The organism is Flavobacterium reichenbachii (genome assembly GCF_002217435.1).
Classification (GTDB): Bacteria; Bacteroidota; Bacteroidia; order Flavobacteriales; family Flavobacteriaceae; genus Flavobacterium; species Flavobacterium reichenbachii.
Genome location: NZ_MUHF01000007.1, coordinates 57,088 through 172,430, shown reverse-complemented (window position 1 = coordinate 172,430; position 115,343 = coordinate 57,088). Strand labels below are relative to the sequence as shown.

The window sequence follows — 115,343 nt, the reverse complement described above, 5'->3', positions numbered from 1 at the left end:
ATAATAATAATTTCCCATCCTGCTTTGACTACTGATAAATTAAACTCCCAATCTTCATATCCTTTTCGCATTTTTTCGTCGTAGCCGCCTGCATCCTGCCAGCATTTTTTTCTAAACAAAGTATTTCCAGATGCATTATTATGCAATAAAAAATTCTCAATAGATCCACCTTCCGGTTTAAACATTTCTACAATTCTTTCTTCAGTAAAAACTTTAATCCAACAGCTGACCAATCCTGCTTTTGGATTTTGAATAAGAGAATTTAAAGCTTTCGAAATAAAAACAGTTTCAAAATAATCATCAGCATCCAAAGTCAAGATAAAATCTCCTTTTGCCTGTTTAATACCATTATTTCTTGCGGCACTTGGCCCCGCATTTTCCTGGTAAATTATAGTTAGATTTTCCTGATTTAAATTTTTAAGAACTTCTTTTGTCTGAACATCAGAGCCGTCGTCTACAATAATAATTTCAACATTTTTATGCGTTTGATTATTAATAGATTGTATTGCTTCCTGTATATATTTGTAATCATTATAGCAAGGAATAATTACAGAAACCAGCAAATTACTATTTGATTCCATAGTATTAAACTAAATATTTTTTACCCACTTCCCTGTTTTTAAAAACACTCGCCATAATACTTTTTTTATCGATAAGATTATATTTCGTTTTATTTATCTGGTAATTCTTAAAATTAAGCTTGAATAGACTTACAACTGCTTTTTTCAAAAAATGCATTCTCATCTTATCAATCTTCTTATAATCATCTGAGTTTACATCTCCGTATTTTACTTTTATTCTATTTAGAAATTTCTTGTAATATTTTTCAGAACCAGCAGGAAAAGTAAAGGAATAATTATTATCACTGTCATGGTTTATTACTGTTCTGGGTGTAATTCCAATTTTCAAATTATGATAGAGCACACGCTGGCAGAAATTATCATCTTCGCCATATAAGAAAAAGATTGGATCAAATCCTCCAACAATTTCGAATGTTTTTTTTGGCAGAAACCAAGCGGCAGCATTGATCATTTCGACTGGATAAATTTCTTTAAGCTTGTTGTTTAAAATAGAATCTGAAATTAAATCTGAAGAATGACGATTTATATAATACAAAAAACTAATATCCAGCTGAGATCCTTTTCCGTCTGAATGTATCGGACTAATAATTCCAAAATCCGGATTATTAATTGACACTTCTAAAAGTTTTTCCAGAGTATCTTTTTCTATAATAGTATCTTGGTTGAGTAAAAAAACAAAATCGCTGTTTTGTTGTAGTGCTAATGAAATGCCTATATTATTTGCGCCACCAAAGCCCAAATTTTCTTCAGACTCTATTAATCTTATTTTTTGAGAATAATTATTTTTTAAAAATGCAAGTGTATTATCTGTACTGCAGTTGTCTACAATAATAATTTCTGGCATCAATGTACTTTTTAAGATTGATTCTACACAATCCTCTATCCATTTCATACCGTTGAAAGTAACTATAACTACACTTATTTTCATTTTTTAATCTGGGAACATTTTTAAGTAAATTATTATCAAAAAATTTTTTTACACTTTCTTACTAAATCACCTACGAAACTATAACTTTTAAAAAATTTCCATCTTCTTTTCGGATGAAAACACCAAAAAATAGATTTATATAACTTTCTATTTAGTAAGTCTGTCTCATTAATTTGATTAATCTGGTTAATATATGTAGCTTGATTATCATGCAGTCTAAAGGAAACCAATTCTTCATCAATAAATCCGATTTTATAATATTTCATTAGGCGATACCAATAATCAATATCTAAAGCCTGTTTTAAGTTTTCATCAAAAAAACCAACTTTTCGGAAGCATTCTTTTTTAAGTAAAACTGCTGTAGGTTCACCGATTTTGTTTAAAGGCTCTTGCATTAAATATAAATCAGACAAATATTTTTTACCATTTATAACACCTTGTTGAACTTGTATCGCAGACCATTTTTTATGTAATGTTCCTCCATAATCAACCCATGCAATATGTGCTGCATTTTTTGGATTATGTAAAATAGTTCTTTTACAATAAACCAAACCTATATTTTTTTCTGATATTACTAAATCAATCATTTTTTCAATACAATCCGACCGCAGTAAGTCGTCTTGAAAAAGAAACTTTATATAGTCTCCATTTGAATATTTTATGCAATTGTTCCAATTGCTACCTATTCCATTGGGTTCATGATCGTATATATAGAAAGGTATTTCGGTTTTACTGTTAAAACGTTCTATTATCTCTAAACTTTTATCTATTGATTTATCGTCTGAAATGATAATCTCTAAATTAGAATATGTCTGATTAATAGCTGATTCTAAAGCTTCCTCTAAGAATAAATCTCCATTATATATTGGGATGCAAATGGATACTAGTGGCATTTTCATATATTTTCTAGAATAATTTCATTACTAAACAATTTGACAGCATATAATGTTTCAATCAACACACCTTAATTAATGCATTTATTATACAGATGGATTTATTTTTTTATTTTCTTTCTTATTCTACGAAAAAGGACATATATCAATTTTCTTATTGAGTAGCCTGCTAATGTATATTTTTCCTTGCAAAGAGTTGGCGCATATCTATTCATTATATCATGTAATGCCTGATAGATTTCTTCTTCATATTTGAAATTATAATATTCATTTATTTTATAATATAAATTGGTCCTATAATGTATCATTCTTAAACTTTTATGGCTTACAGAAACACCTAAACCGAAAACCCTATAAACACACATAATTTCTTTAAATAGATAGAATTTACCAAATTGAAATAGGTATGATGCTAATGCAATATCTCCGCTATGAACTTTTAAAAATTCCTTTGGAAATGTATTGTTCTTATTCAAAAAAACATTCTTAAAAACAATTGATGCTGTCGGTATGTTCCATTTATACAATAAACCGTACAAGCTATATTCATAATCAATCTCTTCTAGAGGCTGATCAATAAACTTCTTTTCTTCATCTTCGAAAAGAAGAACTTGACAGCGATGAAAACACATTACGTAATCAGGATTTTTTTCTAAAAAACCAACTTGTTTTTTGAGTTTAAGAGAATCCGTCCAATAATCATCACCTTCACAAATGGCAATAAATTCTCCTTTACCAGCCTCTAGTACAAATTGAGAATTTAACATCATTCCAATATTTTCTTCATGCTTCACATACCTTATCCAGTTCCCTCTTGGATGATTTTGTATAATCGATTTTACAATTTCATCAGTCCCATCCGGAGATGCATCATTAGAAATAATCAATTCAACATCAAAATCAACATCCTGCATAAGCACGCCATTTATTGCTTCTTCAATAAATTTTTCGTGGCCATACGTTATCATGCATACGCTGACTTTTAGATTTTTTGACATTTTTGGTTTATTAAATTAAATCAATTATTATTCTAATTTCCATTCAAACTGTGGTCTTATAAAACCTGGTTCTCTTCCCATATAAGTTCCTAGTTCACGACCAGAATCAACAACGGTAAAAGAAATAATATCTTTTTCAACAAAAATTGGCTGTTTTGAATCTTCTACTATAAAAAGTGACAGAAAATATTGCCCTGATTGGAAAAAAGATTTTGGAAAATGGCATTTAATATTATTGACACCTTTTTTTAGTGTAAATGATCCAGCATTAGAAAATGAAAACATTGCTTCTCCCATTTCATTATACAAATGATATGTTATATGATATCTTTCGGCTTCTGGGGCTTTTATTTCTATCTTTGTATTAAGAACAATTAACTCATTTTCCTGCAGTACATCATCTGAAGTTTGTCCCAAATTATACAATGAAATTTCATTCAATTTAAATACAGGAAGATCATGCTCTTTTCCAAATGTTTTTAAATTCATTGCTTCTGCTTCTCCGCCAAGATAGTAGCTTACAGCATTTTCTATATCACCTTCAAAAGCTACTTTTCCGTGTTCTAAAATGATTCCTCTTGTACACAAACTTTTTACTGCAGCCATATTATGACTCACAAATAAAACAGTCCGGCCTTCTCCTTTTGAGATATCCTGCATTTTTCCGATTGCCTTTTTCTGAAATTCGGCATCTCCTACTGCTAAAACCTCATCAATAACTAAAATTTCAGGTTCCAAAAAAGCTGCCACTGCAAAAGCTAAACGAACTGTCATTCCAGAACTATATCTTTTTACAGGGGTATCAATATATCTTTCGCAGCCAGAGAACTCAATAATTTCGTCTAACTTAGATGTAATCTCTTTTTTGGTCATCCCTAGGATTGCTCCATTCAGAAAAATATTCTCGCGTCCTGTCATTTCACCATTAAAACCAGTACCAACTTCTAGTAAAGAAGCAATTCTTCCTCGAGATTTTATGCTTCCTGTAGTTGGGGCAGTAACTTTTGATAGTATTTTTAAAAGTGTAGATTTTCCGGCTCCATTTTTACCAATGATACCTAAAACCTGTCCGCGCTCAACTTCAAAATTAATATTCTGTAAAGCCCAAACATAATCAGAAGATCCTTTGGTAGAACGATCATTTGTATCGCCGATTTTTAGATACGGATTTTCTTTACCTCTTATCTGGTGCCACCATCTATTTAAGTCATGGCTCAAAGTACCAGTACCAACTTGTCCTAAACGGTACTGTTTGGATATATTTTCGGCTTTTAATATTATATCTTTTTCCAATTGAAATTCTATTGATTATGAGTGTCTATATTTAATCTGAACAAATATTTCTAAAATAAATTAGACCGTATCTATAAAACTTTTTTCAGTTTTATTAAAAACTAAAAGTCCAATAATAAAGGCGGCGATTGTAAAAATTAAAGTATATGTTAATCCCGAAAACGAAATTTCACCTATATTTAATAACATGTATCGAGACGTTTCTATAATATATGCTAATGGATTGTAAGCAACGATCCAGGCGTATTCAGGCATTTTTTGTTTGATCAATTCCATCGGATACATTACTGCAGACAGATACATTAGTAATTGGATTCCGAAAGTAATAAGATAACTAAAATCACGGTATTTGGTCACCATTGAAGAAATGAGCATTCCTAAACCCAATCCTAAAATACCCATAACGGCTATCAGAATCGGAAAGAATAGTAACGAAATATTTAAAGTTAGATCTGAACCTTTAAAATAATAAAAAATATAAAAGGCAATAAAAATCAAAAACTGGATTCCGAATTTTATTAAATTAGAAATCACAACTGAAAGAGGAGTTATAATTCTTGGAAAATATACTTTGCCAAATATGGAAGCATTTGCTTTAAACGTATCAGAAGTACCATTGAGACAAGCTGTAAAATAATTCCAAACCGTAATTCCTGCCAAATTAAATAAGAATGGAGGAACATTTCCTGTATTTATACCTGCAACATTATTAAATATTATGGTAAAGGTTACGGATGTAAATAAAGGCTGAATTAAATACCACAGCGGCCCTAAAACGGTTTGCTTGTAGACTGTAATAACATCTCTTTTTACAAAAAGGAATAATAAATCTCTATACTGCCAAACTTCTTTAAGATTAAGCGAGAAAAATTTATTTTTTGGTGTTATTTCAAACAGCCAATTATTAGATTTGTTTGTATTGTTCATTTTAGTTTTATTACAATTTAATTGTAATAATGGTATTTAATTTAGAAACAATTATACGTTCTCTTAAAACATTTTAAACAATGATGCATCTGAAAAATTAGGCAACAAATTAACAAGATTTTTATTCTCTTATAAATTGTATTAAAATGCAAAAAGGTGTTTTTAAAAAAAACACCTTTTATATCTTCGCCAAAAGTAACATTTAATTTCAAAAAAAAAATTATTTATCCAAAACTTCAAAAGTTGAATTCATACTTTTAAATTCTGGGACAATTTTTTTCATTTTTGCAACAATGTCATCATTATCATAAAAATCAGCTATTCCGATTAATTCATCAATATCAATATGTAGATTTTGATACTCATCCTGTATTTCCTGGGCAATCATAATTTTGTTATGATATGTAGGTAATGTCTTAGAAGTATCATTTAACAATTCTTCGTATAATTTTTCGCCCGGTCTTAATCCAACAATTTTTATTTTTATTTCTTTGTCTGGAATGAAACCAGCCAGCTTAATCATTTTCTTAGCCAGATCTATAATTCTCACGGGCTTACCCATATCGAAGATGTAAATTTCTCCACCATTTCCCATTGCACCAGCTTCCAGCACCAGCTGACACGCTTCTGGGATAGTCATAAAATAACGAATAATGTCCTGATGTGTAATTGTAACTGGTCCTCCTTCTGCAATTTGTTTGGTAAACAACGGCACTACAGATCCGTTTGAGCCTAAGACATTTCCGAAACGAGTAGTAATAAATTTTGTCTCAATTTCACTATTCTCTCTTTGATTTTTCAGAGATAAAGATTGAACATATTTTTCTGCTATTCGCTTACTAGCTCCCATTACGTTGCTAGGATTAACCGCTTTATCTGTTGAAACCATTACAAATTTTTTCACATGATATTTACATGATAAATCTGCTAAATTCTTTGTTCCTTTTATATTTGTGAGTATTGCCTGAGCAGGATTTTCTTCCATTAATGGAACATGCTTGTAGGCTGCAGCATGAAAAACAACATGCGGATTATAATTATTGAATGTTTTCTCTAAAGCTTTTTTACTTCTAACATCTGTAATTACAGCTACTATTTTAGTAGAAGAATTCATGGCCTGCGTTTCTAAGCATAAATTATGCAGAGGTGTTTCTGCATGATCCAGCATAATTACTTTTTTAGGATTAAACCCTAATACCTGCCTAACAATCTCGCTTCCTATGGAACCCGCCGCTCCTGTAATAAGAATCGTTTTATCTTTTAATTGTTTAGAAATAGATTTGCTGTCTAAGACAATTGGTTTACGTTCTAATAAATCTTCAATCTGTATATTTTTTACCTTTTGAGAAATTTCCTTTTGGTTCTCCCAATCCGAAATCAAAGGCACTGTATATACTCTATAATTGAATTCTAAACATTGATCAACAATTACTAACTGCTCTTCTTTTGATAAGCTTTTATCTGCAATAATAACACCTTCTGCAGCGACAGAACGCATTAAAGCCGGCAGTTTCTTTCTAAGGATTAAAATTGGAAGATCCAGCATTCGCTTAGAAGCATTTTGATTGTTTTTATCTACAAAACCTACAATTTTAAAACGAGATGGAGTTTCAAATTTCAAAGCATTTGCAACAGAAATTGCATTTGCATCTGTTCCATAAATAACTGTTCTTATTAGCTTAGAATTAGATTTTTCAGAAAAATACATTTCAAAAGTCTGCTTCACTACTACACGATATAAAAATAAACCGCAAAACGAAAGAACCAGATTAATAAATAATGCAGTATTTAAAAAAGCCTTATGCCCTGTGTAAAGCTCGAAAATTAAGTTAAAGAATAAAAAGAAAACTAAAACTGACATTTGAGAAAACAACAGTTTTATAGCATCAATGTAAGAAGAGTGTCGTATAATTCCAGAATAGGTTCTAAACAGCCAAAAGAAAAAGACATTTACCACTATTAAACCTGAAACAATATAAAATTGATGAGGCGTAATAATATACCCTATTGCTGTGCCTTCAAACAACATATAAGTAAAAGTAAACGAGAAAATCAGAACCATTACATCTATAGCAACAATAATCCACCTCGGAAGGTAACTAAGGTTATTGATGTTAGCCCTCAAATTTCTGGGAGAAAGAGTATTGTACAACACTGAGGATACTTTGGTTTGTTTATCTGTATTCAATTGGATTTGGTTTAGAACTTTATAGTATAGGTATTACAAAAATACAAATTAAAATTTGCAATAAATTATTTAAAATGCAAATTAAACTTTAACACCTTTTCTCTTTTGTTTTAAAAATTCTAAAAGATAAGATCCATAACCAGACTTTACTAAAGGCAATGCTAATTCTTCAAGCTGATTATCATTTATAAATCCTTGTCTCCAGGCAATTTCTTCTATACAGCCTACTTTTAACCCTTGTCTTTCTTCTAAAACCTGAACAAACTGGCCAGCTTGCATTAAACTATTAAAAGTCCCAGTATCAAGCCAAGCTGTTCCTCTACTTAGAATACCTACTTTTAAAGTTCCTTTTTCCAGATACATTTTGTTTACATCTGTAATCTCATATTCTCCCCGAGCACTTGCTTTAATGTTTTTGGCAATTTCAACAACAGAATTATCATAAAAGTACAGTCCTGGAACAGCAAAATTTGATTTTGGATCTGCAGGTTTTTCTTCAATAGAAATGGCTTTTAGATTCTCATCAAACTCAACTACACCATACCTTTCTGGATCCGAAACATGATAAGCAAAAACTACACCTCCATCAGGTTTTGTATTCGACTTTAAAAGCTCTTGCATATTAGATCCAAAGAAAATATTATCTCCTAAAATCAATGCAACATCGTCATTACCAATAAATTTTTCTCCAATAACAAAAGCTTGTGCTAAACCATTTGGAATTGCCTGCTCTTCGTAACTAAATTTACACCCCAAAGAACTACCGTCTCCTAATAATTTTTTAAAATTTGGTAAATCATGTGGTGTAGAGATTATTAATATTTCATTTATTCCTGCCATCATTAAGGTTGATAATGGATAATAAATCATCGGCTTATCATAAACGGGCATCATTTGTTTACTCATTGCAAGTGTCAATGGATGTAAACGAGTACCAGAACCTCCGGCTAAAATAATTCCTTTCATATATTTTTAATTTATATTTTGGATTCTAGACTTTAGATTCTTTTTGACTATTTAGAATTATAAAATCAGATCTCAAAATTATTTAAATAAACATTTTTTTTAAACTTTCTTTATAATCCGGAACCTCTAAATTATAAGTTTCCTTAATTTTTTTCTTATCTAACAGCGAAAATTCCGGACGCTTAGCTGGTGTAGGATATGACGATGATGGAATCCCGCCAACTTTACAATCATAGTTTCCAAAATCTTTTATTGTCAACGCAAACTCATACCAACTTATTTCACCTTCATTAGAATAATTATAAATTCCTGGGATCCAGTTAGACGATTCAACTATATAAACAATCGCCTGTGCTAAATCAGCTGCATAAGTTGGAGAACCAATTTGATCGTTTACAACATTAATGGAGTCTCTTTCCTGCATCAAGCGCTGCATCGTTTTGACAAAATTATTTCCAAATTTGCTATACACCCAAGAGGTTCTTATAATAATTGCATCTGGATTTTCTTTTAAACAAGCAATTTCGCCTGCTCTTTTACTTTCTCCATAAACATTTATTGGATTGGTTTCTGCTCCTTCATTTAAAGCTACAGAAGAAGAACCGTCAAAAACATAATCCGTTGAAACATGGATTAATTTCACATTATTTTCTGATGCGTATTTTGCAATTACTTCTACTGACAAATGATTTATAGTAAAAGCTAAATCTTTTTCCGTTTCGGCTTTATCAACCGCAGTATAAGCACCACCATTTAAAATAATATCAGGTTTAATTTCGTTTAATTGAAGCTTAAGGAGTTCTAAATTATCTAAAGTAATTTTAGTTCTGTCAGCAAAAACCCATTCGTATTGCGGATATTTAATAGATATAACATTTAATTCAGAACCCAGCTGTCCATTTGCACCAGTTACAAGTATTTTTTTCATTAAAACAAACTATTACATTCTTCAATATATGGAAGTATCTGATCTTTATCAGAAACAATCGCATCGTCTAGGTTCATTCCCCAGTCAATATTTAAAGATGGATCATCAAATTTAATTCCGCCCTCTGAAGCCTTGTTATAAAACTGATCACATTTGTACATCACAGACGCTGTTTCACTAATAACCGAAAAACCATGAGCAAATCCTTGTGGCACCAATAATTGTTTTTTATTTTCTGCTGACAGTAAAATACTAAATGATTTTCCGTAAGTTGGAGAATCTTTTCTTAAATCTACTGCAACATCAATAATTTCTCCTTCTAAAACACGTACTAATTTAGTTTGTGCAAATGGAGAGTTTTGATAATGTAATCCTCTTAATGTCCCTTTTTTTGAAAAGGATTGATTATCTTGGACAAAATCAATGTTAATTCCTAAATCTTCAAATTTTATTTTGCTATATGATTCAAAAAAGTACCCTCTTTCATCACCAAAAACTGTTGGTTCTACAACAACTAAATCTTGTATAAATGTTTTTTCAATTCTCATATTATAATTTTAATCGTATTTTATTATTTAAAAAAGGTGGTAATCACTTCTTTTATTCTATCCTTATTGTCCGTTGTTAAATTTGAGCCAGATGGCAAACATAGTCCTTTTTGGAATAAAATCTCAGCTGTATTTTTCCCATAATAAGGGTATTTTTTAAAAATAGGCTGTAAGTGCATAGGCTTCCAAAGCGGGCGACTTTCAATGTTTTTTGCTTCCAGAGCCAACCTCAAACCTTCTCTACTTTTATTTGGATTCTCACTATTTATCAAAATAGTGCTCAGCCAATAACTTGAAAAATAATCTTCATTCAAAACTTCAAAAAGTTCTACAGCTTTTATGTTTTTAAAGATCTCTTTATAAAAACTATGATTTTCTCTTCTTTTTATAACGTTTTGATTTAGAATTTTCATTTGTCCAAGACCAATTCCTGCACAAATATTACTCATTCTATAATTATATCCTATTTCACTATGTTGATAATGTACTTCGTTATCTTTTGCCTGAGTAGCATAAAAAATTGCTTTTTCTTTGACCTTTTTAGAATTAGAAATCAATGCTCCACCACTCGAGGTTGTAATAATTTTATTACCGTTAAATGATAAAACTCCTAAACTGCCAAAAGTTCCACATTTTTTTTGTTTATAAGTACTGCCCAAAGCTTCAGCACTATCTTCTATAATTGGAATTTGATATCGATCTGCTATAGCATGAATTTCATCAACTTTATAAGGATTCCCATATAAATGAACTGCTATAATCGCTTTTGGCTTTTTGCCTTTTTTTATTCTGTCTTTTATTGCAATTTCCAAATTTTCAGGGCAAATGTTCCAAGTTTCTATTTCACTATCTACAAAAATAGGAATTGCTCGTTGATACAAAATCGGATTGGCAGATGCAGAAAATGTCATTGTCTGACAAATAACCTCATCATCTTTTTCTACACCCAATAAAATGAGTGCTAAATGAATTGCTGATGTTCCAGAATTTAACGCAGTTACAAATGAGTTTTCGCCTAAATAGTTTTTAAGTTCTATTTCAAAATTATCTACATTTGGCCCGCCAGAAGTTATCCAATTATCTTCAAAGGATTTTGAAATATATTCTTTTTCAAAACCACTTTGTAATCCTAAAGACAAATAAATTCTAGAATTATTCATTTATTAGCCAATAATCAGCAGGATAACGAACATCGTCATCCTTAACATTTTTCAAGGGTAAAGTTGAAAAAGATATCAATTTTGAATTATTCTCTAAAGATTCAATAGCATTCGCATAACCAGCGGGAATATGAATTATTTTACTATCAGATTCTGAAGCAATTATAGTTTCAATTTTTAAGTTTCTGGAAGGATTTTCCCAATCATCAACTTTTACAAAATGTATTTTAAAAGTCCCGCTTAAGCAATAAAAGTTTTTTGCATCTAATTTATGTCCTTGCCAGGCACGAATTGGATTTTCGTCAGAATTGCTAATGATGTAAAACCGTTCAATATCCTGAAAACTAAAATCATTTACATATGAAATTGTACCACGATGATCTGAAAAATTCCCTCCTTGAATAACTTTAGGCATCATGTATTTAGGCTTAAATTACTTTTGTTGAATAGATAAAATTTTGTTGAATAAATAAGTAATAATGGTAAAACTATTATCAAAAACAAAACTGAATCCTGTACTTTTTGATATTGATATACAACAATAATTGACACTAAAGCCTGAACAACTGCATAAAGCAATGATACCACTCTATGTTGAATTTTATATTCGTTGCTTAGAATTTGATACAAATGCAATCGATGAGCTTCAAAAATATTCTGTTTCAGGTAAAGTCTATGTAAGATTGTACAAACTGCATCAACTCCATATACAGCTAAAAACAATAACCATATTACTGATTCTGTTACAAGAATTAATTTTAAAACTAAATAGATTATCCAAAATGCAATTGCAATACTCCCTACATCACCCGCAAAACATTTTGCCTTTTTTCTATAATTAAAAAATAAAAAGACTAAGCTTGCAAGCATTGCATATTTTATAAAAGTTCCATCAGTAAAAAGCTGGATTTTTGTATTTACATATAACAGCGACCCCATTACGACCAACGTATAAAGTCCTGTAATACCATTAATTCCATCCATAAAATTATAGGCATTTATTAATCCTATGGCAATAATATAAACAATAACAATACCCCAAATCGGAATTGCATTAAATAAGTTCATATCATAAAAAATTAAAGTAATCGAAAGAAAATGAATTGAAATTCGGATTTTATTTGACAGGCTCTGAATATCATCCCAAAAACTAACTAAGCTTACTAAAGTTATTCCTATAAAGAAGAAATAATTATTTTGAATATGTTGTACAAAATAAAGCAAAGCTGAAAACCAGAAAATTATTCCGCCACCACGTAATGTTACCTCTGTATGGGAGCTTCTTTGATTAGGTTTGTCTATTATATTAAAATGATCTGCTACTTTAAAATAAATTAATTCAACAACAATAAATATAAAAAATAGGGCAATGTTTATCATATATAAAATATTAATGGCTAAGAATTATATTCGCAACCATTAAGTCCAAGATTATAAATTACTCCGATATTCTTTTGTATTAATGCTGAGAAAATCTGGAAGATGGACATATTATATCCACCAGCAAACAATTTTTTACCAATAATTAAAGATTATCGGAGTACTTATAAATATTAGATCTTTAATGAATTAATTTTAGCTTCTTAGCAAATTTTCAAAAACAATTAAATCCTCTTCTAATAATTCAGGATAATTACCACAATAAAAACCATTAGAATGCATCATATCTGCACCTGGCATCTCATATAAATCGCTTACATATTTTTTATAAAATGGTTGCTCTTGCATGTTACCTGCTATCATTGGTCTAATTTCTACACCTGCTTCAATAAATTTTTTAAGATATTTAGCTCTTAATTCTGGGGTTTTGCAAACTAAAGGAAATGCGAACGTTGATAACGTTGAAATATGGTCATGCTTCAAATAGATAAAATCATCATTTTCTTTAATAACTTTTTCAATTCTCAAATAATTTTGTTCTCTTTTTTTTATATTTTCATCTAAAAACTGCATTTGATATTGCCCTAGAAATCCTGTAATTTCTGTAGGTCTAAAGTTATATCCTAAATCATAAAAGGTGTATTTCGCTTGAAATTCTGATTCAATACCAAATTTGCCTCTCCATTTCTTTTGTTGCTCTTCGGTTAGATTTCTATCCCATCCATTTGCTCTAACAATTGTTAACATTTCTGCAAAATCATCATCATCCGTGCATACCATACCACCTTCGATCGTAGACATATGATGTGCTACAAAAAAAGAAAAACTTGCTCCTATTCCAAAGTTACCCGCTCTACCTTCTGGCAACTCTGTACCTAAAGATTCACAATTATCTTCAATCAAAATAATATTTTTCTCATTACAAATTTCTCTAATTATAGCTATGTCACCGGTAAATCCTAATATATTAGTAATAAAAAGAGCTTGTAAATCTGTATTTTTTAATCTTTCTAATAAATGAGATGACATTGTATTCAGAGTATCTGGCTGACAATCCAAAGCAACAGGAATCATATTTAATTGAATTATGGGCATAGTATTTGTCGACCATGTCAATGCAGAAAAACCAACTTTATCTCCATCTTTTAGTTTGCCTAAATTTTTCAATGCTTGAAGCATCGCTAAATTTGCACTTCCCCCACTATTAAACAAAATAGCATGTTTACATTTTTGATATAATGCAAATTTCTTTTCAAACTTTTTGCATTCTATGTCCATGCTTAATCTGTCTGCATTCAATATAAAATCCGACAGAGCTCTTTTAGTTTCCTCCTCTTTAAGAAATGCTTTTCGCATCAATGGTATCTTCATTTTTTTTCTTTTTATAACTTATTATTACTTGATCAATTCCTTCTTCTAAACTTATTTTGGGTACAAAATTTTCACTTAGCATATTTGAAACATCCATACACTTTCTAAGCATCCCATTAGGTTTTGTTTCATCCCATAAAATTTCACCTTCAAAACCAACTTTTTTAGCAATTAGTTGTGCCAATTCAAATATACTTATATCATCTCCTGGACCTACATTAATAAAATTTGGAGAATTATAGTTTTCAAAAAAATGTATTACAGCTTTTGAAAAATCTTCAACATGCAAAAACTCTCTTCTTGCAATTCCTGTACCCCATAAAGTTATTGATGGATTTAAATTTTCTTTTGCATCTACAAACTTTTTAACCAGAGATGACAATACATGGGCATGACTTAGATCAAACGTATCATTCGGTCCATATAAATTACTGGGGATTAAACTTATTCCATTGAAGCCATATTGTTTATTGTATGTTTCTAACAATTTGATTCCTGCTATTTTTCCAATAGCATATCCTTCATTTGTTGGTTCTAATTTACCATCCAATAAATATTCTTCTTTCATAGGCTGAGGACTATCTTTAGGATAGATACAAGAACTTGCAATGAAAACAAATTTCTCAACCCCATTATTATAAGAAGAATTAACAACATTGGCTTGCATAATTAAATTATCATACAAGAAGATGGCTGGGTTATCAATATTTGCTTTTATACCACCAACTTTTGCTGCTATATGTAAGACATATTTTGGCTTCTCAGATTTAAAAAATTCTTCGACCGCTTGTTGATTAGTTAAATCTAATTCTTTATGTGTCTTAGTAATAATGTTGGTATATCCTTTTTCAATTAACAACTTTAAGGTAGTACTCCCTAACATTCCTCTATGCCCAGTTAGGTATATTTTATCTGCTTTATTCATTTTTCCAACATATTTATTTAATAAAAACTATCGAAAATAAATTTTAAATCAGTTTAAAATTTATTCAAATTTATTCAAATTTATTTTTAACACGATATCCCGCAGCTTTCAACATTTGTTCTTTTTGAAAATATTCTACGTCAGAAGCCATCATTTCTCTTACTAATCCAGCCAAATCATATTTTGGAACCCAACCTAACTTTGTCTTCGATTTGGTAGGATCGCCTATTAACAAATCTACTTCAGTAGGACGGAAATATTGTGGGTCAATAGCAATGACCTGTTTACCTAACTCAATCTGATAAGCAGGATTACTACACGAGAGAACATACCCTTTTTCATTTACTCCCTCTCCTCTAAATTCAATTTCGATACCAACCTCAGCAAATGCCATTCTTACAAAATCACGAACATAGGTCGTTTCTCCCATAGCAATGACATAATCCTCGGGAACATCTTGTTGTAAAATACGCCACATTGCTTCCACATAATCTTTAGCATGTCCCCAATCCCGTTGCGCATCCAAATTCCCTAAGTATAGACAATCTTGTTGCCCTAAAGAAATTGCAGCGGTAGCCATAGTAATTTTACGGGTTACAAAAGTTTCTCCTCTACGTGGTGATTCGTGATTAAACAGAATTCCATTACAGGCAAACATACCATAGGCCTCTCGATAATTTTTGGTGATCCAAAAACCATAAATTTTAGCAGCTCCGTAAGGAGAACGCGGATAAAAAGGAGAGTTCTCATCATAAAACCCTCTTTCATTTTTATTTTCAGCCAAACCTCCATACAATTCAGAAGTAGATGCCTGATAAATTCTAGTTTTCTTTTCTAAACCTAAAATACGAACAGCTTCCAAAATTCGTAAGGTACCAATCCCATCCACATTTGCCACATATTCTGGAGAATCAAATGATACTTTAACATGACTCATCGCTCCCAAATTATAAATTTCATCTGGCTGTACATCCTGAATAATTCGAATGATATTTGTAGAATCAGTCAAATCCCCATAATGCAGTTTGAAATTCACATGCGTTTCATGCGGATCCTGATAGATGTGGTCAATCCGTTGTGTATTGAATGAAGAAGCTCTTCTTTTAACTCCATGAACCACATATCCTTTTTCTAATAATAATTCAGCCAAATATGACCCATCCTGACCAGTAATTCCTGTTATAAGTGCTACTTTCATTTTTATAATATTATATTTCATTATTATTTACATAATCAACCACTGATTGTGGATTCCAATCTAATATAACTCTTGCTTTTGTATCATCAAAAGTTAGATTGGAAGTGATTTTTTTTACTTTTGCTGAATTAATTGGTGACTTCTCGCCAAAAAAATCACCTATTTTTCCAATAATAACACCTAAACTCATGGGTAAATTTAGCGGTTTTCTTTTCTTTTTATTTAAAGAAACAGCACCACTTAACTCATCAAAATTTGGATGATATCCATCTGTAACATTATAAATACCTCCAATTGGAGCTACTCTCATAATTAATGAAGCGACGTCTTTTCCTAAAACCATACTTTTTTTAGCTTTTCCTCCTCCTACATTAAAGTAATATCCTTTAGTTATAGCTTTTACCATTGCACCTAAATTTCCTGGTGCATCTTTACCTACTAATAAAGGAAGTCTTAATATTGTGCAAACAACATTATTTTCCTTACACCAGTTTAAAACAATTTTTTCCGCTTCAATTTTACTAAGTCCGTAAGCGTCAATAGCAAGTAACGGATGATCTTCGTCAATATTATTGCCAACATCTAGTCCATATACGGATACTGAACTTATAAAAACAAACTCTTTAGGAATATGAAAACTTTCTAATCCTTTTAATAGATTTCGAGTTCCTACAACATTCACATCATAAAACTGCTTTTTTTCTATCTCATTTTTTGGGATACTGTGTGCTTTTCCAGCCACATGAATGACCAAATCAAATTTTTGATAGAAATCTGGAATCTCTTTATCTAAAAAAAAATTAAAATCTCCACTAGTTCTAGATAAACTTTTCAAATTATTAGACTCCTGTAATTCGTTTACAATAAGTTTCCCTAAGAAACCATTTGCTCCAGTAATCAAAATATCATTAAACATCTATCAGCTTATTTAATTTACTAAAACACCTTTATATTTTATTACAAGATCCTCTATCATATTTTTTTTTGTAAAAAAACTGGTATACCTACTTTTGGCACCTTCAGAAATTTTTACCTGAAAATCTGGATTCAAAAATACTTTATCTATAGCCTGGGCAAGCTCCAAACTATTTTCTGGAAGAACAGTTATGCCTGATTCACCATCTTTATTAACCCAATCTACACCAGAGCCTGCTATTTTTGTTGATAAAACTGGTACACCCATAGCCATAGCCTCAATTTGCACTATTCCATAGGCCTCCGTTTTATAAATAGATGGCAAAACTAGCAAATTAGATGATTTAATATAAGTAAATTTATCTTTCTCATTTACTTCACCCAAAAAAACAATTTTAGAATCAAGCCCCAATTCAGTCACTAAACTTTTCATTCTAATTTCTAATTCTCCTGACCCGATTAAATATAAAACACAGTCAGATTTAACTAAAGTAAAGGATCTGATCAAATACTCTATACCTTTATAATAAACAAACCTGCCAACGTAAACAACCTTTTTTTTGTCTTTATAGTCACTATTTATCTTTAATTCTAATTCTGGATTAAAATTAGAATTATCTACATCTAAACCAATAATTACATAAGAAATTTTGGCATTAAAAGGCTTTAAAACATCATTATTGATAGCATATTTCGGTGTTGTGCATAATATTAAATCACTTCTTTTTAATAGCCAACTTTCAAAAAACTTCACGAGTATATATAGATATTTTTGTTTTAAAATATTACTGTGCCAATGAATTATTACTTTTGATTTTGGTCTAGTAATAAATAAAGCTATCAAAGCCATAGGGTCTGGTAAGTGGACATGAATAATATCATATTTATTTTGAATTTTCCAAAGTCGAAAAATTAGTGAAATAGAAAAAAAAGTTGATTTTGCTTTAAATAATAAAGACTCTCTAAATATTAGACCTTCATTACAATAATTATCAATTTCATTTTTACTCCTATCATTTACACCTAAAACATCACAATGAATTCCAAATTCATTAAGTCCATAATAAAAATATTCCATAACTTTTTCAACTCCACCTAATTTTTTAATTGGAGGAAAAGCTTTCCCCAACTGTAATACTTTCATATACTTATTTTTTTTTAATCAATTTTAACAGAATAGCAAACAAAAGTATAATTCTATATTCCATCTTATACCAAAAACTGAAATTACTAGCACCAGAGGAATAAGACAAATTATTACCGTGCCTCCTATATAACACCAATTTTTCATCTAAAAAATGCACTCTGCCATAGATTTCATTCATAAGACCAATCCATATGTCGTGGGGTATTGGAACTTTAGGAAAAGGGTAAAAAAAATCCATAGATTCTTTGGTAAAAGCCATACAGCATCCCAAATATGAGTTTTTAATTAAATTCTTAAAAAAACCCTTATTAGATTTATTAATCTGAAAATAAGACTCGTGGATAGATTTTTTATCTTCATCAACAACTTTACAGTCGTTAAGCACTAAGGAATAATCGTTTAAATAAGGCAATATTTTTTCAATTCTATTTTTTTCCCAAACATCATCCTGATCCGCCATAAAAATAATATCCCCATTTGCATTTTTTAGTGCATTTTCGATATTTCTAGTCGTAAGATTAAACCTGAACTTTGACTTTGGTTTTTTATGTTTTACGTGATGAAAAATTTTTATCCGTTTATCATTATAACTATTAAGTATTTCAACTGTTAAATCACTAGACCCATCATCAGAAATAATAATCTCATCTTTTTCCCCAATTTGACAAAGTATAGAATTTAATTGTTCTCTAATATATTTTTCTCCATTATATGTTGGAACGCAAACTGATATCATATAATATTTTAATTTTTATCGAATAAAATTTTTATATATTGAAAATTTTTAAACTGAAAAGACAACTTTACTGCTCTTAACGCCGTCCAAAAAAACAATAATCCTTTACCACCCTCAATTGATGAAAATGCCCTAACTCCCTTACAATACTGTATAAATCTTCTAAGAATAATTGTTTGATCGGACGATTTACTTGACAATTCATGCTCTATTACTATTGGAATAACTACTATGTTAGAAAACCATTTTTTATATCTAAAAATAAATGAGTGATCAGAAAAATCTAAAGGTACATTTTCATCATAACCACCAACTTTTCTAAAAGCATTTAGATCAATAAAAATACCACTATTAAAAACAGAGACATTCTCTAAAGATAATATGCCTGGTAAAACAGACGAAAACGAACTGCCTTTCATAAATTTAAATTTGCATGGAGATAATATTATATTATTTTGCTTCAAAACTGGCACAAAAAGTTTTTCATTCGAAAATTTATCCTTAAATTCATTAAAAACAGAAAAAAGATTTTTTGGAATATTAGAATCTTGATCTAAAAATAAAAGCCAATCTTTTTGGCATTCACTTGCATAATCAGCAGCCTTATTATAAGCCTTACTTATTCCCGAATTAGTAGTATCACTTTTATAAATTATATTAAATTTATTATTTTGAACATTAATTTTATTACATGTAGCACTATTATCGTAAACAAAAAGGTCTACAATTGAATCACTCTCCGTAACCGATAAATTGAGCGTTTGATAAGTCAATGAATCTTCTAGATTAATTCCATATAAAACAATAACTACCAATATTTTATTTGTCATTATAAATCACTTATTTAATATAAAATTATATGAATTTATTTTCACTTTTAAGACCTCCTATTAGCATCTTATTAAAGATGAACCCCAGCCATATTAGCATTGAATTATAATAGTTAATAAACATCCCCATAAAAACACAAAAAATTATAATAGAAAATTTAATTATAGCTTCAGGACGATTTTCCTTAAATTGATTGTAATATCTTGCTGAGAGATATCCATAAAAGGAATTTATAATAAAGACTCCTATTATACCAAAATCTAAATATGGATCAATTAAAAAAGTTCCAACTCTAACTTCACTATTCAATTCTGGAATTCTTTGAACTACCCCTATTTTTTCAAATAAAAAGAAAGAAAGAAAAGGTCTAAAAGTATAAATCCCATAGCCGAGATAATTAATTTTATCACTTAAATTTACCATAGCATCTAAAACAGAAAATCTTTTCGAACTATATTCAACAAAAACTGCTTCAAAAAGTGATACCTGATCATTACTTACACCAGCCAAAATCCTGAAATATTCTGATGCAGAAATAGTCATTTCTGAATCGGTCTTTAAATAACCAACGCCAAAAAAAACTAATATCACAACAACAACAATCCTAAATAAAGACTTCATATTCAATTTATTATAATACAAATAAGAAATAAAAAATGAAAGAATAAATAATAAATGAACTTGCCTACTCAAATAATTTAATAATATAAAAATTGAGCCCAAAAGCAAAATTCTAAATACCTTTTTAGAAATAATTTTTTCTTTATAATATATATATAACCATGCTGGTATAAAAGAATTCAAAACTATAAAATAATGGAGAAAAGGTATAAGTTTATCATTTGTTTCAAGATAAAGACTAGAGTTTAAAATATTAAATATAGGAACAAAACCAAATAAATAACATTCTAACACAAATGTTAAATATGTCATTATACATATAAAAAAAATAAACTTTCTTCTCAAACTATTATTAAATTTGAAAATTTTTATTGGTTTATAATCATAATGTAGCGAAGCAAAAAATAAATAAGAAAAAATTGAAATATTAATAATAGAAAAAGTCTTCCAAGAATAAGGGACTTGCTGATCAGATAATCGAATGAAACTATAAGATAGTAAAAATAGGAAAGGGACAAAAATTGAAATTGGATTAATCGCGTTAGTAAATCTAATTTTCGAAAACAAATAAGCGCCAATAGCTATTGAATAATAAAAAACAAACAATTTAATTTGCTCATTTTCTACATCAATATTTACAAATCTAACGACCAATAATACACCTATCAGAACGATAAAAAATATTTCTCTAAATAATTTAAAATTGGCAGTCATAATTTTTTTACTCAAAAATTTTCCAAACTTGAAAACGTTTTTTTTCTTTATTATCCTTTATATTAGTTTACAAACAACAATCAATAATAGTTATACTTTTATTCTATAAAGCAAACCTATTTTTATAAGCAAAAAACTTTTTAATTTTCGTAAAGGGCTTAATATCATGCTGCCAATCTTATATTCTGGAGAATTTGCATAACGTATATACTCATTATATTTTGTAGGATCCACAAAATATAATGAAAAAAGTTCCTTATGATTTTCCCATAATTGGTATCTCAATTTCCTTTCCTTTTCCAAAGATATTTGATTGTTTCTTGATGACATTTGCAATCGATAATAAAAAAATGCTTTTGAAGAACGCTCAACTATACCTCCATTTTTAAGAATAGAAATCCAAAAGTCCCAATCCTCAAAACCATCTTTCATATTAACATTAAAACCTCCCACCCTGTCAAAATCAGTTCGACGAAACAAAGACGTAACAACAAGTTGATTTGAAGCCAGAAGAACTGATATATCGTACGAAATAACGTTTAATATCCCTTTACTTCTTCCAAAAAATTTAACTATTGAGGTGGCAACTTTAATATTCGGGTTTGAGTCTAAAATCTTTATAGTTTCTTGAAGAAAATTGTCGGAAATTAAATCATCAGCGTCTAAACATAAAATATAATTTCCAGTTGCTACTTTTATTGCATTATTTCTTGCAATACAAACACCAGTATTTTTCTGATAAATATATTTAAATCGGTTATCAGTGCCGAGCACTTTTAGTATTATACTCTCAGTGTTATCCACCGATTCATCATTTATTAATATACATTCCCAATCTATAAACGTTTGAGAAATAACACAATTGATTGTTTCTAATAAATATTTTTCAGAATTAAAGCAAGGGATTACAATTGAAACTTTAATTTTATTATCCATTCATGAATTTATTAAAAATAATTAAGATTTAGACATTTTTTGTTTTAAAAATATCAAATAATAAAAAATTTTCCAGTAACGATATTTAAAGTTACTAATAACTCCAAAACGCTTCTTGATTAATAACTCCTCTAAAGACCCAATATAAGAACCAGAAATACCACCTCTTCTAAAATTTGTTAATAATTCAGGTATGAATAAAAATTTAGCTTCTAATTTCTTCGCCCGTAACATCCATTCATAATCACCAGCTGATTTATAAAGTACATTATAAAAACCTACTTTATCATAAATCTTTTTTGTTATGAAACATGTTGGATGCTCAATCATTCCTTTAGTCAAAAAAGAATTATAATGACCTGTTACTAAATCAGGCATATCATTCGCTCCTATAAATCTAAGTAAACCATGAATGATATCAATTTCAGGATTTAATTCATAATAATTAACCGCTTTTTCAACTGAAGTGCTTTCATACCAATCATCACTACTCAAAACACTAACTAAGTTTCCTGTCGCGACACTTAATCCTTTATTCATTGCATAATAAATCCCCTTATCTGGTTCGCTAACCCAATAACTTATTTGTGATTCATATTTTTTGATTAAATCTACTGAACCATCAGTAGATCCTCCGTCAATAATAATATATTCAATATTTTTATATGACTGATTTATAACAGAATTAATTGTTTGCTCTAATGTACGTACATTATTAAAAACTACAGTTATTATAGAAACCAAAGGTTTTTCAACGTTCTTCATTTTTTATATTTAATAATATTTCTTCCAACCTAATGTCCCATGTATGAAACTTTTGAATTTCAGTATAATTTCTTTCTATCAGAGAAAAATAAGATTCATAATTTGCCAGAATATCTAAAATTTGTGATGACGTATTTTCAAAATCAATCTCAATTATTGGCTGATAATCGAATAAACATTTCATTTCATCAGGCAGAATTCCAACAATAAGGCATTTTGATGCCATCGATTGAAGATACCTTAAAGTCATGCATGAAATTCCTTCTGCTCTTTCAGGATGAGTAATATTAGAAGGAATGCAAATTGATATTTTACTTTTTGCTAATCCATTAAGAAAGTCCAATCTAGATTTAAATACTACGTCACCTCTCTGTTTTTCAAATAAATGAAAATAATTATTAGCTTTTAAAACAGGAGCAATTTCATCATGATATACATCATATTTTCTTCCAAATTCTAGGACATCGATCTCTTTTAAATTAAATGGCACAAAACTATAATCTTCAACTTTAATTCCTTCAGGTATCCATACCCCTTTTATCCCAGAATTTAATTTATTAAAAAGCTTTGTCACTTGATGTGAAGAAAAAAAGATCATTTTAATATTCATTTTCTTTGCTTTCTTCACAATATCGTCATGAAATCTAGGCCATGCATCATACATATATGTATAATTTGAATTTGAAAAAAAAACATGTGGAATTAAACTTCCGAAAGAAGCTCCCATAAGTAATGAAAAATTAATAGTCTGTTTTTTGTTATTAAAAAATTTTATAAATTTCAAAAAAAACATTAATCTTATTAAAACCTTTTTTAAGGCATTATCATTTGATTCAATAACTTTTATATTATAATCTTTTTTTCTTACGATAGATGATTCGATTTCATCAAAACAATCCAAATAAGTACCGTTACTTTTTTGTCTGATTAAGTTAATTTGAAAACTCATTTTTATTTTTAATAGTTACTAAATACAAAGAAATATTAGAATTAGTCATATACCAAACCCAAAATATACTTAGAAAAAAACCAGTAAATCCATCTTTATAGCCTCTTGTAATAAAAAAGCATCTTATAAACTGATAAAAAATATGACCAACTATCCCAAAAATTGAAATCCGATCTCCCTTTTCATATCTGTCCCTACCCTCGTCTTTTAAGTATTTCCGATGCTTTTCGATAAAACTTTTCATATCGTCCATCCAATAATGATTTAACAAATTAAATCCTGTGTTCTTTAAATGATAACTTTTATATCCTTCTTTTACCTTTCTTCCATAATGGGTAATAGGAAGAATTTCATATTTATTCTTATTAATTAATATCCCTTTTTCTTTTTTATAACCCCAAACAGTCCCTCTTAATTTTTTCTTGCCAAAATAATATTGCCAAGGAACGTATATATCCCCAACTTTATCATCTTGAGAAATTACAGGCAGTTTATTAATAATCTCATCTCTCAAGTTTTCCGTAATAACCTCATCTGGATCTAACATTATGACCCAGTCATTATTAACAACCTTTATAAGATCTACTTGTGTATATTCACAAGATGGTCCAAATTTTTTATAATTAAAAATTCTACAATTGAAATCTGAAGCTATTTCAACTGAGTTATCACTCGAATCTAAATCTGCATATAAAATTTCATCACAAAAAGACAATGATTTTAAACAGTCCTTTAATTTATAACCTTCATTTCTTCCTACGACCATAGCCGATATTTTCATAATAATGTTTTTAAATATTAATAGCTTAATATATTAACTGTCTCTTTAATTATATAATGCTCTTAGTCTTAACTTTCTTTATTTTGCACTGAAATCACTATTTTGAAGTATTTAGTTTAGCTTTAACAGTATCCCTTATGAAACCTTCCATTCTAAAAATAATTTCATTTTTAAAAACAAATTTCATAATAATATAATAAACTAACATACATAATATTGCTGAAATAATAACTTTCAAAACTATATCTAAAAGTAACATATCAGTAAAGTAAACAATTGGGATAAACAATAATGAAGCTAAAAAAGGACTTAAAAAAAACTGAAAATTAATTCCAATTTTAAAATATTTAATTGAATAAAAGACACTAAGTAAGAAAACAGAAAATTCAGTAACAGTAGTAGTGATAGCCGCTCCTAAATGCGCATATTTAGGAATTAAGATCAAATTTAATACAACACTTATAAATGCAGATACAGACAAAATTATTATCATCGTAATTTCCTTTCCACCAGGAGTAAATAACTGAAAAAAGAAAATACCATTTAATGATATTAAAACAACAATTGGAGCTAAATATTGTACAAGTTCTATTGAAGGATAGAATTGATTTCCTGAAATAAGTAAAACAGTCCACTTTGCAGTTAATGCGATTCCAAAACATAAAGGAATTCCAAATGTGAGCACAAAATGTAATGATTTGTTGATATAATATTTTATCGATTCTAAATCATTAGTAGAAAATGATTCTGAAAGCCTGGGAATCAAAACAATTCCAAAAGAACCTATCAAAGAAATTGGAATTTTTACAATTTTTATAGCTGAAGTATAGAAACCAACCGATTCAGGTGTGCTTAAAATTCCTAAAATAACATTGTCTAACAAAACATATATACTTCCAATAACAGTACAAGACATCAAAAGAAATAAAGGTTTTATATGCTTTGTCAAATTTAAGTTTGAATAAACTAATTTTAAATCAGATTTTAAAATGAAATAAAAATTAAATGCTGCATTTAAAATATTTAAGATAAGAAAAAGAGCATAATATTTAACCAAATCGGTTTTATCACTCACTATCAGAAACAATAGTATTACAAATATAAATCTAAGAAAAATAGTTCTTTTAGTTATAAATTGAAATTTTTCTTGAGATTGATAATACCATTCTACTATAAAAACATTACTCAAGAGTATTCCTGCTCCTATTAAAAATAAATTTGTATTTATTCCTTTATCATTTAAAAAAAATATACTGCACGAATAAATTATCAAAAATATTAATGTGCTCAACAAATGTATTAAAATTAACTCCGTAAATAATTTACTTAATTTATTATTTTCATTTCTAATTTTTGATAATTCTCGTACTCCATATAATGGAATTCCTAACGTAGAAAAAAGAATAAAATATTGAGTAAAACTGTCAACAAAACCAACTTGACCTATACCATTTGGTCCTAAAATTCTTGAAACATATGGAAATGTGATTAAAGGAAAAAGTATTTGAGATAGTGATAGTAATGTATTATAAAATATATTTTTTTTTAGTAGTGACATTTTTTAATAAATCGGATTAATTAAAACTTTTATTTTCTTTTGTCTCTATCAATTGCTCACTACTAAATTTCCTAAAATAACTATATGTGATCTTTAGCCCTTCTTCTCGTGATACTTTAGGTTCCCAGTTCAAAATAGCTTTAGCCTTTGTAATATCAGGCTGTCTCTGCTTTGGATCATCTTGTGGAAGCGGATGGTAAACAATTTTTTGAGAAGTTTCAGTTAATTTTATTATTTCTTGTGCAAAATCATTCATTGTGATTTCGTTTGGATTACCAATATTTACAGGAAAAACATAATCTGACATTAAAAGCCTGTATATACCCTCAATTAAATCATCCACATAACAAAATGATCTAGTTTGTGTCCCATCTCCGAAGATTGTCAAATCTTCACCTCGCAAGGCTTGCCCAATAAATGCAGGTAATACTCTTCCATCATTTAAACGCATTCGAGGACCATATGTATTAAATATTCTAACAATTCTAGTTTCTATTCCGTGAAAAGTATGATAAGCCATAGTAATGGCTTCTTGAAATCTTTTGGCTTCATCATAAACACTTCTAGGTCCAACAGGATTTACATTCCCCCAATATGTCTCAGGTTGAGGATGAACATTTGGATCCCCATAAACTTCCGAAGTTGATGCAATAAGAAACCTAGCTTTTTTTTCTTTTGCTAACCCTAACAAATTATGAGTTCCTAATGAACCGACTTTCAAAGTTTGAATTGGAATCTTCAAATAATCAATTGGACTAGCTGGTGAAGCAAAATGCAAAATATAATCTAATTTACCTGCAACATGAACATAGTTAGAAACATCATGATTGTAAAATTCAAAATCCTTATGTGGAAACAGATGTTCTATATTTTTTATATCACCAGTTATTAAATTATCCATCCCAACAACCTGATAACCTTCTGCTATAAAACGGTCACATAAATGCGATCCTAAAAAACCTGCCGCTCCTGTAATTAAAATTCTTTTTCTCATTTAATTGTTTTGTAACTAAATTATTACATAAAAATATCTTATTGACCAATTCCTTGATACCTAAACCCAATACTTTCTAATTCTACTTTATTCAAAATATTTCTCCCATCAAAAACAAAAGCTGGTTTTTCCATATTATCATATATCCTTTGCCAATCATACTGGACAAATTCATCCCATTCTGTAAGTATAGCAATTGCATGAGCTTTTTCACAGGATAAATATGGATTATCAAAAGTGATAACGCTATTTTCATTTTCCTCCGAAGTTCTCGTTTCAAGATAATCCAAATCAGCAAGGATTTTTTTTCTAGATACTTTTGGATCATAAACTACAATTTTGGCTTTCTCGTTAATCAAATCATCAGCAACATAAATAGCCGCAGATTCACGAGTATCATTAGTATCCTTTTTGAAAGCCCAACCTAAAAAGGCAATCTTTTTATTGGCAGCAGTGTTATAAAGTGTTTTCAGCATATTATCTGAAAAACGACGTTTTTGATGATCATTCATAATAATTACCTGCTCCCAATAGTCTGCAACTTCATTCAATCCGTATGATTTTGAAATATAAACCAGATTCAATATATCTTTTTGAAAACAAGAACCACCAAATCCAACTGAAGCCCTTAGAAATTTTGAACCAATTCTGCTATCCATGCCAATGGCTTTAGCAACCTCGTTAACATCTGCACCTGTCTTCTCACAAAGCTCAGACATTGCATTTATAGACGATATTCTTTGCGCCAAAAATGCATTAGCAGTTAACTTGGACAACTCTGACGACCACACATTTGTTGTCAATATTTTTTCTGGACTTACCCAATTTCTATAAATATCAACTAAGGCTTGAATTGCTTTCTCTCCTTCTGCAGAAGTATCTCCACCAATTAAAATTCGATCTGGATTCAATAAATCCTGAATGGCACTACCCTCAGCTAAAAATTCAGGATTAGAAAGAATTTGAAACTTCAAACCGTTCCCTGTTGAGTCAAGAATACTCTTAATAGCTTCAGCAGTACGTACTGGTAAAGTAGATTTTTCAACTACAATTTTATCATCTTTCGCTACTTTTGCAATCTGTCTCGCACACAATTCAATATGTTTCAAATCAGCAGCCATACCTTTTCCTTTTCCGTAGGTCTTTGTTGGAGTATTTACTGATATAAAAATAATTTGTGCCTCATCAATTGCTTTATCCACTTCCGTTGAAAAAAACAAGTTTCTACCTCTAGATTCTCCAACAATTTGAGACAATCCAGGCTCATAAATTGGAATATTATTAGTATCTTCATCATTCCATTCTAAAATTCGTTCTTCATTCAAATCAACGACTGTAACCTGAATGTGAGGACATTTTTGTGCTATAACAGCCATTGTAGGACCTCCAACATAACCTGCTCCTAAACAGCAAATTTTTGTAATTTTCATCAATTATTATTTTACTTTTATTTTATTGTGTATTTTTTCAAAAGTTAACTTAATTATTTCTTTAAATTTCCATTTCTTTTTGAGTAATTCTCTTCTCAACTCTGAACTGGAAGATCGATTGCCTCTATTATTCAAAATACAATTCAATTCTTCTAGTCTCATAATACATTCTATCTGTAAAATTTTGTTCTCTAAATAATCCTCAACAATTTTAAGGAATGTAACATATATTCTAAATATTGTTCTATTGCATAAGTTACAATTTCACACACAAATTTAAAGTTCTTCAACTGAATATATCGTTTAGCAACAGTCTAAGCTGATCTATTTTCTCAGGATGGTCCACCGTAGAATCAGTTTGCAAACCAACAATGAAATAACCATACTCACTTTTGGCCTCTTCGAATGTTTTTATATTCCCAGTTACTAGTCAAAAGAAATAAAGTTATTATTACTTTTATATTATAACTTATTTTTCTTACGTAGTTAAAAAACTTGAGCCTTAATTAATTTAAACTATAAGCTATATTAAACTAATATATTTTTCAATATTTTCCTCATAATTAATCCCAACACAACTAAAAATCCTCCCAAAAAACATCCAATCATTAATCCTTTTGCTTTACCAAAACGTTCTTTTGGTAATGGCAAAATAGGTTGGTCAATAATCTGAATTAAAGGAGTTTCTTTACGTAAGGTAACCTTAGCTAATTCAGATTGTTTTACTAATTCTGTGAGTATTGCAGTATTGGCTTGAACATCCACCTGACTTCGAGCAACAGGAGCGCGGCGTACATTTAATGCAGGATTTAAATTAAATGTGTTATCATTTGCAACAGCAACTCTGGTAATAGAACCATTTAACTGACCTCTAATAGAATCCAGTTGTCGTTGCAAAATATCCATATTTATCCTAGCTTTCTTACTCTTAGTATCTATATAAAAATCAGACACTTGCCTTGCTAATGCTTCGCAAAAATATTTTGCAAATAATTCATTTGTTGATAGCACGTCTATACTAATAATTGATACTTTTTTATCTTTCTGAGCAACACTTAAGCCAGACTTAGATAAATTTTGGTACATTACACCCAAAATGCTATCTTGTACTCTTGTAAAGTTTTTACGATTTGGGTTAGGTAAAAACTCAATATTTGAAAATTTAGGATTTTTTTTCCATATCTCTCTCCATTTATTATTTTGAATGTACATCTCCGCTAAAGAAATTTCCCTTTTATTGAGATAAACTGGAGATAACAATGTTTTTTCAACCATTGATCTCGACTTAAATAATTCTGTTAGATTAGATCCTGTAAAAATTCCTCCTCCGCTACCTCCTAGATCTAATCCAAATGAACTAGCTAAACCTAGAGCCCCACCTAAACCTCCTCCTGCCTTTTCATCCTCTAAGGCAAAAGATAAAGTTGCAGTATATATAGGTTTTTTAGTTAAGGAATAAGTTAATCCTAGAGCAGCACCAATTATTCCTGCTAAAATAATAATTTTCCATTTCGAAAGTAAATAGTTAGTACATTCCTTTGTCTTTAGAACTAATTCTTTTAACGATATTTCATCGTTCCCTATAGTTTTATTATCCATTAAAATTTATTTAAAAGCAGTAACTATCAACAATGCCAAACTAGCAAAAGCAGTTCCAATACCGGCCCATTCTCCTGCACTCATTTTCTTTCTTTCAGGTTTTTCAGGTACTACAATTTGTGAATCTGGCTCCACTCTAGGGTATGATCTAAAAAACAAAAATGAGCTAGTTACTGCCGCTTTACCATTAGGATATATTATATATGCTTTTCTCTTCCAGCCTTTACTGTCTACACCCCCTACAGAATTTATATAATATTTAAAACCTTTTCCACTTCTATATGGGATTTCAGATGTTAAAAGTACATTTCCAGTTACTTTTACACCTTCATTATATACTGCTACATCAATTTCATCTCCAGGAAACAATGTAACATTGGAATAGTGATTTTTATCTTTTACAATTTTTTCCCAATTCACAGGAATCGTAACAAACTTTAAATCGTCTTTTAATTTCTTAGATAATTTATCTTTTACTGTATCACCTTTTGATAAATTTAAGTCTATTCTTTCTAAATCTTCAATCTGTTCTGCTTTAATAGGCCTCTTAATCTTCATACCATCCAAATTAGCGATAGATGTTAATCCTCCAGCTCTCATTACTACATTATAGACTGTTTCCTTTTTGTTGGCCAAAACATATTTGCCTGGATAGGTGACAGCGCCGCTTATAATAATCATTTGTGGTTTTTCATAAACAGCCATTTTACGAACGTTTATAACATCAAAAGGTTTTAAAATAAAATTTTTGATTTGCTCATTGTTATCTACTGTAATTTCCAACTCAACTAATTCTACACGTTTTGGATCTGCATCATCAATATTATCTGATTTTACCATTCTGGCAATTTCAACTCTTTTAGATGCTGAACCTGTTAAACCTCCAACCTGTACAACTAAATCATTTAAGGTTAAATTTTCAAAATATTCATATTCGCCTGGATTTTTTACTTCGCCATCAATTGTTACTTTATATTCCTCTCTAAAATCTAAAATAGAATAAACAGTTATAATATCTTCTCTTTTTAATTGAATATCAGCATTAAAATCTCCTGACAATGCTGCAGCTAAATCTACATTTACAATTTCAGTTGTTAAATCTGTTTTTAAACGTATAATTCTTGCTCGTTTGCTGTAAGCATCTTCCGTTAGTCCCTCAGCTCTTGTAATAAGATCAGAAATTCTCATTCCTTCTTTAAAAGAATAATAGTCTGGTCTAAACACTGCTCCTTCTATTTTAATACGATTCTCAAAACGATTCAATATCTTAGTAACTCTAAATACATCACCAGATTGAGGTTGATAAGAATTGTATTCACTTTCGTTTATATCATGAACTTTAAATTCCTTACCTGTTTTCTGCACAACATTTACAGAAGCAGTGTAAGCAAATTCATTAAATCCAGAAGCAAAATTCAATAAATCAGCAAAAGTTTCGCCTTTTTTCATCTCAAAAATTCCTGGACGTTTTACTTCACCTTCAACGTTTACTCTTTGATTGTAAGCAGGAATTCTAATTACATCATTATCTTTTAAACTAATATTATCCGATTGATCTCCTTTAACTAAAAATTTATAGATATCAATATTTTTAAGGACTTTATTATTTCTGATTAATTCAATATTTCTGTAAGTTCCATTTTTACCTGGCCCCCCTGCTAAATGCAAAGCATTATAAACTGTTGCCAAGGATGAAATTGAATAATTACCGGGTTGTTTTCCTCCAACGACAGTTATCTTAATTGTACGAATGCGACCTAAACTTACACTCACTTGTGATTGTCCAGATCCAACTGTACTGTAAACTCTTGCTATTGCAACTTTTATTTTTTGAGTAGCTGCTTCTATTGACATTCCTGATACAGCTATTTGCCCCACATAATCAATTGTGATTTTTCCTTCTACACTTACTGGGATACTTGCATTATATTCCTGAACTCCATAAACACTAACTTGCAATTCGTCTCCAGGACCCAAAATGTAGTTCATTGGAGTTGCTAATTTTAAATCTGGTTCAAAATTTAATGTTGGATTATCGAATAATTCAGATCCAAAAATTAAAGCATTAGCAGAATCTTTAATTTTTACATTTTTAATTTGTTCTTGTCTTCTACCAAATTCAGAATCTCTACTTGTTGCTTTTCCTTTACTATTATCAGCGTCAATATTTACAGGCTTTTTTTTCTCAAATTGAGCAAGCTTTAATCTAAGCTTATTGAATTCGGTTTGACTCATTCCTTTAGACAAAGCCATTGGTTCAACTTGGTCAATAGTTGCATTGTTACTTTTTAGTTGTGCGCTAATCTTCGATATATCATCATCAGACAAATAATCTACTTGCATAGTGCTTAAATCTTTAGATCTAAGTATATCTTGCGCATGTATATTAGATGATGTAAGCAAAATAAAAAACAGAATAAGAACGTACGTTATTTTTTTCATGTAGATTTAATCTTAAAGTAATTAAGTTTAATTAAAATGATTAGTTTTATGAATATTGTTTTTTATAATAATCTTTATAAGATCCAGACGTTACATTTTGTAACCAATCTTCATTATTTAAATACCAATTTATTGTTTTCTCCAAGCCTTCTTCAAAGGTAACAGATGGTTTCCAACCCAATTCTTTATTTATTTTTGAAGCATCGATAGCATATCTTAAATCGTGACCAGGTCTATCCTTAACATAAGTTATTAATTCTTGCGATTTTCCAGATTCTCTACCCAACTTTTGATCCATGATCTGGCATAATAATTTTACTAAATCAATATTCTTCCATTCATTAAATCCTCCAATATTATAGGTTTCATGATTCTTTCCTTCATGAAAAACTAAGTCTATAGCAATTGCATGATCTTCAACAAATAGCCAGTCACGTGTATAATTTCCATCTCCATATACTGGCAATGGTTTGTTATTAATAATATTATTTATAAATAACGGAATCAACTTTTCTGGAAAATGATATGAGCCATAATTGTTAGAACAGTTCGTTAAAACATATGGCAAACCATACGTCTCTCCATAAGCCCTTACAAAGTGATCTGAACTTGCTTTTGAAGCAGAATACGGTGAATTAGGATCGTAAGGTGTTGTTTCAGTAAATAAACCTTTGCTTCCTAGTGAACCATATACTTCATCTGTACTTATATGATAAAATCTTTTGCCTTCAAAATTTCCTTTCCACTGGTTTTTTGATGCATTTAACAAGTTCATCGTGCCAATAACATTTGTTCTTACAAACGCTAAAGGATCTTCAATGGAACGATCAACATGTGATTCTGCTGCTAAGTGCAAAACACCATCAAAATTGTGTACTGCGAAAAGTTCATTTATAAAATTTTCATCCACAATATCCCCTTTTACAAATGTATAATTGGATTTATCTTCTATATCTTTAATATTCTCAAGATTACCAGCATAAGTCAGAGCGTCTAAATTAAAGATCTCATAATCTGGATATTTATTAACAAAACGTCTTACTACGTGAGAACCAATAAAACCAGCTCCACCAGTTATAAGAATCTTTTTCATTTAAAATTTAATTAATTTAATAAATCTGAATTTTGTTTTTCTAATGCACTGTAAATATCTTTAACATCTTGTGAGTTTTCTTTTTGCAAGATTAAGTTTGCGGTATTTGTATGTACAAAAATTGTGTTTTTTAATCCTAAAAATGTGGTATGAATGTCACAGCCAATTACCATATTTCCGTTTGCATCTACAGCATGTCCTTTTAGCATCAAATATTCATAAACTGATTCAAAAGAACCTAAATCTGACCAAGAGAATGAAGCCGGAACAACTTTAATCTTTTTGCTTCGTTCCATAACCGCATAATCTATACTGATTGATGGAATTTCTATAGATGAATTAAGATCTAAAAAACCATCTTTATTAGACTCCCATACTAATTTTGATTTCTCATAAACCTCAGGTTGAAATTGTTTCAACTCGTCTAAAAGAACGCCTGCTTTGAAACAAAACATTCCGCTATTCCATAAAAAATTACCTTTAGAAATAAATTCTTTTGCTGTAGTTTCATTTGGTTTTTCACGAAATGAAATTACTTTATCACCCTTTGATTCTATGTAACCATATCCAGTTTCGGGTTTCGTTGGAATAACTCCAAAAGTCACAATAAAACCATCATTAGCTTTTAAAATAGCTTCATTAATAGAGCTATTATAGTTATCCATCAAATCTATTATATGGTCTGATGGTGTTACTATTAATATATCTTCTGGATCTGATGCAAATGCAGCAAAAGCAATCGCAGCCGCAGTATTTCGAGGAGTGGCTTCCACTATATTAACATAATTAGTATCCGTTTTCTCCATTACTTTTCCACTTAGATGATGGTTATCAACATTCCCTACGACCATAACTTTACTTGCTAAATGACTATTACGATCAACAGTCATTTCAAATAAGGATTTACCCTCAAAAATTTCTAAATATTGTTTTGGCTGGCTCTTACGCGAAAGTGGCCATAATCTGCTTCCAACTCCTCCTGTCAAAATTACATGAGTTACTATTTTATCTTTAATCATATTTATCTTTAATCATAATTTTTAAATAAAAAAAAGAATTTTAAGCTATAGCCTATTATCAGCTAATTTGCCTAAAACTCCTTTTACATCATATAACAAACTATTTGTTTTTTGTAATTGTGTAAAATTTAATTCTAAAAATTCATCATGTGACACTCCTAGAACAATTGCATCAAATTTATTATTTGGAATACTGTTAAATGTTATAAGATTATATTCTTTTTTTACATCATTAGCATTAGCTAACGGATCATAAATTACAACTGAAATTCCATATTCAGAAAGTGCCTTAACCACATCTACAATTTTAGTATTTCTTACATCTGGGCAGTTTTCCTTAAATGTTATTCCAAGCATTAATAACTCAGCTCCATTAACAGAAATTCCCTTTTTTATCATCAACTTAACAACCTGAGATGCTATATATTCTCCCATGCTGTCATTCAAACGTCTTCCTGCCAGTATTATTTCAGGATGATATCCAAATTCTTGAGCTCTTTGCGCTAAATAATAGGGATCAACTCCAATACAATGCCCTCCAACTAAACCAGGTTTAAAAGGTAAAAAATTCCACTTTGTGGCAGCTGCAGTTAATACTTCATGAGTATCGATATTCATTAAATTAAATATCTTAGCCAATTCATTTACAAAAGCTATATTGATATCTCGCTGTGAATTCTCTATAACCTTTGCAGCTTCAGCAACTTTTATTGAAGGAGCTAAATGAGTTCCAGCAGTAATAACTGATTTATACAATTCATCTACTTTTAGTCCAATTTCTGGAGTTGAGCCTGATGTTACTTTTAAAATTTTTTCTACAGTATGTTCTTTGTCACCAGGATTAATTCTTTCTGGAGAATATCCCGCAAAAAAATCTTCATTAAATATTAATCCAGAAAATTTTTCAAGCACAGGAACACATTGTTCTTCTGTAACTCCAGGATAGACTGTAGATTCGTAAATTACGATATCGCCCTTTTTTAGAACCTTACCAACTGCCTCACTTGATTTATACAAAGGTGTTAAATCTGGCCTGTTATTTCTATCTACAGGCGTAGGTACAGTTATTATAAAATAATTACAATTTGCAATATCACTTAAAGAAGTTGTACAAAGTAAGCCATTGTTAACATTAATGTCATCGACCAACACCGCCTTTAATACATCATCTTCTACTTCTAATGTAGAATCAACACCAGATTTAAGACCAGCTATTCTTGATTCATTTATATCAAAGCCAACTACCGGATATTTAGTTGCAAATAATCTAGCCAAAGGCAGACCAACATACCCTAATCCTATAACTGCTATTTTTATATCTTCTTTCATTTAAAATTTACTTTATTCACAACAAAACACGGCTACGCCCTTCCAAGTCCCTTTTTTTTGTCCTGGTTATCAAAAGTATAATCCCGGCAAATATAGCATTTAAAGTCAATTTATTCAATACGGCTTCCCGTAATCTCTTAAAAAACTTACACTTTTACTTACTTAAAACAGCAAACTACTATCAATCAGTATGTAATAATTTACTTTACAAAAAAAACAGAAAACAAAATTCAAAATAATTGAAATTTCATTTTCTGTTTTAAACATTTTATTAACACAACGATTATATCGAATTATATTTTATTTTTAATATACAGCCTAAAGATTCCAAAACTAAGATACAATAAGTTTTTGAAACTTCCTGAACAATTCCGCTTTGATTACTAAAAACTCCGGATTCTAATTTTATTTTATCCCCCACCTTAATAGTAGTTACTGAGATATCACTAATGTTTTCAGCTTTTAAGCTCGTTTTTATTGTATTGATCTCTTCATCTCTAACTATGGCCGGCTTACCAAGCCAGAACAAATATCTTACCACACCAGCGACTTCAAATACAGCATTACGATTACTATCAGCCAGCCTTACAAAAACATAGGAATTAAAAAGCGGTACTTCGACCTTTTTTTTTCGATCAGACCATTGCTTGACTTGAGTAATTATTGGACAGTAACATTCAATACCTATTTGATTAAGTTTCTCTGCAACTTTTTTTTCCCATTTAGGCTTTGTATATACAACGTACCAATTCATAATTTGTTATTTACTTTGAAATAAATTTTATCTACTGCGATCTGAATAAATCTTATTTCTTAAGAAGCTTTAAGATCCTATTCCTTTATATATGAATCCGATTGTCTCTAACTCTTTTGCATTCAATATATTTCTACCATCAAAAATAAATGCTGGCTTATGCATAGAGTCATAAATTTTTTGCCAGTCATAAGTGGTAAATTCATCCCATTCTGTTAAGATTGCAATTGCGTGAGCTCCTGCGCAAGATTCGTATGGATTTTCAAATATTGTCAATGCATTACTATTTGCCTGAGCAGAACGTGTTTCTAAATAATCTAAATCACTTAACATTTTGGTCCTTGAAACTTTCGGATCGTAAACTGAAATTTTGGCTTGCTCATTAATCAAATCATCGGCTACATATATTGCAGCAGATTCTCTAGTATCATTTGTATCTTTTTTGAATGCCCATCCTAAAAAAGCAATTTTTTTATCAGCAACCGTATTGTATAATGTCTGAACAATTTTATTGGAAAATCTTCTTTTCTGATGATCATTCATTATAATAACTTGTTCCCAATAATCTGCTACTTCGTTAAGTCCGTACGATTTTGCGATATACACTAAGTTTAATATATCTTTTTGAAAACAAGAACCTCCAAAACCAACAGATGCTTTTAGAAATTTAGAACCAATCCTGCTGTCCATTCCTATAGCTCGTGCTACTTCTCCAACATCTGCTCCAGTTTTCTCGCACAATTCAGACATTGCATTAATTGATGAAATACGTTGTGCTAAAAAAGCATTGGCAGTAAGTTTGGATAACTCTGATGACCAAACATTTGTTGTCAAAATTTTATCTTTGTCTACCCAATTTGCATAAACATCTACTAAAGCCTTAATTGCCGATTCTCCTTCTGGAGTAGTATCTCCTCCTATTAAAATTCTATCTGGATTTAATAAATCTGTAACAGCAGTCCCCTCAGCTAAAAATTCAGGATTTGATAAAATCTGAAATTGAACACCGTTTCCTGTATTATCTAAGATGCTTTTTATTGCTTCTGCTGTTCGCACCGGCAGAGTAGATTTCTCTACAACAATCTTATTTTGCTTGGCAACTTTAGCGATTTGTCTGGCGCATAATTCAATATATTTTAAATCAGCAGCCATACCTTTCCCTTTTCCATAGGTCTTAGTTGGAGTATTCACAGATATAAAAATAACTTGAGCTTCGTCAATGGCTTTTTCAACTTCTGTCGAAAAGAAAAGATTTCTTCCTCTCGCTTCGTCTACAATTTCTGAAAGTCCAGGCTCATAAATAGGTATATTATCTGTATTGGGATCATTCCAATCTTTAATTCTCTGTTCATTCAAATCAACAACAGTCACTTGTATATGCGGGCATTTTTGTGCAATAACAGCCATTGTAGGACCTCCGACATAACCAGCACCAATGCAGCAAATCTTAGTAATTTCCATTTAATCTATTATTATCTTGATTTTATTTTAAATTGTTCCAATACCAACTCACGGCTTCTTTTAATCCTTCTTCTAAAGAATATTTCGGATTATAACCTAATATTTTTTTTGCCTTATCGATACTCGCCAATGAATGCGGAATGTCTCCCGCTCTATTCGCCCCATAAACAATGGAAACATTTTCAATTTTTGAGTCAAATTCAGATAAATATTTTTTTAAATATTTAACTAAATCATTCAAGGTATTTCGATCTCCAAATGCTGTATTATAAACAGTATTTACAGCTTCTGGATTTTGAGTAGTTATCGCCAACTCATTCATTTGTATAACATTATCTATATAGGTAAAGTCACGAGAATAATTGCCATCTCCATTAATTACCGGACTTTCATGGTTCATTAACTGCATTACAAATTTTGGTATAACAGCAGCATATGCTCCATTTGGATCCTGTTTTCTTCCAAAAACATTAAAATAGCGCAAGCCTATAGTTTCTAAACCATATGTTTTACTAAAAATCTCTGCATATAATTCGTTAACATATTTAGTAATTGCATAGGGAGATAATGGTTTACCGATTACATCTTCAACTTTTGGCAATCCTTGTGAATCTCCATAAGTAGAAGAACTAGCTGCATAAACAAATCGTTTTACTTTTGCATCGCGAGAAGCAGTCAGCATATTTAAGAAACCCGAAACATTAACATCGTTTGTAGTAATTGGATCGTTGATCGATCTTGGAACAGACCCTAATGCTGCCTGGTGCAATACATAATCTACTCCTTCAACTGCCAGAATGCAATCTGCAATATTTCTAATATCTCCTTCAATCAATGTGAAATTAGGATGATCTATAAAACTTTTTAAATTATGACGATGACCGGTTGAAAAATTATCTAAACAAATTACTTTATAACTAAGTCCTAAAAAATACTCAGATAAGTTTGACCCTATAAATCCTGCCCCTCCAGTAATTAAAATGGTTGTTGTTGCTGATGTTCCCATTATTTCAATTTAGTCTTTTTTGAATTTATCAAAAATAGTTTTAAAAAAACCTGTTTTACCTTCTTCTTCATGATATCCGTTAGAATAAGCTCCGTATCCGTAGCCATAAGTAGATCCGTATTTAGCTTTACTTTGGTAACCGTTTAAGACGATACTGGCATTGTTTAATTCACCTCTTTTAATCCTCGTGTTTAACAACGTTATCATATCTTTTTTAGTATAATTCTGCCTTACAATATACAGCGTGACATCAGCATATTGAACTAATTCTAATGCATCTGCAACCAAACCAACAGGCGGTGTATCTAAAATAATATAATCATATTTTAACTTTAGCTCCTCTATAAATTCTCGCATCGCATCGCTCAAAATAAGTTCTGATGGATTTGGAGGTATTGGCCCTGACAGGATAACATCGAGATTTTCAATTTCTGTTGAGTTTGTAATTTCTGCAAGGCTATTTTGTTTGATCAAATAATTCACTACACCTAATGGCGTTTTTAGACCAAATTCGTCTGCTAACCTTGGCTTTCTTAAGTCCAAACCAACTATAACTGTCTTTTTTTCGCTTAAAGCAAAAACTGTCGCAATATTTATAGAACAAAATGTTTTTCCTTCTCCACTTATTGAAGACGTAATCATTAAAGTTTTAGAACCACTAACCTGCTGTTTTTTATATAAAAACTGCAGAGAAGAACGAATTCCTCTGAAAGCTTCTGAAAGTGCAGATTTTGGTTTATCAAATACAGCTAAACTCAAAGAATCTTTATTCATTCCTATTACTCCAATTAATGGAATTTGAGTTAACTTATTAATATCATCTACGTTTTGAATTGAATCATTAATGAAAAAGATTCCAAAAACAAATAATAAAGGTACTAAAATCCCTAAAAAGAGGGCCAGTACATAGTTTACAGAAGTTTTGGGACCGATTAAACCTTCGCCTATATCTTTTGCAGGATCAATAAAATGAATATCGGATAAATTGGAAGCTTTCACAATTTCAGCTTCATTACGTTTTTGAAGAAATACGGTATAAATGTTATCATTTAAATCATATTTTCTTTTAATTTTCAATAATTCCTGCTGTTCTTCCGGAAGTCTTCTAACAGCACTTTCTGCCTGGCCCAGTTTTGCATTGACCAACGAAAGATCGTATAACAATGATGTTTTTGCTGTTGCAATATTTTCTAATAAAACATCCTTAACAGCACGCATTTGATTATCAAAATCCTTGAAAATTTTATCGCTTTTTACCGCATATGCCATTTCTGATCTTTGGGTAGAAAGCGCAATTAATCTAGAGACGCTACTAACAATATTAGGATCTTCGATTCCTGCAACAGATGGAGCTGGTAAACGAGAATAATCTTCACTGCTGTTTAAATAGCTTTTTAGAGAATTATAGTAGGCAATTTTTCTGGAAACCAAGTCTTTTTCAACATCAAAGTCTGTTATCTTCTCAGAAAATTTGGCACCTCCTTCTTCAATTTCAAAAATATTTTTGTCCTTTCTAAAAGATTTTAATTCGTTTCCTGTTTCTTTTAGCTGAGATTCCATCGCTACAAGCGTACTGTCAATAAATCGTATTGTATTGGTAGCAAACTGATTTTTACCATCAAGTTGAATCTTTATCAGCATTTTTACAGTCGAATTTAAATATTCGACCAGTCGGGCTTTATTAGTACCCTGCAATCCCAATGTTAGTATTGATCCTCCTTTATCTTCAGAGCTAACATTTATTCCTTTATAACGAGAAACTGTACTATCAAAATCATTGAATTTCACAAAATATTCTTTCCCTACATAAAGTCCTGGATTATCATTAATTTGAAGTTTCCAGGCTAAGAAAGGAAGTACAACTTTTTCACCGACTTTGTATCTTTTCACAGCTTCTTCAGGCTCTACTGCCGTATTAGAATAGGAGTTTTTAGAATAGGTAATTAATGAAACTGATTTTGTTTCAAAAGGAATTTTGATCTCATATTCATTACTGCTTAAAAATTTAATACTTATTAAAGTATTTACAAGCTGTCCTTTTGATTTGTCTATACTTACATAAAAAGGAACAGCGCCATAAGAATCAATCAAATTATATTTTCCTTGTTCCAGATAATCGATATAAAATTGAAGTTTATCTACAACCAGCTCATTATGTGATCGGGACTGAAGAATTGTAGTAATACCGTTTACCTGATCTGAAATTCCTCCCCAATTAAAAACTAAACTTGTATTTGAGGTAAAAAATGGATTACTTTCTTCTTTTATAGAAACCAGCGTCTGCATTCCGTAAATCTTTTCCTTTCTGACATTTACCTGATATGCAATTGTAAACGAAATTATTAAACTTACCAAAAACCATTTCCAATAACTTACAATTTTTAGCAAAAACCCTTTAAAATCAAAATTTGAATGATTTTCAAAAATGGAAAAATCTTTTATATCTAGCATCTTTTGATTTAGTTTTAATTTTTAAGAATTAAATAAACTGTTGTTGCCAAGGACAATAAAGTAATAATTGTAGCGATTGACTGTATCCCAGTCTGACCTGTTCCCCACGTTTTTTGCCTTAATGGTTTTACATAAATATAGTCATTGGGCTGCAAATTATAATAGGGCGATTTCATCACATTTACGTCTGTAAGATCAATATCATTCATCTGTACACCTGTGGGAGTCTGACGAATTATTGTAACTGCTTTTCTATTTCCTACCGTCGTAATATCACCGGAATTTGCTATTGCTTCCATAATATTTACATTATTTTGAAATAGTGTTTTTGTTCCTGTGCTCCCAACTTCTCCATTAATAGTATATCTAAAACCAGCCAATTTAATGGTAACAAAAATATTTGCTTCACTTTTAAAATATTCTTCAAGTAATTTCTTTTCAATTTTAACGCGAACTTCTTCGAGCGTATATCCTATTACATTGATTTCGCCTAATAGCGGCATTCTGATATTTCCATGATCATCAACTGTAAATCCATCAAAATATAATGATGATTCATTTTTTCCTCCCGACGTTCCAGAGCTTTCCGTTGTATTAAAAATTGATACTAATTTAGGATCAATAGCTTTTATACTTATACTTAAAACATCATTTGCCTGCAGTCTATAAGGTTTTACTCCTGCTTCAGCAATTGTATTTTGCTCTGTCGAAGTATTTTTATCTTGTAGATACACTAAATCTTTCACAGGAATACAAGATGTAAACAACCCATTAATTAATAGCAAAATATAAAAACTCTTTTTTGTCATTGGTTAAATTTTATGGCAAATATATGTTTTCCTTTAGTCATCAGGAAATCTAACTTTTATTTGATTCTATTTAGTTGTTTTTGAAAGTTTTTTCAAACGGAACACGATGAAGAATACTTCTTCCAAGCGTTACTTCGTCTGCATATTCTAATTCATCTCCAACAGATATTCCTCTGGCAATTGTAGAAATTACAATTTCAGATTCGGCAATTTGTTTGTAAATGTAAAAATTAGTGGTATCTCCCTCCATTGTCGAACTTAGAGCAAAAATAATTTCAATTACATTTCCTGCTTTGACTTTTTCAACTAAACTGGAAATATTCAACTGACTTGGTCCAACTCCTTCAATTGGAGATATTTTCCCTCCTAATACATGATAAATTCCTTTATACTGACCTGTGTTTTCAATAGCCATAACATCTCGTATATCTTCTACTACACATACCAGCTGATGATTTCTCAAAACATTAGCGCAGATCTCACAAACTTTAGTATCGGATATGTTATGACAGTTTACACAAAACTTAATATCTTCTCGCATATTTAATAATGCTTGAGATAAAAAACCTGTTTGTTCTTTCGGCTGCTTTAACAGATGCAATACCAGACGCAATGCCGTACGCTTACCAATCCCTGGCAATTGTGACATTTCATTGACTGCTTTTTCTATTAATTTTGACGAAAATTCCATGACCGCAAAAGTAATATATTAATATTGATTGGTAGCCAATAAAACTAATGTACAAGCAACTTCTGCCTTAATATTATTAAGCTCTAACAATTGGTACAATTCTGGGTTTTCGGTTCCCGGATTAAAGATTACTCTTTTTGGCTGCGCTTCAACGATATAATTATAATAATCACGTTGACGACTTGGATTTAAATATAAAGTTATGGTATCAATATTTTTTACAGGAACTGCTTTGGTCTGAATTTTAACTCCAGCCACTTCTCCTGTATTCTGACCTATTGCTAACACTGTGTGTCCTTTCTGCACTAAAGCATTTACTGCTCTAAAGGCATATCGTTCTGGTTTAGTAGTAGCACCAAGAACTAAAGTTTTTTTATTTTTCATTATCATAATTTATAGTGCAAAAGTAATTAAAAATAGTGAGTTAACTTTATGTTATTGATTTAGAATTGATAGCAATTAAAAACAATATCCTAATACAAAATCGCATTGAGCGGTTAAAAAAATAGTACATTTACTATATCAACCTAAACTTTATGGATCTATTTATTTACTTATTTGCGGCCTTATTTTCTGTACTGAATCCAATTGGAACTGTTCCTATTTTTGTGGGACTTACTCAGGATGACTCTCAAAAAGAACGCTCCCGGATTTCATTATGGACAGCGGTAAATGTTTTTATCATCTTGATGGTTTCTTATTTAATTGGTAAATACGTATTGACCTTTTTTGGGATTAGTATTGATGCGCTTCGAATTGCTGGAGGTATTATAATCGTTAATTCAGGTTTTTCACTGCTCTCCGGAAAATTCAACAAAAAAAGAGGGATCAACAAAAAAATTGAAAATGATGCACAACATCGAAATGACATTGCTTTAACTCCTTTGGCTATACCGATGTTGGCTGGACCTGGATCAATCTCTTTATTGATTGCTTTCTATCAGGAACATCATAAAATGGAAGAAATTATTATATCAAGCTTAGCAATTTTAGCGATAGCTATTGTAATTTTTGTAATTTTAAAAAGCGCTCATTATTTAGCTCGAATATTAGGAGCCTCAGGGATTGTTGCTATTTCCAGAATTGTTGGTTTTATTGTAATCTCAATCGGAATCCAATATATAGTGAGTTCTATTATCAATATTATCAAAGGAAATTTAATGTAAATTTCACTTCAAAATTTAATAAAAAGAAAGGGATAAAGCTATAGCTTTATCCCTTTCTTTATTAATGAAAAAACTTTTTACGCTCTTGGCAAAAATACTTCAGCCATCATACATCTTGCACTTCCGCCTCCGCAAGCTTCGATTGTATCTAAACTTGAACTCAAAATTTCGGCGTGATTTTCTAATTGCGCAATCTGTTTTGGAGTTAAACTTTGATAAGCAGATGCACTCATTATAATATATTTTTTATCATTTGTTCCTCTAACTTCAAGCATATTACCCGCAAAATTATTTACCTGAGCTTCGGTTATCAAAATAACTTCTTTATTATCGGTTTTAAGATTATCTAAAATCATTTTTCGCTCTTTTTTGTCATCAATACAATCTGCACAGATAACAGCAAAGGTTTCTCCCAAACACATCATCACATTAGTATGATATATCAATTTGCGCTCTCCATCAACAGTTTGGAAAGCTTCAAAAATAACTGGAGCATAATCAAAATCTTCACAGAATTCTATAAATAATTCCTCATCAGCACGTGGGGATAAAGCACAATATGCTTTTCCGTTTGCTCGATCTAAAAGCAAACTTCCAGTTCCTTCCAAAAAAAATCCATCTTCTTCTGCAGAAGTATAATCCATTATATTGGCAATTTCAAAACCTTTTTCTTCAAGCGTATCCAAAATATCTTCACGACGTTCCTGACGACGATTTTCAGCAAACATTGGATATAAAGCTACGTCTCCATTCTCATGAAATGAAACCCAATTGTTTGGAAAAATACTGTCTGGAGTATCTGTCTCTAAAGTGTCATCAATAACGATAACATCAACTCCAACTGCCCTCAACTTTTCTACAAAAGTATCAAACTCCTGCTGTGCCTTTGCATTTACAGTACTTGGCAAAAGTCCGTCTAGTACTTTCTGATAATAATTATTTACTGCCGTTTGCTCGTTCATTCTAAAAGCAACTGGACGAATCATTACAATTGCGTTTGTTGTTTGTTTCATTTTTTTATATTTTTTGTTTCAGATTTTAAGTTTCACGTTTGTTGTAACTTGAAACTTAAAACCTGAAACTATTTTCTCTAGTCTCTAATTAATGGCAAAGTGGAGCATCTCAACAAGCCTTCTTGTTTTGCAATTTCTGCATACGGAATTTCTTCAACCGTAAAACCTTTTGATCTTAACCAGTTATTTAATCTTGTGAAATTCTTCTCCGAAACTACTACATTTTCATCAATCGAAAATACATTCGAAAACATATTATACATCTCGTTTCTTTCTATATGAAATAGATTTTCTTTCCCAAAAAGATTTACTAAATACAAATAATCAGCTTCTTCGCGAAAACCTCTTTTATATATAATCCCTTTATTTTTTCCAACAGGCTGAAAACAGCAATCCAAATGCAGAGCATTATCACGAGCCTCCAATTTAGATTTTACTAAATCAAATTCTTTGACAATTTTATTTGGAAATAATTCTTTAATATAATTTACACCATGTATATTGGTGCGAGCAGTAATATAATCTTTGTAATCGCTGCCTTTGTAAGTCCCAACAAAGATGTAATCATTCCACAACATTACATCTCCTCCCTCGATATGAACTTCTTCTGGCGGGCGGACGACCTTTAATGGATCAATTTTATCAACAATATATTGAATTGCATCCAACTCACGTTCGCGATCTGGTAAAATATTTGATTTTATAAAAACATCATCTATCACAAACCCAATATCTCTTGCGAAAATTTGATTATAATTTTCGATCAATTCAGGACGATAAACTGTAACATCATACTTTTGAAAAACAGCATTAAAAGCTTCCATTTCAACGACCATATCTTTTTCGATCGGATATGTTCCTGCCTTAATATGTTCCAATGATTTAGGATCATAGGCTTCATCAATTGAAGGAGTTGGCCCATTATGAACGGCTGAACCCAAAACTACAGCACGCAGTTTCGACGTTTCGTTCTTTACATTTAATTGCAACATAATTCTCTTATATTTTGGGTAAAGATAAAAAAAGCTTCACAGTTAAGTGAAGCTTTAGTTTTTTTTTATTTGTTAGACTTGAACTCTCTCAAAGGGTGTCCAGTATAAATCTGTCTTGGTCGGCCAATTGGCTCTTTGTTCTCACGCATTTCTTTCCATTGCGCGATCCAGCCCGGTAATCTTCCTATTGCAAACATTACTGTAAACATATCAGTAGGAATTCCTAATGCTCTGTAGATAATTCCAGAATAGAAATCTACGTTTGGATATAAGTTTCTTGATTTAAAATATTCATCTTCAAGTGCTGCTGCTTCTAATTTTTTAGCAATTTCTAAAATAGGATCATCAACACCTAAAGTTTCTAAAACTTCGTTAGCTGCTTTTTTAATGATTTTAGCTCTTGGATCAAAGTTTTTATAAACTCTATGCCCAAATCCCATTAAACGGAAAGGATCATTTTTATCTTTTGCCTTTGCTAAAAATTTATCTGTATCCCCGCCATCTTTGTTAATTTCTTCTAACATCTCAAGAACAGCTTGATTAGCACCTCCATGAAGAGGTCCCCAAAGAGCTGAAACTCCTGCAGAAATTGATGCAAATAAACCAGCATGAGAAGAACCAACCATTCTTACTGTAGAAGTAGAACAGTTTTGTTCGTGATCTGCATGAAGTATAAATAATTTATCTAATGCATCAACAATTATCGGATTTGCTTTGTAAGGCCCTGTAGGCAATTGAAACATCAACTGCATAAAGTTCTCTACATATCCTTTTGTATTATCATAATAATTCAATGGATATCCCATTGACTTTCTGTAAGTCCAAGTAGCAATTACAAGAAATTTGGCCATTGTTTTACAAATAGCTTCATACATTTCTTTTTCATTTTCAACATTTACAGCTTTAGGATTAAATGCTGTTAAAGCACTAGTCAAAGCAGACAGAACTCCCATTGGATGTGCTGTTTTTGGAAAACCATCAATGATATTTTTCATTTCTTCGTTTACCAAAGTATGTTTTTTAATATCATTTTCAAATTGCTCCAATTGCTGAGCCGTTGGCAATTCGCCAAAAATTAAAAGATAAGATACCTCCAAAAATCCAGCTTTTTCAGCCAAATCTTCAATTGAATATCCTCTGTAACGCAAAATACCTAATTCTCCATCTAAGAAAGTAATCTCGCTTTTACAAGATCCAGAATTTTTATAACCTGGATCAATTGTGATTACACCTGTTAAATCACGTAATTTGTTAATATCGATAGCTGATTCATTTTCGCTTCCTGTTATTACCGGAAGTTCAATTTTTTGACCATCTACTTCTAATGTAGCTATTTTTGACATAATATATTGGAAATAAATCTTTAAAATAATAATTTATCAAATCTAAGGAATTTAACATTAATTAAAAAAAGAATACTGCTATGAATTTGTTAAAACTCCAAAAAAAAACCATTCATAAAAAATGAATGGTTTTTTTACAATATATAACTCTAACAATTACTTGATCTTAAAAGCGTTTAATCCAGGAAAATAAGCGTTACTTCCTAGCTCTTCTTCGATTCTTAATAATTGATTGTATTTTGCCATACGGTCAGAACGAGAAGCAGAACCTGTTTTAATTTGTCCGCAGTTTAATGCAACAGCTAAATCTGCAATCGTATTATCTTCTGTTTCTCCAGAACGGTGAGACATTACTGAAGTGTAACCAGCATTTTTAGCCATGTTTACTGCAGCAATAGTTTCTGTCAAAGTACCAATTTGGTTTACTTTTACTAAGATAGAATTAGCAATACCTTTTTGAATTCCAGTAGATAAACGCTCAACATTAGTAACAAATAAATCATCACCTACTAATTGTACTTTATGACCAATTTTATCAGTTAAGTATTTCCATCCATCCCAGTCGTCCTCGTACATACCATCTTCAATAGAAATAATTGGATATTTTGCAGCAAGTTCAGCTAAATAATCCGCTTGCTCTTCAGAAGTTCTAATTTTTCCAGTTTCACCTTCAAATTTAGTGTAATCGTATTTTCCGTTTACATAAAATTCAGAAGCAGCACAATCAAGAGCAATCATAATTTCGTCACCAAAAGTATATCCTGCTTTTTCAACAGCTAGCTTGATAGTATCTAAAGCATCTTCAGTTCCACCAGCCAAGTTTGGAGCAAAACCACCTTCATCTCCAACAGCTGTACTCAAACCTCTATCATGTAATACCTTTTTCAAACTATGGAAAATTTCAGTTCCCATTTGCATAGAATGAGTAAAAGACGTAGCCTTTACAGGAAAAATCATAAATTCTTGAAATGCAATTGGCGCATCAGAGTGAGAACCACCGTTGATGATGTTCATCATTGGAACAGGTAATGTGTTAGCAGAAACTCCACCAACATATCTGTATAATGGCAGACCAAGCTCATTTGCAGCAGCTTTTGCAGCAGCTAATGAAACTCCTAAAATAGCATTAGCCCCTAACTTAGATTTGTTTGGAGTTCCATCTAAATCAATCATTAGTTGATCAATTGTATTTTGTTCAAACACAGAAGTACCAACTAATTCTTCAGCAATAACAGTATTTACATTATTCACTGCATTCAAAACTCCTTTACCAAGATAAGCTTTACCTCCGTCACGTAATTCAACAGCTTCGTGCTCTCCAGTTGATGCCCCAGAAGGAACAGCAGCTCTACCTAAAACTCCATTTTCAGTTATTACATCAACTTCAATAGTAGGATTACCTCTAGAATCAAGAATTTGTCTTGCGTGAATTTTAATTATAATACTCATTATTTTTGTTTTTTATTAATAAATTATATTTTTTTTCGAAATTATAAAAATATTTAATAGTAAATACGCATTATACTCATTAAACATGTTTATTTATTAACTACATCGTTTTAGAACCTGCTTGTTTTATATTCTCAACAAATTGATCAAATAAATAAGACGAATCGTGTGGTCCAGGACTAGCTTCAGGATGGTATTGTACTGAAAAACAATTTTTATTTTTCATTCTCATTCCTGCTACAGTGTCATCGTTTAAATGTATATGCGTAATTTCTAATTCCGGATGACCGTCTAAAGCTTCTTTTTTAACCGCAAAACCATGATTTTGAGAAGTAATTTCACCTTTACCAGTAATAATGTTCTTTACCGGATGATTAATTCCGCGATGACCACCAAACATTTTATAGGTCTTTACGCCATTCGCCAAAGCTATAATCTGATGACCTAAGCAAATCCCAAACAATGGTTTATCATCTGCAATAATTTCCTTAGCAACTTGTATCGCACCAAAAAGAGGATCTGGATCACCAGGTCCGTTTGATAAGAAATAACCATCAGGATTAAATTCAGCTAAGTCTTTATAAGTAGAATCGTAAGGAAAAACTTTAATGTAACAATCTCTCTTAGCTAGATTTCTCAAAATGTTCTTTTTTATTCCAAGATCTAAAGCAGAGATTTTATAGGCAGCATTTTCATCTCCAAAAAAATAAGGCTCAGTAGTTGAAACTTTTGATGCCAACTCTAAACCTTCCATATTTGGCACATTCGCCAATTCTTTTTTCAACTCTTCAATCGAAGTTCCGTCGGTACAGATAACAGCATTCATAGCTCCATTGTCACGGATGTAACTCACAAGAGCTCTTGTGTCAACATCAGAAATACAGATTAAATTTTGCTTCGTAAAATAATCTTCTAAACTTCCAGAGGCATCTTCTCGTGAATAATTAAAACTAAAGTTTTTACAAACTAAACCAGCAATTTTAACACTGTCAGATTCAATTTCTAAATCATTAATACCATAATTCCCAATGTGAGCATTCGTAGCAACCATTATCTGACCAAAATAAGAAGGATCTGTAAAAATCTCTTGATATCCAGTCATTCCAGTATTAAAACAAACCTCCCCGAAAGTTTTACCACTGATACCGATAGATTTTCCGTGAAAAATTGTTCCATCGCTTAATAATAAAATGGCGCTTTGTCGTGTAGTATATTTCATTCTTTTACTTTGTATTGTTTTTTTATTGTCTAATAAAACCTTTAAAGCTTGTTTTATTTGTAATTAGATATTTTGCAAATTTACTCCTTTAAAAGAGTGCTTCCAAGATTTTTTAAAAATTTCATTCATAAAAATAAAACCTTACTGCCGAAATAAGTTAAATTTCATCTTGTTTAAAAAAATTCCAAAAAAAAAGGATAAACTAAAAATTAGCTTATCCTTGATTTCTATAGAATCATTACTTTCATAATTATTCAGAAGCTTCAGTAGTCGATTCTGATTCAGCAGCTGGAGCTTCAGAAGTAGTCTCCTCTGCTTTTTTTGCTTTACCACCACGACGGCTTTTTGCTTTTTTAATTTCTTTTTTACCTCCATTGTAAAGTTCATTGAAATCTACAAGTTCGATCATTGCCATATCAGCATTATCTCCCAAACGATTTCCAACTTTAATGATACGAGTGTATCCACCTGGACGGTCTCCAACTTTAGCAGCTACGTCTCTGAACAAGTCAGTTACAGCATATTTACTACGTAAGTAAGCAAAAACAATACGACGATTGTGAGTCGTATCTTCTTTTGATTTTGTGATTAAAGGCTCAACAAATTGTTTAAGCGCTTTAGCTTTAGCAACAGTAGTGTTAATACGTTTGTGCTCAATAAGAGAACAAGCCATATTAGCCAACATAGCTTTTCTATGTCCAGTCTGTCTGCTTAAGTGATTGAATTTTTTTCCGTGTCTCATTGCTATTTTAAATTTAATCCGCCGAGGCGGATTGAATTATTCTTTATCTAATTTGTATTTAGCTAAGTCCATTCCGAAAGTTAAATTTTTAACTGCAACAAGTTCATCAAGTTCAGTTAAAGATTTTTTACCAAAATTACGGAATTTCATCAGGTCATTTTTATTGAACGATACTAAATCACCAAGTGTATCAACTTCAGCCGCTTTCAAGCAATTTAATGCTCTAACAGATAAATCCATATCAACAAGCTTAGTTTTAAGCAATTGTCTCATATGCAATGACTCTTCATCATAAGATTCTGTTTGTGCAATTTCGTCAGCCTCGAGTGTAATTCTTTCGTCAGAAAATAACATGAAGTGGTGAATTAAAACTTTAGCAGCTTCAGTAAGAGCATCCTTTGGATTAATAGAACCATCAGTTTTAATTTCAAAAACTAATTTTTCGTAATCTGTTTTTTGCTCAACACGGAAGTTTTCAATTGCATATTTTACATTTTTTACCGGAGTAAAAATAGAATCTGTAAAAATAGTACCAATTGCCGCATTCTGTTTTTTGTTCTCCTCAGCAGGAACATACCCTCTACCTTTTTCGATTGTTAAATCGAAGTTCAATTTGATTTTAGAATCTAAGTTACAGATAACAAGGTCTGGATTCAAAACTTGAAAACCTGAAATAAATTTTTGAAAATCACCTGCTGTTAATTGATCTTTACCTGAAACAGAAATAGTAACTGATTCATTATCGATATCTTCAATTTGACGTTTAAAACGTACTTGTTTTAGATTAAGGATAATTTCGGTAACATCTTCAACAACACCTGAAATAGTAGAAAACTCATGATCCACACCCTCGATACGAACAGATGTAATTGCATAACCTTCTAATGCTGAAAGCAAAACTCTTCTAAGTGCATTACCAACAGTCAATCCATAACCAGGTTCTAAAGGTCTAAATTCGAATTTACCTTCAAAATCGGTTGAATCGATCATGATAACTTTATCGGGCTTTTGAAAATTAAATATTGCCATAAATTTCGACTAAGTCAATTATTATTTGTTGTACAACTCTACGATTAATTGTTCTTTAATGTTTTCTGGAATTTGAAGTCTTGCAGGTACAGAAACGAAAGTTCCTTCTTTAAGATCATTGTTCCAAGTAATCCATTCATAAACATGACTTGAATTTGATAAAGAACGTTCGATAGCTTCTAAAGATTTAGATTTTTCACGAACTGCAACTTTATCACCAGGCTTAAGGTGGTAAGAAGGAATATTTACAACTTCTCCATTTACAGTAACGTGTCTGTGAGATACGATTTGACGTGCACCTCTTCTAGAAGGAGCGATACCCATTCTAAAAACTACGTTATCCAATCTTGCTTCGCATAATTGTAATAAAACTTCACCAGTAACTCCTTTAGTAGCTGATGCTTTTTCGAATAAATTTCTGAATTGTTTTTCTAAAATTCCATAAGAATATTTAGCTTTTTGCTTTTCCATTAACTGAACAGCGTACTCAGATTTTTTTCCTCTTTTTTTAGCCATCCCGTGTTGTCCAGGTGGGTAATTTCTTTTTTCGAAAGATTTGTCATCTCCGAAGATTGCTTCGCCAAATTTACGAGCGATTCTTGTACTAGGACCAGTATATCTTGCCATTTTAAATTGTTTAAGATAGAGATTATGAATTCAGGTCTTATCCTTCGATAATCTATATTCTATCTAGGTTATACTATAAAAATTTGAGTATTAAACTCTACGTCTTTTTGGAGGACGACATCCGTTGTGAGGCATTGGAGTAACATCGATAATCTCAGTAACTTCAATTCCACCGTTATGAATAGAACGAATAGCAGACTCACGTCCGTTTCCTGGTCCTTTTACATAAACTTTTACTTTTTTAAGTCCTGCTTCAAGAGCTACTTTACTACAATCTTCTGCTGCCATTTGAGCTGCATACGGAGTGTTCTTTTTAGAACCTCTGAAACCCATTTTACCAGCTGAAGACCAAGAAATAACTTCACCTTTCTTATTAGTCAAAGAAATGATAATATTGTTGAAAGTCGCAGAAATATGAGCTTCACCCGTTGATTCAACGATAACTTTACGTTTTTTTGCAGTTGCTTTAGCCATATTACTTATTATTTAGTTGCTTTTTTCTTGTTAGCAACAGTTTTTCTTTTACCTTTTCTTGTTCTAGAGTTGTTTTTAGTTCTTTGTCCTCTTAAAGGAAGACCAGATCTATGACGGATACCTCTGTAACAACCAATATCCATTAAACGTTTGATGTTTAAAGAAACTTCAGAACGTAATTCTCCTTCAATTTTGTAAAATGAAACTGCATCACGAATTGCTCCGATCTCGTCGTCATTCCAATCTTGAACTTTTTTATCTTGGCTAACTTGAGCTTTCTCTAAAATCTCAATAGCTCTACTTTTTCCTAATCCGAAGATGTAGGTAAGTGCTATAACACCTCTCTTATTTTTTGGGATATCTACCCCTGCTATTCTTGCCATAATTATCCTTGTCTTTGTTTAAATCTAGGATTTTTTTTGTTTATTACGTACAATCTCCCTTTTCTACGCACGATAATGCACTCGGCACTTCTCTTTTTTACTGATGCTCTAACTTTCATAGTGAATATCCTTTAATATCGATAAGTAATTCTTGCTTTTGACAAATCGTAAGGACTCATTTCTAGTTTCACTTTATCACCAGGTAATAATTTGATGTAATGCATACGCATTTTTCCAGAAATATGAGCAATTACAATATGTCCATTTTCTAACTCTACACGGAACATCGCATTTGATAATGCTTCAATGATTGATCCGTCTTGTTCTATTGCTGATTGTTTTGCCATAAATATATTAAGCTACCGCTTTTCTATTTTTACCAGTCTTCATTAAACCATCATAATGCTTGTTTAACAAGTATGAATTGATTTGTTGAATAGTATCTATTGCAACTCCAACCATAATTATTAATGAGGTACCTCCAAAAAACATTGCCCAAGATTGTTGTACATCCATAATACTTACAACAATAGCTGGGAACACAGCAATCAAAGCAAGGAATAAAGATCCTGGGAAAGTTATTAAAGACATCACTTTATCTAAGAAATCTGAAGTTTCAGCTCCTGGACGAACTCCAGGAATAAAACCACCGCTTCTTTTTAGATCATCTGCCATTTTATTAGTAGGAACTGTGATCGCAGTATAGAAAAATGTAAATACAATGATTAAAGTTGCAAAAACAAAATTATACCAAAAACCAAAGATATTACTAAATGCTCCAACAATAGATTGTGATGTATCTGATTTTGACAATCCTGCTACAGCTGCAGGAATAAACATAATTGCCTGAGCAAAAATGATTGGCATAACTCCAGAAGCATTGAGCTTAAGAGGAATCCATTGTCTATTACCCCCTGCTAAATCTTGCTCATAATCTCCAGTTGTTGTACGACGAGCGTATTGAACTGGAATTCTACGTACTGCCATTGTAAGCAATACACAAGCAATAATTACTAATAACCACACTATAATTTCAATAACCAACAACATTGGACCTCCATTGTTATTAGTAACTCTGGTTGTGAATTCTTGTATAAAAGCTTGTGGCAAACGGGCTAAAATACCAACCATAATCAATAATGAAATTCCATTTCCAATACCTTTATCCGTAATTTTTTCTCCAAGCCACATAGCAAAAATTGTACCAGTAACTAAGATAATAACAGACGAGAATAAAAATTCAGGAGAATTAAAGCCTAGCAAGAATGCACTACCAGGCAATGTTCTGTATAAATTATAGATATAAGTTGGACCTTGAACCAATGTAATAGCTATAGTCAACCAACGAGTGATTTGATTAATCTTTTTTCTACCACTCTCTCCATCATTTTGAAGTTTTTGCAAATAAGGAATAGCAATTCCCATTAACTGAACAACTATAGATGCAGAAATGTAAGGCATAATACCTAAAGCAAAAACTGAAGCTTTTGCAAAAGCCCCTCCGGTGAACATGTCAAAAATAGCCGTTAAACCATTAGTAGCTTGCCCCGCTAAACCTGTCAACTGAGTTGCGTCAATTCCAGGAAGCGTAACGTGTGCACCAAAACGATATACTAATAGTAATCCTAAAGTAATTAAGATTCTGTTTTTCAGTTCTTCGATTTTCCAAACATTACTTATTGATTCAATAAATTTCTTCATCTTAATAGATAAGTTATAAACTTACAGCCTCTCCTCCAGCAGCTTCAATAGCAGCTTTAGCAGTAGCAGTAAATTTGTGGGCAGTTACTTTTAATTTTGCTTTCAATTCTCCTCTACCTAAAATCTTAACGATTTCATTTTTAGTGGCAAGACGGTTAGCTACGAAATCTGTCATAGAAACAGAATCAGTAATGACACCATTGTCAACTAATAATTGAAGCGTATCCAAATTAACACCTTCGTATTCTTTACGATTGATGTTTGTGAAACCAAACTTAGGTACACGTCTTTGAAGCGGCATTTGCCCTCCTTCAAAACCAATCTTTTTAGAATAACCAGAACGAGATTTTGCTCCTTTGTGACCTCTTGCTGAAGTACCACCTTTTCCAGAACCTTCTCCCCTACCTAATCTTTTATTTTGATTGTGGGTTGACCCTTCAGCTGGTTGTAAGTTACTTAAATTCATAACATTATTTGTTATTTAGTTTCTTCTACAGAAACTAAGTGTTTAACTTTGTTTATCATACCAAGGATAGCAGGGTTTGAATCATGCTCTACAACTTGTCCCATTTTACGTAGACCCAAAGCTTCCAAACCTCTCTTTTGAGAAAGAGGACAGTTGATTTTGCTTCTTACTTGTTTTACTAATAATTTAGCCATAATTTCCTTGAATTAACCTTTAAAAACTTTTTCTAAAGAAACACCTCTTTGTTTTGCAACTGTATGAGCGCTTCTCATTTGTAATAAAGCATCAAAAGTTGCTTTCACTACGTTATGAGGATTTGATGATCCTTGAGATTTAGATAGTACATCGTGAATACCTACTGATTCAAGAACTGAACGAACAGCTCCACCAGCAATAACTCCTGTACCATGAGACGCAGGAATTAAGAATACACGTGCACCACCAAATTTACCTTTTTGTTCGTGAGGAACTGATTGTCCATTCAAAGGAATTTTCACTAAATTTTTCTTAGCATCTTCTACCGCTTTCGCAATTGCTTCAGAAACGTCTTTAGATTTTCCTAATCCATGACCAACTACTCCATTTTCATCACCTACAACTACAATAGCAGAAAAACCGAAAGCTCTACCACCTTTTGTAACTTTAGTAACACGATTAACACTTACCAGACGATCTTTAAGTTCAAGACCACTTGGTTTTACCAATTCTACATTTTTGTATTTAGACATAATATATTAGAATTTAAGTCCAGCCGCTCTTGCGCCTTCTGCTAATGATTTAATACGACCGTGATACAAATATCCACCTCTATCAAAAGTGATGGTATCAATCCCAGCTTTTAACGCTTTCTCTGCAACAAGTTTTCCAACAGCTGTAGCGATTTCAACGTTAGTACCTTTTCCTATTTCTTTTTCTCTTGAAGATGCAGCTAATATAGTAACTCCATTTACATCATCAATAAGTTGAGCATAAATTTCTTTGTTACTTCTAAATACAGATAGTCTTGGGTTAGCAGCTGTACCGCTAATCGATTTTCTAATTCTGAATCTAATTCTCTGTCTTCTATCAGATTTTGTTAATGACATAATCTTATTTTTTAAGCTGATTTACCTGCTTTTCTTCTTAATACTTCACCCACAAATTTAACACCTTTTCCTTTGTACGGCTCAGGCTTACGGAAACCTCTGATTTTCGCAGCAACCTGACCTAAAAGTTGTTTATCAAATGATGTTAATTTTACGATAGGGTTTTTACCTTTTTCAGATATTGTTTCTAAAACTACTTCTGGAGCAATTTCTAAAACAATATTGTGAGAATATCCAAGAGCTAAATCTAACTTTTGACCTTGGTTTGAAGCTCTATAACCAACTCCAACTAATTCAAGTTCTTTTGTAAAACCTTCAGATACGCCAATAATCATATTATTAATTAATGATCTGTATAATCCGTGTTTTGCTCTTTGATCTTTATGATCAGACGATCTTTCTACTTGAACTTGATCGCCTTCAACAGTTACAGTTACGTCCGAAAACTCCTGAGTTAGTTGACCTTTTTTTCCTTTTACTGTAATAATACCGTCTTTAACTTCTACAGTTACACCAGCAGTGATTACAATTGGGCTTTTACCTATTCTTGACATCTTTATCTAGTGTTTAAAATTAGTATACGTAACAAATTACTTCACCACCTACATTTAATTGCTTAGCTTGTTTTCCTGTCATCAAACCTTTTGATGTAGAAACAATAGCAATTCCTAATCCGTTAAGGATTCTAGGTAATTTGGCAGCACCTGCGTACTTACGTAAACCAGGTTTACTAATTCTTTGGATATCTTTAATTACCGGCTCTTTAGTATCTTTATCATACTTCAAAGCAATTTTGATAGACCCCTGAACAGTTGTCGTTTCAAATTTGTAACTTAAGATGTAACCTTGATCAAATAAGATCTTAGTTATTTCTTTTTTTAGATTAGATGCCGGAATCTCAACAACTTTGTGGTTTGCAGCCACAGCGTTACGAACTCTAGTCAAATAATCTGCAATAGGATCTGTATACATATGTATTTGATTGCGATTACGGTTTTCAGGAAGCACTTTGCTTCCTGAACCTTTAATCAATTAAAATTATTTTTTGGTTTGCAAAAGTAATAACTTATTACCAGATTACCAAGATGCTTTTTTAACTCCTGGAATTAATCCATTATTAGCCATTTCACGGAAAGTTACACGTGAAATACCGAATTGACGGATATAACCTCTAGGTCTACCTGTTAATTTACAACGATTGTGTAAACGAACTGGTGAAGCATTTTTAGGTAATTTTTGTAAGCCTTCATAATCTCCAGCTTCTAATAAAGCTTTTCTTTTTTCAGCGTACTTAGCTACCGTTTTCTCTCTTTTCACCTCACGGGCTTTCATTGATTCTTTAGCCATGTCTTAATTCTTTTTAAAAGGTAAACCTAATTCAGCCAATAATGACTTTGCCTCTTTGTCTGTTTTTGCAGTAGTTACAAAAGTAATATCCATTCCTGAAATTTTATTTACTTTATCAATATCAATTTCTGGGAAAATGATTTGCTCTAAAACTCCAAGATTGTAATTACCTCTTCCGTCAAAACCTGTAGCTTTGATACCACTAAAATCTCTAACGCGTGGTAAAGCAGAAGTAATAAGTCTATCTAAAAACTCATACATTCTTTCACCACGTAAAGTAACTTTTGCTCCAATAGGCATCCCTTTTCTCAATTTGAATGACGCAACGTCTTTCTTTGATATTGTAGATACTGCTTTTTGTCCAGTGATCTTTGTTAACTCATCAACTGCATAGTCAATAAGTTTTTTATCAGATACAGCTGCACCAACTCCACGGCTCAAAACGATTTTTTCCAATTTTGGAACTTGCATTACGTTTGTATATCCGAATTCCTCTTTAAGAGCAGAGATTACTCTACTCTTATATTCTTCTTTTAGTCTAGGTGTATATGCCATTACTATAGTACTTGATTAGATTTTTTTGAAAATCTTACTTTCTTATCTCCTTCTACTCTAATACCAACTCTAGTTGTTTCCTTAGTTTTAGGATCAATTAGTGAAATGTTAGATATTTGTATAGAAGCTTCTTTCTTAACGATACCACCTTGAGGGTTTTTAGCACTTGGTTTTGTATGTTTCGAAACCATGTTTACACCTTCAACTATCGCTTTATTTTTCTCACGGTAAACACGTAATACTTTACCTTCAGCACCTTTATGGTCTCCAGCAATAACTCTTACGATATCTCCTGATTTTATTTTTAGCTTTATCATCTTAAAACGAATTAAAGCACTTCTGGTGCTAATGATACAATTTTCATGAATTGTTTTTCACGAAGTTCTCTTGCTACCGGACCAAAAACACGAGTTCCTCTCATTTCCCCTGCAGCGTTCAAAAGAACACATGCATTATCATCGAAACGGATATAAGAACCATCAGCTCTTCTCACTTCTTTTTTGGTACGTACAACAACTGCAGTTGAAACAGCTCCTTTCTTAACGTTCCCGTTAGGAGTTGCATCTTTAATAGATACTACAATCTTGTCACCAACAGAGGCATACCTTCTTTTGGTACCTCCTAAAACACGGATAGTTAAAACTTCTTTTGCTCCCGTGTTATCTGCTACTTTTAGTCTTGATTCCTGTTGTACCATAATTATTTAGCTCTTTCTAAGATTTCAACTAATCTCCAACATTTTGTTTTACTTAAAGGACGCGTTTCGCTAATTCTTACAGTATCTCCAATGTTACAGTCGTTTGTTTCGTCGTGTGCAACATATTTCTTAGTTTTCAACACGAACTTACCGTATAATGGGTGTTTTACTTTTCTTACTTCAGCAATAACAATAGATTTATCCATTTTATTTGAAGTAACAACACCAATTCTTTCTTTTCTTAAATTTCTTTTTTCTTCCATCTTTCAGCAGAATACAATTATTGTAACTCTCTTTTAGTTAACTCTGTAGCTAATCTCGCAACTGTTCTTCTTACACTTCTAATTTGAAGTGGATTTGCAATTGGAGATACAGCGTGAGCCATTTTTAGGTCAGCATATACTTTCTTAGTTTGACTAAGTTTTTCTTGCAACTCCGCTGCAGAAAGATCTTTTATTTCTGATTGTTTCATAATATAATATAAATTATGCTTCGAAATCTCTAGCAACGACGAATTTAGTTTTTACTGGAAGCTTTTGAGCTGCAAGACGTAAAGCCTCTTTTGCAACTGATAAAGGAACTCCTCCAACTTCAAACATAATTCTTCCGGGTTTAACAACGGCAGCCCAATATTCAACGGCACCTTTACCTTTACCCATACGTACCTCAAGAGGCTTCTTAGTAATTGGTTTGTCTGGAAATATTTTGATCCATAATTGTCCTTCTCTCTTCATGAAACGAGTTGCAGCGATACGCGCAGCTTCGATTTGACGAGAGGTTAAGAACATTCCATCTTCATGTACAGATTTAATACCAAACATTCCATTAGAAAGTTCATGCCCTCTTTGAGAGTTACCTTTCATTTTACCTTTTTGTACCTTACGGTATTTTGTTCTTTTAGGCTGTAACATTTTTCTTTAGTTTAAAAATTTACTTTCTTTTACGAGCGTCTGGTTTTCCACCTTTATTAAAGGGCTTTCTGTCTCCTCTTGGAGAATCGCCACCTTTACCACCACCAGTTCCAGATTGTTTTTTATCCATTCCTGCAAGCGGAGAAAGATCTCTCTTTCCATAAACTTCACCTTTCATGATCCATACTTTGATACCCATTCTACCGTAAGTAGTGTGAGCTTCAGCCAAAGCATAATCAATATCAGCTCTGAAAGTTGATAGAGGAATTCTACCTTCTTTGAAACCTTCTGAACGCGCCATCTCAGCACCATTCAAACGACCAGAAATCAAAACTTTGATACCTTCAGCGTTCATACGCATAGAAGCAGCAATAGCCATTTTGATTGCACGTCTGTAAGAAATACGGCTTTCGATTTGACGAGCGATGCTTGTCGCCACAAGATAAGCATCTAACTCAGGTCTTTTAATTTCAAAGATGTTAATTTGAACCTCTTTGTCAGTAACTTTCTTAAGTTCTTCTTTTAACTTGTCTACCTCTTGTCCGCCTTTTCCGATAATGATACCAGGTCTAGCTGTAGTGATAGTAACGGTTACAAGTTTCAAAGTTCTCTCGATGATTACTTTTGATACACTAGCTTTTGATAAACGAGCGTGGATGTACTTTCTGATCTTGTGATCTTCGGCAAGTTTATCACCGTAATCATTTCCACCATACCAGTTTGAGTCCCACCCTCTGATGATACCAAGTCTATTTCCAATTGGATTTGTCTTTTGTCCCATGCTGCTTAAGAATTGCTTTGTGTGTTATTGATAGCTCCAAGCACGATTGTTACGTGATTAGAACGTTTTCTTATTCTGTGTGCACGACCTTGTGGAGCTGGACGAAGTCTTTTCAACATCATTCCACCATCTACTCTGATCTCTTTAACAAATAATCCAGCTTCTTCTAAATTACCTTCACTATTTTTTTGCTCCCAGTTGTTGATTGCAGATAATAATAGTTTTTCTAATTTTCTTGAAGCTTCTTTAGAACTGAATCTTAAGATGTTAAGTGCTCTTTCTACCTTCTGACCTCTTACCAAGTCCGCTACTAAGCGCATTTTTCTAGGTGAAGTAGGGCAGTTATTCAATTTTGCGAAAGCAATAGACTTATTAGCCTCTTTTCTCGCATCTGCTGTTTCTCTTTTACGAACTCCCATTGCTTCTTATTTTTTACCTTTATTTTTTGCTCCAGCATGACCTCTAAAAGATCTAGTTGGTGAAAACTCTCCTAATTTGTGACCTACCATGTTTTCTGTTACGTAAACTGGTACAAATTGACGACCGTTATGAACTGCGATAGTTTGCCCAACGAAATCTGGAGTAATCATAGAAGCTCTAGACCAAGTCTTAACTACACTATTTTTACCACTTTCTACGTTTTCCTGAACTTTCTTGTCTAACTTATAATGAACGAAAGGTCCTTTTTTTAATGAACGTGCCATATCTTATTATTTCTTTCTACGTTCTACGATATACTTGTTACTCGGGTTTTTCTTAGAACGAGTTCTATAACCTTTTGCTGGTATTCCATTTCTTGAACGTGGATGTCCACCAGAAGAACGTCCTTCTCCACCACCCATTGGGTGATCAACAGGGTTCATTGCAACAGGTCTTGTTCTAGGTCTTCTTCCTAACCATCTTGTTCTACCAGCTTTTCCTGATACAACTAATTGGTGGTCTGAATTAGAAACAGCTCCAATTGTAGCCGAACAAGTTAACAAGATTAATCTTGTTTCACCAGATGGCATTTTAATTGTAGCATATTTTCCATCTCTTGCCATTAATTGAGCAAATGTTCCAGCTGAACGAGCGATTACCGCACCTTGACCAGGACGTAACTCAATACAAGAAATAACAGTTCCTAAAGGAATTCTGCTTAAAGGCAATGTATTACCAATTTCAGGTTGAGATTCTGGACCAGAAACTAATTTCTGACCAACTTTCAATCCGTTTTGAGCAATAACATAAGTTTTTTCTCCATCAGCATAAGCTAATAAAGCAATAAATGCAGTACGATTTGGATCGTATTCGATTGATTTCACAGTAGCCGGAATTCCGTCTTTAGTTCTTTTGAAATCAATAATACGATATCTCTGCTTGTGACCACCACCCGTATAACGCATGGTCATCTTTCCTTGACTATTTCTACCTCCAGAGTTTTTTATCGGCGCTATCAAAGAGCGTTCCGGCTTATCAGTTGTAATAGCGTCATAACCATTCACAACTCTAAATCGCTGACCTGGGGTAATAGGTTTTAATTTTCTTACTGACATTTTTCTATCTTAGATATTGTTGTAAAAATCAATTGTTTCTCCTTCTTGTACTTGAACAATTGCTTTTTTGATTGCATTTGTCTTTCCACTGATTAAACCACTTTTAGTGTATTTAGTAGTTCTATCCGGTCTTACGTTCATCGTGTTAACTGAAACGATAGTTACTCCATAAGCAGCTTCAACAGCTTTCTTAATTTGAACTTTGTTTGCTTTTTTGTCAACAACGAATCCGAAGCGGTTTAAAACTTCACTTTCTTTGGTTACTTTCTCTGTTACTATAGGTCTAATTATGATGCTCATATTCCTATTATTTGCTTAAATTTTCTTCGATTAACTCCAAAGAACCTTCTAAAAGCACTAAATTATTAGTGTTTAAAATAGCGTAAGTGCTTAATTCTGAGCTAGTTACGACATTAGAAGCCTTTAAATTGCGTGACGACAAATATACATTTTTATTTGACTCTCCCAACACAAATAGAGATTTTTTATTTTCTAACCCTAAAGCTTTCAAAACGTTAATGAAATTTTTAGTGTTTGGCGCTTCAAAATTAAAGTCTTCAAGAACGATAATATTCGCCTCTTTTGCTTTGATTGAGAAAGCTGATTTTCTAGCCAATCTTTTTACCGCTTTATTCAATTTAAATGAATAGCTTCTTGGTCTTGGCCCAAAAATTGTTCCACCACCTTTAAACAATGGATTTTTGATACTTCCCGCACGAGCTGTACCAGTCCCCTTTTGTTTTTTAATCTTACGTGTACTTCCCGTCACTTCAGCTCTTTCTTTAGCTTTGTGAGTTCCTTGTCTTTGATTAGCAAGATATTGCTTTACATCAAGGTATACAGCGTGATTGTTTGGTTCAATTGCGAATACTGAATCAGAAAGTTGAACTTTTCTACCAGTATCTTTTCCGTTGAAATCTAATACTTTTACTTCCATTACTTCTGAATGATTACATAAGAGTTTTTATGTCCAGGAACACATCCTTTAATAACAAGTAGGTTCTTTTCAGCAACCACTTTTAAAACTCTAAGGTTTTGAACTTTTACATTGTCTCCTCCCATTCTTCCAGCCATACGCATTCCTTTGAATACTCTAGATGGATAAGAAGAAGCTCCTACAGAACCTGGCGCTCTTAAACGGTTGTGTTGACCGTGAGTTGCTTGTCCAACACCACCAAATCCGTGACGTTTAACAACCCCTTGAAAACCTTTACCTTTAGACACACCTTGTACATCTACAAATTCTCCTTCAGCAAAAATAGAAACATCAATAAGATCCCCTAATTTTTGTTCAGTTGCAAAATCTTGAAATTCAACGACTTTTTTCTTAGCAACAGTTCCAGCTTTTTTAAAGTGACCTAAAGCCGCTTTAGTGGAATGTTTCTCGTTTTTGTCATCGAAACCAAGTTGCAACGCTTCGTACCCGTCAACACCTTTGGTTCTGACTTGGGTAACAACACACGGCCCAGCTTCGATTACTGTACAAGGAATATTTTTCCCGTTTTCATCAAAAATGCTAGTCATGCCGATTTTTTTACCAATTAACCCAGACATAAATATTAATTATTAATTACTAAAATTCCCTTCAATTTGAAAATAACAGAAATTTCCAAACAGGGAGTGCAAAAGTATACATTAAAATCGAATATACCAAACAGTTACAAAAATTAAATCGCTCATTATCAAAATCAAAGAACAAAAGCCTTGGTCACAATCATTTTATTGAATTCAAAAAATAAACTTTACATCGCTAACTCTGAACAACCATTGCCTTAACAATCACTTAAACCACAATACCAAAAACCTTCTCAAGCACCAAAACAAAAGGGATTTAAAAACAAAACAATACTTTATCAAATAAAATTTTAAAAAATTTTAAAATTTAAACGAACAAAAAAAAGCGAGACATTTCTGTCTCGCTTTTTATATAAAAAATATAATAAAAAATTATACTTTAATCTCTACTTCAACTCCACTTGGCAATTCAAGTTTCATTAATGCATCAATAGTTTTAGATGAAGATGAATAAATATCAATCAATCTCTTGTATGACATTACTTCAAATTGCTCTCTCGCTTTTTTGTTAACGTGCGGAGAACGCAATACAGTGAAAAGTTTTTTGTGAGTTGGCAACGGAATTGGACCTGTTACAACTGCTCCAGTAGTTTTTACTGTTTTTACGATCTTTTCAGCAGATTTATCTACCAACATGTGATCGTAAGATTTTAGTTTTATTCTGATTTTTTGACTCATTTTCTTAAGAATTAAGCGTTACCTTTTGCTTTTTTAATTACAGCTTCTGAAATATTAGAAGGTGTTTCTGCATAGTGAGAAAACTCCATTGTTGAAGTTGCTCTACCAGAAGACAATGTTCTTAATGTTGTTACATATCCAAACATTTCTGATAAAGGCACATCAGCTTTAATAGTTTTAGCACCGTTTCTGTCACCCATGTCATTAACCTGACCTCTACGACGGTTGATATCACCTACGATATCTCCCATGTTCTCTTCAGGAGTAATAACTTCCATTTTCATGATTGGCTCAAGAACAATTGCCCCAGCAGCTTTAGCTACTTCTCTATAACCCATTCTAGCCGCTAACTCAAAAGAAAGAGCATCAGAATCGACAGGGTGGAAAGATCCGTCTGTCAAAGTTACTTTCAAACTATCCACTTGATAACCAGCCAAAGGACCAGTTTTCATAGCTTCACGGAAACCTTTTTCTACAGATGGAATATATTCTTTAGGAACGTTACCACCTTTTACCGCATTAATAAACTGTAATCCTACAGGAACTTTACCATCAACTTCATCAGCTGGCTCAAGTGTAAATACGATATCACCGAATTTACCACGACCTCCTGATTGTTTCTTGTAAGTTTCTCTGTGAGTTGCAGATCTTGTAAACGCCTCTTTATATTCAACTTGAGGTTCACCTTGGTTTACTTCAACTTTAAATTCACGTTTCATACGATCTACCAAGATATCTAAGTGAAGCTCACCCATACCTGAAATAATAGTCTGCCCTGAAGCCTCATCTGTTCTAACAGTAAATGTTGGATCTTCTTCAGCTAATTTAGCCAAAGCCATACCCATCTTATCAACGTCAGCTTTAGTTTTAGGCTCAATTGCAATACCAATTACCGGCGCAGGGAATTTCATAGACTCAAGAATAATTGGGTGTTTTTCATCACACAATGTATCTCCAGTTTTAATATCTTTAAATCCAACAGCAGCCCCAATATCTCCAGCCTCAATATATTCGATTGGATTTTGTTTGTTTGCGTGCATTTGGTAGATACGAGAAATTCTTTCTTTGTTTCCTGAACGAGTGTTCAAAACATAAGAACCAGCATCTAAACGTCCAGAGTAAGCACGGAAGAAAGCTAAACGACCTACGAATGGGTCAGTAGCAATTTTAAATGCTAGAGCAGCAAAAGGCTCTTTTACGTCTGGCTTACGCAAGATTTTAGTTTGATCTTCTTCTAATAATTCAGCATCATCAGGATGAATTCCTTCAATACCTTCCTTATCCATTGGAGAAGGCAAATATTTACAAACTGCATCTAACATGAATTGAACTCCTTTGTTTTTGAAAGAAGAACCAGCAATCATCGGGATGATAGCCATATCCATAGTAGCAGCTCTTAAAGCATTGTTGATTTCTTCTTCCGTAATAGAGTTTTCATCTTCCATGAATTTCTCTAAAAGGTTTTCATCGTAATCAGCAACTGCTTCAATAAGAATAGATCTGTATTCTTTAACTTCAGCAACCATATCAGCAGGAATTTCAACAATATCAAAAGTCGCCCCTTGAGTTGCATCATGCCAAATGATAGCCTGGTTTTTTACTAAATCCACAACACCTTTAAAATCATTTTCTTCACCAATTGGCAAAGTGATCGCAACAGCGTTTGATTTTAACATATCACGAACTTGTTGACAAACTGCCAAAAAGTTAGATCCTTGACGGTCCATTTTATTAACGAATCCCATACGTGGAACTCTGTACTGATCTGCAAGCCTCCAGTTAGTTTCTGATTGAGGCTCAACACCATCAACAGCAGAAAACAAGAAAACTAATCCATCAAGTACACGTAGAGAACGATTTACCTCTACAGTAAAATCAACGTGTCCAGGAGTATCAATAATATTAAAGTGGTATGGCAAAGATTCAGGCAAAATTTTACCTTGCTCAGTTGGAAAATTCCACTCACAAGTAGTTGCAGCTGAAGTAATTGTAATACCTCTTTCTTGCTCTTGAGCCATCCAGTCCATTGTTGCAGCACCATCGTGTACTTCACCAATTTTATGTGACTTTCCAGTATAAAAAAGGATACGCTCAGTTGTTGTTGTTTTACCAGCATCAATGTGAGCAGCAATTCCGATATTTCTTGTATATTTTAAATCTCTAGCCATTTCTTACGAATTAAAATCTAAAGTGAGAGAAAGCTTTGTTAGCTTCTGCCATCTTGTGAGTATCCATTCTTTTCTTAACCGCAGCACCTTCTTCTTTAGCAGCAGCTAAACATTCTGATGCTAAACGTTGTGCCATAGATTTTTCATTTCTTCTTCTAGAATAAAGTATTAACCACTTCATTGCCATAGAAATTTTTCTGTCTGGTCTAATTTGCATTGGAATTTGAAATGTAGCTCCACCTACTCTACGACTACGTACTTCTACGTGAGGCATAACGTTTGTTAAAGCATCTTTCCAAATTTCTAATGAAGATTTTTCTGAATCTTGCTTTTTAGATTCGATGATGTCAATTGCATCATAAAATACTTTGAAAGCTGTAGATTTCTTACCGTCCCACATTAAGTTGTTCACAAAACGTGTTACCAATTGGTCGTTAAACCTCGGATCTGGTAAAAGTGGTCTTTTCTTTGCCGCTCTTTTTCTCATGTCTTTTTCTTAAAAGTTTTAAATTACTTTTTTGCTTCTTTTGGGCGTTTAGCACCGTACTTAGATCTTCTTTGCGTTCTTCCTGCAACTCCTGACGTGTCAAGCGCTCCACGAACGATATGATATCTAACACCTGGTAAATCTTTTACCCTTCCGCCTCTAACTAATACTATCGAGTGCTCTTGTAAATTGTGTCCTTCTCCAGGGATGTAAGCATTTACTTCATTACCATTTGTCAAACGTACACGCGCTACTTTACGCATTGCAGAGTTTGGTTTTTTTGGTGTAGTAGTGTAAACACGCGTACAAACCCCTCTTCTTTGAGGACAAGAATCTAAAGCAACCGATTTACTCTTCTTAGTTATCTGAGTTCTTCCTGTTCTTACTAATTGTTGAATTGTTGGCATAATTAATACTAAAAATTTATTATGTATATTAAATTCCCGCTTTTTACGGGGTTGCAAATGTATAAAATATTTTTCACTATACAAACGTTAATCTATTAATTTTCAATAACATTATTTAAGCTTATGTTTTTACAAACAAACAATTGATATTTGCAATACTTTTAATAAATGAAACGATTACTTTGAAACAGTTTTTATACATCTTCTTTTTTTGTATCAGCATTTCTGGATATGCACAAAATTTTTATTTAAAAATTGAAGGTTCTAATATATCAGAAAGTCAAATTATTGACTCATTAAAATACAACCCAAAACATTTTAACTTAAAATCATTATTTGCAGAAATACAAAAAACATCGTTAAACCTTTCAAAACAAGGCTTCATAGACAACTCTATACAAGAAACATTACAAAATAATGACAGCACTTATATCTCCAAAATAAGCTTAAAAAACAAAATAAAAGAGATACATATATATATAGGTACAAATATATTTTTTCTTAGTTCAGATAAAATACAAAATGACACTTTAATTATTCCTTACGAAAAGATTGAAAGCTATTTAAATCAAAAAATAATCGATGCTGAAAAGAGGGGTTTTGCATTAACAAAAATCAAACTTGAAAACATTCAAAAAAAGAATTCCATAATAACAGCGTCATTAAATTTTAAATCCGAAAAAAAACGAAGCTTAAATTCCATTATAATTAATTATGTAAATCAGGATTCAAATAATTTTTTTCCAAAAGCACATTTCAAACAGCTTAATAAAAAATATTTAAACAAGACTTTTAACCAAGAAACCATTAAAGAACTTTATGACGATATAAATAGTTTTGAATTTGTAAATCAGACAAAATATCCCGAAATCTTATTTACAACTGATTCAACTAAAATTTATGCTTATATAGAAAAAAGAAAGGCCAATACTTTTGATGGCTATATTGGATTTTCTAATAACGAAAATAAAAAACTAATCCTTAATGGATATCTTGACATTTCACTTATTAACACCCTTCGTGCTGGAGAACAATTTTCTTTATACTGGAAGAGCGATGGAAATCAGCAAAAAACCTTTAATGCAAAATTAGAAGTTCCCTATATCTTTAGATCATCACTAGGAATCAAAGCTCAATTGAATATTTTCAAACAAGACAGCACTTTTCAAAACACTAAAACCAGCATTGACTTAGGGTATTATATCAACTATAATTCAAAAATATATTTAGGATATCAATCTACAGAATCCAGCGATATTCAAAACACCAATAATTCTTCTATTAGTGATTTTAAAAATTCATATACCACTTCTACTTATAGTTATAAAAAATTAGATAACGAAAATATTCTTTATCCTCAGAAAATATTTTTAAACTGTATTATCGGATACGGAAAAAGAAATACTAACAACAGCTTAGAGACTGCACAGCCGAGTAAGCAGTTTTACACATCACTTAATTTATCTTATAACTTTGAGTTAAATGATAAAAATTTCTTTTATGTTAACTCACAGAATTATTTCTTAAAAAGTAAAAATTATATAACTAATGAACTATTTAGATTTGGAGGCATGAACTCCATTAGAGGTTTTTCTGAAAATAGTTTACAAGGAAATAATGTAAATTTATTGATGACGGAATATAGGTATCTAACATCCTCAAATTTGTACCTCCACAGCATTTTAGATTACGGTATATATCAAGACCAGACAAGCTTTAATAACAATAAGAAAATAAGAAATTTACTATCTTTCGGGGTAGGATTAGGCTTACTAACTAAAAGTGGTTTATTAAAAATCTCAATAGCCAACGGCACTACAAATAGCGAGGAAATAAAATTTTATAACAGCTTATTAAACATCTGTTATAATGTTAAATTTTAACCTTTATCAAAAAAACCTTACCATAACATTAGGAATGTTAACAAATTATTATGAATATTGTACTACTAATTCAAAATAATTATTTAATATGAAACCAAAGTTCAATGGGTTTTTAGTGCTATTATTAGTACTATTCGCGCAACTAACCTTTGCGCAAGAAAGAGCCGTTTCCGGTATAGTTACCGACGACGCAGGCATGCCCCTACCAGGAGTAAGTGTACTAGTTAAAGGCACAAAAACTGGAACACAAACAGATTTTGACGGAAAATATTCTATCAAAGCATCACCAAGCCAAGTTTTAATATTTAGCTACATTGGGATGAAATCGCAAGAATTTGCAGCAACTTCTACATCAGTTAACGCGAAATTATCAGGAGATGCACAACAACTTGAGGGAGTTGTTGTAACAGCATTAGGATTATCAAGAGAGAAAAAATCTCTTGGATACGCCACACAGGAAGTAAAAGGAGAAAGTCTTGCTGCAGTTAAGAGTGACAACTTTGTAAACTCTATTTCTGGTAAAGTTTCTGGTGTACAAGTAAAAAGAACAACAAATTTTGGAGGATCTACTAATATCGTAATTAGAGGAAACTCATCTTTAACAGGAAACAACCAAGCTCTGTTTGTAATTGACGGAGTTCCTATCAGCAACAACAATTCAAACTCAAGAGATCAAGAACAATCAGGAGCAGGTTACGACTATGGTAGTGCTGCATCTGATATTAACCCAGAAGACATTGAATCTGTAAACGTACTTAAAGGATCAGCTGCAAGTGCATTATACGGATCTAGAGCTGCCAATGGGGTTGTAGTTATTACAACTAAAAAAGGAAGCAAAAGAGCAAAAGGATATTCTATTACAGTAAACTCGGGAGTAACAACGGGATCTGTTGATAAGAGTACTTTTATAAAATATCAAAAACAATATGGCGCAGGATACGGTGCATACTACGGTCCTGACGAAGATTCTTACCTTGATCATAAAGATATTGATGGAGATGGAATCTTGGATAATGTAACTCCGTTAACTGAAGACGCTTCTTACGGACAGGCTTTTGATCCTAATTTATTGGTATATCAATGGGACGCATTCTATCCTGAGTCTCCAAACTACATGAAAGCTACTCCATGGATTAATGCAAAAAATGGCCCTATAACATTTTTTGAAAAACCATTGGCTTTGACAAATTCTATTTCTATCGACAAAGGTTTAGAAAATGGGTATTTAAGATTAGGTATAAACAACCTTGATCAAAAAGGTCTTTTACCTAACAGCACATTAAAAAGAAATACTTTTACTTTAAGCGGATCTACTCTAATCAATGACAGATTAACTGTAGCCGGATATGGTAACTTTACAAGAACCAGTACAATTGGTAGAAATACTACTGGATACAATGATAACATTGCTGGAAACTTTAGACAATGGTGGCAGACAAATGTTGATCTTAAAGATTTGAAACAAGCTTACGAACTTACTGGCAGAAACGTATCTTGGAATCCAAATTCAACTACTAATTCTACACCTATTTTTTGGGACAACCCTTACTTCCAACGTTATGAAAACTATGAGTCAGACAGTAGAAACAGATTTATTGGTAATGTTTCATTAAACTATAAAATTGCAAGCTGGCTAGACGCTTATGGAAGAATGTCTGTAGATACTTATGACGAAATTCAAGAAGAAAGAAGAGCTGTAGGTAGTGTACCTTCAAACTTTGGTATTGGAACCGGAGGAGGTGACGGAAGTATCAACAGAAACCCGGCTCCATCAGGATATTCAAGAAGAAATATTGGATTTAGTGAGTACAACTATGATTTTATGTTGAACTACAACACTAATCTAACAGAAAAATTAAATCTTAAAGGTGTAGCAGGTGTTAACATCAGAAGAAGTTACTACAATTCAATCTGGGCTGCTACAAACGGAGGTCTTGCAATTCCAGGTCTTTATGCACTACAAAACACAAGCGCTCCAATGCTTGCTCCAATAGAGAGAGACGAATCAATAGGAGTTGACGGTATTTACGGAAGTGCTTCTTTTGGATACGATGACTTCTTGTTTTTAGAAGGAACAATTAGAAGAGACCATTCTTCTACTCTTCCAGAAGCAAACAGTTCATACTTCTACCCTTCTGTATCATCAAGTTTTGTGTTTTCAAAATTCATAACAGCTGACTGGTTCTCATTTGGTAAAGTAAGACTTAACTATGCTGAAGTTGGAAATAGTCCAGGTTTTGACAGAATTTTAGATACCTATGCAGTAAACACAGCTATCGGTGCTGGTTCTGCATCTGTAAAAGACACTAAAAACAATCCAAATCTAAAACCAGAACGTACAAAAAGTTACGAAGCTGGTATAGAATTATCATTCTTTAAAAAGAGATTAGGACTAGATGTTTCTTACTATAAATCTAACTCAATTGATCAAATCATTCCATTAAGATTAACATCTTCAACTGGTTATCTATATGAATTAATTAATGCAGGAGAAATAGAAAACAAAGGTATCGAAGTTTCATTAAACGGTACACCTATAAAAACAGACAGTTTTTCATGGGATGTTAATGTGAACTGGGCTAGAAACAGAAACAAAGTGGTAGAATTATTAGATGGTATCGACAACCTTCAATTAGGTTCTTTCCAAGGTGGAGTTACTATTAATGCTCAAGTTGGTCAACCATACGGAGTAATTTACGGTACTCAATATACATACTTAAATGGACAAAGAGTAGTTGATCCTGCTAATGGTCAATACATCAAAACTTCAACTTCAGACAATGTGATTGGAAATGCAAATCCAGAATGGACTGGAGGTCTTAACAACAAATTTACCTATAAAAATTTCTCATTAGAATTTTTAATTGACATGCAAAAAGGTGGTCAGATATTCTCATTAGACCGTTATTATGGTATGGCAACAGGATTATATGATGATACAGCTTTTACAAATGACCTTGGAAATCCTGTAAGAAACCCTATAACTACAGGAAGTGATAGTGGTGGATTTATAAATCCAGGTGTAAATCCAGATGGAACTGCAAATACAACAAGAATTAATGCAAGCCGATTTGGAGCACAAGGATACAGAAGAGGTTTACCAGACGAAGCATTTGTTTATGATGCAAGCTATATTAAATTAAGACAAACTGCAATCTCATATTCGCTTACAGAAAAAGCATTAAAAAATACTTTTATGAACGGAATGACTTTCAGTATCGTTGGAACTAACCTTTGGATTATTCACAAAAATTTACCAGATGCAGATCCTGAATCAGGATTAGGAGCAGGTAACTTACAAGGCTACTCAACAGGATCTTTACCATCTACTAGAGACATTAGCTTTAACATTAAAATCCAATTTTAAAAAAAGAAATCATGAAAAAGATATTTTTAATTCTACTCACTGCAGCAACACTTGCGTCTTGTTCCGATGATTTAGAGAAATTAAACGTAAACGTAAAAGACCCGGCAAATGTGCCTGGTGAAGTTCTATTTACTAGTGCTGAAAAAAGCTTGGTAGACCAGATGATGAGCACAAATGTTAATGATAATGTTTTCAGATTAATAAATCAATACTGGACAGAAACAGTATATACTGATGAAAGTAACTATGATTTAGTAACAAGAACAATTCCAGAACAACACTGGCAGTATTTATACAAAGATGTTCTAAAAGATTTAGATCAAAGTGCAAAAAACATTTCAAATACTGCAGTGGGTTTAACAGAAAACCCATTAAATAAACAAAACAAACTTGCAATAATCGAAGTTTTGAATGTTTACACTTATGCAATATTAGTAGAAACTTTTGGAGATGTTCCATATTCTCAAGCATTAAACTTGACTTACAAAACACCTAAATACGATGATGGCTTAACAATTTATAAAGATCTAATTGTAAGATTGAATAAAGCGATAGCAAATCTTAACACAGGTGGCGCAAGCTTTGGGGACAACGACAGAATATATGCTGGTGATGTGTCTAAGTGGATTAAATTTGCAAATACACTTAAGCTAAGATTAGGTATTACTATCTCAGACATACCTTCTGAAACAGCTTTAGCCCAAGCAACTGTATCTAGTGCTGCACCACTTGTATTCACTTCTAATGATGACAATGCAGATTTCAAATATTTAACGGCGACTCCAAATACAAATCCTTTATATGTGGATCTTGTAGCTAGCGGCCGTTCTGATTTTGTTCCAACAAGCACATTAATAAATGCTATGAACAATCTAAACGACCCAAGACGTTCTAAGTATTTTGATAATAATCTTGACAACCCTGCAACTCCAGAAATAGAATACGTTGGAGGTACAAACGGAGGAAGCAATTCATTCAATAATTACACACATATATCTAAAACATTACAAATCCCAGATTATCCAGGAACAATTTTAGATTATGCAGGAGCTCAATTTTTATTAGCAGAAGCAGCTGAAAGATCATTATACGGAACTCCTGCAGTTGCGGCAGCACATTATAATGCAGCAATTACAGCATCAATTTTAGATTGGGGCGGTACTACTGCAGAAGCGACGGCTTATTTAGCCAACCCAAGTGTTGCTTATGCAACAGCTGCAGGAACTTGGAAACAAAAAATTGGAACTCAAAGCTGGATTGCATATTACAATAATTCATTTGAAGGTTACTCAACTTACAGAAGATTGGATTATCCTGTTTTAGTAAAACCTGCTGATGCAGTTTCTGACATTCCTGTTCGTTATACTTACCCTATTATAGAACAATCCTTAAACAAAGCCAGCTACACAGCAGCTAGTCAAGCAATAGGTGGTGACGCAGTTACTACAAAGCTATTTTGGGATAAATTTTAATATTTAAGACATATTTCAATAGAAACCACCCTAATCAGGGTGGTTTTTTTGTTTAAAAAGTTACAAAAAAGAGTTAAATTGATTATCAAGTGTTAAAATTTAACATTGTGAATAATTTACGAAATTTCATTATTATCATATTTTTAACTATATTCTAAGAATACTTAATTTATAACGTTTTTTTAACCATAAATAAACAACATCTTCTTATAAAGCCATTATTTAACTAAAAAAAAAGGTTTTTACATTAGGTAGATTAACAAATTATTAAGATTTTTGTCTTACTAATTCAAAATATTTAAAAATGAAACTAAAGTTCAATGGATTCCTAGTACTTTTTCTAGTACTAGTTGCGCAACTTACTTTTGCGCAAGAAAGAGCTGTTTCTGGAATAGTTTCTGACGATGCAGGAATGCCTTTACCAGGTGTTAGTGTATTAGTTAAAGGAACAAAAACAGGAACACAAACTGATTTTGATGGAAAATTCTCTATCAAAGTTTCACCAAGCCAAATCTTGGTATTTAGCTACATAGGGATGAAATCTCAAGAAGTAGCTGCAACTTCAACTTCTATTAACATAAAATTAGCCGACAATTCTGTTGAGCTAGAAAGTGTAGTTGTAACAGCATTAGGGATTAAAAAATCTGACAAAGCTGTTGGTTATGCTACAACAAAATTATCTGGAAATGACATTACTAAAGGAAACAACCAAAACGTTGTAAGTGCTCTTAGTGGAAAAGTTTCAGGCCTACAAGTAACTGCTTCTGGAGGTGCTCCAGGACAAGCTAGTAGATTAGTAATTAGAGGAGGAAACAAATCTTTGACTGGAGCCAACGAACCACTTTATGTTATTGATGGAATTCCAATGAGTAATGCGAATGATGGAAATGGCAATACTGTAATAGGATTTAATAGCCCTAACAGAGCTTCCGACATTAACCCTAATGATATCGCAAGCGTAACAATACTTAAAGGTGCTGCCGGAGCTGTATTATATGGAAATCGCGGATCTAATGGTGTTGTTTTAATCACTACAAAAACCGGATCTGGAAAAGAAGGAAAACCTGTAATTGAATTCAATAGTTCAGTAGGTGTTGATGACGCTTTGGTTTTACCTGATTTTCAAACTGAATATGCTCAGGGATCTAATGGTGTAACTTATGCAGAAGGTGGTTCTAGATCTTTCGGACCTAGAATTACAGGACAAACTGTAACTAGTGCTGCTGCTGGAGCCGCTCAAGGGTTAGGGCCACAACAAATTCAATTGAAAGTTTACGACCCTAGAAAACAATTTCTACAAACAGGGACTACATATAATAATAACGTTTCTCTTTCAAACTCTACTGATGCTTACGATATGTTTGTATCTGTTGGACAATCTAAACAAACTTCTATTGTTCCTAACCAAGGATACCAAAAATTCAATGGTCGTTTTAACAGTAACTACAAATTCAGCAGTAAGTTTACAGCTGGAGTTAACTTAAGCTACAATGCTTCTGAAGGAGATCTTGCATATGCAGGACAAGACGGAGGGAATCCATTTTTCGCATTATTCCATACTCCTGTATCTTGGGATTTAAAAGGATACGGATACGAAAGACCAAACGGAACTCAAATTAACTTCCGCGGAGGAGCTTTTGACAACCCATATTGGAGTGCTTACAAAAACTCTGCACGTACAGATAGCCAAAGATATATTACAGGCTTAAACTTTGCTTTTGATGTAGCTAAAGATTTTAAACTTTCTTACCGTCTTGGTAATGATCATTTATCTGACGAAAGAACTCTTTTCAAAGATATCTACACTGGGGGTAATCCGTTAGGAAACTTAACTTACGATAATATTACGCGTCAAGAAACTACATCTACTTTAATTGCTACTTTCAATAAAGACATTACTGAAAAATTCAAAGCAACTTTGACTGCTGGACAAGATTATAATAAGAGAACTTTCCAACAAACTCAAACTATTGGAACCGAATTGATTCTTCCTGGAATTATCAATACGAACAATATCAAAACTTTTAGCCCTGCTTACCTTTATAACTCAAAAAGAACATTGTTTGGAGTATTTGGAGATTTATCTCTTAGTTATGACAGCTACCTTTTCTTAAACGTAGTTGCAAGAAACGAATGGAGTTCAACATTACCAAAAGACAACAGAAGTTTCTTCTATCCAGGTGTAAGTGCTTCGTTGATTTTCACAGACGCATTCAAAATACAATCAGACGCGCTTACTTATGGTAAATTACGTGTAGGCGCTTCTAAAACAGGTAGAGATGCAGATCCATACTTAACTCAGCCTGCTTACAGAAAAGCAATATTTGGTGATGGATTTACAGATGGTGTTGAGTTTCCTTTTAACAACTTAGCAGGATACACAATCCAAAACACAATTAGTAATGCTAATTTAACTCCTGAGTTCACTACAGAATATGAAGTGGGTGTTGAGTTAAAATTATTCAAAGACAGAATTGGTATAGATGCATCATACTACAGAAACGTAAATACTGACGGTATTATTCCATTAGATATTTCTCCTGCAACTGGTGCAACTGCAACAATCATTAACAGTGGGCAAACATCTTCGAAAGGTTTTGAACTTATGTTAAGAACAACACCTATTCAAACTAAAAACTTTAAATGGGATGTGTCTTTCAACTTTAGTAGAGTTAGATCACATGTTGACGAAACTTATCCTGGTGTTGACAAAATTTACCTTGGTGGATTTGACGGAAATCCAGCTATTTATGCTGTAAAAGGTGAAAGATTAGGAACAATAATCGGAACTGGTTACGCTAGAGATGCAAATGGAAAAGTATTAGTTGACGACGATGGAATTCCTTCTGTATTAGACGGTGTAAATCTTGGTCATACTGAAGCGGACTGGACTGGTGGTTTAAGTACCGCTATTAACTACAAAAACATTTATTTCACTGCACTTGCTGACATAAGACAAGGTGGTTATTTATATAGTGGAACAGGAGAATTGTTAGACTTCTATGGTGTAAGTAAAGAAACTTTAAACCGTAATGATGATTATATCTTCCCTGGAGTAAATGCCACTACAGGAGCTGCTAACGACGTTGTTGTAAAACGCGATGCAAATTGGTATGGATTAGGTGCTTATCCTAACGAACAATATGTTTACGAAAACAATTGGGTTAAACTAAGAGAAGTTACTCTTGGATACACTTTCAAATTAAAAGACAAATATATTCGTTCTTTAGATATAGGAGTATACGGTCGTAATTTATTTATTTGGACAGACGTTCCTCATATCGACCCGGAATCTAGTTCTTTTGGAACTGGTAATGCTCAAGGTGTTTCTAGATTTGCATTCCCAACTACAAGATCTTTTGGTTTCAATCTAAAAGCACAATTCTAATACTAAAATTAATGAAAATGAAAAAAATTGACAACAAATATTTTAAGCGAATATTTCATATTGGCTTAATTACATTGGCTGCGGTATTTGTATCTTGTGATAATGAATTAGATATAAACAATGACCCAAATAACCCAACAGAAGTTCCTTATGCGACATTATTATCTGCCGCAGAAGTTAATTTAGCTTATACTTTTGGAGGAGACGGAACAAGAATGCCAGCAAGTATTGTACAGCATTACTCTGGACATAGAGGACAACCTTTAAATTATGGACAATATAACATTACATCAGCAGATACTGATGGTTTATGGGCTAGTATCTATGATATCCTAATTGATCTAAGATCAATTGAAGATCAAACTAGAACTTCTGGTGACAATGTTTACCTTGGTGCTTCTCAAATTCTTCAAGTTTATACTTTTAGTGTAGCTACAGATCTTTTTGGAGACATTCCTTATAGCGAAAGTTTAAAAGGAGCATCAAACATTACACCTGCATATGACAAGCAAGATGCGATTTATGCTTCATTCCTTACAATTTTGGATCAAGCTATTGTAAACGTAAAAAGCAATGCCGGTGCTAAACCAGGAACAGCTGACTTATTATACAGTGGTGATATTGCTAAATGGGAAGCTTTTGGAAACTCTTTAAAACTAAGATTATTAAATCACCTTAGTAAAAGAAACCCAACACAGGCATTAGCATTTTTACAAACTAACCCATTGCTTATTAGTACAAATGCTAACAATGCAAAAGTAAGTTTTGGAAACATTGCTACTAATGCAAATCCAATCTACCAATTTGATGTTTTATCAGGCAGAAAAGATCAGGCTGTTGCAAGTACAATTATTGAAAACATGAAATCTCTAAATGACCCTAGACTTAGCCTATACTTCTTGCCTGTTAAAAACAACGGTGCAGGTTTAGCAGGTCAATATCTTGGTAATCTTCCAGGTCAGGATCTAGATGATTCAGGAGAAAATCTATTTTCTCGTGTAGGTCCAGCCTTTGCTTCAATCAACTCTGCTGTTACTTTGATCAGTGCTTCAGAAGTAGAATTTATTAAAGCTGAAGTTTATTTTAGAGCTGGTGATCTTGCAAATTCAAAAATAGCTTATGATAAAGCTATCACAAATGACTTTGCTGCAGTTGGAGCTACTGATGCAACAACTTACATCGCTAACCCTTTAGTAACTTATAACAATACATTACAAAGAATCATGAACCAAAAATGGATAACAATGTTCCAGGCATCATATGAATCTTTTGTAGATTGGAGAAGAACAGGATTCCCTGTTTTAACTTCACCAGCAACTAACCGTACTAATGGAGTTACACCTAGAAGATTGCCTTATCCGCAAAAAGAAATTAATGTTAATGGTGCTTCTTTAGCAGCTGGACCTGGAATTCCGGTTCCTTATGTAACATTAACTACAAAAGTGTGGTGGGATAATTAATCCTTGAAACATTTAAAAACATATTAAAACCGCTTTGTTAATTCAGAGCGGTTTTTTTTTGCAAACATAATAGCTATATTTGCAGTATGGAAAAAGAACATCAAATATTTGGAATTAGAGCCATTATAGAAGCAATTCAAGCAGGAAAAGAAGTAGATAAAGTATTCATCCAAAAAGAAATTTCTGGAGAATTAATGAAAGATTTAATGAAAGTGATGAAACGCGCTAACATTAATTTCTCCTACGTTCCTGTAGAAAAACTTAATCGTCTAACTCCTAATAATCATCAGGGAGCCGTGGCAACAATATCTCCAATTGGTTTTATCGACTTAGAACATTTAGTAGAATCGACTATTGAATCCGGATCTAAACCATTATTTTTAATATTGGATCAAATTTCTGACGCCAGAAATTTTGGTGCTATTATTAGAACTGCCGAATGTACAGGTGTAAACGGAATTATCGTTCAGAAAGCAGGTTCTGCTCCTGTAAACGGAGACACTGTAAAAACATCTGCCGGAGCAGTTTTTAATGTTCCTATTTGCAAAGTTGAACATATAAAAGATGCAATATTTTATCTTCAGGGATCGGGTATCAAAACGATTGCTGCAACAGAAAAAACAGAACAAAACATTTACGATTTAGAACTAAATGAACCTTTAGCCATTATTATGGGATCTGAAGACAGAGGAATTAATCCGTCGGTTCTTAAAATTGTAGATGAAAAAGCAAAACTTCCAATGTTTGGTACAATTGGCTCTTTAAATGTTTCTGTTGCCTGCGGCGCTTTTTTATATGAAGCCGTTCGTCAGAGAAGCTAAAAAATTATAGATTTTAGATTGGTATGAATAATTGTAATTTTAAATCAAATGCAGCCTTATTCAATAGTAGACCTTTCAATAAAAAAACTCTTCATAATTCTGTCCATAACAGTATTCTCCAATTACTGTTATGGACAAAATAGTACATACAGTCAATTCTGGAACGAAGTACAGTTTACCAAGATGATAAACAAAAAATGGTCTGCAGAATTAGATTTAACAAATTCCTACAGCAGTACAGAATCATCATCTCATATGTTTAAAAATAATGTCCAGAAATCTTTTAGGTTTTGGGGACATTATAATCTATCTGCAAAATGGAAAACTTCTGCATTTATAGCTCATTATGATAACAAAGATGTCCCTGAAATTGGGCAGTTTAAATCACCGGAATGGAGATTTGCTCTTCAGGGAATTTATTATTTTCACAAAAACGAATATACCTTAAGTACAAGATCAAGACTTGAACTTAGACACATTAGAAATGAAGATCGCGATTATGAAAATGTATTTAGATTCAGACAGCAAATAAAATATTTACAGCCTTTAAACGATAAATCACTTCATAAAGGCGTTATTTACGGAATAGCTTCCGATGAAATATTTTTTAAATCAGGAACAAAAGTAACAGGAGAAAGTTTTTTTGACCGCAACAGATTTAATATTGGAGGCGGATATTTATTTACTGACGACATACAGCTTGAAGTTACTTATGCAAATGAATACCTCCCACGAAAAAGTGGAAATCAAACTATCAATGCAGCGTCAATGACAATAACATTTAATGATTTATTCAAAAATAGAAGAAAAAGTTTTTAATCAATTTACATTAAGATCTTCCTCCGGATCATTATTCTTCCGAATGGTGTAGTTTACCAAAACATTCGAATCAAAATAAGCAGAAATAGTTTCTTCTTCGGGGATTTCGGTATTGACAAAATTACCATTTTCATCAAAATGTTTCATAAAAGGATCTGTCTCGGGATCAAAATCAGGCTTTTGCCATTCGTAAAAAATAGGCTTTGTATATTCAGGCGTTTTGTAAATCAACGTCAAACCAAAACCTGTAATAAAACCAGCCAAATGCCCTTCCCATGAAATAGATTGATCGACGTCTGGAAAAACGTACCAAATCATCCCTCCGTAAAGCAAAATAACCGACAAAGAAAGTGCTACCAAACGATAATAACGGGTTTGGATCCCTTTAAAAAAAATAAAACTAACCACAACATATATTAATCCACTCGCGCCGATATGATAATTTTCACGACCAATAATCCAGGTAATTAAACCCGAAAATAAAATACCATATCCTATAACTCCAATAGTTTGCTTAGGATAAAAAAACTGCAATGCTGCTAATAAAACCAAAAGTGGAATTGAATTGTTATAGAGATGACTTAAATTTTCATGAATAAAAGGGCTGAATAAAACTCCTTGTAAGCCAGAAAAATCTCTAGGATAAATGCCGCTTTGATAAAAATCGAAATCAAAACGAATTTGTATCCAATATACGATCCATAAAATAAGAACAAAAAATAATGGAAGTCCAATAACTGCGGTCGAAAATTTAAAGTGATTGTCGTTCATTTTATAAAAATCTGTTTAATATCTAGCAATCAAAAAACTATCCAAAATAAAATTACTGATAATTTGTCAGCAGCTTTAAAATTTCTTGGATACGATTTTCTGCTCTGATAGAAGCGACATCCTTTTTCCAGCTCTTTTAGCCAGTAACAGATACAGTGGACAGGAGGACACGAGCTATTGCTAAATGACGAAGTAAAAGCGCTCAAAAACTATAAAATTAAAATTGAAAATAGTAAATTTACAGAATGGATGCACCTTTAGCCGAACGAATTCGCCCGCAAAAATTAGAAGATTACATTAGTCAAAATCATTTGGTTGGACCAAATGGCTCATTGACGCAACAAATTTCGAAAGGAATTATTCCATCTTTAATTTTTTGGGGACCACCGGGAACAGGAAAAACAACCTTGGCCCAAATTATTGCGCAAGAATCTAAACGCCCTTTTTACATCTTGAGCGCTATTAATTCTGGCGTAAAAGATATTCGTGATGTAATTGAAAAAGCCAAACAAAGCGGTGGCTTATTTACCGCTAGAAATCCGATATTATTTATAGATGAGATTCATCGATTTAGCAAATCACAGCAAGATTCACTTCTCGCAGCTGTAGAAAAAGGCTGGATTACACTTATTGGTGCCACAACAGAAAATCCAAGTTTTGAAGTTATTCCGGCTTTACTGTCACGTTGTCAAGTTTATATTTTAAATGCTTTTACTAAGTCAGACTTAGAAGCTCTCCTGCATCGTGCTATGAAAACCGACACAGAACTGGCATCAAAAAAAATTACTCTAAAAGAAACCGAAGCTTTATTGCGACTGTCCGGTGGTGATGGAAGAAAGCTTTTGAATATTTTTGAGCTTGTAATAAATGCTTCTGCCGGAGAAGAAATTGTTATAACCAACGATAGGGTTTTTGAACTAGTACAGCAAAATACTGTTTTGTATGACAAAAGCGGCGAACAGCATTATGATATTGTTTCGGCTTTTATAAAATCTATTAGAGGAAGCGACCCAAATGGCGCAGTTTACTGGCTTGCCAGAATGATTGAAGGCGGTGAAGATGTAAAATTTATTGCCCGCAGAATGTTAATTTTGTCTAGTGAAGATATTGGAAATGCAAACCCGACGGCTTTTATTATGGCTAATAATACTTTTCAGGCCGTAACCACAATTGGCTATCCAGAAAGTCGCATTATATTAAGTCAATGCGCCATTTATCTGGCTACCTCGCCAAAAAGCAATGCCTCGTATATGGCTATTGGAAATGCACAGCAATTGGTAAAGCAAACAGGAGATTTACCCGTTCCAATTCATTTAAGAAATGCTCCGACCAAACTTATGAAAGAGCTGGGTTATGGCGACGAATATAAATATTCGCATGATTATGCTAATAACTTTGCCGAACAGGAATTTCTTCCCGAAGCTATAAAAGAAACGGTTCTTTACAATCCGGGAAGCAACTCTAGAGAGAACAGCAACCGCGAATTTTTAAAGAACCGCTGGAAAGATAAATATGGTTATTAAACCTTATTTTAGTATTTAGAATTTAACTGAAACTTTTTCAGAAACTAATTTGTCATTTTGATAATATTCAAAAAACCATTGATTGTCTTTTGCGTTTAATGTTCCCTGAACTCCATCTTTGATTGCAATAAATGAATCTGGACGAGATGTTTTTAACAGCTTCATAATAACTTTTGGCGTTTTGTCAATCAATTGAAATCCGTTTTCTGTAGGCTGTGCGTACAACAAATTAGGATCATTAACATTTGCAGCTGGCGCACTTACTGCCGCAACAGGTGCCATTGTAACAGCCGGAGTTGCAGAAGGCGCAGTAGTCATCGCAATTTTACTTCCTCCTACTGGAGCTTTTCCGCTGTAAGCATAATGAAGATCATAAATAGATTTAAATGCTCCTTCTAAAGCTTCTCTGTATGCGGTTTCATAATCTTTCTCTTTACTTTTTCCGATTTCAGAAGTGTAGATTAATTTACCAAAACAATCTTTAAACTCTGCAAAAAGTTTTGTAACTAAAAATCCATTGTCTTTTTTTACATCAATGTATAATAATTCACATCGATCAATTAATTCAGGCGGAAGCTGTTCGTTAGCGTAATAAGCTTTAAAGCCTGCTTTTAACAAATTAGACTTTGTTAGTGTTGCCAATCTATATTGATTTTCAACTTTAATAAAATCATACTTCACAGGCACTATAACGGCCTTATAATCATTAATCGACTGGGAAAATCCAATAACTGAACATAAAAGCGCAGCCAGCAAAAATTTAATTCTCATCATTATAAATATTTTTTAAGTTCTAGTAAATGGTTAATTTGTTTAAAATTTATTGGAGCTTCAATCTTTTTATCATTAAAAAAAATAGCATCTAAACCTGCATTTAAAGCACCATGAACATCTGCTTCAAGATCGTCCCCAATCATAATACTATTTTCTCTAGAAGTTTGGGCCAGATTTAGAGCATAATCAAAGATAATACTATTTGGCTTTTTTACACCAGCGAGTTCAGAATTTGTTATAGTAGTAAAATAACCGCCGAGAGAGGCATTGTTTATTTTTTTTTCCTGAACATGAGCAAATCCATTGGTAATAATATGAAGTCTGTATTTTGACTTTAGATAATCTAAAACTTCTATAGCGCCATCAAAAAGATAATTATTATCTGTAAGGAAATCTATATAGTCATTTGCAATCTGATCGATATTCTCGTCAGACATAGCATAATTTAAAGCATCAAAAGAAAGTTTGAGTCTATTGTAACGAAGTTCCTGATGTGTTATCTGATCAAACTGATACAGCCGCCAGCATTCCTGATTAATCGGAGCATATTTTGAGATAAAATCTATAGTCTTAATTTCAGGAAACCTGGAGGTAAAAATACGATCAAAAGCCATTTGAGAATTTTTATCAAAATCCCAAAGGGTATGATCCAAATCGAAAAAAATATCGGTAATATTGGTATTCATAGATTAAAATGTTCCTTCATCTACAAAACTATAATATTTTGTTTCAGTAATAATCAAATGATCTAAAACTTTAACATCTAAGCTTTCTCCTGCTAATTTTAATTTTTTGGTAATTTGTTTATCTGCGCTGCTGGGCACTAAAGTGCCGGAAGGATGATTGTGACACAAAATCAAGGCTGTAGCTCCAGTTTCTAAGGCGATTTTAAAAACCAGACGCACATCTACAATAGTCCCCGAAATCCCTCCTTTACTCAATTGTGATTTAGAAATCACTTTGTTTGAATTATTAAGAAAAAGCACCCAAAATTCTTCATGAGCAAGCTCGCCTAAAATAGGCTGCATTATTTCAAAAACATTTTTGCTTGAAGTAATCTTAATCAATTCTACCGCATCTTCTGCTCTTCTGCGGCGTCCAAGCTCGAGAGCCGCAATAATGGTTATTGCTTTGGCCTCTCCGATTCCTTTATAATTCATTAATTGCGAAATAGACATTTTACCAAGCGCGTTTAGATTATCAGCACCGGCCAGAATTTTTTTGCTTAAATCTACTGCAGATTCGTTTCGGCTTCCTGAACCTATCAAAATTGCAATCAGCTCGGCGTCGCTTAAAACATCTTTGCCTTTTGACATTAATTTTTCGCGGGGCTTGTCATCTTCTGACCAGTCTTTAATAGGAAAATGTACTGTTTCCATAAACCTAAAATTTAAAGAATTGATTTACTCATGCAGATACTATTTGTCTGACCAACATACGGACCATAATTTTCTACGATGGTAAAGCCCACTTTTTGATATAAACTGACCGCTTCTGTCTGTTTGTACAAAGTCTCTAAAACCATTGTTTTAAAACCTTGCTTTATGGCTTCTGTTTCTAATTCTTTAATGACTAACTGCGCCAATCCAAAACCTCTTGCTTCTGGAGAAACAAACATACGTTTTAGCTCCACTGTCCATTTATCATATTTTTTGAAACAACCGCAGGCTGCGGCTTTTCCATCCAAATAAACAAGAATAACATTATCATTAAAAACCTCAATTATATTATTGCCCCAATACTCATTTTTTAATTCCGGATAACGATCCCATAAATAAGCATCAAAAGTTTCTATTAAAAGTAAAAAGTCGGGATTTTTATTAGTTGTTTTTACAACCTCTAATTGTGCATTCATAAAAAATATCTATTTGGCTAAACTACATAAAAAACAAGAAAAATCATTCAAAAAAAATTAATTCTTATTCAGAAATATGTTTTAAATTTAAAGAAAAAAGATGAAATATATTTCTCTGCTGTTAATAGTAATATCAATTTATTCCTTTTAAAAAAAAGTGCCAGCCACCAATAGCGACTGACACATTATCTGATTTTCGAATTGACAATTATCTAATTAATCAATCCTTTAACTTCATCAAAATTCAAACCTCCATAATTTCCTGAACTCATTAATAATAAAGCTGAGTTTTCAAGATTCAAATTGAATAAATATTCTTTAAACTCCGTCGGATTGGTATAAATTATTAAATCTTTGCGGTTGAATGAACTTGCAATCTGCTCATACGTAACTTCTTCCAATTGTTTGATTTTAACAGCGTCAGGCGAATAAAAAACTACCGCCACATCTGCATATTCAAGAGCACCTTCATACTCTTTTAGAAATTCTGCATTCAAACTGCTGTATGTATGAAGCTCTAAACAAGCCACTAATGTTCTGTTAGGATATTGCTCTTTTACAGCTTTTGTAGTGGCTGCAACTTTGCTTGGCGAATGTGCAAAATCTTTATAGGCAACTTTTCCTTTTCCCTCTGCAATTTTTTCCAAACGTTTAGATGCTCCTTTAAAACTTGCAATCGCTTCGTAAAAATCAGCTTCATCAACACCCATGTTCTGACAGATCCATTTTGCACCTGCAAGATTATTCAAATTATGTGCACCAAAAACCTCTATCGGCATATCGCCTTCTGGAGTTTTTAGCAAAGTAACACCGTCACTCACAGTATATTCCGGAGTATTGTACGCTAGTTTACGAATTGGATTTGTTGCAGCTTCTGCAACACGTTTTACTTCAGGATCATTTTCGTTATAAACCAAAATACCTCCATTTGTAATTTTATCTATAAAAATTTCAAACTGCTCTACGTAATTTTCATACGTTGGAAACACGTTAATATGATCCCAGGCAATTCCGGATATTAAAGCAATATTTGGCTGGTACAAATGAAATTTAGGTCTTCTGTCTATTGGAGATGATAAATATTCGTCACCTTCCAGAACCACAAAATCATTTTCTTCAGTAAGATGCACCATAGTATCAAAACCTTCTAACTGTGCTCCTACCATATAATCAACTTCGATATTATGATAATGCATAACGTGCAAAATCATAGAAGTTATGGTTGTTTTTCCGTGCGAACCTCCAATTACGACACGTGTTTTGTTTTTAGACTGCTCGTATAAAAATTCTGGATACGAATATATTTTCAAACCCAATTCCTGTGCTTTCAGCAATTCCGGATTATCAGCTTTTGCGTGCATTCCTAAAATAATCGCATCAAGATCTGCGGTGATTTTTTCTGGAAACCAGCCCATTTCGGCAGGAAGAATTCCTTTTTTTTCTAATCTTGATTTTGATGGTTCAAAGATTGCATCGTCACTTCCTGTAACCTGATATCCTTTATTATGCAATGCCAATGCTAAATTATGCATAGCACTTCCGCCAATGGCGATGAAATGTGTTTTCATTTAAATTCCAATTTTTATAAATCCAAAATCCCAAAATTACCTAACAGCAATATTTAAGATTTGGTTATGATGATTCAAATTTTTGTTTTAATTCACGCGCTTTTTTTGCGTCTTTTAATTTGTTCAAATATAAATTATATAATTTTTGAAATGTGGTTTTTGATTTACCAATTTCATGGGCTTTTATATAATATTTTTCGGCTTCTGTGTATCTCTTAAAATATTCTTCGATTTTTCCCTTAGATAAATAACCATCAACAGGAGAAAGCTTCAATAATTCATTCGAATACGATATGGCTTTAGATTCACTGCCTCCAAAAATTCCGGGAAGATGCAGGTAATATTCAATTAATCCCCAGCGTGCAGGGACATGTTTTGGGTTGAGTTCAATTGCTTTTTCAAATGACGCTTTTACTTCATCCGCCATTCCTAAAGCTTTAAATTTATTTACCTCAGAGGCTCGCATCCCTAATGCACCGCCGTATTTAAAGTAATAATTGGCTTCTGCTGGTTTTAATTCTTTTAGCTTTTTATAATATTTCAAAGCTTCTTCCCATAATTTATTATAGGAAGCAATATCGCCTAAATATTCGAGTGTTTTAACATCGGAAGGTTTGGTTTTCAGAATTCCTTCAAAAATAATCTGAGCTTCTTCGTATTTTTTTGAATGAAATAATTTCTCTCCTTTTTCAAAGTTAGATTGTGACCAAAGCAGCATTGGCGCAAACAAAAAGAAGATTATAATTTGTTTCATATTTCAAAAATAAGGAAATATAGAATGCATAATTTGCTTTTAGATATAAATTACTAATTTGTACGAAAAATATTTTTAACTGTTCCCAACCTTTCTTTCAAAATTATACTCTATGTATAAAAACTGTCTTATGAAAAATATACTATTTGTACTCTTATTGCTTTCTACCGCACTTTATGCGCAAAAAACAGATAAAAAATGGGATGAAGTTGTTGCTTTGGAAGCGGATGGCAAAACAAAATCTGCCTCTGAAATTGTTGCTAAAATATACAAAAGTGCAATCGCAGACCATGATGATGTACAAATCATAAAATGTTTTTTTTATCAATCGAAATACATTCAGGTTCTCGAAGAAAATGCACAGACTAAGATTATAAATAACTTAAAAAAAGAAATCACCCGAGTTTCCAATCCGTCTAAGGCTATTCTGAATTTGGTTTATGCAGAATCTCTAAACGGTTGTTATACCCGCAATGAATATAAAATAAAACAGCGTACCAATATTGACACAGTCAGCAGTGATTTTTTGACATGGTCAGAAAAAAACTTTACTGAAGAAATCAACAAAGCGATGAAAGCAACGCTGGAAAACGAAGCTTTATTAAAAAATACACCACTGACGAAATATGAATCTATTTTTGATTATTCTTCTGATGAAAAATTTCAAGCACAAAATTTATACGAATACCTTTTAAAAGAAAACATAGAATTTTATACTTACAAAATAAACAATTGGGAAGTTCAAAAAAGCAGTTTTCAGCCTTACAAAAAAGATTTGTATGGCGGTTCTGCCGGCTTTATCAAGCTCAACTTAGATTTTGTAACCAATTTAAATCTACGATTAGTTCTTTCTTTATATCAAAAACAAGAAATAAACAACCCTTCTGCAGAAAATCAATTCATGCGCATACAATTCTGCAAAAACAATCTGTTTGAATATGATGAAGATTATATAAATGCTTTGTCCAAACTTCAAAAAAGCACAAAAGAGGAGATTGTAATTCAGAAAATACAATTAGAAAAAGCCTCTCTCCTATCAAAACAAGCATCAAAGGGATTGCATCCGGATTACAACATAAAAGCTGTTGCGGTCTTAGACAGTATTTTGGCCGTTAAAAATCGCTCAAATGCTTATAAATCAGGTTTGCTTATAAAGCAGAATATTCTTTCGAAATCACTGAACATTCAACTTGAAAAATATACGTATAATAACCAAAATACAAGAGCATACATTCTGTACAAAAACATACAAAAGCTGACTGTTTCTTTCTATAAAATCAATAAAAAACAATTGACCGATTTTAACCTATTGTATGCAGAGAGAGATAGCATCGTTTCTAAAATTATTCGAAACAAAAAGCCCGAAGCTTCTGCATCTTACTCTTTAAAGGATAAAAAAGATTATCTACAATATTCTACAGAAGTAGTTTTGCCAAACCTGCAGACAGGTACTTATTTGGTATATTTTGAAAGTGAGTCTGACATTGCAGATAAAAAAGCATTTGCTTATGAAACTGTTACAACATCTAATTTTTCGATACTGGCTGCGCAAAATAATGAAAAGGAAACTTTTCAGGTAGTGGACCGAAAAACAGGAAAACCATTAGAAAATGTGACTATAAAGTCGCAGTCTTTTGAAATTAAAACCGATAAAAAAGGTATTGCTTCACACAAGAAAAAGAAGGACAGCTATAATGAAATTACCGAATTGACTTTAGGAAACGATACGCTCTCCGTCGTTAAAAACTTCGTACAGTACAGCAGAGATTATGAAACAGAAAAAAAAGAAGATCTTTCAGGAAAGGTAGAATTTTACTTAGACCGCGCGATTTATCGTCCGGGACAAACGGTTTTTTATAAGGGAATTGCCATTCAAAAAACCAATAACGTAACCAGCGTAGTTCCTAAAACATCTTTTGAAATTACCATTGAAGATGCCGGCGGTTCTGAAATTAAGAAATTTAATGTAATCACAAATGAATTTGGATCTTTTTGGGGCGAGTTCATACTGCCAAAAAATGGTTTAACAGGCACTTTTAAAATTCAAGCAGAAGAACCTTATTCTTATGAGCAGGATACTTCTTATAATTCTAGAAAAGAGGAGCATCCGTTTTGGGATTTTGTAGAATTAGAAAATTCTGAATTAGAGTTTAAAGTCGAAGAATACAAACGCCCAAAATTTGAAGTGACTTTTGACCCGAAAAAAGAAAGTTTTCAAGTCAATAAACCTATAAAAGTAAATGGTACAGCCAAAGCTTTTGCAGGAAGTTCTATTTCTGATGCTAAGGTAAATTATACCGTAACACGTTCTGTAAGTTATTCCAGAAATTACTTTGGAAATGAAGATGAAGAAGAAATTGCAGACGGCGAAACCAAAACAGATGCGTCGGGCAAATTTGTAATTGATTTTATTGATGAACCTGAAGAATCCATTTCTAAACAAAAATCACCTGTTTTTACGTATGAAATTGAAGTTTCGGTTACTGATATTAATGGAGAAACCCACACCAGCAAAACCGAAATTAAAGTAGGGCATCATGATTTGATACTTGACGTTGGAATTCCGAATGAAATTCAAACCAAGAACAAAAACGAAATCTCGCTGACAAGCACCAACCTGAATGATGAATTTTTAGCCGTTAAAGGCGAAGTTAAAATGTATTATGTCCAGCCGTTTTCTAATAAATTTAAAAACAGAGTCTGGCCAAAACCAGAAATTGAAACCATTTCTGATACTGATTTCGAGAAATTATTCCCTTTTGAAAACAATTACAACCCTCTAAACAAACCCGAAGAGATTTTAGTTTACTCCAAAAAAGTAAATACAGAAACAGATAAAAAAATTGCGCTCGATTTTGCCTCAGATTACAAATCGGGTGCTTACAAAATTGTTTTTAGCGCAAATGACAGTTTCAATAATCCGATTGAAACAGTACAAAATTTTAAACTTATACAAAGTAAAGACAAGTTTGATACAGGCAAATTATTTACCGCAGAACAAATCAATCCGGATCCTAAAAAAGATGGCTTTGTTCTGGTAAAACTAACCTCTGTAATTCCGGAACTTTATATTGCGGCTTCGGGACATTATGAAAATAATATATTCTTTGATGAAACATCTCACCTTCTGAACCATGAAACGATTGTAAAAATTCCTTTGAAAAATGGATTTGAAAAATCAGTAAAAATAGGTTTTGAAAGTGTTTTTGAAAATCAGCCTTTTCGTCAAGAGCTGACTGTAATTCTAAAAAACATCACTCCAAAACTAGAATGGAAAATAGAAAGTTTTAGAAATAAAATACAACCCGGAAGTGACGAAAAATGGTCTTTTCAGCTGATCAGCAGCAATGCTAAAAAAGAAGCCGAGGTTTTGGCTTCTATGTACGACAGCTCTTTGGATAAATTTGCGACACAAAGATGGAATGGTTTAGAAATAGACAAATACGTCTACAACTACGGCATTGAAAAATCTAAAATAGGTTTCCAGAATACCAATACAACAATTAAAAATTTAAACTCTTACATAAAAGGAATTAAACTAAACAATGAAGCTATAAGCCTAATGTGGTTTGGTTTTGATTTTAACAATCAAAATTCTGTTTATCTGCAAAACCAATACATAAAACAACTCAACAGAAAAATTAAAAAACCTGCAGATGCAAAACTGGTTTCAGGAGTAATTACAGACGAAAATGGACAAGCAATTCCGGGCTGTAGTATTTCTATAAAAGATACAAAAAGAACCGCATTTAGTGACTTTGACGGTTACTATGAAATAGAAGCTGCAAAAGGCGAAGTACTTGTCTTTTCTTTTATAGGTTTTAAATCGCAATCTTTTAAAGTGCCGGAGACAAGAGTCCTTAATATTATTTTTGAAGAAGATTCAAGCCAGTTAGAAGAAGTTGTAGTCACTGCTTACGGCATCCAGAAAAAAAAGGCTTTAGTCATGGCATCTTCACAATTCAAAATTTCAGCAGACATTACCAACAAAGAAAATGACAGCATATATTTTGGTGCTGCACGTATGCTTGCTGGAAGAGTCGGGGGAGTTCAAGTAATTGCTGGCGACCAAAACAATCCAGAATATTATTTTCAAACTAGTAAAGTAAAATTTATTCCAGGCAAAAAAATCATAAGCGGCCTAACATCAATGGTTATAAATGAAACGACTTTATATATTATTGATGGAGAAATTTCATCAGAAAGCAATTTTAATAAAATAAGTCCAGAGGAACTTCTTGATATAGACTTTATAACTACAGACAAAGCGACCGCATTGTACGGAAACAGAGGCGCAAACGGTGCAATTATCATTACAACCAAAAAAGCGATGGAAGTTTTGACAGAAGTAAAAGCCAGAAAAAATTTATCTGAAACTGCATTCTTTTTTCCAGACTTAAAAACAGATTCGAGAGGAAATCTAAGCTTTAATTTTACTTCTCCGGAAGCTTTAACAGCTTGGAAACTTCGCTTATTGGCACATAATAAAAATGCCGTTTCAGGTTATTTGGAAAAAGGTGTCGTTACTCAAAAAGAACTTATGGTACTGCCTAATTTTCCACGATTTTTTAGAGAAAAAGATACTATAGTAATAAGTGCCAAAATCTCAAACATGACCGATGAGGCTAAAACAGGAATTGCGATGCTTCAATTTTTTGATGCTGTGACAATGAAACCTGTAGATGCTGCAATGCTGAATGTAGAAAACACAAAAAATTTTACTATTAATCCTTTCGGAAATACTACGGCATCCTGGACAATTACTATTCCCGAAGGTCTGCAGGGTGTACAATATAAAATTGCTGCAAAAGCAGGCAATTTTGCCGATGGAGAAGAAAACATTATTCCGGTTTTAACCAACAATATGCTGGTTACAGAAAGTATTCCGATTTGGGTTCGTGAAAACTCTAAAAAAGAATACACTTTTGAAAACCTTAAAAATAACACTTCAACAACTTTAAAAAATCATCAGTTTACATTTGAATATACTTCAAATCCGTCCTGGATCGCGATTCAGTCTCTTCCTTATTTAATGGAATATGAACATGAATGTGCAGAACAGACTTTTGCGAGATTTTATGCTAATGCATTGGCTTCTGTAGTCATTTCGAACAATCCGAAAATTGAAGCAGTTTTTGAAAATTGGAGAAAGAACGGAAAACTGAATTCTAAATTGGAAACAAACGAAGAATTAAAGTCACTGATTCTTGCAGAAACACCATGGCTGAATGATGCGAAAAGCGAAGAGGAACAGAAGAGAAACTTATCACTTCTATTCGATTTAGAAAAAATGAAAACTTCGCAGGAAAGTGCATTCAAAAAATTAAAACAAAAACAAAAAGAATCTGGAGGATTTGTGTGGTTTGACGGCGGTTACGAAAGCGAATACATTACAAGACATATTCTGGCAGGTTTAGGTCATTTATCTAAATTGGACAGAAGACCTGACAATACCAATAAAGTGGATGAAATAGCCAAAACTGGAATTCCGTATTTAGATCAAAAGTTTTTGGAATACTATAAAATCAGAACCAAAAATCTTAAAAAAGGAGACAAACTCATTTGGCTGCATCCAAATGTTGATTTGCATTCTTTATATGCCAGAAGTTTTTATTTAGATCAATATCCGCTTTCAGATACCTTAAAAAAAGCTTCTAATCTTTATTTGGAATCGGCAAAAAAGCACTGGCTGTCTTATTCGCTGTATGAAAAAGGTCTTGCTGCTTTAACGCTGTGTCGTTATGGCGATAAAGAAACTGCAAAAAAAATAATAGAAAGTCTTAAAGAAACTTCTTCTACAAATGAAGATTGGGGAATGTACTGGATTGAAAATAAATCTGGCTGGTATTGGTACGAAGCGCCTATAGAAACTCAGGCTTTATTGATTGAGGCTTTCGCCGAAGTAAACAACGACACCAAATCTGTAGATGCGATGAAGGTCTGGTTATTAAAAAACAAACAAACCAAAAACTGGCCGACAACCAAATCTACTACCGAAGCTATTTATGCGTTGTTAATGCAGGGAACCGATTGGCTTTCTGTAAAAGATAATACTGTTATTAAATTGGGAGATGAGAAAATCATGACCAAAAAATTAACCGAAAATGAAAAAGTAGCTGAAACAGGTTACATCAAGCTAAACTGGAAAGCCGATGAAGTTAAAAAAGAAATGGCTGTAATAAGTATAGAAAACAAATCTAAAGTTCCGGGATTTGGAGGTGTTTATTGGCAGTACTTTGAAGATCTGGACAAAATCAAAAACAATTCTGGAGCGGTTTTATCTGTTTCGAAAGAATTGTATATTAAGAAAAGCACTTTAAAGGGAGATCAATTAGAAAAAATAACATCAAAAAACTCATTACAAATCGGAGATTTGGTAACCGTAAGATTAATCATTACTTCTAAAGAAGATACCGAATATGTTCACCTAAAAGACATGCGTGCGTCGTGTTTCGAGCCTGTAAATGTACTTTCAGAATATAAATACAAAGATGGTTTGGGATATTACATGAGTACAAAAGATACTGCAACACATTTATTCTTTGATTACATCAATAAAGGAACGTATGTTTTAGAATATGACATCCGCGTTAATAACAGTGGTGAATTCTCAAACGGAATTACAACAATCCAAAGCATGTATGCACCAGAATTTACAAGTCATACAAAAGGAATTCGGGTAAAAGTTCAGTAATTATTGAACATAAAAAAACCTAACAGGTTTTAAAACCTGTTAGGTTTGCTTTTTAAATATTAGATTGATTATTTAGCAATCGTCAATTCGTCAATAATATTTTTTGCTCCGGCATATTTATCAATAATCCAAAGTACGTAACGAATATCTACATTGATTGTTCTTTGTAATTTAGGATCAAAAATAACATCTCCAGCCATAGCTTCGATGTTTCCATCAAAGGCAATTCCGATTAATTCTCCTTTTCCGTTAAGAACAGGCGAACCAGAATTTCCTCCTGTAATATCATTATCTGTTAAGAAGTTTATCGGCATATAACCTGCTTTATCAGCATATTGTCCGTAATCTTTTGCTTTGTTTAATTCTAACAATCTTGCTGGCAGGTCAAATTCCTGATCTCCGGCTTTATACTTTTTTACCATACTTTCCATGGTTGTATAATTGTTGATTTTAGCATCGTTGCGAGGATCAGCAGGTAAAGCGCGAACTTTTCCGTAAGTCAATCTCAACGTTGAGTTTGCATCAGGATATTTAACGGCATTTAATTTTGACTCTCTTAAACCTTCAACCAATTTGCGGTAAGCAGTAGCAAAACCATCATCGGCTTTTGCCTGATCATCCGTTTTAGCACGATATTTTGTCAATAAATCATTAGAAATAATATACAAAGGATCGTGTACGATTGCCAATGGTTTTGGATCAGCTAAAAATGCTAATATTTTTTCTTTAGTTGTAAAATAACTGATCTCAGTCGCTTTTGTAACATCAGCAGTAAAATCTCCGTTGTTAGCTGTTTTCATTTTAGCAACTTCAGGAGCAAGTCCGTATTCTGCAGCTTTAGCAGCATATAAGTTTAATTGCGCTGTTAAAACATCTTTTTCTAATGGCGCATAAAATTCTCCATAAATACTCTCAACCATCGCATTGATCTTCGGAAGCATTTCTGCTTTCTTAGCATCGTTCTCTTTATAATAAGCAATTAATGCATTACCTAAGTTTGCTGGTCCTGTAGCGTAGCTTGAAGTACGTAAAAGCTGTGTTAGATAATTATCGTGACGTGCTTTTAAGTTTGTTTCTCTGTAATAATCGTTGATTGTCGGAATTACATTTTCGTACTTGTCTTTGTTTACAGGTTTACTTGCCCATTCGTAAAATTTATCTTCTTGCGCTGCTTTAGCATCAACAGTTCCTGCTTTTGTTAAAGCATCGATCATACCCTGACGGTTTTTCCAGTAATTTGCTGTCGAAGCATATTTAGAAGCATACTGCAAACGTACGGTAGCATCTTTATCCATATACTTTTTCATTTGATCCATTCCGGTCTTTGCACCTTCAACCCAAGCAGGATAAGCAAATTTAATATTTTGCTCAATTCCTCCGGCTGGCATCCAGCGGTTTGTTCTTCCTGGATAACCCAAAATCATGGCAAAATCATTCTCTTTTACTCCTTTAATACTTACAGGAAGATAGTGTTTTGGCTGCAAAGGCACATTGTCTTTAGAATATGCAGCAGGATTTCCGTCTTTATCAGCATAAACTCTAAACATAGAGAAATCTCCAGTTTGGCGAGGCCACTCCCAGTTGTCTGTATCTCCTCCAAATTTCCCAACACTTTCTGGCGGCGTTCCAACTAAACGAACGTCTGTATAATCTTGGTAAACAAAATAGTAATATTCATTTCCTTGAAAGAAAGGACGAACAGAAACTGTATATTTCCCACCTTCATTGTTTTCTTTTTCGATCAGATTAATTTCCTGCTGAATGATTTTGTTTCTTTCAGTCTCGGTCATTGTATCATTTACCTTTGATAAGATTCTTTTAGAAACATCGTCCATACGAACAAAGAAACGAACATATAAAGATTTAGGTTTCATCTCTGCACTTTTCTCTTTTGCCCAAAAACCATCTTTCAGATAATTTTGTTCTGCAGTAGAAAGTTCTGCAATTGCATTGTAACCGCAATGGTGATTGGTTAAAACCAAACCGTTTTTAGAGACGATTTCTGCCGTACAACCTCCGTTAAACTGCACAATTGCATCTTTTAAACTGTGGTGGTTAATACTGTAGATTTCTTCGGCTGTTAACTGCAGTCCCATCTTTTCCATATCTCTATGGTTCAATCTCTCGATAAACATCAAGAACCACATACCTTCATCTGCTCTTGCAGGAAAAGCCATTAAGCACATGGTCAAGAATAAAATTATTTTTTTCATGTTATTTTATTTAAGTTCTGCGAATATAACTCATTTTCGCAAAAAAAACATTCAATGAAAATTAAAACAAAATATATGAAAGTCTTTTGAGTAATAAATTACGAAATTCATAATTTTTTAAAGTAGAAATAAGACTGTTTTAAAAAACAAAATACCTTCTATTTTATTAAAGTGTTGCAATAAAAGAGTTATAAACGCTAACAAATCGAATTTTATGTAAAAATAAACTTTCATGAATAAATAAATATTATAATTTATTTCTTACAAATATGATTTTTGTAAGTTTGTGAAAAATAATAACAAACATTAAAATGAAAAAATTACTTTTAGTTGCTGCACTTTTAGTTGCTGCAATCACAAACGCACAAAAAGGCTCGTTTTTATTAGGTGGGAATGTCGGATTTCAGTCTGAAAAAATTGGTGATTCTAAATCAAATAATTTTGAATTTTCTCCAAAAGCCGGATACCAATTTTCAGAAAGATGGACTATTGGTGTTGAAGGTTCAATTGCAAATGCAGATGCAGCTGGATTTGGTAAAACTGAAAAATACAAAATTGGAGCTTTTACAAGATATGCAGTGCCTCTTTCTGAGATTTTTTCTGTCTATGCAGATTTAGGAGCTGGTTATCAAAGTAGTTCTGTAAATGATGCAAAAGGAATGTATGCAAAACTTACTCCTGCATTATTTATAAACATGAAAAGAGGATTTGGCTTAAACTTTTCTATCGGAGGACTTAATTACGACAATTTAGATGGTAAAAATGATCCTCGCCAAGAACGTATGGGCTTTGATTTTGGAAAAACCTTTAACATTGGAATTTCTAAAAACTTTGAATTATAAAAACCATTCAACTGTATAAAAGATAATTATGATTAAAACCGCTTTTTGTTATCCTACATAACAAAAAGTAAAAACCGGTAAATTTTTGTTTACCGGTTTTTTTATAATAGTCTACACGAAATTTACTCGTTTAACATTTTCCAAAGTTTGTCTTTAAGATCTGTAAGACCTTGCTGAGCAACAGACGATATAAACATATAAGGAATATCCTTAAAGGCAACATCCAATTCTACTTTTAATTCTGCTTTTAGTTCATCGTCAAGCATATCGCATTTTGAAATAACCAAAAGACGCTCTTTATCGAGCATTTCAGGATTATACTTTGTCAATTCATTTACCAAAATATCATATTCTGCTTTAATATCCGGTGTATCAACAGGAACCAGAAACAATAAAGTTGAGTTACGCTCAATATGTCTCAGGAAGTAATGTCCTAAACCTTTTCCTTCTGCTGCGCCTTCAATAATACCCGGAATATCTGCAATTACAAAAGATTGAAAATCTCTATACGCTACAATTCCTAAATTTGGTTTTAATGTTGTAAAAGGATAATCGGCAATTTTTGGTTTTGCTGAAGTTAAAACAGATAATAAAGTCGATTTTCCTGCATTAGGAAATCCAACTAAACCAACATCTGCCAAAACTTTAAGTTCAAGAATTACATCCATTTCTACGCCCAACAAACCAGGCTGCGCATAACGAGGTGTTTGGTTGGTAGAACTTCTAAAATGCCAGTTTCCTAAACCTCCTTTTCCTCCTTTACACAGAATTCTTTTTTCTCCGTCTTCTGTAATTTCAAATAAAGTTTCTCCTGTTTCTTTATCTTTAACTACAGTTCCCAAAGGTACTTCGATAAATTTATCGTCTCCATCTGCACCAGTGCTTCGGTCTCCTCCTCCATCTCCACCATGTCCAGCTTTTACGTGTCGCGCAAATTTAAGATGAAACAATGTCCATAGACCTTTGTTTCCAACTAAGTACACGTGTCCTCCACGTCCTCCGTCACCACCGTCCGGGCCGCCTTTTTCTATAAATTTCTCTCTATGTAAATGTGTAGATCCTTTTCCTCCTTTTCCGGAAGAAACATATATCTTAACATAATCTACAAAATTTCCCTCTGTCATTTTCTTTTTGTTTATGTATAGTTTAAAGTTTAAAGTTTCAGGTTTCAAGTTGGTGCAGCACACGTAACTTGAAACCTGAAACATAATAAAACTCGAAACAAATTCTCTTTACTCTTTCAGTGCTTTTACCAGCACTTTATCAATCTTAACGCCGTCCATATCGACTACTTCTAGTACAAATTTCTGCCATATTAACTTTTCTCCTTCTTTTGGAATATGAGAAAGCTCGGTCATAATCATTCCGCTTACCGTATTAACTTCGTAGTCGTTTGTAAGTTCGTCTAACTCAAAATAAGTTAAGAAATCATGCAGTGAATAATGTCCGTCAACCAGCCATGAACCATCTTCTCTTTCGACAAGCTGAAATTCATCTTTATAAAAATCAGAGGCATCACCCACTAAAGCTTCCAGAATATCATTCAAAGTAATCATACCCTGAAAAACGCCATATTCATCTGAAACTAAAGCATAATGAACTCCGGTTTTTTTGAAATTTTCCAAAGCCTTGTAAGCCGTCGTCTGCTCCATTAAATAAGGAGCTTCAGATTTTATAGAAGCCAGATCAAAATTATCCTTTTCTATATTGGCAAAAATATTTTTTAAGGTTACAATACCCACAATGTCGTCATAATTGTCACTGTAAACTGGATAAACTGTATGAAGATCCTGCAGAACCAATTCTTTTATTCTGGCATTATCTGCATTTAGCGGCAGCATATCTACAGATTTACGGTGTGTCATCAAAGAACTTACTTTTCTGTCTCCAATATGAAAAACACGCTCCACAATATCCTGCTCAATTTCCTGTACTTCTCCGCCCTCTGTTCCTTCTTTTATAATTGCTTTAATCTCTTCTTCAGTAACTTTTCCGTCTGCAGTTGGTTTGATTTGCAAAACATTCAATAAAAAGTCTGTCGAAGATGTTAAAAGCCAGATAAAAGGGGCTGTTATAATCGACACGATCTTCATTGGCATTGCTACCATTTTGGCAATAGATTCCGGGTAATTCAGTCCAATTCTTTTTGGGAGTAATTCTCCTAAAACCAAAGAGAAAAACGTTAATACCACCACAACAATTCCAACTGCAACTGAGTGGGCATAAGGTTTTAGCACTGCAAAACCGCTGACAAATGTTTCTACGTCAATAGTAATTTTATCACCAGAATAGATACCCGTTAAAATTCCGATTAAGGTAATTCCGATTTGTACAGTCGATAAAAATTTGTTTGGAGAATTGGCTAGATCAAGTGCTATTTTGGCACTTTTATTTCCTTTTTTAGCCGCTGTCTCCAGTCTGTTTTTTCTTGCCGAAATCAATGCGATTTCAGACATGGAGAAAACTCCGTTTAATAGTATCAGAAAAAATATTATTAGTATTTCCAATTTGTAGGTTTTGGTTATTGAAATGGTTCTTTATTATAATTGCAATCAAATTTGCTATAAATAATAGTATAGAAAAAAGCCGGCATCTTAAAAAACTAATTTTTCCTCCCAGAAAACAGTCTTCCTCGAAGTTTCGGGATAAGCTTGTTTTATGGTATGGAAAAATAGTTTTTTTTGTCCCGATGGCTCTCGGGATAAAACGACAGCTTGAAAAAGTTTCTACAAATTATCTATAACTGACGTCAATCGCTCTGTAATTTCTTCGATGGTTCCGATACCGTTTACGGCATGAAACTTATTTTGTTCTTTATAATATCCAATTAATGGCGCTGTTTTCTCATTATATTCCTGATATCTTACGCGAATTTTTTCTTCGTCCTGATCATCAGCTCTTCCGCTTGTTTTTCCTCTTTCTAATAAACGAGCTACAAGAATTTCATCATCTGCTTCTAAAGCAATTGTAGCGGTAACGCTTGAATCAATTGTTGGTAAAAATTTATCTAAAGCCGCAGCCTGATCTAAAGTTCTTGGATACCCGTCAAATAAAAATCCTGCTGTATCCGGATGTTTTTTTACTTCGTCAATTAACATTGCTGTAGTAACTTCGCAAGGAACCAATTCTCCATTGTCCATAAAAACTCTTGCTTTTTTACCTAAATCTGTATCATTTTTTAAATTAAAACGAAAAATATCTCCAGTTGAAAGATGTGTTAAATTGTATTTTTCTTTTAAAAATTCTGCCTGAGTTCCTTTTCCTGCCCCCGGCTTTCCAAATAAAACAATGTTAATCATAATATGTTTGTGTTGTTACTTCCTTGTTTATAAGAAGTTTAAAATGAATATATAGTTGTGTATTGTTTAAAATTATTCTGCTAATTTGTATATTTCATCCAGATTTCTGCCTAAACCGTCGTAATCTAAACCGTAACCCACAATAAATTTGTTTGGAATTCTGATTCCAACATAATCTATTTTGATATCTTTTTTGTAAGCTTCCGGCTTAAAGAATAATGTTGCAATTTTAAAATGCTTTACATTTTGTTCTTTAAAGATGTGTTTCAATTCTTCGATTGTATTTCCTGTGTCGATAATATCTTCAATAATAATCACAGTTCTGCCAGACAAATCCTGATTAATCCCTATTAATTCTTTAACCGAATTGGTTGATTCTGTTCCTTCGTAAGAAGACATTTTTACAAATGAAACTTCGCAGGGTTTTTTATATTTTTTTAGAAAATCGGACACCACCATAAAGGCGCCGTTTAAAACTCCAATAAAAATTGGTGTATCATCTCCAAAATCATCTTCTACTTGGGCAACTATTTTCGTTAAAGCAAAATCAATTTCTTTTGCAGAAATAAACGGAACAAATTGTTTATCGTGAAGTTGTATCATTATTTTTTATGTTTAAAATAATGCGCAAAGATACAGAATTACAACTTAATACCTTAAACAAAAATAGTGTGCTCTAACATTTTTTTAAGAATGTTAAATATCAGTTAATAATTACATTTTTATAACAAAGCTTACTTTATAAATAAGTAAATTGTTGTTGTATAAACATTTAACGAAGACTAAAATGAAGACAATCATACCGCTATTTACCGCAGCACTATTAGCTTTAATGACTTCCTGCAACGGACAGGTAAAAAAAGAAGAAAAAGAAGCGCTTGCCGCACAACCCGGAAATATTGTAAAAACGGCTATTGGAGATTTAAAACTTCCTCCGCCTTACGCGTCTGAATCTAAAACAAAAAACAGCAAAGTACTGAAATGGTCCGACGGTAAAATGCCAAAAGCTCCTGAAGGATTTACGGTTTCTAAATTTGCAGACGGACTAGTAAATCCGCGTTGGACATATATTGCTCCCAACAATGATATTTTTGTTGTTGAAAGCGGTACAAGAGCGAGTAAAAATCAGATTACAGTTTTTCGCGACGCAGATAAAGACGGCACATTTGAAACCCGAAACGTATTTATTGCAAACCTGAACAAACCTTTTGGAATGCTGGTCTTAAAAGACTTTTTTTATATCGCAAATACAGACGGACTTTATCGTTATCCGTATAAAAATAACCCTCTTAAATTAGAAACTCAAGGCACTAAAATTCTGGAACTTCCTGCAGGCGGTTACAACAACCACTGGACCAGAAATATAATTGCAAATGCCGACGGTACAAAAATTTATATTTCTGTTGGGTCTGGAAGTAATGTTGGCGAAAACGGAATGGACAAAGAAGTACGTCGTGCCGATATTCTGGAAATTAATCCTGATGGAACAGGAGAAAAAATCTATGCAGCCGGTCTTAGAAACCCTGTTGGAATGGATTGGAATCCTGCTAACGGCGAACTTTGGACTGCTGTTAACGAGCGTGACGAACTAGGAGATGATCTGGTTCCTGATTATGTTACGAGTGTAAAAAGAGACGGCTTTTATGGATGGCCTTATTCCTATTACGGAAATATCCTTGATCCCAGAATGAAAGGCGAACGTAAAGATTTGGCAGCAAAAGCTATTGTGCCAGATGTTCCTGTAGGTCCTCATACCGCATCTTTAGGATTGGCTTTTTATGATAAAAATGCTTTTCCTAAAAAATACAAAAACGGAATTTTTGTGGGACAGCATGGTTCTTGGAACAGATCTAAAATTACAGGTTATAAAGTTATTTTTGTGCCTTTTGCAAACGGAAAACCTTCTGGAAAACCCGAAGATTTTTTGACTGGTTTTATTGCTGATGAAGAAAAAGCAGAAGTTTACGGTCGTCCGGTAGCCGTTACGGTTATGAACGACGGATCGCTTTTGGTAAACGATGACAGCGGTGATACGATTTGGAAGGTTACGGCTAAATAAAATTTGAACAAATTAATTTTACCGCAAAGAACGCTGAGTTTTTTTATTGTTTTTATACAAAGGCAAAGTTAGCAAAGCTTTGTGCCGAAACAGCTTTGCGAACTTTGTATTTCTAAAGCTTAATAACTAGTATATAATCTTAGCGCTCTTTGCGGTTAATTTTTTCATGTTTAACAAACTCTCTTATGATTTTTAAAAAATACTGCTTTCTTCTTTTTGTGTTTTTTGCTTGTCAGAACATTTTTGCGCAAAAAAAAGAAGGCAAATCTATTGATTCTGTCAAACCAGAAAAATTAGAAGAAGTTGTTATCAGCTCCTTTCATATTAACGACAGTTTACAAAATGCACCGGCTTCGATTGGTCTTTTATCCAAAAAAGAATTGCTTCAAAATAATACGACAGATATCAGCACTGTAATGAATACAATACCGGGTGTTTTTATGCAGTCGGCCAACATTACTACGACCCGAATTTCTATTCGTGGTATTGGGGCGAGAACTCCTTACGGAACAAATAAAATCCGGGCTTTTTATGGAAGTATTCCCCTGACTTCCGGAAACAGCGAAACCGTTATTGACGATATTGATTTAGAAAACCTCAGCCAGATTGAGATTATTAAAGGGCCTCTTTCGAGCGTTTATGGAGCCGGATTGGGCGGTGCAATTTTGATTTCACCTCAACTTTCAAAAACAAGCGGACAAACTGCAGGAATCAGTACGGTGATTGGTTCATATGGTTTAATAAAAAACAGCCTGCATTATAGTTTAAACGAAAAGGAATCGAGCCTAAATTTGAGTTATCACAAACTGGAAACAGACGGCTGGCGAGAAAACAGCGCTTACAATCGTGAAGGCATTACACTGGCTGGAGAATTATTTAAAAAGAAAAACAGCAAACTAACTTATTTTACAAATTACACTTATTTAAAAGCTTTTATTCCGAGCTCGATCAACAAAACAATGTTTGAAAATAGCCCGAAGTCTGGTGCTCCAACCTGGGTGGCATCAAAAGGATTTAAGGAATATAAATCGACATTGGCGGGATTGGCTTATGATTTTAAACTGAATGAAAATCTGAGTAATTCAACTTCTGTTTTCCTCAATTATAAAGACAGTAATGAGCCGAGACCTTTTGATGTATTGCGCCAATATACTTTTGCAAGCGGTGTGCGAACTCAGTTTTCCGGGCAATTTAAGATCAGGGAAACTGCAAATCAATTTATAACTGGAATTGAATATTTTACGGATTATTATAAAGGAAATACTTTTGAGAATCTTTATCTGCAAAATAACGGACAAGGAAGTCTGCAGGGAAACCAAATAACCGAAACTGGTCAGAAAAGACATTTTTATAATGTTTTTGCTCAGATGAGAACTTTACTTTCTAAGAAATTTGAAATTCAGGCGGGAATAAATTACAACAAAACACAATTTGAGTTGGAGAATTACAATCTCAATTCGACCCAGGATTATAGTTATGATGGAATTTTTTCACCTCAGCTTTCCTTTTTATTCAAACCTAACGCACAGCAAACCATTTATTTTTCTGCAAGCCGCGGGTTTTCATTACCTGCAACAGAAGAAACATTAACAAGCACAGGAACGATCAATACAGACATAAAACCAGAGAACGGTTATAATTTTGAAATCGGCGGGAAATTCTATTTCTTCAATAAAAGACTTTATAGCGAATTGAGTATTTATCACATGGAAATAAATGATTTATTAGTCGCTAAACGGGTTGGAGACGATCAATACGTAGGAATAAATGCAGGGAAAACTTTTCACGAAGGTGTAGAAATAAGTTTAAATCACAATTGGCCGGTAAATTCATTTTTTACTGTCAATTCTTATGTTTCGGGATCGTTGGGCAATTATAAATTTAAAGATTTTGTAGATAACGGAAATGATTTTTCGGGAAATAAACTAACAGGAGTTCCTGCAAATAAAGTGAATGCCGGAATCTCTATTACTACAACTTTAGGTATTTACCTCAACAGCGATTTTCAATATGTTGACAAAATGCCTTTGAATGATGCAAATTCGGCTTATACTGATTCTTACAAAATAATTAATCTAAAAACGGGTTACGGTTTTCAAATACTGCAGCATCTTTCTGCGAATATTGCTGCGGGTGTAAACAATGTGACAGATGAAAAATATGCCTCACTTATTCTGCCAAATGCTGTTGGTGTCGGGAATGCACTGCCTCGGTATTACTATCCCGGTCTTCCTACAAATTTTTACGGAACGTTTACGCTAAATTACTTATTTTAGTATCGTATTTAAACTTAATCAAAATGTCATCGGATCTTCAATCTAAATTAGATTATGTTAACGCTTACCGAGAAAATCGTCTTAAGACTGCTCAGGAAATTTTAGAAAACAAAAGTCTGTTTGAGGAATTGGTTTCTATTTGTTTTTTAACTTCAGACAAAAACAATCATAAAGCCTGCTGGATTTTGGAATTTGTATGTTACGAAGAACTTATCTGGCTCCAGCCTCATCTTGATTTTTTCTGCAAAAATCTTAAATATTTAAAAGAAGAAAGCTCGCTGAGGCCCATTGCAAAAGTGGTACAGCTTTTAGTAAAATCGCATTATAAAAAAGGAGAAAACAGTATTGTGCTTTCTGAAGATAATCTTCAGTATTGTATCGAATCTAGTTTTGACTGGCTGATAAACGACTGTAAAGTTGCTACAAAAGCGTATTCTATAAGAACATTGTTTGTTTTAGGAAATTACTACGATTGGATTCATCCTGAACTAAAAATTATTTTAGATAAAGATTACGCCGATCATTCTGCTGCTTATAAAGCCGTAGCCCGAGAAGTCCTGAAAAAAATAAAATAAAAAAGAGGATGTCTAAAAAATAGATCATCCTCTTTAAAAAAATAAGGGGCAAACTTATGTTTTAATTTTTTTTACTAATTCAAAAATTAAATTTAAAATTTAAAACGAAGGAAAAATTCGTTTGTATTTTTAGCACTTGCAAGCTGTGTTTCTGTGCTTATTTCATAAGCATAACCTACAGTCAAAAGCTTACTTATTGTTAAGCCGGCAATTGCACCGTATGCTTTGTTAATTCTGTACATTCCTCCAATTTCAATAAACTCATCAACTTCAAGCATTGCGTTTACATCTAACGATACAGGAGCACCATTTACATAACGAAGCATAAATGACGGTTTTAAAACTAAAGGCGTCAAAGTTTCAAAATCAAAATTGTATCCACCGCTCAGGTAAATGTGTGGTCTGTCTGTTGCAACAGAAGCATAACCGTTTTCATTTTTAGCTCTCTCCGTATTTAACAACCTTGGAACAGAAAGCGAAACGTAGAATTTATCATTTTTTAATAATGCACCAACTCCAACGTTTGGATTAAATTCACTTATAGAATTTAAAGCAGGATCCGATTGATTTACATAAGTTTCCAGACCAGAAGTATTTACATTATAAGAGTTTCCTCCGGCTTTTATACCCAGATAAAGATCTGTAAGGGCGCCTACCTGAATTTTATAAGAAATGTCTAATCCTACTAAAGTTTGTTTTTCTATAAATGTTTTATCGTAAACCATAGAAAGACCAATACCCAGATTCTTGCCTATCGGCGTACCAAACGAAATCGCCTGAGTCTGTGGTGCATCTTTTATTCCTGTCCATTGATTACGAAATGTACTTGAAATAACTGTTTCTCTATCTACACCTACGTAAGCTGGATTTACAAGATTCATGTTGTAGCGGTAAGTCGTAAAAAGACTTTCTTGCTGTGCAAAAAGAACACTGCTAAATAGTAGTACCGCTCCTGCTAATATATTTTTAATTATTTTCATTTTTAAAATTTTATTTTTTACAATTACCTTGTGATATAAATCCAGCCTTCTTTATCTGTTGTACCATCTCCATCTAAATCGATTTGATAGTAATATGAACTTGATTCCGGCAGTGATTGAGAATTGTTTTTGTAATGTCCGTCCCAATCGTTTTGGTAATTTTTAGCAATAAATACTTGTGTTCCCCAACGGTTAAAAACACGTACTACAGAATTTGGATGTCTTTCTATATTAGAAATAACCCAAGTATCATTAATTCCGTCCCCGTTTGGAGTAAAAGCTTGAGAGATATTCATTTGTTCAGAATCACATGCGTCACCAAGACCGTTATGATTTCTGTCTTCCTGATAAGGATTAGATACTAAAGGACAATTATCTGATCGGTCTGAAACTCCATCGTTATCATCGTCATCGTCACAATTATCTTTAATTCCGTCTGAATCATTATCTTCAAATGAATTTAAAACTGTAACTGTTGCGGTCCCTGTTGCTATATTTCCATTTCTGTCTCTAACTGTTAGAATAACCGTGTTGACACCAGCATTAGTACAATTAAAAGAAGATTTGCTTAAAGTGTATGCTGTGATTCCGCAAGTATCTGTACTTCCGTTATTAATTTCAGCTGCAGTTATAGAAGCATCTCCAGACGCATCCAATTCTACACTAATATTTCTAGTTATCACAATTGGCGCAGTAATATCCTGAACTGTTACTACTGCAGTTGCAGAAGAGGTGTTTCCGTTTACGTCAACAACTGTAAGTCTAACCGTATTAGCTCCAACATTTGAACAGCTAAAGGTTTGTGGATTTACAGTAATAGAAGCAATACCACAAGCGCTTGAACTTCCGTTATCAATTTGACCTGCTGTTATAGAAGCATTTCCTAAAGCATCCAATTGTACTGTAACATTCTTAGTTAAAACAACTGCTGCAATTTTACTTTCAACAGTTACAACTGCCGTTTTAGTAGAAGTATTTCCATTTGCATCTGATGCAGTCAATGTAACTGTATTTGCTCCAACATTAGCACAAGTAAATGTATTTGGAGAAACCGTTAAAGATGGGGTTCCACAAGAATCTGTTGATCCATTATTAACTGCAGCCGCTGTAATTGAAGCATTTCCTGAAGCATCTAATTGAACTGTAATGTTTTTTGTAAGTACTATTGGAGCAGTTTTATCCTCTATGGTAACTGTTGCCGTTGCAGATGAGCTGTTCCCGCTAGCATCTGTAGCTGTTAAAGTAACCGTATTGATTCCAACATTCGCACAAGTGAATGTATTAGGGAAAACAGACAGTGCTGGAGTTCCGCAAATATCTGTTGAATTATTATTAACATCTGCAGCTGCAATTGAAGCATTTCCTGAAGCATCCAATTGTACTATTATATTTTTTGCAGCAACAGTTGGTGCAATTTTATCTTCAACAGTTACTGTTGCAGTTTTTGTCGAAACATTATTATGAATATCTGTAATTTTAAGAGTAACTGTGTTTGCACCAAGATTTGCACAAGTAAACGATGTTACATCTAATTCTCTTGTAGCAATACCACAATTATCAGATGAGTTATCATCAACATCCGAAGCTGATATTGAAACAGTTCCTAACGCATCTAACGGAACTATAATATTTTTTGTAAGTACTGTTGGAAGAATATTGTCTGTTACCGTTACTGTTTGAGTCACAGCAGCAGCCACATTTCCGTTGGCATCAGTTACATTCCAGGTAATAGTTGTCGTTCCTACAGGATAAACGTCTGTAAGTAATTGTGCATCGCTTCTTACTCCGGTTGGTGTTCCAACGGAGCAATTGTCTGCAGCAGAAGCAGAAACCGAAACACTTGCGCCACAAGTACCTGCGTCTGCGTTTACATTTTTATCTCCATTTGCCGTAATAACAGGAATCTGATTGTCTGCTACCGTTACTGTTTGAGTCACAGCAGCTGCTGCATTTCCGTTGGCGTCAGTTACATTCCATGTAATAGTTGTCGTTCCTACAGGGTAAATGTCTGTAAGTAATTGCGCATCGCTTCTTACTCCGGTTGGTGTTCCAACTGAGCAATTATCTGCAGCAGAAGCAGAAACTGAAACACTTGCGCCACAAATACCTGCGTCAGCGTTTACATTTTTATCTCCATTTGCCGTAATAACAGGAATCTGATTGTCTGTTACCGTTACCTTTTGAGTCACAGCAGCCGCAGCATTTCCGTTGGCGTCAGTTACATTCCAGGTAATGGTTGTTATTCCTAAAGGGTAAACGTCTGTTAGTAATTGCGCATCGCTTCTTACTCCGGTTGGTGTTCCAACTGAACAATTGTCTGTCGCAGAGGCAGAAACCGAAACACTTGCGCCACAAATACCTGCGTCAGCGTTTACATTTTTATCTCCGTCAGCAGTAATAACAGGAATTATAATATCCTGAACTGTTATTGTTGCTTCTGCTGTTGAAACGTTTCCACTATTGTCGGTAACAAATAATGTTACATTGTGAATACCAATATCTGCACAAGTATAAGTTATTGAAGTTTGTTCTGATCCTACAACTGGTCCATAACTAAGCTGAACCGCTAAATTTTTTGGTGTTCCGCCGCAAGGATCACCAAACGTAGTATTATCGGCAACAATACTGCCGCTATTTTTTCCAATAAAAGCATTTGTCACTTCTAACGTACTATTACCAGAATTACAAAAACCTGGGATAAAACTTCCGCAAGTCCCATATGTAACACCATAACGAGCGTATAGAATGTTATTAAAAACGGATCCCGCAGGAGCATTTAAGCTTAAATTACTGCCTTCTCCAACAATACCACAAGCAGTTCCTGTAAATCCTGCAGCTGCTTTATAGTTTGCAATTCCACAATTATCGGTACTTCCATCATTTAGCTGACTTGCATTTACTATAACATTTCCAGCTGAACCTAACTGAACCGTAATGTTCTTTGCCGCTGCAGTTGGTTTTACATTGTCTACTCCTGTTCCCTGTACAGTAAAAGTATATGGGTTTTCATCTGAATCATCATTTGCAATACTAATCACTGCAGTTTGTAAACCTGTTTGTGTACAAGTAGGATTAAAACGAACCGCGAATGTCTCTGAACCTGAACCCGCTATAGTATTTGAAGCTGGCTGTGTTTGTACTGAAAAAGCAGTACTGCCACTTATACTTACGATAGGTGTTCCTGTTAACGATAAAGAATTCCCTCCTAGATTCTCTATTGTAAAAGTATGATCTAATGGAGTTCCTGGAGATACTGCTCCATAATCAGTAAGGTCGCCAGCAGTTGGTGTACTATCACCATTTGCAATAGAAACTGTGCCTCCTTTAATATTAATTTCAGGAATTGGACTATAATTTACAGTTACTCTTGCATAGACACCGGGATGACCTGGAAGAATCTCCAGACCTTCAAAACTTGACATCGCTTCTATATCTATTATGTTGACTCCTCCGGGAGTGTAATTTGACGGATTTAAAGTCCAGGTAGCAAGTGCAGAACTAATTGGACTGCAATCACACAAATTTGCAGGCGGAACTGACTGAGCAGATTGCAGCGAACCGTTAAATTTTACCTTATTATTACTTCCTACACCATTACAATTAACTGCATAATTCAGCTCTACAGTAATACTAGCTGGAATCAAATTGACTACTGATGTCCATTGTAATTGAAGAGAATTATTATTCGGATAAGCGTATCTAACTGTATAAGGGCTTGCGCATGTGGCTACATTTGGACCACAATTTAGTATATCATATACCTGCGTTTGTGCAAACACTGTAAAGGTTTGCATGAGGCTGATTATAATTATTAATAAAATGTTTTTTTTCATATTTATTGAGTTTGGTTTTTATGAATCTCTAGTTTATCATTTTGCAAAAAGCAATAAAATTCCTGTTCCAATTGTTTCTTACAATGGAACTTTATCTTGTCCTGAGACAAATTTTTATTTTATAAAAAGGAATTTAAAAAACTGCTGTAATACAAGTTGCCTTATTGGTGAGACAAATCAATGATAAGAGTTTTTTGAAAATTGCGAATATCATTCGCGGTGAAGAGTAGTTTTATTATCATATTGGATCGGTTAGTTTATCCGACAAAATTATATTGAAATAATATTGTGGAATAGCCCATTCGGACACATCGATAGCCCGAAACGACCAGCAGGATTTGGCATACAGGCCAGACTGTTCAAAACTTTATAAACAAGGATGTTAAAAACCTGAAAAACAATAAATTAAAAATAAAAACAGGTATAAATACGGTGTTAATTAAATCTTAAAAAAAAATCAATTGTATGCTGGAAAAATTAGAAAATTTCATCAAAAAGAAAGAATTTTACACAGCTAAAAAGCAAATTCCTAAAAGCTTTTCAAAAAAACTTTTAGGAATTCAATTAAAAACTTGCTTAATCGCAAAAAGTATCACAATTTAATTTTAAATGCGATAACTTAAAATCTTAAAATCAAAACCAGATGATTTAGTTTTGATTCCAGACTTAAACGGAGTGATTTCAATTTAACCAAAATTAGTTCGTTTTTAAAATTTATTTGTAATTGGTAGAGGGCGCAGCTTTAAATCATTTTTGGAAAATATGAAATAAAGCATTTCTTGAAAAATACGAAATGAATTCGTCAGGTTAAGGTAATTTTTTGTCATGTTTTTTAATTTAGAGTTAAAAACAAAAATATACGGAAATCTAATTGGTTACTAGCCCAATACGACATTTCGATAGCCCGTTACGACCAATATTTTTTTCTACAAAAAAAAGTAAATCAAAAGACAATATTTTAAAACATAAAAATCTAACAATCAATCACTTAAACATTAAATAAATAAAAACAAATTAACAACAAAAATACCGCCGAATGGTGGCGAAAAAATTATAAATTACAAAAAAGGAAGAATTTTACAGCGATTATAATCTGATTTCTGAAGGCATTTTTCCAAAACGGCTTTTAAAGTTTACTGTAAACTTGCTAGAACTCTTATAACCAGTCGCTAAAGCAATATGTTTGATCTGTAAATCTGTATTCTGAATCATCTGCATGGCGAGCAGCATTTTCTTTTCTTTATGATATTGTCCCATAGAAACGCCATGAACAGATTTAAATGTCAATTTGAGTTTTGTTGGCGAAAGACCTACTTTTTCGGCAATATATTCTACACCCAAAAATGGAGTAGTAATGTTGTCTAAAAGCAATTTTTCTGCTTTTGCAATTTTCCTGTAATCCAGAGTTTCCAACGGATTAAAATTTCCTATTCGCTGATCTAAAAAAGCATTTTTAAAAAAAGTACTTACCAATTGAAAAGTCTGTGTTTTTAAAATAGCTTTACTAAACAAATCCTGATTGTTCTTTTCCAGATTAATCAAAATTTCTTTAGACAATTCTGCAGCTCTCGGAACAATATCCTGATAGGTAATAAAACCTTTATCAGAATTTAGAAATTTTTTAATCTGATTGTCTTCCGGCAGCGCTCCAAAAGAAAAATTGTGTTCTGCCCATTCCCTGCTAAAGGCGTACAAATAAAATTCGCAGACAGAACCTTTATAGAAATAAGCACCAACTTCTGTTCCTGGTCTTTTAAACCCCCAATATTTACTAGAAAAAGGAGTTTTATCGGCAAATGTATTTTGAAGTTTTACTTCACTCTCAAAAACCGAAAAGGTAAGTGTATAATAATCACACGGAAAATCATTATCGTAGATAGCCTTGAGCATTACATTTTTTTTGAAAGTAATGCTTGTTGCAATAATCCAGAAGCCTTCTTCGATTTCCCGATAGCGCATAACACCTTTAGAAAAAGGATTATTTCTGTAAACGGCTTGTTCTTCTACAACATGTTTTACTGATGGAGAATTTACAATACTTTTTACAATAACTTCTGGGGAATTAGACAAGTAAGGCAGTTCAAAAAAACCATCCCTGTAGAAATTAATATTCTCTTTTATAAATTTAATCCACTTTCCTACATTCATATTTATAGTCCAATTTTAATTTTATCTAAAATCCGAAGGCAGTTCTCCATATCTTTTCTTAAAAGCTGCAGTAAATTTACTCGCACTTTCATAGCCTGTTATTACTGCAATTATTTGAATTTCAAAATCTGATTTTTCAAGTAATTGTTTTGCCAGAAGTATATTTTTTTCTTTGTGATATTGCAGCATCGAAAATCCGAATACGCTTTTAAAATTAGCTTTTAGCTTGGTTGGAGAAGTATTGACTTCAGAAGCAATTTTTTCAATCCCTAAAAAATTAGACTGCAGATTCTGCAAAATTATCCTCTCTGCTTTAGCCACAGTAAAGTAATCCAGATTACTAAGCGAAATATTATCCGGAATTCTACTGTCTTCAAATGCATTGTTAAAAAATGCTGTAATTAACTTCCTGCAGTTTTTTTGTAATGCCTCGATATTGACACTGCTGTTATTTTCAGGCTCTAAAATTTTTGATATTTTTTTTGATAGTTTATGAGCATTTGGAGCAATATCCAGCCAGGTATAAAATCCTTTCTGATTATTAAAAAAACGTTCCAGAACTCCCTTATCGCAAAATTTACCCGATTTTATATTCTTATGAACCCATTCCTTATTCATAGCAATATTAAAAAACTTGCCTTCTGTTTCTTTATAAAAATAAGTTGCGATCTCAGTATCGGGCTTATAAAAAGTCCAGCAAGTGCTCAACAAAATAATATTCTGATCTTGCTTTACAGGAAATTTATATTCGAAAACAGAAAAAGATAAAATGTAATATTCTTTTAGATGATCCTGAGTATAAGTCGCCTTTGCCAATATATTTTCTTTCATTTGAATATTGGTTTCCAAAATCCAGAAGCCTTCCTCCATTTTTTGATAGCGCATTTTACCTTTCCAAAAAGCATTATCTGTAGTAATCAGCTGTGTTGATGCTGTATGATTTATGATAGGCAATTTTATAAGGCTGTCAAGCATTACTTGTGGCGAATTAGACAAATACGGCAATTCAAAAAAACCATCTTTCAAAAGGAAAAGAAATTTCTGAATATGTTTGGCCCAATCATTTGTAGTCATGTAATTTACTGAATATATGGCGGTTAAAAAAGAGAACAAACCTAATAATTCGACTATTGAAAACAAAATATTACTTAAAATATTTATAAAAATGAAAAATCTTTTTTTTTAGCTTTAGAATATCAAAAATTGACAATTCTATACGCAATAAATTGGCAATTCTATTTTATCAAGTATCTTTGCAAAAACACAACACAAATGAATTATTTTTCTTCTGATTTTAAATTAGGAATATTAGGCGGAGGACAATTAGGCAAAATGCTTTTGTCTGACACCAGAAAATTTGACATACAAACCTACGTTTTGGATCCAAGCGACGAAGCACCGAGTAAAATTGCCTGCAATAAATTCTTCCAAGGTGATTTAATGGATTATGAAACGGTGTACAACTTCGGAAAACAAGTCGACGTTTTAACTTTCGAAATCGAACTGGTTAATCTTGAAGCTTTGACACAATTAGAAAACGAAGGTGTAAAAGTATATCCATCTCCAAAAACTTTAAAAGGAATTCAGAATAAAGGAGTTCAAAAAGCTTTTTATACCGAAAGTAATATTCCGACAGCTGCTTACTTAAGATTTGACAATCACGAACATTTGTCAAAATCAGTTGGAGATAATGAAATTACCATTCCATTTGTTTGGAAATGCACAGAATTTGGCTACGATGGAAATGGCGTAAAAGTAATTCGCCAGATTTCAGATTTAGATGATTTACCAAATGTGGAATGTATTGCAGAAACAATGGTTCCA

The 115,343-nt window shown here is 32.5% G+C and carries 109 protein-coding genes (2 of these 109 only partly in view); 16 read left to right on the top strand and 93 right to left on the bottom strand.

The features are described 5' to 3' along the window. The 40 genes from B0A68_RS07645 to B0A68_RS07445 form a co-directional block, all read right to left on the bottom strand. On the bottom strand, positions 1–581 hold the 5' portion of the coding sequence (locus B0A68_RS07645; RefSeq protein ID WP_035682381.1) for a glycosyltransferase family 2 protein. 280 nt of this gene lie to the left of the window's left edge; 581 of the gene's 861 nt are visible here — the first part of the coding sequence; the start codon lies at positions 579–581; its stop codon lies beyond the left edge, outside the window. A gap of 4 nt (positions 582–585) precedes the next feature. Then, positions 586–1,509, bottom strand: a complete 924-nt coding sequence (locus B0A68_RS07640) for a glycosyltransferase family 2 protein (RefSeq protein ID WP_035682384.1) — start codon at positions 1,507–1,509, stop codon at positions 586–588. Positions 1,510–1,544: 35 nt separating this feature from the next. Then, complete coding sequence (locus B0A68_RS07635; protein ID WP_165571324.1) at positions 1,545–2,402, bottom strand: glycosyltransferase family 2 protein; 858 nt, start codon at positions 2,400–2,402, stop codon at positions 1,545–1,547. 101 nt (positions 2,403–2,503) lie between these two features. Continuing rightward, a complete protein-coding gene (locus B0A68_RS07630) occupies positions 2,504–3,400 on the bottom strand; it encodes a glycosyltransferase family 2 protein (RefSeq protein ID WP_051892468.1) in 897 nt (298 codons plus the stop codon). Between the two features lie 27 nt (positions 3,401–3,427). Next, a complete protein-coding gene (locus B0A68_RS07625) occupies positions 3,428–4,693 on the bottom strand; it encodes an ABC transporter ATP-binding protein (protein WP_035682386.1) in 1,266 nt (421 codons plus the stop codon). A 60-nt stretch (positions 4,694–4,753) separates the two neighbouring features. Next, positions 4,754–5,620 (bottom strand): ABC transporter permease, encoded by an 867-nt coding sequence (locus B0A68_RS07620; RefSeq protein WP_035682388.1) that lies wholly within the window; start codon positions 5,618–5,620, stop codon positions 4,754–4,756. Positions 5,621–5,840: 220 nt separating this feature from the next. Beyond that, positions 5,841–7,808 (bottom strand): polysaccharide biosynthesis protein, encoded by a 1,968-nt coding sequence (locus tag B0A68_RS07615; RefSeq protein ID WP_035682391.1) that lies wholly within the window; start codon positions 7,806–7,808, stop codon positions 5,841–5,843. Between the two features lie 81 nt (positions 7,809–7,889). Next, positions 7,890–8,774: a glucose-1-phosphate thymidylyltransferase RfbA gene (gene rfbA, locus B0A68_RS07610; protein WP_035682394.1), complete on the bottom strand. Its 885-nt coding sequence runs from the start codon at positions 8,772–8,774 to the stop codon at positions 7,890–7,892. Positions 8,775–8,856: 82 nt separating this feature from the next. Then, a complete protein-coding gene (gene rfbD, locus B0A68_RS07605) occupies positions 8,857–9,702 on the bottom strand; it encodes a dTDP-4-dehydrorhamnose reductase (RefSeq protein ID WP_035682396.1) in 846 nt (281 codons plus the stop codon). Next, positions 9,702–10,250 carry a dTDP-4-dehydrorhamnose 3,5-epimerase gene (rfbC, locus tag B0A68_RS07600; protein ID WP_035682398.1) on the bottom strand — a complete coding sequence of 183 codons (549 nt, stop codon included), beginning with the start codon at positions 10,248–10,250 and terminating at the stop codon, positions 9,702–9,704. Before rfbC ends, rfbD begins: the two co-directional genes overlap by 1 nt. 23 nt (positions 10,251–10,273) lie before the next feature. Further along, positions 10,274–11,410 carry a DegT/DnrJ/EryC1/StrS family aminotransferase gene (locus B0A68_RS07595; RefSeq protein WP_035682399.1) on the bottom strand — a complete coding sequence of 379 codons (1,137 nt, stop codon included), beginning with the start codon at positions 11,408–11,410 and terminating at the stop codon, positions 10,274–10,276. Next, positions 11,403–11,828 (bottom strand): WxcM-like domain-containing protein, encoded by a 426-nt coding sequence (locus B0A68_RS07590; RefSeq protein WP_035682403.1) that lies wholly within the window; start codon positions 11,826–11,828, stop codon positions 11,403–11,405. Before B0A68_RS07590 ends, B0A68_RS07595 begins: the two co-directional genes overlap by 8 nt. After that, positions 11,825–12,790, bottom strand: coding sequence for an MraY family glycosyltransferase (locus tag B0A68_RS07585; protein WP_035682405.1), 966 nt, complete (start codon positions 12,788–12,790; stop codon positions 11,825–11,827). Before B0A68_RS07585 ends, B0A68_RS07590 begins: the two co-directional genes overlap by 4 nt. 195 nt (positions 12,791–12,985) lie before the next feature. Continuing rightward, positions 12,986–14,161 carry a DegT/DnrJ/EryC1/StrS family aminotransferase gene (locus B0A68_RS07580; protein WP_240475233.1) on the bottom strand — a complete coding sequence of 392 codons (1,176 nt, stop codon included), beginning with the start codon at positions 14,159–14,161 and terminating at the stop codon, positions 12,986–12,988. Beyond that, positions 14,127–15,086, bottom strand: coding sequence for a GDP-L-fucose synthase family protein (locus B0A68_RS07575; RefSeq protein WP_051892469.1), 960 nt, complete (start codon positions 15,084–15,086; stop codon positions 14,127–14,129). The genes B0A68_RS07580 and B0A68_RS07575 overlap by 35 nt, the downstream gene beginning before the upstream one ends. Positions 15,087–15,156: 70 nt before the next feature. Further along, the gene (gene gmd, locus B0A68_RS07570; RefSeq protein WP_035687876.1) at positions 15,157–16,284 is read right to left on the bottom strand and encodes a GDP-mannose 4,6-dehydratase; all 1,128 of its coding nucleotides are present in this window, start codon (positions 16,282–16,284) and stop codon (positions 15,157–15,159) included. A gap of 10 nt (positions 16,285–16,294) precedes the next feature. Continuing rightward, positions 16,295–17,200 carry an NAD-dependent epimerase/dehydratase family protein gene (locus tag B0A68_RS07565; RefSeq protein WP_035682411.1) on the bottom strand — a complete coding sequence of 302 codons (906 nt, stop codon included), beginning with the start codon at positions 17,198–17,200 and terminating at the stop codon, positions 16,295–16,297. Positions 17,201–17,212: 12 nt separating this feature from the next. Beyond that, positions 17,213–18,343 carry a glycosyltransferase gene (locus B0A68_RS07560; protein ID WP_035682414.1) on the bottom strand — a complete coding sequence of 377 codons (1,131 nt, stop codon included), beginning with the start codon at positions 18,341–18,343 and terminating at the stop codon, positions 17,213–17,215. Positions 18,344–18,347: 4 nt separating this feature from the next. Continuing rightward, a complete protein-coding gene (locus B0A68_RS07555; protein WP_035682416.1) occupies positions 18,348–19,082 on the bottom strand; it encodes a glycosyltransferase family 2 protein in 735 nt (244 codons plus the stop codon). 8 nt (positions 19,083–19,090) lie between these two features. After that, complete coding sequence (locus B0A68_RS07550; protein WP_035682419.1) at positions 19,091–19,912, bottom strand: glycosyltransferase family protein; 822 nt, start codon at positions 19,910–19,912, stop codon at positions 19,091–19,093. Positions 19,913–19,937: 25 nt separating this feature from the next. Further along, a complete protein-coding gene (locus B0A68_RS07545; RefSeq protein WP_035682421.1) occupies positions 19,938–21,248 on the bottom strand; it encodes an O-antigen polymerase in 1,311 nt (436 codons plus the stop codon). 90 nt (positions 21,249–21,338) lie between these two features. Beyond that, positions 21,339–22,184, bottom strand: a complete 846-nt coding sequence (locus tag B0A68_RS07540; protein ID WP_051892470.1) for a glycosyltransferase family 2 protein — start codon at positions 22,182–22,184, stop codon at positions 21,339–21,341. A 21-nt stretch (positions 22,185–22,205) separates the two neighbouring features. Next, positions 22,206–22,949 carry a glycosyltransferase family 2 protein gene (locus tag B0A68_RS07535; RefSeq protein ID WP_051892471.1) on the bottom strand — a complete coding sequence of 248 codons (744 nt, stop codon included), beginning with the start codon at positions 22,947–22,949 and terminating at the stop codon, positions 22,206–22,208. After that, the gene (locus B0A68_RS07530; RefSeq protein ID WP_035682423.1) at positions 22,936–23,898 is read right to left on the bottom strand and encodes a hypothetical protein; all 963 of its coding nucleotides are present in this window, start codon (positions 23,896–23,898) and stop codon (positions 22,936–22,938) included. Before B0A68_RS07530 ends, B0A68_RS07535 begins: the two co-directional genes overlap by 14 nt. Beyond that, positions 23,882–24,679 carry a glycosyltransferase family protein gene (locus B0A68_RS07525; protein WP_035682426.1) on the bottom strand — a complete coding sequence of 266 codons (798 nt, stop codon included), beginning with the start codon at positions 24,677–24,679 and terminating at the stop codon, positions 23,882–23,884. Before B0A68_RS07525 ends, B0A68_RS07530 begins: the two co-directional genes overlap by 17 nt. 97 nt (positions 24,680–24,776) lie before the next feature. Then, positions 24,777–26,237 (bottom strand): flippase, encoded by a 1,461-nt coding sequence (locus B0A68_RS07520; protein WP_035682427.1) that lies wholly within the window; start codon positions 26,235–26,237, stop codon positions 24,777–24,779. 16 nt (positions 26,238–26,253) lie between these two features. After that, a complete protein-coding gene (locus tag B0A68_RS07515) occupies positions 26,254–27,231 on the bottom strand; it encodes a UDP-glucuronic acid decarboxylase family protein (RefSeq protein WP_035682429.1) in 978 nt (325 codons plus the stop codon). 38 nt (positions 27,232–27,269) lie between these two features. Then, positions 27,270–28,661: a nucleotide sugar dehydrogenase gene (locus B0A68_RS07510; protein WP_035687881.1), complete on the bottom strand. Its 1,392-nt coding sequence runs from the start codon at positions 28,659–28,661 to the stop codon at positions 27,270–27,272. A 528-nt stretch (positions 28,662–29,189) separates the two neighbouring features. Further along, positions 29,190–30,260: a Wzz/FepE/Etk N-terminal domain-containing protein gene (locus tag B0A68_RS07500; RefSeq protein WP_035682433.1), complete on the bottom strand. Its 1,071-nt coding sequence runs from the start codon at positions 30,258–30,260 to the stop codon at positions 29,190–29,192. 6 nt (positions 30,261–30,266) lie between these two features. Continuing rightward, positions 30,267–32,702: an SLBB domain-containing protein gene (locus B0A68_RS07495; RefSeq protein WP_035682436.1), complete on the bottom strand. Its 2,436-nt coding sequence runs from the start codon at positions 32,700–32,702 to the stop codon at positions 30,267–30,269. A gap of 46 nt (positions 32,703–32,748) precedes the next feature. Then, positions 32,749–33,795 carry a dTDP-glucose 4,6-dehydratase gene (gene rfbB, locus B0A68_RS07490; protein ID WP_035682438.1) on the bottom strand — a complete coding sequence of 349 codons (1,047 nt, stop codon included), beginning with the start codon at positions 33,793–33,795 and terminating at the stop codon, positions 32,749–32,751. Positions 33,796–33,806: 11 nt separating this feature from the next. Beyond that, positions 33,807–34,814: a mannose-1-phosphate guanylyltransferase gene (locus B0A68_RS07485; protein ID WP_035682440.1), complete on the bottom strand. Its 1,008-nt coding sequence runs from the start codon at positions 34,812–34,814 to the stop codon at positions 33,807–33,809. Between the two features lie 45 nt (positions 34,815–34,859). Beyond that, positions 34,860–36,143, bottom strand: coding sequence for a nucleotide sugar dehydrogenase (locus B0A68_RS07480; RefSeq protein ID WP_035682443.1), 1,284 nt, complete (start codon positions 36,141–36,143; stop codon positions 34,860–34,862). A gap of 283 nt (positions 36,144–36,426) precedes the next feature. Continuing rightward, the gene (locus B0A68_RS07475) at positions 36,427–36,897 is read right to left on the bottom strand and encodes a UpxY family transcription antiterminator (RefSeq protein WP_035682445.1); all 471 of its coding nucleotides are present in this window, start codon (positions 36,895–36,897) and stop codon (positions 36,427–36,429) included. 69 nt (positions 36,898–36,966) lie between these two features. Then, positions 36,967–38,358 carry a UDP-glucose 6-dehydrogenase gene (locus tag B0A68_RS07470; RefSeq protein ID WP_035682448.1) on the bottom strand — a complete coding sequence of 464 codons (1,392 nt, stop codon included), beginning with the start codon at positions 38,356–38,358 and terminating at the stop codon, positions 36,967–36,969. Positions 38,359–38,380: 22 nt separating this feature from the next. Then, positions 38,381–39,364, bottom strand: coding sequence for an SDR family oxidoreductase (locus B0A68_RS07465; RefSeq protein WP_035682451.1), 984 nt, complete (start codon positions 39,362–39,364; stop codon positions 38,381–38,383). Positions 39,365–39,373: 9 nt separating this feature from the next. After that, positions 39,374–41,815 (bottom strand): polysaccharide biosynthesis tyrosine autokinase, encoded by a 2,442-nt coding sequence (locus B0A68_RS07460; RefSeq protein ID WP_035682454.1) that lies wholly within the window; start codon positions 41,813–41,815, stop codon positions 39,374–39,376. A 14-nt stretch (positions 41,816–41,829) separates the two neighbouring features. After that, complete coding sequence (locus B0A68_RS07455; RefSeq protein ID WP_035682456.1) at positions 41,830–42,624, bottom strand: polysaccharide biosynthesis/export family protein; 795 nt, start codon at positions 42,622–42,624, stop codon at positions 41,830–41,832. A 70-nt stretch (positions 42,625–42,694) separates the two neighbouring features. Next, entirely contained in the window at positions 42,695–43,315 is a 621-nt protein-coding gene (recR, locus tag B0A68_RS07450) for a recombination mediator RecR (RefSeq protein WP_035682457.1), read from the bottom strand. A gap of 18 nt (positions 43,316–43,333) precedes the next feature. After that, positions 43,334–43,699, bottom strand: coding sequence for a CoA-binding protein (locus B0A68_RS07445; protein ID WP_035682459.1), 366 nt, complete (start codon positions 43,697–43,699; stop codon positions 43,334–43,336). Positions 43,700–43,851: 152 nt separating this feature from the next. Between B0A68_RS07445 and B0A68_RS07440 the strand changes: the two genes are divergently transcribed. Beyond that, entirely contained in the window at positions 43,852–44,481 is a 630-nt protein-coding gene (locus B0A68_RS07440) for a MarC family NAAT transporter (RefSeq protein WP_035682462.1), read from the top strand. A 77-nt stretch (positions 44,482–44,558) separates the two neighbouring features. Here the strand turns inward: B0A68_RS07440 and ctlX are convergent, their stop codons facing one another. The 37 genes from ctlX to rpsL all read right to left on the bottom strand — a co-directional run bounded on the left by ctlX (position 44,559) and on the right by rpsL (position 68,145). After that, a complete protein-coding gene (gene ctlX, locus B0A68_RS07435) occupies positions 44,559–45,494 on the bottom strand; it encodes a citrulline utilization hydrolase CtlX (RefSeq protein WP_035682464.1) in 936 nt (311 codons plus the stop codon). A 77-nt stretch (positions 45,495–45,571) separates the two neighbouring features. Then, on the bottom strand, positions 45,572–46,486 hold the full coding sequence (locus tag B0A68_RS07430; RefSeq protein WP_035682467.1) for a dimethylarginine dimethylaminohydrolase family protein: 915 nt from the start codon (positions 46,484–46,486) through the stop codon (positions 45,572–45,574). Between the two features lie 65 nt (positions 46,487–46,551). Next, positions 46,552–47,829 carry a citrate synthase gene (locus tag B0A68_RS07425; RefSeq protein WP_035682470.1) on the bottom strand — a complete coding sequence of 426 codons (1,278 nt, stop codon included), beginning with the start codon at positions 47,827–47,829 and terminating at the stop codon, positions 46,552–46,554. 156 nt (positions 47,830–47,985) lie between these two features. Further along, positions 47,986–49,278, bottom strand: a complete 1,293-nt coding sequence (gene eno, locus B0A68_RS07420) for a phosphopyruvate hydratase (RefSeq protein ID WP_035682473.1) — start codon at positions 49,276–49,278, stop codon at positions 47,986–47,988. 100 nt (positions 49,279–49,378) lie between these two features. After that, on the bottom strand, positions 49,379–50,497 hold the full coding sequence (carA, locus tag B0A68_RS07415; RefSeq protein WP_035682476.1) for a glutamine-hydrolyzing carbamoyl-phosphate synthase small subunit: 1,119 nt from the start codon (positions 50,495–50,497) through the stop codon (positions 49,379–49,381). A gap of 250 nt (positions 50,498–50,747) precedes the next feature. Then, entirely contained in the window at positions 50,748–51,239 is a 492-nt protein-coding gene (gene rplQ, locus B0A68_RS07410) for a 50S ribosomal protein L17 (RefSeq protein WP_035682480.1), read from the bottom strand. Positions 51,240–51,275: 36 nt separating this feature from the next. Then, positions 51,276–52,268, bottom strand: coding sequence for a DNA-directed RNA polymerase subunit alpha (locus B0A68_RS07405; protein WP_008464329.1), 993 nt, complete (start codon positions 52,266–52,268; stop codon positions 51,276–51,278). Between the two features lie 21 nt (positions 52,269–52,289). Further along, entirely contained in the window at positions 52,290–52,895 is a 606-nt protein-coding gene (gene rpsD, locus B0A68_RS07400) for a 30S ribosomal protein S4 (RefSeq protein ID WP_035619621.1), read from the bottom strand. Between the two features lie 90 nt (positions 52,896–52,985). Continuing rightward, positions 52,986–53,369 (bottom strand): 30S ribosomal protein S11, encoded by a 384-nt coding sequence (rpsK, locus tag B0A68_RS07395; protein ID WP_007803677.1) that lies wholly within the window; start codon positions 53,367–53,369, stop codon positions 52,986–52,988. Between the two features lie 8 nt (positions 53,370–53,377). Then, on the bottom strand, positions 53,378–53,752 hold the full coding sequence (gene rpsM / locus B0A68_RS07390) for a 30S ribosomal protein S13 (protein WP_012022478.1): 375 nt from the start codon (positions 53,750–53,752) through the stop codon (positions 53,378–53,380). 2 nt (positions 53,753–53,754) lie between these two features. After that, complete coding sequence (gene ykgO / locus B0A68_RS07385) at positions 53,755–53,871, bottom strand: type B 50S ribosomal protein L36 (RefSeq protein ID WP_002987490.1); 117 nt, start codon at positions 53,869–53,871, stop codon at positions 53,755–53,757. A 12-nt stretch (positions 53,872–53,883) separates the two neighbouring features. Then, positions 53,884–54,099 carry a translation initiation factor IF-1 gene (infA, locus tag B0A68_RS07380; protein WP_007136545.1) on the bottom strand — a complete coding sequence of 72 codons (216 nt, stop codon included), beginning with the start codon at positions 54,097–54,099 and terminating at the stop codon, positions 53,884–53,886. Positions 54,100–54,106: 7 nt separating this feature from the next. Further along, positions 54,107–55,453: a preprotein translocase subunit SecY gene (secY, locus tag B0A68_RS07375; protein ID WP_035682483.1), complete on the bottom strand. Its 1,347-nt coding sequence runs from the start codon at positions 55,451–55,453 to the stop codon at positions 54,107–54,109. 13 nt (positions 55,454–55,466) lie between these two features. Then, a complete protein-coding gene (gene rplO / locus B0A68_RS07370; protein WP_035682485.1) occupies positions 55,467–55,919 on the bottom strand; it encodes a 50S ribosomal protein L15 in 453 nt (150 codons plus the stop codon). 11 nt (positions 55,920–55,930) lie between these two features. Continuing rightward, positions 55,931–56,113 carry a 50S ribosomal protein L30 gene (gene rpmD, locus B0A68_RS07365; protein ID WP_007803665.1) on the bottom strand — a complete coding sequence of 61 codons (183 nt, stop codon included), beginning with the start codon at positions 56,111–56,113 and terminating at the stop codon, positions 55,931–55,933. Between the two features lie 12 nt (positions 56,114–56,125). After that, on the bottom strand, positions 56,126–56,650 hold the full coding sequence (gene rpsE / locus B0A68_RS07360) for a 30S ribosomal protein S5 (protein WP_085950926.1): 525 nt from the start codon (positions 56,648–56,650) through the stop codon (positions 56,126–56,128). 3 nt (positions 56,651–56,653) lie between these two features. Continuing rightward, a complete protein-coding gene (gene rplR, locus B0A68_RS07355; protein ID WP_029272053.1) occupies positions 56,654–57,004 on the bottom strand; it encodes a 50S ribosomal protein L18 in 351 nt (116 codons plus the stop codon). Between the two features lie 11 nt (positions 57,005–57,015). Further along, the gene (gene rplF / locus B0A68_RS07350) at positions 57,016–57,558 is read right to left on the bottom strand and encodes a 50S ribosomal protein L6 (RefSeq protein ID WP_035682487.1); all 543 of its coding nucleotides are present in this window, start codon (positions 57,556–57,558) and stop codon (positions 57,016–57,018) included. A gap of 19 nt (positions 57,559–57,577) precedes the next feature. Continuing rightward, complete coding sequence (rpsH, locus tag B0A68_RS07345; protein ID WP_035687884.1) at positions 57,578–57,976, bottom strand: 30S ribosomal protein S8; 399 nt, start codon at positions 57,974–57,976, stop codon at positions 57,578–57,580. Between the two features lie 105 nt (positions 57,977–58,081). Then, complete coding sequence (gene rpsN, locus B0A68_RS07340; protein ID WP_031456037.1) at positions 58,082–58,351, bottom strand: 30S ribosomal protein S14; 270 nt, start codon at positions 58,349–58,351, stop codon at positions 58,082–58,084. Between the two features lie 3 nt (positions 58,352–58,354). After that, positions 58,355–58,906, bottom strand: a complete 552-nt coding sequence (gene rplE, locus B0A68_RS07335; RefSeq protein ID WP_017495015.1) for a 50S ribosomal protein L5 — start codon at positions 58,904–58,906, stop codon at positions 58,355–58,357. Positions 58,907–58,908: 2 nt separating this feature from the next. Further along, on the bottom strand, positions 58,909–59,223 hold the full coding sequence (gene rplX, locus B0A68_RS07330; RefSeq protein ID WP_007803650.1) for a 50S ribosomal protein L24: 315 nt from the start codon (positions 59,221–59,223) through the stop codon (positions 58,909–58,911). 11 nt (positions 59,224–59,234) lie between these two features. Next, positions 59,235–59,603 (bottom strand): 50S ribosomal protein L14, encoded by a 369-nt coding sequence (gene rplN, locus B0A68_RS07325; RefSeq protein ID WP_007803649.1) that lies wholly within the window; start codon positions 59,601–59,603, stop codon positions 59,235–59,237. Positions 59,604–59,605: 2 nt separating this feature from the next. Beyond that, positions 59,606–59,866 (bottom strand): 30S ribosomal protein S17, encoded by a 261-nt coding sequence (gene rpsQ, locus B0A68_RS07320; RefSeq protein ID WP_007803646.1) that lies wholly within the window; start codon positions 59,864–59,866, stop codon positions 59,606–59,608. Between the two features lie 17 nt (positions 59,867–59,883). Then, the gene (gene rpmC, locus B0A68_RS07315) at positions 59,884–60,075 is read right to left on the bottom strand and encodes a 50S ribosomal protein L29 (protein WP_035682489.1); all 192 of its coding nucleotides are present in this window, start codon (positions 60,073–60,075) and stop codon (positions 59,884–59,886) included. A 13-nt stretch (positions 60,076–60,088) separates the two neighbouring features. Beyond that, on the bottom strand, positions 60,089–60,514 hold the full coding sequence (gene rplP, locus B0A68_RS07310) for a 50S ribosomal protein L16 (RefSeq protein WP_007803637.1): 426 nt from the start codon (positions 60,512–60,514) through the stop codon (positions 60,089–60,091). A 19-nt stretch (positions 60,515–60,533) separates the two neighbouring features. Then, the gene (rpsC, locus tag B0A68_RS07305; RefSeq protein ID WP_007803635.1) at positions 60,534–61,295 is read right to left on the bottom strand and encodes a 30S ribosomal protein S3; all 762 of its coding nucleotides are present in this window, start codon (positions 61,293–61,295) and stop codon (positions 60,534–60,536) included. Between the two features lie 5 nt (positions 61,296–61,300). Next, positions 61,301–61,714, bottom strand: a complete 414-nt coding sequence (rplV, locus tag B0A68_RS07300) for a 50S ribosomal protein L22 (RefSeq protein ID WP_007803631.1) — start codon at positions 61,712–61,714, stop codon at positions 61,301–61,303. A gap of 6 nt (positions 61,715–61,720) precedes the next feature. Next, positions 61,721–61,999 (bottom strand): 30S ribosomal protein S19, encoded by a 279-nt coding sequence (rpsS, locus tag B0A68_RS07295; RefSeq protein ID WP_012022488.1) that lies wholly within the window; start codon positions 61,997–61,999, stop codon positions 61,721–61,723. 6 nt (positions 62,000–62,005) lie between these two features. Beyond that, positions 62,006–62,830, bottom strand: coding sequence for a 50S ribosomal protein L2 (rplB, locus tag B0A68_RS07290; RefSeq protein ID WP_007803623.1), 825 nt, complete (start codon positions 62,828–62,830; stop codon positions 62,006–62,008). Between the two features lie 9 nt (positions 62,831–62,839). After that, entirely contained in the window at positions 62,840–63,130 is a 291-nt protein-coding gene (gene rplW / locus B0A68_RS07285; RefSeq protein ID WP_017495018.1) for a 50S ribosomal protein L23, read from the bottom strand. Positions 63,131–63,137: 7 nt separating this feature from the next. Beyond that, positions 63,138–63,767 carry a 50S ribosomal protein L4 gene (gene rplD / locus B0A68_RS07280; RefSeq protein ID WP_035682492.1) on the bottom strand — a complete coding sequence of 210 codons (630 nt, stop codon included), beginning with the start codon at positions 63,765–63,767 and terminating at the stop codon, positions 63,138–63,140. Continuing rightward, on the bottom strand, positions 63,767–64,384 hold the full coding sequence (rplC, locus tag B0A68_RS07275) for a 50S ribosomal protein L3 (RefSeq protein WP_007803612.1): 618 nt from the start codon (positions 64,382–64,384) through the stop codon (positions 63,767–63,769). The genes rplD and rplC overlap by 1 nt, the downstream gene beginning before the upstream one ends. Before the next feature lie 393 nt (positions 64,385–64,777). Further along, on the bottom strand, positions 64,778–65,083 hold the full coding sequence (rpsJ, locus tag B0A68_RS07270) for a 30S ribosomal protein S10 (RefSeq protein WP_007803605.1): 306 nt from the start codon (positions 65,081–65,083) through the stop codon (positions 64,778–64,780). Positions 65,084–65,094: 11 nt separating this feature from the next. After that, complete coding sequence (gene fusA / locus B0A68_RS07265; RefSeq protein ID WP_035682496.1) at positions 65,095–67,251, bottom strand: elongation factor G; 2,157 nt, start codon at positions 67,249–67,251, stop codon at positions 65,095–65,097. A 10-nt stretch (positions 67,252–67,261) separates the two neighbouring features. Then, complete coding sequence (gene rpsG, locus B0A68_RS07260) at positions 67,262–67,738, bottom strand: 30S ribosomal protein S7 (protein WP_007803600.1); 477 nt, start codon at positions 67,736–67,738, stop codon at positions 67,262–67,264. A gap of 23 nt (positions 67,739–67,761) precedes the next feature. Continuing rightward, positions 67,762–68,145 (bottom strand): 30S ribosomal protein S12, encoded by a 384-nt coding sequence (gene rpsL / locus B0A68_RS07255; protein ID WP_007136570.1) that lies wholly within the window; start codon positions 68,143–68,145, stop codon positions 67,762–67,764. Between the two features lie 182 nt (positions 68,146–68,327). Between rpsL and B0A68_RS07250 the strand changes: the two genes are divergently transcribed. From B0A68_RS07250 to B0A68_RS07220, 7 genes are all read left to right on the top strand, one after another. Next, the gene (locus B0A68_RS07250; protein WP_035682498.1) at positions 68,328–70,028 is read left to right on the top strand and encodes a BamA/TamA family outer membrane protein; all 1,701 of its coding nucleotides are present in this window, start codon (positions 68,328–68,330) and stop codon (positions 70,026–70,028) included. Between the two features lie 88 nt (positions 70,029–70,116). Further along, positions 70,117–73,395, top strand: a complete 3,279-nt coding sequence (locus B0A68_RS07245) for a SusC/RagA family TonB-linked outer membrane protein (protein WP_035682500.1) — start codon at positions 70,117–70,119, stop codon at positions 73,393–73,395. An 11-nt stretch (positions 73,396–73,406) separates the two neighbouring features. Continuing rightward, on the top strand, positions 73,407–74,867 hold the full coding sequence (locus B0A68_RS07240; RefSeq protein WP_035682503.1) for a SusD/RagB family nutrient-binding outer membrane lipoprotein: 1,461 nt from the start codon (positions 73,407–73,409) through the stop codon (positions 74,865–74,867). Between the two features lie 304 nt (positions 74,868–75,171). Then, the gene (locus B0A68_RS07235; RefSeq protein ID WP_051892472.1) at positions 75,172–78,255 is read left to right on the top strand and encodes a SusC/RagA family TonB-linked outer membrane protein; all 3,084 of its coding nucleotides are present in this window, start codon (positions 75,172–75,174) and stop codon (positions 78,253–78,255) included. A gap of 17 nt (positions 78,256–78,272) precedes the next feature. After that, positions 78,273–79,715 (top strand): SusD/RagB family nutrient-binding outer membrane lipoprotein, encoded by a 1,443-nt coding sequence (locus tag B0A68_RS07230; RefSeq protein ID WP_035687888.1) that lies wholly within the window; start codon positions 78,273–78,275, stop codon positions 79,713–79,715. 86 nt (positions 79,716–79,801) lie between these two features. Then, on the top strand, positions 79,802–80,536 hold the full coding sequence (gene rlmB / locus B0A68_RS07225; protein ID WP_035682506.1) for a 23S rRNA (guanosine(2251)-2'-O)-methyltransferase RlmB: 735 nt from the start codon (positions 79,802–79,804) through the stop codon (positions 80,534–80,536). Between the two features lie 48 nt (positions 80,537–80,584). Then, positions 80,585–81,355 carry a DUF2490 domain-containing protein gene (locus tag B0A68_RS07220; RefSeq protein WP_035682509.1) on the top strand — a complete coding sequence of 257 codons (771 nt, stop codon included), beginning with the start codon at positions 80,585–80,587 and terminating at the stop codon, positions 81,353–81,355. Here B0A68_RS07220 and B0A68_RS07215 read toward each other — a convergent pair whose 3' ends face one another. Further along, positions 81,356–82,126: a rhomboid family intramembrane serine protease gene (locus B0A68_RS07215; protein WP_035682512.1), complete on the bottom strand. Its 771-nt coding sequence runs from the start codon at positions 82,124–82,126 to the stop codon at positions 81,356–81,358. Positions 82,127–82,371: 245 nt separating this feature from the next. Between B0A68_RS07215 and B0A68_RS07210 the strand changes: the two genes are divergently transcribed. Continuing rightward, a complete protein-coding gene (locus B0A68_RS07210) occupies positions 82,372–83,649 on the top strand; it encodes a replication-associated recombination protein A (RefSeq protein WP_035682514.1) in 1,278 nt (425 codons plus the stop codon). A 15-nt stretch (positions 83,650–83,664) separates the two neighbouring features. Here the strand turns inward: B0A68_RS07210 and B0A68_RS07205 are convergent, their stop codons facing one another. The 6 genes from B0A68_RS07205 to B0A68_RS07180 form a co-directional block, all read right to left on the bottom strand. Next, a complete protein-coding gene (locus tag B0A68_RS07205) occupies positions 83,665–84,420 on the bottom strand; it encodes a hypothetical protein (protein WP_035687891.1) in 756 nt (251 codons plus the stop codon). 2 nt (positions 84,421–84,422) lie between these two features. Continuing rightward, positions 84,423–85,109, bottom strand: coding sequence for a YjjG family noncanonical pyrimidine nucleotidase (locus B0A68_RS07200; RefSeq protein WP_035682518.1), 687 nt, complete (start codon positions 85,107–85,109; stop codon positions 84,423–84,425). Between the two features lie 3 nt (positions 85,110–85,112). Beyond that, positions 85,113–85,802, bottom strand: a complete 690-nt coding sequence (radC, locus tag B0A68_RS07195; protein ID WP_035682520.1) for a RadC family protein — start codon at positions 85,800–85,802, stop codon at positions 85,113–85,115. Between the two features lie 11 nt (positions 85,803–85,813). Further along, positions 85,814–86,278, bottom strand: coding sequence for a GNAT family N-acetyltransferase (locus B0A68_RS07190; protein WP_035682522.1), 465 nt, complete (start codon positions 86,276–86,278; stop codon positions 85,814–85,816). A 212-nt stretch (positions 86,279–86,490) separates the two neighbouring features. After that, entirely contained in the window at positions 86,491–87,846 is a 1,356-nt protein-coding gene (locus tag B0A68_RS07185) for a UDP-N-acetylmuramate--L-alanine ligase (RefSeq protein ID WP_035682524.1), read from the bottom strand. Between the two features lie 64 nt (positions 87,847–87,910). Further along, the gene (locus B0A68_RS07180; protein ID WP_035682527.1) at positions 87,911–88,600 is read right to left on the bottom strand and encodes a tetratricopeptide repeat protein; all 690 of its coding nucleotides are present in this window, start codon (positions 88,598–88,600) and stop codon (positions 87,911–87,913) included. 130 nt (positions 88,601–88,730) lie between these two features. On the opposite strand from B0A68_RS07180, the gene B0A68_RS07175 reads away from it, so the two are divergent. Further along, positions 88,731–95,294 carry an alpha-2-macroglobulin family protein gene (locus B0A68_RS07175; RefSeq protein ID WP_165571325.1) on the top strand — a complete coding sequence of 2,188 codons (6,564 nt, stop codon included), beginning with the start codon at positions 88,731–88,733 and terminating at the stop codon, positions 95,292–95,294. A 68-nt stretch (positions 95,295–95,362) separates the two neighbouring features. Here the strand turns inward: B0A68_RS07175 and B0A68_RS07170 are convergent, their stop codons facing one another. Beyond that, positions 95,363–97,507: a S46 family peptidase gene (locus tag B0A68_RS07170; RefSeq protein ID WP_035682528.1), complete on the bottom strand. Its 2,145-nt coding sequence runs from the start codon at positions 97,505–97,507 to the stop codon at positions 95,363–95,365. Between the two features lie 311 nt (positions 97,508–97,818). Here B0A68_RS07170 and B0A68_RS07165 point away from each other — a divergent pair, with 311 nt between their 5' ends. Then, positions 97,819–98,349 carry an outer membrane beta-barrel protein gene (locus B0A68_RS07165; RefSeq protein WP_035682531.1) on the top strand — a complete coding sequence of 177 codons (531 nt, stop codon included), beginning with the start codon at positions 97,819–97,821 and terminating at the stop codon, positions 98,347–98,349. Positions 98,350–98,471: 122 nt separating this feature from the next. Here the strand turns inward: B0A68_RS07165 and obgE are convergent, their stop codons facing one another. The 4 genes from obgE to hpt form a co-directional block, all read right to left on the bottom strand. Continuing rightward, positions 98,472–99,473, bottom strand: a complete 1,002-nt coding sequence (obgE, locus tag B0A68_RS07160; protein ID WP_035682533.1) for a GTPase ObgE — start codon at positions 99,471–99,473, stop codon at positions 98,472–98,474. Positions 99,474–99,581: 108 nt separating this feature from the next. Continuing rightward, complete coding sequence (locus B0A68_RS07155) at positions 99,582–100,856, bottom strand: hemolysin family protein (RefSeq protein ID WP_084679003.1); 1,275 nt, start codon at positions 100,854–100,856, stop codon at positions 99,582–99,584. A 219-nt stretch (positions 100,857–101,075) separates the two neighbouring features. Beyond that, positions 101,076–101,648, bottom strand: coding sequence for an adenylate kinase (locus B0A68_RS07145; protein WP_035682540.1), 573 nt, complete (start codon positions 101,646–101,648; stop codon positions 101,076–101,078). A gap of 72 nt (positions 101,649–101,720) precedes the next feature. After that, positions 101,721–102,251, bottom strand: coding sequence for a hypoxanthine phosphoribosyltransferase (gene hpt, locus B0A68_RS07140; protein ID WP_035682543.1), 531 nt, complete (start codon positions 102,249–102,251; stop codon positions 101,721–101,723). A gap of 184 nt (positions 102,252–102,435) precedes the next feature. Between hpt and B0A68_RS07135 the strand changes: the two genes are divergently transcribed. The 3 genes from B0A68_RS07135 (at position 102,436) to B0A68_RS07125 (ending at position 106,558) form a co-directional block, all read left to right on the top strand. Further along, a complete protein-coding gene (locus B0A68_RS07135) occupies positions 102,436–103,707 on the top strand; it encodes a PQQ-dependent sugar dehydrogenase (protein WP_035682546.1) in 1,272 nt (423 codons plus the stop codon). Between the two features lie 185 nt (positions 103,708–103,892). Further along, positions 103,893–105,983: a TonB-dependent receptor gene (locus B0A68_RS07130; protein WP_035682549.1), complete on the top strand. Its 2,091-nt coding sequence runs from the start codon at positions 103,893–103,895 to the stop codon at positions 105,981–105,983. 23 nt (positions 105,984–106,006) lie between these two features. Beyond that, positions 106,007–106,558 carry a hypothetical protein gene (locus B0A68_RS07125; RefSeq protein WP_035682552.1) on the top strand — a complete coding sequence of 184 codons (552 nt, stop codon included), beginning with the start codon at positions 106,007–106,009 and terminating at the stop codon, positions 106,556–106,558. Between the two features lie 92 nt (positions 106,559–106,650). Here B0A68_RS07125 and B0A68_RS07120 read toward each other — a convergent pair whose 3' ends face one another. Together B0A68_RS07120 and B0A68_RS07115 are read right to left on the bottom strand one after the other, a co-directional pair. Then, positions 106,651–107,538, bottom strand: coding sequence for a PorP/SprF family type IX secretion system membrane protein (locus B0A68_RS07120; protein WP_051892475.1), 888 nt, complete (start codon positions 107,536–107,538; stop codon positions 106,651–106,653). Between the two features lie 23 nt (positions 107,539–107,561). After that, a complete protein-coding gene (locus B0A68_RS07115) occupies positions 107,562–111,371 on the bottom strand; it encodes a T9SS type B sorting domain-containing protein (protein WP_035682555.1) in 3,810 nt (1,269 codons plus the stop codon). A 465-nt stretch (positions 111,372–111,836) separates the two neighbouring features. On the opposite strand from B0A68_RS07115, the gene B0A68_RS24435 reads away from it, so the two are divergent. Next, positions 111,837–111,974 (top strand): hypothetical protein, encoded by a 138-nt coding sequence (locus B0A68_RS24435; RefSeq protein ID WP_165571326.1) that lies wholly within the window; start codon positions 111,837–111,839, stop codon positions 111,972–111,974. A gap of 483 nt (positions 111,975–112,457) precedes the next feature. On the opposite strand, the gene B0A68_RS07105 is transcribed toward B0A68_RS24435, so the two are convergent. Together B0A68_RS07105 and B0A68_RS07100 are read right to left on the bottom strand one after the other, a co-directional pair. Further along, complete coding sequence (locus tag B0A68_RS07105; RefSeq protein ID WP_035682560.1) at positions 112,458–113,519, bottom strand: helix-turn-helix domain-containing protein; 1,062 nt, start codon at positions 113,517–113,519, stop codon at positions 112,458–112,460. Positions 113,520–113,540: 21 nt separating this feature from the next. After that, the gene (locus tag B0A68_RS07100) at positions 113,541–114,593 is read right to left on the bottom strand and encodes a helix-turn-helix domain-containing protein (RefSeq protein ID WP_051892476.1); all 1,053 of its coding nucleotides are present in this window, start codon (positions 114,591–114,593) and stop codon (positions 113,541–113,543) included. 198 nt (positions 114,594–114,791) lie between these two features. Between B0A68_RS07100 and B0A68_RS07095 the strand changes: the two genes are divergently transcribed. After that, a protein-coding gene (locus tag B0A68_RS07095) for a 5-(carboxyamino)imidazole ribonucleotide synthase (RefSeq protein WP_035682561.1) crosses the window boundary here: on the top strand, positions 114,792–115,343 show its beginning. 603 nt of this gene lie beyond the right edge of the window; 552 of the gene's 1,155 nt are visible here — the first part of the coding sequence; its start codon is at positions 114,792–114,794; its stop codon lies off the right edge, out of view.

Bases quoted from the DNA above. Each gene is read 5' to 3' on its own strand.
- B0A68_RS07640 (WP_035682384.1), bottom strand. From the start codon at position 1,509: ATGAAAATAAGTGTAGTTATAGTTACTTTCAACGGTATGAAATGGATA.
- B0A68_RS07635 (WP_165571324.1), bottom strand. From the start codon at position 2,402: ATGCCACTAGTATCCATTTGCATCCCAATATATAATGGAGATTTATTC.
- B0A68_RS07630 (WP_051892468.1), bottom strand. From the start codon at position 3,400: ATGTCAAAAAATCTAAAAGTCAGCGTATGCATGATAACGTATGGCCAC.
- B0A68_RS07620 (WP_035682388.1), bottom strand. From the start codon at position 5,620: ATGAACAATACAAACAAATCTAATAATTGGCTGTTTGAAATAACACCA.
- rfbA (WP_035682394.1), bottom strand. From the start codon at position 8,774: ATGAAAGGAATTATTTTAGCCGGAGGTTCTGGTACTCGTTTACATCCA.
- rfbD (WP_035682396.1), bottom strand. From the start codon at position 9,702: ATGAAAAAAATACTTGTAACTGGTGCAAATGGACAGCTGGGTTCTGAA.
- rfbC (WP_035682398.1), bottom strand. From the start codon at position 10,250: ATGAGAATTGAAAAAACATTTATACAAGATTTAGTTGTTGTAGAACCA.
- B0A68_RS07595 (WP_035682399.1), bottom strand. From the start codon at position 11,410: ATGAATAATTCTAGAATTTATTTGTCTTTAGGATTACAAAGTGGTTTT.
- B0A68_RS07590 (WP_035682403.1), bottom strand. From the start codon at position 11,828: ATGATGCCTAAAGTTATTCAAGGAGGGAATTTTTCAGATCATCGTGGT.
- B0A68_RS07585 (WP_035682405.1), bottom strand. From the start codon at position 12,790: ATGATAAACATTGCCCTATTTTTTATATTTATTGTTGTTGAATTAATT.
- B0A68_RS07580 (WP_240475233.1), bottom strand. From the start codon at position 14,161: ATGAAGATACCATTGATGCGAAAAGCATTTCTTAAAGAGGAGGAAACT.
- B0A68_RS07575 (WP_051892469.1), bottom strand. From the start codon at position 15,086: ATGAATAAAGCAGATAAAATATACCTAACTGGGCATAGAGGAATGTTA.
- gmd (WP_035687876.1), bottom strand. From the start codon at position 16,284: ATGAAAGTAGCACTTATAACAGGAATTACTGGTCAGGATGGGTCATAT.
- B0A68_RS07565 (WP_035682411.1), bottom strand. From the start codon at position 17,200: ATGTTTAATGATATTTTGATTACTGGAGCAAATGGTTTCTTAGGGAAA.
- B0A68_RS07560 (WP_035682414.1), bottom strand. From the start codon at position 18,343: ATGAAAGTATTACAGTTGGGGAAAGCTTTTCCTCCAATTAAAAAATTA.
- B0A68_RS07555 (WP_035682416.1), bottom strand. From the start codon at position 19,082: ATGATATCAGTTTGCGTTCCAACATATAATGGAGAAAAATATATTAGA.
- B0A68_RS07550 (WP_035682419.1), bottom strand. From the start codon at position 19,912: ATGACAAATAAAATATTGGTAGTTATTGTTTTATATGGAATTAATCTA.
- B0A68_RS07545 (WP_035682421.1), bottom strand. From the start codon at position 21,248: ATGACTGCCAATTTTAAATTATTTAGAGAAATATTTTTTATCGTTCTG.
- B0A68_RS07540 (WP_051892470.1), bottom strand. From the start codon at position 22,184: ATGGATAATAAAATTAAAGTTTCAATTGTAATCCCTTGCTTTAATTCT.
- B0A68_RS07535 (WP_051892471.1), bottom strand. From the start codon at position 22,949: ATGAAGAACGTTGAAAAACCTTTGGTTTCTATAATAACTGTAGTTTTT.
- B0A68_RS07530 (WP_035682423.1), bottom strand. From the start codon at position 23,898: ATGAGTTTTCAAATTAACTTAATCAGACAAAAAAGTAACGGTACTTAT.
- B0A68_RS07525 (WP_035682426.1), bottom strand. From the start codon at position 24,679: ATGAAAATATCGGCTATGGTCGTAGGAAGAAATGAAGGTTATAAATTA.
- B0A68_RS07520 (WP_035682427.1), bottom strand. From the start codon at position 26,237: ATGTCACTACTAAAAAAAAATATATTTTATAATACATTACTATCACTA.
- B0A68_RS07515 (WP_035682429.1), bottom strand. From the start codon at position 27,231: ATGAGAAAAAGAATTTTAATTACAGGAGCGGCAGGTTTTTTAGGATCG.
- B0A68_RS07510 (WP_035687881.1), bottom strand. From the start codon at position 28,661: ATGAAAATTACAAAAATTTGCTGTTTAGGAGCAGGTTATGTTGGAGGT.
- B0A68_RS07500 (WP_035682433.1), bottom strand. From the start codon at position 30,260: ATGGATAATAAAACTATAGGGAACGATGAAATATCGTTAAAAGAATTA.
- B0A68_RS07495 (WP_035682436.1), bottom strand. From the start codon at position 32,702: ATGAAAAAAATAACGTACGTTCTTATTCTGTTTTTTATTTTGCTTACA.
- rfbB (WP_035682438.1), bottom strand. From the start codon at position 33,795: ATGAAAAAGATTCTTATAACTGGTGGAGCTGGTTTTATTGGTTCTCAC.
- B0A68_RS07485 (WP_035682440.1), bottom strand. From the start codon at position 34,814: ATGATTAAAGATAAAATAGTAACTCATGTAATTTTGACAGGAGGAGTT.
- B0A68_RS07480 (WP_035682443.1), bottom strand. From the start codon at position 36,143: ATGAAAGAAGATATAAAAATAGCAGTTATAGGATTAGGGTATGTTGGT.
- B0A68_RS07475 (WP_035682445.1), bottom strand. From the start codon at position 36,897: ATGAATTGGTACGTTGTATATACAAAGCCTAAATGGGAAAAAAAAGTT.
- B0A68_RS07470 (WP_035682448.1), bottom strand. From the start codon at position 38,358: ATGGAAATTACTAAGATTTGCTGCATTGGTGCTGGTTATGTCGGAGGT.
- B0A68_RS07465 (WP_035682451.1), bottom strand. From the start codon at position 39,364: ATGGGAACATCAGCAACAACAACCATTTTAATTACTGGAGGGGCAGGA.
- B0A68_RS07460 (WP_035682454.1), bottom strand. From the start codon at position 41,815: ATGCTAGATATAAAAGATTTTTCCATTTTTGAAAATCATTCAAATTTT.
- B0A68_RS07455 (WP_035682456.1), bottom strand. From the start codon at position 42,624: ATGACAAAAAAGAGTTTTTATATTTTGCTATTAATTAATGGGTTGTTT.
- recR (WP_035682457.1), bottom strand. From the start codon at position 43,315: ATGGAATTTTCGTCAAAATTAATAGAAAAAGCAGTCAATGAAATGTCA.
- B0A68_RS07445 (WP_035682459.1), bottom strand. From the start codon at position 43,699: ATGAAAAATAAAAAAACTTTAGTTCTTGGTGCTACTACTAAACCAGAA.
- B0A68_RS07440 (WP_035682462.1), top strand. From the start codon at position 43,852: ATGGATCTATTTATTTACTTATTTGCGGCCTTATTTTCTGTACTGAAT.
- ctlX (WP_035682464.1), bottom strand. From the start codon at position 45,494: ATGAAACAAACAACAAACGCAATTGTAATGATTCGTCCAGTTGCTTTT.
- B0A68_RS07430 (WP_035682467.1), bottom strand. From the start codon at position 46,486: ATGTTGCAATTAAATGTAAAGAACGAAACGTCGAAACTGCGTGCTGTA.
- B0A68_RS07425 (WP_035682470.1), bottom strand. From the start codon at position 47,829: ATGTCAAAAATAGCTACATTAGAAGTAGATGGTCAAAAAATTGAACTT.
- eno (WP_035682473.1), bottom strand. From the start codon at position 49,278: ATGAGTATTATAATTAAAATTCACGCAAGACAAATTCTTGATTCTAGA.
- carA (WP_035682476.1), bottom strand. From the start codon at position 50,497: ATGAAATATACTACACGACAAAGCGCCATTTTATTATTAAGCGATGGA.
- rplQ (WP_035682480.1), bottom strand. From the start codon at position 51,239: ATGAGACACGGAAAAAAATTCAATCACTTAAGCAGACAGACTGGACAT.
- B0A68_RS07405 (WP_008464329.1), bottom strand. From the start codon at position 52,268: ATGGCAATATTTAATTTTCAAAAGCCCGATAAAGTTATCATGATCGAT.
- rpsD (WP_035619621.1), bottom strand. From the start codon at position 52,895: ATGGCAAGATATACTGGTCCTAGTACAAGAATCGCTCGTAAATTTGGC.
- rpsK (WP_007803677.1), bottom strand. From the start codon at position 53,369: ATGGCTAAAGCAACTGCAAAAAAACGTAAAGTTATCGTTGAATCAACG.
- rpsM (WP_012022478.1), bottom strand. From the start codon at position 53,752: ATGGCAAGAATAGCAGGGGTAGATATCCCAAAAAATAAGAGAGGTGTT.
- ykgO (WP_002987490.1), bottom strand. From the start codon at position 53,871: ATGAAAGTTAGAGCATCAGTAAAAAAGAGAAGTGCCGAGTGCATTATC.
- infA (WP_007136545.1), bottom strand. From the start codon at position 54,099: ATGGCAAAACAATCAGCAATAGAACAAGACGGATCAATCATTGAAGCA.
- secY (WP_035682483.1), bottom strand. From the start codon at position 55,453: ATGAAGAAATTTATTGAATCAATAAGTAATGTTTGGAAAATCGAAGAA.
- rplO (WP_035682485.1), bottom strand. From the start codon at position 55,919: ATGAATTTAAGTAACTTACAACCAGCTGAAGGGTCAACCCACAATCAA.
- rpmD (WP_007803665.1), bottom strand. From the start codon at position 56,113: ATGGCTAAATTATTAGTAAAACAAGTAAGAAGCAAAATCAACTGTCCT.
- rplR (WP_029272053.1), bottom strand. From the start codon at position 57,004: ATGTCATTAACAAAATCTGATAGAAGACAGAGAATTAGATTCAGAATT.
- rplF (WP_035682487.1), bottom strand. From the start codon at position 57,558: ATGTCAAGAATAGGTAAAAGCCCAATTGTAATCACTGCTGGTGTAACT.
- rpsH (WP_035687884.1), bottom strand. From the start codon at position 57,976: ATGTATACAGATCCTATTGCAGATTATTTGACTAGAGTTCGTAACGCT.
- rpsN (WP_031456037.1), bottom strand. From the start codon at position 58,351: ATGGCTAAAGAATCAATGAAAGCCCGTGAGGTGAAAAGAGAGAAAACG.
- rplE (WP_017495015.1), bottom strand. From the start codon at position 58,906: ATGGCATATACACCTAGACTAAAAGAAGAATATAAGAGTAGAGTAATC.
- rplX (WP_007803650.1), bottom strand. From the start codon at position 59,223: ATGATAAAGCTAAAAATAAAATCAGGAGATATCGTAAGAGTTATTGCT.
- rplN (WP_007803649.1), bottom strand. From the start codon at position 59,603: ATGGTACAACAGGAATCAAGACTAAAAGTAGCAGATAACACGGGAGCA.
- rpsQ (WP_007803646.1), bottom strand. From the start codon at position 59,866: ATGGAAGAAAAAAGAAATTTAAGAAAAGAAAGAATTGGTGTTGTTACT.
- rpmC (WP_035682489.1), bottom strand. From the start codon at position 60,075: ATGAAACAATCAGAAATAAAAGATCTTTCTGCAGCGGAGTTGCAAGAA.
- rplP (WP_007803637.1), bottom strand. From the start codon at position 60,514: ATGTTACAGCCTAAAAGAACAAAATACCGTAAGGTACAAAAAGGTAAA.
- rpsC (WP_007803635.1), bottom strand. From the start codon at position 61,295: ATGGGACAAAAGACAAATCCAATTGGAAATAGACTTGGTATCATCAGA.
- rplV (WP_007803631.1), bottom strand. From the start codon at position 61,714: ATGGGAGTTCGTAAAAGAGAAACAGCAGATGCGAGAAAAGAGGCTAAT.
- rpsS (WP_012022488.1), bottom strand. From the start codon at position 61,999: ATGGCACGTTCATTAAAAAAAGGACCTTTCGTTCATTATAAGTTAGAC.
- rplB (WP_007803623.1), bottom strand. From the start codon at position 62,830: ATGTCAGTAAGAAAATTAAAACCTATTACCCCAGGTCAGCGATTTAGA.
- rplW (WP_017495018.1), bottom strand. From the start codon at position 63,130: ATGAGCATCATAATTAGACCTATAGTAACAGAGAAAGTAACCAAAGAA.
- rplD (WP_035682492.1), bottom strand. From the start codon at position 63,767: ATGGAAGTAAAAGTATTAGATTTCAACGGAAAAGATACTGGTAGAAAA.
- rplC (WP_007803612.1), bottom strand. From the start codon at position 64,384: ATGTCTGGGTTAATTGGTAAAAAAATCGGCATGACTAGCATTTTTGAT.
- rpsJ (WP_007803605.1), bottom strand. From the start codon at position 65,083: ATGAGTCAAAAAATCAGAATAAAACTAAAATCTTACGATCACATGTTG.
- fusA (WP_035682496.1), bottom strand. From the start codon at position 67,251: ATGGCTAGAGATTTAAAATATACAAGAAATATCGGAATTGCTGCTCAC.
- rpsG (WP_007803600.1), bottom strand. From the start codon at position 67,738: ATGAGAAAAAGAGCGGCAAAGAAAAGACCACTTTTACCAGATCCGAGG.
- rpsL (WP_007136570.1), bottom strand. From the start codon at position 68,145: ATGCCAACAATTCAACAATTAGTAAGAACAGGAAGAACTCAGATAACT.
- B0A68_RS07245 (WP_035682500.1), top strand. From the start codon at position 70,117: ATGAAACCAAAGTTCAATGGGTTTTTAGTGCTATTATTAGTACTATTC.
- B0A68_RS07240 (WP_035682503.1), top strand. From the start codon at position 73,407: ATGAAAAAGATATTTTTAATTCTACTCACTGCAGCAACACTTGCGTCT.
- B0A68_RS07235 (WP_051892472.1), top strand. From the start codon at position 75,172: ATGAAACTAAAGTTCAATGGATTCCTAGTACTTTTTCTAGTACTAGTT.
- B0A68_RS07230 (WP_035687888.1), top strand. From the start codon at position 78,273: ATGAAAAAAATTGACAACAAATATTTTAAGCGAATATTTCATATTGGC.
- rlmB (WP_035682506.1), top strand. From the start codon at position 79,802: ATGGAAAAAGAACATCAAATATTTGGAATTAGAGCCATTATAGAAGCA.
- B0A68_RS07220 (WP_035682509.1), top strand. From the start codon at position 80,585: ATGCAGCCTTATTCAATAGTAGACCTTTCAATAAAAAAACTCTTCATA.
- B0A68_RS07215 (WP_035682512.1), bottom strand. From the start codon at position 82,126: ATGAACGACAATCACTTTAAATTTTCGACCGCAGTTATTGGACTTCCA.
- B0A68_RS07210 (WP_035682514.1), top strand. From the start codon at position 82,372: ATGGATGCACCTTTAGCCGAACGAATTCGCCCGCAAAAATTAGAAGAT.
- B0A68_RS07205 (WP_035687891.1), bottom strand. From the start codon at position 84,420: ATGAGAATTAAATTTTTGCTGGCTGCGCTTTTATGTTCAGTTATTGGA.
- B0A68_RS07200 (WP_035682518.1), bottom strand. From the start codon at position 85,109: ATGAATACCAATATTACCGATATTTTTTTCGATTTGGATCATACCCTT.
- radC (WP_035682520.1), bottom strand. From the start codon at position 85,802: ATGGAAACAGTACATTTTCCTATTAAAGACTGGTCAGAAGATGACAAG.
- B0A68_RS07190 (WP_035682522.1), bottom strand. From the start codon at position 86,278: ATGAATGCACAATTAGAGGTTGTAAAAACAACTAATAAAAATCCCGAC.
- B0A68_RS07185 (WP_035682524.1), bottom strand. From the start codon at position 87,846: ATGAAAACACATTTCATCGCCATTGGCGGAAGTGCTATGCATAATTTA.
- B0A68_RS07180 (WP_035682527.1), bottom strand. From the start codon at position 88,600: ATGAAACAAATTATAATCTTCTTTTTGTTTGCGCCAATGCTGCTTTGG.
- B0A68_RS07175 (WP_165571325.1), top strand. From the start codon at position 88,731: ATGAAAAATATACTATTTGTACTCTTATTGCTTTCTACCGCACTTTAT.
- B0A68_RS07170 (WP_035682528.1), bottom strand. From the start codon at position 97,507: ATGAAAAAAATAATTTTATTCTTGACCATGTGCTTAATGGCTTTTCCT.
- B0A68_RS07165 (WP_035682531.1), top strand. From the start codon at position 97,819: ATGAAAAAATTACTTTTAGTTGCTGCACTTTTAGTTGCTGCAATCACA.
- obgE (WP_035682533.1), bottom strand. From the start codon at position 99,473: ATGACAGAGGGAAATTTTGTAGATTATGTTAAGATATATGTTTCTTCC.
- B0A68_RS07145 (WP_035682540.1), bottom strand. From the start codon at position 101,648: ATGATTAACATTGTTTTATTTGGAAAGCCGGGGGCAGGAAAAGGAACT.
- hpt (WP_035682543.1), bottom strand. From the start codon at position 102,251: ATGATACAACTTCACGATAAACAATTTGTTCCGTTTATTTCTGCAAAA.
- B0A68_RS07135 (WP_035682546.1), top strand. From the start codon at position 102,436: ATGAAGACAATCATACCGCTATTTACCGCAGCACTATTAGCTTTAATG.
- B0A68_RS07130 (WP_035682549.1), top strand. From the start codon at position 103,893: ATGATTTTTAAAAAATACTGCTTTCTTCTTTTTGTGTTTTTTGCTTGT.
- B0A68_RS07125 (WP_035682552.1), top strand. From the start codon at position 106,007: ATGTCATCGGATCTTCAATCTAAATTAGATTATGTTAACGCTTACCGA.
- B0A68_RS07120 (WP_051892475.1), bottom strand. From the start codon at position 107,538: ATGAAAATAATTAAAAATATATTAGCAGGAGCGGTACTACTATTTAGC.
- B0A68_RS07115 (WP_035682555.1), bottom strand. From the start codon at position 111,371: ATGAAAAAAAACATTTTATTAATAATTATAATCAGCCTCATGCAAACC.
- B0A68_RS24435 (WP_165571326.1), top strand. From the start codon at position 111,837: ATGCTGGAAAAATTAGAAAATTTCATCAAAAAGAAAGAATTTTACACA.
- B0A68_RS07105 (WP_035682560.1), bottom strand. From the start codon at position 113,519: ATGAATGTAGGAAAGTGGATTAAATTTATAAAAGAGAATATTAATTTC.
- B0A68_RS07100 (WP_051892476.1), bottom strand. From the start codon at position 114,593: ATGACTACAAATGATTGGGCCAAACATATTCAGAAATTTCTTTTCCTT.